At 73.5% G+C, this 84,018-nt stretch carries 86 protein-coding genes and 2 pseudogenes; 48 read left to right on the top strand and 40 right to left on the bottom strand.

Going from position 1 to position 84,018, the window contains the following annotated elements; all coding sequences use genetic code 11:
* On the top strand, window positions 1–947 hold a 947-nt coding region (locus ACA361_RS39790; RefSeq protein WP_375020322.1), incomplete at its 5' end, for a LysR family transcriptional regulator.
* A gap of 48 nt (window positions 948–995) precedes the next feature.
* On the opposite strand, the gene ACA361_RS39785 is transcribed toward ACA361_RS39790, so the two are convergent.
* The 4 genes from ACA361_RS39785 to ACA361_RS39770 all read right to left on the bottom strand — a co-directional run bounded on the left by ACA361_RS39785 (window position 996) and on the right by ACA361_RS39770 (window position 4,206).
* Window positions 996–1,604 (bottom strand): cysteine hydrolase family protein, encoded by a 609-nt coding sequence (locus ACA361_RS39785; RefSeq protein WP_375020321.1) that lies wholly within the window; start codon window positions 1,602–1,604, stop codon window positions 996–998.
* A 78-nt stretch (window positions 1,605–1,682) separates the two neighbouring features.
* Window positions 1,683–2,669, bottom strand: a complete 987-nt coding sequence (locus ACA361_RS39780) for a GlxA family transcriptional regulator (protein ID WP_375020320.1) — start codon at window positions 2,667–2,669, stop codon at window positions 1,683–1,685.
* Window positions 2,670–2,743: 74 nt separating this feature from the next.
* Window positions 2,744–3,409: a hypothetical protein gene (locus ACA361_RS39775; RefSeq protein ID WP_375020319.1), complete on the bottom strand. Its 666-nt coding sequence runs from the start codon at window positions 3,407–3,409 to the stop codon at window positions 2,744–2,746.
* 71 nt (window positions 3,410–3,480) lie between these two features.
* Complete coding sequence (locus tag ACA361_RS39770) at window positions 3,481–4,206, bottom strand: phosphodiesterase (RefSeq protein ID WP_375020318.1); 726 nt, start codon at window positions 4,204–4,206, stop codon at window positions 3,481–3,483.
* A gap of 42 nt (window positions 4,207–4,248) precedes the next feature.
* Here ACA361_RS39770 and ACA361_RS39765 point away from each other — a divergent pair, with 42 nt between their 5' ends.
* Window positions 4,249–4,932 carry a pentapeptide repeat-containing protein gene (locus tag ACA361_RS39765; RefSeq protein ID WP_375020317.1) on the top strand — a complete coding sequence of 228 codons (684 nt, stop codon included), beginning with the start codon at window positions 4,249–4,251 and terminating at the stop codon, window positions 4,930–4,932.
* Between the two features lie 15 nt (window positions 4,933–4,947).
* On the opposite strand, the gene ACA361_RS39760 is transcribed toward ACA361_RS39765, so the two are convergent.
* Complete coding sequence (locus tag ACA361_RS39760) at window positions 4,948–5,817, bottom strand: SDR family NAD(P)-dependent oxidoreductase (protein WP_375020316.1); 870 nt, start codon at window positions 5,815–5,817, stop codon at window positions 4,948–4,950.
* A 79-nt stretch (window positions 5,818–5,896) separates the two neighbouring features.
* Between ACA361_RS39760 and ACA361_RS39755 the strand changes: the two genes are divergently transcribed.
* Window positions 5,897–6,487 (top strand): TetR family transcriptional regulator, encoded by a 591-nt coding sequence (locus ACA361_RS39755; protein ID WP_375020315.1) that lies wholly within the window; start codon window positions 5,897–5,899, stop codon window positions 6,485–6,487.
* Between the two features lie 230 nt (window positions 6,488–6,717).
* Window positions 6,718–7,800 (top strand): epoxide hydrolase family protein, encoded by a 1,083-nt coding sequence (locus ACA361_RS39750; protein ID WP_375020314.1) that lies wholly within the window; start codon window positions 6,718–6,720, stop codon window positions 7,798–7,800.
* Between the two features lie 266 nt (window positions 7,801–8,066).
* On the opposite strand, the gene ACA361_RS39745 is transcribed toward ACA361_RS39750, so the two are convergent.
* From ACA361_RS39745 to ACA361_RS39730, 4 genes are all read right to left on the bottom strand, one after another.
* Entirely contained in the window at window positions 8,067–9,878 is a 1,812-nt protein-coding gene (locus ACA361_RS39745; RefSeq protein WP_375020313.1) for an alkyl/aryl-sulfatase, read from the bottom strand.
* A gap of 80 nt (window positions 9,879–9,958) precedes the next feature.
* Window positions 9,959–10,396 (bottom strand): pyridoxamine 5'-phosphate oxidase family protein, encoded by a 438-nt coding sequence (locus tag ACA361_RS39740; protein ID WP_375020312.1) that lies wholly within the window; start codon window positions 10,394–10,396, stop codon window positions 9,959–9,961.
* Between the two features lie 62 nt (window positions 10,397–10,458).
* Complete coding sequence (locus ACA361_RS39735) at window positions 10,459–10,647, bottom strand: DUF397 domain-containing protein (protein ID WP_375020311.1); 189 nt, start codon at window positions 10,645–10,647, stop codon at window positions 10,459–10,461.
* 151 nt (window positions 10,648–10,798) lie between these two features.
* Window positions 10,799–10,960, bottom strand: coding sequence for a DUF397 domain-containing protein (locus ACA361_RS39730; protein ID WP_375020310.1), 162 nt, complete (start codon window positions 10,958–10,960; stop codon window positions 10,799–10,801).
* A gap of 168 nt (window positions 10,961–11,128) precedes the next feature.
* Here ACA361_RS39730 and ACA361_RS39725 point away from each other — a divergent pair, with 168 nt between their 5' ends.
* Window positions 11,129–11,308, top strand: a complete 180-nt coding sequence (locus ACA361_RS39725) for a hypothetical protein (protein ID WP_375020309.1) — start codon at window positions 11,129–11,131, stop codon at window positions 11,306–11,308.
* Here the strand turns inward: ACA361_RS39725 and ACA361_RS39720 are convergent.
* The 6 genes from ACA361_RS39720 to ACA361_RS39695 all read right to left on the bottom strand — a co-directional run bounded on the left by ACA361_RS39720 (window position 11,296) and on the right by ACA361_RS39695 (window position 17,257).
* A complete protein-coding gene (locus ACA361_RS39720) occupies window positions 11,296–11,973 on the bottom strand; it encodes a VOC family protein (protein ID WP_375020308.1) in 678 nt (225 codons plus the stop codon). The genes ACA361_RS39725 and ACA361_RS39720 overlap by 13 nt on opposite strands.
* 74 nt (window positions 11,974–12,047) lie before the next feature.
* On the bottom strand, window positions 12,048–12,326 hold the full coding sequence (locus ACA361_RS39715; RefSeq protein WP_375020307.1) for a hypothetical protein: 279 nt from the start codon (window positions 12,324–12,326) through the stop codon (window positions 12,048–12,050).
* 100 nt (window positions 12,327–12,426) lie between these two features.
* Window positions 12,427–13,044, bottom strand: a complete 618-nt coding sequence (locus ACA361_RS39710) for a dihydrofolate reductase family protein (protein WP_375020306.1) — start codon at window positions 13,042–13,044, stop codon at window positions 12,427–12,429.
* A gap of 70 nt (window positions 13,045–13,114) precedes the next feature.
* Entirely contained in the window at window positions 13,115–14,422 is a 1,308-nt protein-coding gene (locus tag ACA361_RS39705) for a hypothetical protein (protein ID WP_375020305.1), read from the bottom strand.
* The gene (locus ACA361_RS39700) at window positions 14,334–15,914 is read right to left on the bottom strand and encodes a long-chain fatty acid--CoA ligase (RefSeq protein WP_375020304.1); all 1,581 of its coding nucleotides are present in this window, start codon (window positions 15,912–15,914) and stop codon (window positions 14,334–14,336) included. The genes ACA361_RS39705 and ACA361_RS39700 overlap by 89 nt, the downstream gene beginning before the upstream one ends.
* A 32-nt stretch (window positions 15,915–15,946) precedes the next feature.
* Window positions 15,947–17,257: a PucR family transcriptional regulator gene (locus ACA361_RS39695; protein WP_375020303.1), complete on the bottom strand. Its 1,311-nt coding sequence runs from the start codon at window positions 17,255–17,257 to the stop codon at window positions 15,947–15,949.
* 167 nt (window positions 17,258–17,424) lie between these two features.
* Between ACA361_RS39695 and ACA361_RS39690 the strand changes: the two genes are divergently transcribed.
* From ACA361_RS39690 to ACA361_RS39670, 5 genes are all read left to right on the top strand, one after another.
* Window positions 17,425–18,183 carry an ABC transporter ATP-binding protein gene (locus ACA361_RS39690; RefSeq protein ID WP_375020302.1) on the top strand — a complete coding sequence of 253 codons (759 nt, stop codon included), beginning with the start codon at window positions 17,425–17,427 and terminating at the stop codon, window positions 18,181–18,183.
* 74 nt (window positions 18,184–18,257) lie between these two features.
* Window positions 18,258–18,983: an ABC transporter ATP-binding protein gene (locus ACA361_RS39685; RefSeq protein ID WP_375020301.1), complete on the top strand. Its 726-nt coding sequence runs from the start codon at window positions 18,258–18,260 to the stop codon at window positions 18,981–18,983.
* A 2-nt stretch (window positions 18,984–18,985) separates the two neighbouring features.
* Window positions 18,986–19,867, top strand: coding sequence for a branched-chain amino acid ABC transporter permease (locus tag ACA361_RS39680; RefSeq protein WP_375020300.1), 882 nt, complete (start codon window positions 18,986–18,988; stop codon window positions 19,865–19,867).
* A 104-nt stretch (window positions 19,868–19,971) separates the two neighbouring features.
* Window positions 19,972–21,015 (top strand): branched-chain amino acid ABC transporter permease, encoded by a 1,044-nt coding sequence (locus ACA361_RS39675; protein ID WP_375020299.1) that lies wholly within the window; start codon window positions 19,972–19,974, stop codon window positions 21,013–21,015.
* Window positions 21,016–21,019: 4 nt separating this feature from the next.
* Window positions 21,020–22,312, top strand: coding sequence for an ABC transporter substrate-binding protein (locus ACA361_RS39670; protein WP_375020298.1), 1,293 nt, complete (start codon window positions 21,020–21,022; stop codon window positions 22,310–22,312).
* On the opposite strand, the gene ACA361_RS39665 is transcribed toward ACA361_RS39670, so the two are convergent.
* The gene (locus ACA361_RS39665; protein WP_375020297.1) at window positions 22,302–23,465 is read right to left on the bottom strand and encodes an Lrp/AsnC family transcriptional regulator; all 1,164 of its coding nucleotides are present in this window, start codon (window positions 23,463–23,465) and stop codon (window positions 22,302–22,304) included. The two genes, ACA361_RS39670 and ACA361_RS39665, sit on opposite strands and share 11 nt — an antisense overlap.
* 70 nt (window positions 23,466–23,535) lie before the next feature.
* On the opposite strand from ACA361_RS39665, the gene ACA361_RS39660 reads away from it, so the two are divergent.
* The 5 genes from ACA361_RS39660 to ACA361_RS39640 are packed head-to-tail and all read left to right on the top strand — an operon-like array spanning window position 23,536 to window position 28,049.
* Window positions 23,536–24,738: a M20 family metallopeptidase gene (locus ACA361_RS39660; RefSeq protein WP_375020296.1), complete on the top strand. Its 1,203-nt coding sequence runs from the start codon at window positions 23,536–23,538 to the stop codon at window positions 24,736–24,738.
* Complete coding sequence (locus ACA361_RS39655; RefSeq protein ID WP_375020295.1) at window positions 24,735–26,216, top strand: MFS transporter; 1,482 nt, start codon at window positions 24,735–24,737, stop codon at window positions 26,214–26,216. The genes ACA361_RS39660 and ACA361_RS39655 overlap by 4 nt, the downstream gene beginning before the upstream one ends.
* 58 nt (window positions 26,217–26,274) lie before the next feature.
* Entirely contained in the window at window positions 26,275–26,436 is a 162-nt protein-coding gene (locus ACA361_RS39650; RefSeq protein ID WP_375020294.1) for a hypothetical protein, read from the top strand.
* Window positions 26,437–26,493: 57 nt separating this feature from the next.
* On the top strand, window positions 26,494–26,919 hold the full coding sequence (locus ACA361_RS39645) for an acyl-CoA thioesterase (RefSeq protein WP_375020293.1): 426 nt from the start codon (window positions 26,494–26,496) through the stop codon (window positions 26,917–26,919).
* A 5-nt stretch (window positions 26,920–26,924) separates the two neighbouring features.
* The gene (locus ACA361_RS39640; protein ID WP_375020292.1) at window positions 26,925–28,049 is read left to right on the top strand and encodes a zinc-binding dehydrogenase; all 1,125 of its coding nucleotides are present in this window, start codon (window positions 26,925–26,927) and stop codon (window positions 28,047–28,049) included.
* On the opposite strand, the gene ACA361_RS39635 is transcribed toward ACA361_RS39640, so the two are convergent.
* Both ACA361_RS39635 and ACA361_RS39630 read right to left on the bottom strand, forming a co-directional pair.
* Window positions 28,036–29,451, bottom strand: coding sequence for an amino acid permease (locus ACA361_RS39635; protein ID WP_375020291.1), 1,416 nt, complete (start codon window positions 29,449–29,451; stop codon window positions 28,036–28,038). The two genes, ACA361_RS39640 and ACA361_RS39635, sit on opposite strands and share 14 nt — an antisense overlap.
* Window positions 29,452–29,520: 69 nt before the next feature.
* A complete protein-coding gene (locus ACA361_RS39630) occupies window positions 29,521–30,267 on the bottom strand; it encodes a PaaX family transcriptional regulator C-terminal domain-containing protein (protein WP_375020290.1) in 747 nt (248 codons plus the stop codon).
* 101 nt (window positions 30,268–30,368) lie between these two features.
* On the opposite strand from ACA361_RS39630, the gene ACA361_RS39625 reads away from it, so the two are divergent.
* The 6 genes and pseudogenes from ACA361_RS39625 (at window position 30,369) to ACA361_RS39600 (ending at window position 35,815) form a co-directional block, all read left to right on the top strand.
* Complete coding sequence (locus ACA361_RS39625; protein WP_375020289.1) at window positions 30,369–30,851, top strand: VOC family protein; 483 nt, start codon at window positions 30,369–30,371, stop codon at window positions 30,849–30,851.
* 229 nt (window positions 30,852–31,080) lie between these two features.
* Window positions 31,081–31,944 (top strand): annotated as a pseudogene (locus ACA361_RS39620) (acyl-CoA dehydrogenase family protein); the annotation flags it as partial.
* 84 nt (window positions 31,945–32,028) lie between these two features.
* A complete protein-coding gene (locus ACA361_RS39615) occupies window positions 32,029–32,862 on the top strand; it encodes an acyl-CoA dehydrogenase family protein (RefSeq protein WP_375020323.1) in 834 nt (277 codons plus the stop codon).
* 119 nt (window positions 32,863–32,981) lie between these two features.
* On the top strand, window positions 32,982–34,232 hold the full coding sequence (locus ACA361_RS39610) for a cytochrome P450 (protein WP_375020288.1): 1,251 nt from the start codon (window positions 32,982–32,984) through the stop codon (window positions 34,230–34,232).
* 7 nt (window positions 34,233–34,239) lie between these two features.
* Window positions 34,240–35,331, top strand: coding sequence for an NAD(P)-dependent alcohol dehydrogenase (locus ACA361_RS39605; RefSeq protein WP_375020287.1), 1,092 nt, complete (start codon window positions 34,240–34,242; stop codon window positions 35,329–35,331).
* Window positions 35,332–35,344: 13 nt separating this feature from the next.
* On the top strand, window positions 35,345–35,815 hold the full coding sequence (locus ACA361_RS39600) for a DUF4334 domain-containing protein (RefSeq protein WP_375020286.1): 471 nt from the start codon (window positions 35,345–35,347) through the stop codon (window positions 35,813–35,815).
* 20 nt (window positions 35,816–35,835) lie between these two features.
* Here ACA361_RS39600 and ACA361_RS39595 read toward each other — a convergent pair whose 3' ends face one another.
* Window positions 35,836–36,753, bottom strand: a complete 918-nt coding sequence (locus tag ACA361_RS39595; protein ID WP_375020285.1) for an NAD(P)-dependent oxidoreductase — start codon at window positions 36,751–36,753, stop codon at window positions 35,836–35,838.
* 43 nt (window positions 36,754–36,796) lie between these two features.
* Between ACA361_RS39595 and ACA361_RS39590 the strand changes: the two genes are divergently transcribed.
* From ACA361_RS39590 to ACA361_RS39575, 4 genes are all read left to right on the top strand, one after another.
* A complete protein-coding gene (locus ACA361_RS39590; RefSeq protein WP_375020284.1) occupies window positions 36,797–37,804 on the top strand; it encodes an NAD(P)H-dependent flavin oxidoreductase in 1,008 nt (335 codons plus the stop codon).
* A 237-nt stretch (window positions 37,805–38,041) separates the two neighbouring features.
* Entirely contained in the window at window positions 38,042–40,138 is a 2,097-nt protein-coding gene (locus tag ACA361_RS39585; RefSeq protein ID WP_375020283.1) for a catalase, read from the top strand.
* 41 nt (window positions 40,139–40,179) lie between these two features.
* On the top strand, window positions 40,180–40,518 hold the full coding sequence (locus ACA361_RS39580) for a DUF3140 domain-containing protein (RefSeq protein WP_375020282.1): 339 nt from the start codon (window positions 40,180–40,182) through the stop codon (window positions 40,516–40,518).
* 28 nt (window positions 40,519–40,546) lie between these two features.
* Window positions 40,547–40,738: a hypothetical protein gene (locus tag ACA361_RS39575; protein ID WP_375020281.1), complete on the top strand. Its 192-nt coding sequence runs from the start codon at window positions 40,547–40,549 to the stop codon at window positions 40,736–40,738.
* 65 nt (window positions 40,739–40,803) lie between these two features.
* On the opposite strand, the gene ACA361_RS39570 is transcribed toward ACA361_RS39575, so the two are convergent.
* Window positions 40,804–40,998 (bottom strand): hypothetical protein, encoded by a 195-nt coding sequence (locus ACA361_RS39570; protein ID WP_375020280.1) that lies wholly within the window; start codon window positions 40,996–40,998, stop codon window positions 40,804–40,806.
* 59 nt (window positions 40,999–41,057) lie between these two features.
* On the opposite strand from ACA361_RS39570, the gene ACA361_RS39565 reads away from it, so the two are divergent.
* Complete coding sequence (locus ACA361_RS39565) at window positions 41,058–41,594, top strand: AAA family ATPase (protein ID WP_375020279.1); 537 nt, start codon at window positions 41,058–41,060, stop codon at window positions 41,592–41,594.
* A gap of 10 nt (window positions 41,595–41,604) precedes the next feature.
* On the top strand, window positions 41,605–44,331 hold the full coding sequence (locus tag ACA361_RS39560; protein ID WP_375020278.1) for an AAA family ATPase: 2,727 nt from the start codon (window positions 41,605–41,607) through the stop codon (window positions 44,329–44,331).
* An 89-nt stretch (window positions 44,332–44,420) separates the two neighbouring features.
* Here ACA361_RS39560 and ACA361_RS39555 read toward each other — a convergent pair whose 3' ends face one another.
* The 8 genes from ACA361_RS39555 to ACA361_RS39520 all read right to left on the bottom strand — a co-directional run bounded on the left by ACA361_RS39555 (window position 44,421) and on the right by ACA361_RS39520 (window position 54,816).
* On the bottom strand, window positions 44,421–45,647 hold the full coding sequence (locus tag ACA361_RS39555; RefSeq protein WP_375020277.1) for an erythromycin esterase family protein: 1,227 nt from the start codon (window positions 45,645–45,647) through the stop codon (window positions 44,421–44,423).
* Window positions 45,648–45,704: 57 nt separating this feature from the next.
* Window positions 45,705–46,604: an alpha/beta fold hydrolase gene (locus ACA361_RS39550; RefSeq protein WP_375020276.1), complete on the bottom strand. Its 900-nt coding sequence runs from the start codon at window positions 46,602–46,604 to the stop codon at window positions 45,705–45,707.
* 100 nt (window positions 46,605–46,704) lie between these two features.
* Window positions 46,705–49,422: a LuxR C-terminal-related transcriptional regulator gene (locus tag ACA361_RS39545; RefSeq protein WP_375020275.1), complete on the bottom strand. Its 2,718-nt coding sequence runs from the start codon at window positions 49,420–49,422 to the stop codon at window positions 46,705–46,707.
* 28 nt (window positions 49,423–49,450) lie between these two features.
* Window positions 49,451–49,909 (bottom strand): carboxymuconolactone decarboxylase family protein, encoded by a 459-nt coding sequence (locus ACA361_RS39540; protein WP_375020274.1) that lies wholly within the window; start codon window positions 49,907–49,909, stop codon window positions 49,451–49,453.
* Window positions 49,910–49,992: 83 nt separating this feature from the next.
* Window positions 49,993–50,475 carry an RrF2 family transcriptional regulator gene (locus ACA361_RS39535; protein ID WP_375020273.1) on the bottom strand — a complete coding sequence of 161 codons (483 nt, stop codon included), beginning with the start codon at window positions 50,473–50,475 and terminating at the stop codon, window positions 49,993–49,995.
* Complete coding sequence (locus ACA361_RS39530; RefSeq protein WP_375020272.1) at window positions 50,472–51,356, bottom strand: arylamine N-acetyltransferase; 885 nt, start codon at window positions 51,354–51,356, stop codon at window positions 50,472–50,474. Before ACA361_RS39530 ends, ACA361_RS39535 begins: the two co-directional genes overlap by 4 nt.
* A gap of 58 nt (window positions 51,357–51,414) precedes the next feature.
* On the bottom strand, window positions 51,415–54,543 hold the full coding sequence (locus ACA361_RS39525; RefSeq protein WP_375020271.1) for a BTAD domain-containing putative transcriptional regulator: 3,129 nt from the start codon (window positions 54,541–54,543) through the stop codon (window positions 51,415–51,417).
* A gap of 9 nt (window positions 54,544–54,552) precedes the next feature.
* Window positions 54,553–54,816, bottom strand: coding sequence for a cell division protein SepF (locus tag ACA361_RS39520; protein WP_375020270.1), 264 nt, complete (start codon window positions 54,814–54,816; stop codon window positions 54,553–54,555).
* Window positions 54,817–54,927: 111 nt separating this feature from the next.
* On the opposite strand from ACA361_RS39520, the gene ACA361_RS39515 reads away from it, so the two are divergent.
* From ACA361_RS39515 to ACA361_RS39505, 3 genes are all read left to right on the top strand, one after another.
* A complete protein-coding gene (locus ACA361_RS39515; protein WP_375020269.1) occupies window positions 54,928–55,824 on the top strand; it encodes an NAD(P)-dependent oxidoreductase in 897 nt (298 codons plus the stop codon).
* Between the two features lie 96 nt (window positions 55,825–55,920).
* Window positions 55,921–57,297 (top strand): NADP-specific glutamate dehydrogenase, encoded by a 1,377-nt coding sequence (gdhA, locus tag ACA361_RS39510; protein WP_375020268.1) that lies wholly within the window; start codon window positions 55,921–55,923, stop codon window positions 57,295–57,297.
* Between the two features lie 112 nt (window positions 57,298–57,409).
* Window positions 57,410–57,910 (top strand): MaoC family dehydratase, encoded by a 501-nt coding sequence (locus tag ACA361_RS39505; protein WP_375020267.1) that lies wholly within the window; start codon window positions 57,410–57,412, stop codon window positions 57,908–57,910.
* An 85-nt stretch (window positions 57,911–57,995) separates the two neighbouring features.
* Here the strand turns inward: ACA361_RS39505 and ACA361_RS39500 are convergent, their stop codons facing one another.
* Window positions 57,996–58,142, bottom strand: coding sequence for a hypothetical protein (locus tag ACA361_RS39500; RefSeq protein WP_375020266.1), 147 nt, complete (start codon window positions 58,140–58,142; stop codon window positions 57,996–57,998).
* 405 nt (window positions 58,143–58,547) lie between these two features.
* Between ACA361_RS39500 and ACA361_RS39495 the strand changes: the two genes are divergently transcribed.
* Window positions 58,548–59,684: a hypothetical protein gene (locus ACA361_RS39495; protein WP_375020265.1), complete on the top strand. Its 1,137-nt coding sequence runs from the start codon at window positions 58,548–58,550 to the stop codon at window positions 59,682–59,684.
* Between the two features lie 10 nt (window positions 59,685–59,694).
* Here ACA361_RS39495 and def read toward each other — a convergent pair whose 3' ends face one another.
* The gene (gene def / locus ACA361_RS39490; protein ID WP_375020264.1) at window positions 59,695–60,234 is read right to left on the bottom strand and encodes a peptide deformylase; all 540 of its coding nucleotides are present in this window, start codon (window positions 60,232–60,234) and stop codon (window positions 59,695–59,697) included.
* Between the two features lie 319 nt (window positions 60,235–60,553).
* Here def and ACA361_RS39485 point away from each other — a divergent pair, with 319 nt between their 5' ends.
* Entirely contained in the window at window positions 60,554–61,936 is a 1,383-nt protein-coding gene (locus ACA361_RS39485; protein ID WP_375020263.1) for a PucR family transcriptional regulator, read from the top strand.
* On the opposite strand, the gene ACA361_RS39480 is transcribed toward ACA361_RS39485, so the two are convergent.
* Window positions 61,911–62,792, bottom strand: a complete 882-nt coding sequence (locus tag ACA361_RS39480) for an alpha/beta hydrolase family esterase (RefSeq protein ID WP_375020262.1) — start codon at window positions 62,790–62,792, stop codon at window positions 61,911–61,913. The two genes, ACA361_RS39485 and ACA361_RS39480, sit on opposite strands and share 26 nt — an antisense overlap.
* A 69-nt stretch (window positions 62,793–62,861) precedes the next feature.
* Window positions 62,862–63,734, bottom strand: a complete 873-nt coding sequence (locus ACA361_RS39475; RefSeq protein ID WP_375020261.1) for a dienelactone hydrolase family protein — start codon at window positions 63,732–63,734, stop codon at window positions 62,862–62,864.
* 193 nt (window positions 63,735–63,927) lie between these two features.
* Between ACA361_RS39475 and ACA361_RS39470 the strand changes: the two genes are divergently transcribed.
* The 3 genes from ACA361_RS39470 to ACA361_RS39460 are packed head-to-tail and all read left to right on the top strand — an operon-like array spanning window position 63,928 to window position 66,185.
* Entirely contained in the window at window positions 63,928–64,563 is a 636-nt protein-coding gene (locus ACA361_RS39470) for a hypothetical protein (protein ID WP_375020260.1), read from the top strand.
* Window positions 64,560–65,045 carry a DUF6644 family protein gene (locus tag ACA361_RS39465; RefSeq protein ID WP_375020259.1) on the top strand — a complete coding sequence of 162 codons (486 nt, stop codon included), beginning with the start codon at window positions 64,560–64,562 and terminating at the stop codon, window positions 65,043–65,045. Before ACA361_RS39470 ends, ACA361_RS39465 begins: the two co-directional genes overlap by 4 nt.
* A gap of 3 nt (window positions 65,046–65,048) precedes the next feature.
* Entirely contained in the window at window positions 65,049–66,185 is a 1,137-nt protein-coding gene (locus ACA361_RS39460; RefSeq protein ID WP_375020258.1) for a hypothetical protein, read from the top strand.
* Here the strand turns inward: ACA361_RS39460 and ACA361_RS39455 are convergent.
* Both ACA361_RS39455 and ACA361_RS39450 read right to left on the bottom strand, forming a co-directional pair.
* Window positions 66,182–66,790 (bottom strand): Dps family protein, encoded by a 609-nt coding sequence (locus tag ACA361_RS39455; RefSeq protein WP_375020257.1) that lies wholly within the window; start codon window positions 66,788–66,790, stop codon window positions 66,182–66,184. The genes ACA361_RS39460 and ACA361_RS39455 overlap by 4 nt on opposite strands.
* 69 nt (window positions 66,791–66,859) lie before the next feature.
* Complete coding sequence (locus ACA361_RS39450) at window positions 66,860–68,248, bottom strand: MFS transporter (protein ID WP_375020256.1); 1,389 nt, start codon at window positions 68,246–68,248, stop codon at window positions 66,860–66,862.
* 93 nt (window positions 68,249–68,341) lie between these two features.
* Between ACA361_RS39450 and ACA361_RS39445 the strand changes: the two genes are divergently transcribed.
* Complete coding sequence (locus tag ACA361_RS39445; protein ID WP_375020255.1) at window positions 68,342–68,932, top strand: TetR/AcrR family transcriptional regulator; 591 nt, start codon at window positions 68,342–68,344, stop codon at window positions 68,930–68,932.
* A gap of 61 nt (window positions 68,933–68,993) precedes the next feature.
* The gene (locus ACA361_RS39440) at window positions 68,994–69,737 is read left to right on the top strand and encodes a hypothetical protein (protein ID WP_375020254.1); all 744 of its coding nucleotides are present in this window, start codon (window positions 68,994–68,996) and stop codon (window positions 69,735–69,737) included.
* A 16-nt stretch (window positions 69,738–69,753) separates the two neighbouring features.
* Here the strand turns inward: ACA361_RS39440 and ACA361_RS39435 are convergent, their stop codons facing one another.
* The gene (locus ACA361_RS39435) at window positions 69,754–70,332 is read right to left on the bottom strand and encodes a TetR/AcrR family transcriptional regulator (RefSeq protein WP_375020253.1); all 579 of its coding nucleotides are present in this window, start codon (window positions 70,330–70,332) and stop codon (window positions 69,754–69,756) included.
* Window positions 70,333–70,443: 111 nt separating this feature from the next.
* Between ACA361_RS39435 and ACA361_RS39430 the strand changes: the two genes are divergently transcribed.
* The 6 genes from ACA361_RS39430 to ACA361_RS39405 all read left to right on the top strand — a co-directional run bounded on the left by ACA361_RS39430 (window position 70,444) and on the right by ACA361_RS39405 (window position 74,968).
* Complete coding sequence (locus ACA361_RS39430) at window positions 70,444–71,226, top strand: SDR family oxidoreductase (protein ID WP_375020251.1); 783 nt, start codon at window positions 70,444–70,446, stop codon at window positions 71,224–71,226.
* A gap of 81 nt (window positions 71,227–71,307) precedes the next feature.
* Entirely contained in the window at window positions 71,308–72,348 is a 1,041-nt protein-coding gene (locus ACA361_RS39425) for a BtrH N-terminal domain-containing protein (RefSeq protein ID WP_375020250.1), read from the top strand.
* Window positions 72,349–72,434: 86 nt separating this feature from the next.
* Window positions 72,435–72,827, top strand: coding sequence for a VOC family protein (locus ACA361_RS39420; protein WP_375020249.1), 393 nt, complete (start codon window positions 72,435–72,437; stop codon window positions 72,825–72,827).
* Window positions 72,828–72,843: 16 nt separating this feature from the next.
* Window positions 72,844–73,410, top strand: a complete 567-nt coding sequence (locus ACA361_RS39415) for a PadR family transcriptional regulator (RefSeq protein ID WP_375020248.1) — start codon at window positions 72,844–72,846, stop codon at window positions 73,408–73,410.
* A 176-nt stretch (window positions 73,411–73,586) separates the two neighbouring features.
* Window positions 73,587–73,934: a MerR family transcriptional regulator gene (locus ACA361_RS39410; protein ID WP_375020247.1), complete on the top strand. Its 348-nt coding sequence runs from the start codon at window positions 73,587–73,589 to the stop codon at window positions 73,932–73,934.
* 35 nt (window positions 73,935–73,969) lie between these two features.
* The gene (locus ACA361_RS39405) at window positions 73,970–74,968 is read left to right on the top strand and encodes a zinc-binding dehydrogenase (protein ID WP_375020246.1); all 999 of its coding nucleotides are present in this window, start codon (window positions 73,970–73,972) and stop codon (window positions 74,966–74,968) included.
* Between the two features lie 19 nt (window positions 74,969–74,987).
* On the opposite strand, the gene ACA361_RS39400 is transcribed toward ACA361_RS39405, so the two are convergent.
* On the bottom strand, window positions 74,988–75,335 hold the full coding sequence (locus tag ACA361_RS39400; protein ID WP_375020244.1) for a hypothetical protein: 348 nt from the start codon (window positions 75,333–75,335) through the stop codon (window positions 74,988–74,990).
* A 110-nt stretch (window positions 75,336–75,445) separates the two neighbouring features.
* Between ACA361_RS39400 and ACA361_RS39395 the strand changes: the two genes are divergently transcribed.
* A complete protein-coding gene (locus ACA361_RS39395; protein WP_375020243.1) occupies window positions 75,446–76,114 on the top strand; it encodes a DsbA family protein in 669 nt (222 codons plus the stop codon).
* 77 nt (window positions 76,115–76,191) lie between these two features.
* Here ACA361_RS39395 and ACA361_RS39390 read toward each other — a convergent pair whose 3' ends face one another.
* The 3 genes from ACA361_RS39390 to ACA361_RS39380 form a co-directional block, all read right to left on the bottom strand.
* Window positions 76,192–78,408, bottom strand: a complete 2,217-nt coding sequence (locus tag ACA361_RS39390) for an MMPL family transporter (protein WP_375020242.1) — start codon at window positions 78,406–78,408, stop codon at window positions 76,192–76,194.
* 421 nt (window positions 78,409–78,829) lie between these two features.
* Window positions 78,830–81,088 (bottom strand): ATP-binding cassette domain-containing protein, encoded by a 2,259-nt coding sequence (locus ACA361_RS39385; RefSeq protein WP_375020241.1) that lies wholly within the window; start codon window positions 81,086–81,088, stop codon window positions 78,830–78,832.
* A 121-nt stretch (window positions 81,089–81,209) separates the two neighbouring features.
* On the bottom strand, window positions 81,210–81,803 hold the full coding sequence (locus ACA361_RS39380) for a TetR/AcrR family transcriptional regulator (RefSeq protein WP_375020240.1): 594 nt from the start codon (window positions 81,801–81,803) through the stop codon (window positions 81,210–81,212).
* 59 nt (window positions 81,804–81,862) lie between these two features.
* Between ACA361_RS39380 and ACA361_RS39375 the strand changes: the two genes are divergently transcribed.
* The 4 genes from ACA361_RS39375 to ACA361_RS39360 all read left to right on the top strand — a co-directional run bounded on the left by ACA361_RS39375 (window position 81,863) and on the right by ACA361_RS39360 (window position 83,896).
* Window positions 81,863–82,627, top strand: coding sequence for an FAD-dependent oxidoreductase (locus ACA361_RS39375; RefSeq protein ID WP_375020239.1), 765 nt, complete (start codon window positions 81,863–81,865; stop codon window positions 82,625–82,627).
* Between the two features lie 56 nt (window positions 82,628–82,683).
* Window positions 82,684–82,905: a helix-turn-helix domain-containing protein gene (locus ACA361_RS39370; protein WP_375020238.1), complete on the top strand. Its 222-nt coding sequence runs from the start codon at window positions 82,684–82,686 to the stop codon at window positions 82,903–82,905.
* Between the two features lie 2 nt (window positions 82,906–82,907).
* On the top strand, window positions 82,908–83,453 hold the full coding sequence (locus tag ACA361_RS39365) for a hypothetical protein (RefSeq protein ID WP_375020237.1): 546 nt from the start codon (window positions 82,908–82,910) through the stop codon (window positions 83,451–83,453).
* Between the two features lie 71 nt (window positions 83,454–83,524).
* Window positions 83,525–83,896 (top strand): PH domain-containing protein, encoded by a 372-nt coding sequence (locus ACA361_RS39360; protein WP_375020236.1) that lies wholly within the window; start codon window positions 83,525–83,527, stop codon window positions 83,894–83,896.
* Here ACA361_RS39360 and ACA361_RS39355 read toward each other — a convergent pair.
* Window positions 83,893–84,018, bottom strand: a pseudogene (locus ACA361_RS39355) (IS481 family transposase); the annotation flags it as partial. The gene ACA361_RS39360 and the pseudogene ACA361_RS39355 sit on opposite strands and share 4 nt — an antisense overlap.

Here is an 84,018-nt window from a genome sequence, read left to right as displayed (position 1 = left end):
CCACGAGTCGACGTCCTAGGGTGGCGGGGGTGGATCTCAGCGGGGTACGGGCGTTCGTCGCCGTGGCGGATCTGGGGCGGTTCCGGGAGGCCGGGGCCGAGCTGTCGATCTCGCAGCAGGCGGTGTCCAAGCGCGTCGCCGCCCTGGAGAGGGACCTCGGGGTACGGCTGTTCGCGCGCACCCCGCAGGGGTCCCGGCTGACCGACGACGGCCGGGCGTTCCTGCCGCACGCCCGCGCGCTCCTCCAGGCCGAGGAACGGGCGCTGGCCTCCGTACGCCCCCGCCGCCGCGCGCTCCGCGTCGACGTGCTCGGCCGGCACCTCGCGCCGGCGGCCCTGCTGCGCGGCTTCCACGACGCCCACCCGGAGATCGAACTCAACGTGGTGACGCTCTTCGACGCCGCCGCGGCCATCGCCGCGGTCCGGTCGGGGACGATCGACGCGTCGTTCCGCGCCGTCGCCCCGCGGAGCCTGCCGGACGGCGTCGAGGCCGCCCGCGTCCACGACGAGCCCGTCCAGCTCCTCACCGGACCGGCGCACGCGCTCGCCGCCGCCCGCGCGGTCGCCCCCGCCGGGCTGGCCGGCCACCGGATCTGGATGCCGTCCCTCGTCGCGGGCACCGAGTGGGCGGCCTTCTACGACGACCTCGCGGCCGCGTTCGGGTTCGGCATCGAGGTGACCGGCCCCGACTTCGGCACCGAGCCGCTGCTGGACACGATCGCCGGCGCGCCGTCGCTGGCGACCCTGGTCGGGGAGGGGAGCCGCCTCGTCTGGCCCGCCGGGCACGACCTGCGCCGGATCCCCGTACGGGACCCGGCGCCGGTGTACCCGCACTCCCTGGTCTGGCGCTTCGACAACCCGCACCCCGCGCTCGCCGCGCTCCGCGCCCACCTCGCCGCCGCGCGCCCCGCCCGCCGCGGCGCGTGGGTGCCGCGGTGGGCGCGGTGAGCGGGGTACGGGCGGGCTGGGGACGGGCGGGCAGGGGGTCGGGCGGGGTCAGGCGGGCAGCGCGTCGGCGGTGGGCACGACCAGGCCGAACAGGTCGCCGATCTGGGTCAGTGCGGCCTCGTGCAGGGTCTCGGCGGCCACCGGCGCCCCGCCGGGCCCCGGCAGCGGGCGGGTGGTGCAGGCGTCGGCGACGACGGTCGCGCGGTAGCCCAGGTTGAACGCCCCCTGCGCGGTGGACGCCACGCACATGTGCGTCATGAAGCCGGCCAGGACCAGGTCGGTCCCGGCTCCCAGGTCCGTGAGGACCTGCTGGAGCTCGGTCCGGTGGAACGAGTCCGGGAACGTCTTCACCACCACCGGCTCGCCGTCGCGGGGCGCGACCTGCGGGCTGATGGCGCCGACCTCGGCCCGGACGTCGTACGGGCTGCCGGGGCCGCCGTCGTTGACGACGTGGACGACGCGGGCCCCGGCGGCGCGGGCGCGTTCCAGCAGGCGGGCCCCGGCCGCCAGCGCGCGCTCGGCGTCCGGCAGGGCCATCACGCCGGTGCGGTAGGTGTTCTGGTAGTCGATCAGGACGAGGGTCGCGTCGCCGAGCCGCGGGAGGTCGGCGGGCAGCCCGACGACCTGGCGGAGGGTCTGCGAGACGTTGGTGCTCATGGGGATGTTCCTTTCTGTTTGCGGGCAGGCTCGCGCCGCCGCCGGGACCCCGGCGGGCGGGCGGGAAGGGGATTCGGGTCAGGCCACCGTGCGGAAACGGCGGCGGTAGGAGCCCGGGCCGGTGCCCAGGCGGCGGCGGAACGCGCGGTGCAGCGTCTCGGTCGAGCCGAGCCCGCTGGCGGCCGCCACGTCCGGGAGCGGCAGGTCGGTCGTCTCCAGCAGCCGGCGCGCCGCCTCCACGCGCGCGGACTCGATGTAGGCGGCCGGGGTGGTGCCGGTCTGCCGCCGGAACACGCGGGTGAACTGGCGCTGGCTGAGCCCGAGCCGCGCCGCCAGCTCCGCTATCGTGAGCTCCTCGGCGAGGTGCTCGGCGATCCACAGGCGCAGCTCGTCGATGTCGCGGCGGCCCCCGGCGGCGTGCGCCAGCGGGACGCTGAACTGGCTCTGCCCGCCCTGGCGCTTGAGGTACACGACCAGGGCGCGGGCCACCGCCAGCGCCGTCTCCTCGCCGTGGTCCTCGGCCACCAGCGCCAGCGACAGGTCCAGGCAGGCGCTGATGCCCGCGCCCGTCCAGACCCGGCCGCTGGACCGTACGAAGATCGGGTCGGGGTCGACGGTGACGCCCGGGTGGTCGGCGGCCAGCTGTGCCGCGGTGGACCAGTGGGTGGTGGCGGTCAGGCCGTCCAGCAGCCCGGCCTCGGCCAGGATGTGCGCCCCGACGCACACCGACGCGACCCGCCGCGCGGCGGGCGCGGTCCGGCGCACCCAGTCCACCACCCCCGCGTCGGCCAGCGCGCGGGTCGACCCGTCGGGTTCGCGTTCCACGGCGCCGGGGACGAGCAGGGTGTCCACCCGGTCGCCGACCTCGTCGAACCGCAGGTCGGCCACCACCCGCACCCCGGCGGACGTGGTGACGTGCCCGCCCTCGGGCGCGGCGAGCCGGACGTCGTACAGCGCGCGGCCGGCGACCCGGTTGGCGAGGGCGAACACCTCGGCCGGGCCGGTGACGTCGAGGAGGTCGACGTCGGGGAAGAGCGCGATGACCACGCGATGCTCAGCGGACATGTCTCAATTGTCGGCGATTGCGCCGCGTGACCGCAACGACAGTTATCTGTCACATACGGACATCGCCGGCCCGCCTACCAGTCGGGGGTGCCGGGGCCGAGCAGCCCGCTCTCCGAGAGCAGCCGCATCCAGGAGTCCCGGTGCCGTCCCTTGCGGTCGCGCTCGGTGACGGCATGCGCCCCCAGGACGGCCTCCACCAGTTCCGGATACCCCTCGCCGAGGACGTGATGATCGAAGAACGCGACGATGTCGCCGAAGTCCTCGCTGTGGATCTCCTCCACCTCGACGTGCTTGTACATGTGGATGTAGTCGTCCGGATCGACGTAGTAGACGCTGCCGTCGGTCACGTCCAGGCGAATGGGGGCGCCGCCGTCGATGCTCTCGCGGAGCTCCGCGGGCATCCCGTACCGCTCGTACCCGATCTCCAGCGGATCGCCCAGCGGGCACTCCGGGTTGACCGGCCATGCCGCCCACGCGCGGGCGCTCCGGATGATCTCGGGCTGCTTGAAGCAGAAGTAGTCGCCGCCCAGGCGGTGGAACAGCCGGAACACCTCGACCACGCCGCCGGGCAGCCCGGGCAGGTCGTCCAGCTCCCTCGGCTCCTCGAAGACGATCCCGAGGCCGTGCTCCGCCTCCACCCGCCGGACCAGCGCCAGCTTGGCCTCGATCGCCGCCAGCCCCGCCCGCAGCCGCCGCTCGTCCGGGCCGCCGCCGCGCCCCGCCTCGCCCGCCTCCGCCACGCGTACCCCTTCCCCGGCCACCCCGCCCGATCCGGCGTTGCCCCTCCGACGGGCCCGGCTCCCCGCCGGTTTCAGGCCGTTCTGTAGTGGGTCGTCAGGCGGTGGCCGTCCAGTACGTGGAGGGCGTAGCCCGGCGGCGCCGCGTAGTCGATCGTGTCCTCCGGCTCCTCCGGCAGCCGCAGCGTGGACACGACGCCGGGCGACACGATGAGGGGGCGGCCGGCGAACGTGGTGGCCCCGGCCGTGTGGGCGTGCCCGGCCAGCACGGCCACGATGCGCGGATGCCGCTCGATCACGGCGGCCAGGCGGTCCTCGCCGGTCTGCCTGATCCCGTCCACGTACGGGATCCCGAGCGGCACCGGCGGATGGTGGAAGCACACGAACGCCGGGACCCCGGGCTCCTCGCCGAGCACCCCGTCCAGCCAGGCGAGGGTGGCGTCGGACAGGTACCCGCCGTCCTCGCCGGGAACGGTCGAGTCGCACATCGCGAAGAGGGCGCCGCCCACCCGGTGCGCGCGGTCGATGGGCGAGCCGTCCGCGGGCTCGTCCAGGAGGACCTTCCGGTACGGGCCGCGCGCGTCGTGGTTGCCGGGGCACATCAGCACCGGATGCGGGGACGCCATCAGCTCGCGGGCCTGCGCGTACTCGGCGGGGTCGCCGTGGTCGGCGATGTCCCCGGTGAGCAGGACGGCGTCCAGCGGCATGGCGTTCAGGCGGGCCATCACCCGGCGGGTGCGATCGGCGCGCTCCTCCCCGCCGTCGAGATGGATGTCGCTCAGCTGGGCGAAAACGGTCATGGGACGAACGTACGGCCTGATCCCGGCGGGTAGTGTCGGCGCATGCTCGATCGTGGTGCGGCCGCCTCCCGGCCGGTGAAGGAGCCCCCGCGACCGCGGATCCCGCGCACGCTCACGGCGGCGGGCGGCGCCGACCTCGAACTGGCGCACGACGGCGCGTACCTGTCGCTGGAGTACGGCGCCGTACGGCTGTCAGGCACCGGTGTCGAGGACGCCGAGTTCGAGCGCTGCCGCTTCACCGAGACGTCGTTCGCGGGCGTCGGGCTGGAGCGCCCCACGTTCGCCGACGTGGAGTTCACCGGCTGCGACCTGGCCAACCTGCGGCTGTCGCACGCGCGCGTCGCCGGCGCGGCCGTCTCCGGCTGCCGGATGACCGGCATTCAGCTCGTCGAGGGCGGCGTGCGGAACGCGGTCTTCGACGGCTGCCGCGCGGACCTCGCGGGCTTCCGCTTCTGCAACCTGCGGGACGTCGTCTTCCGCGACTGCAACCTGTCCGAGGCGAACTTCCAGAACGCCGACCTGAGGAACGTCACGTTCGAGGGCTGCAAGCTGGTGGCGGCGCAGTTCAGCAACGCGAAGATGGCGTCGGTGCGCTTCACCGGCGGCTGCGACCTGAACGGCGTCCGCGGCGTGCAGAGCTTCGCCGGCGCGAGCGTCGACGCCTCCGACGCCATCAGCCTCCTGACGGCCCTGGCCACGACCCTCGGCATCACCATCGACGGCTGATCACCGGGCCCGTCCTCAGGGTGTGACGCCGCTGAGGCGTTCGCACAGTTCCCAGACGGCGTCGCAGGCGCGTTCGTCCAGGACGGCGGCGGGCCAGGGGGCGCGCTGAACCTTCGCGTTGACGTAGACGCCGGTGACGCCCTCCATCTCGGGGCTGGAGGCCAGGTGGACGCTGGACCGCGCGGGCCTGGCCAGATCGTTCAGCAGCCGCGGCCCCAGGAACCGGATGACCGGCGCCAGCGGCCGGTAGGCGTACGGGAACGCGCCGGCGGCCGTCGCCTGGTTGCCGGGCGTGTAGGCGTGGCCGGGATAGGCGACGTTGACGGTGATGCCGTCATCGGCGACCCGGGCGGCGAAGCGGCGGCTCATCGCCATCAGCGCGGTCTTCGCATGGTTGTACTGGGAGAACGTCCACCCCAGGTAGCGCCGCTCGCCCTGGAGGTTGGCCGGGTCGATCCGGCCGCCGGGGATGCCGCCGGTCAGGTTGACCACGCGCGCGGCCGGGGCGGCGCGCAGGAGGGGCAGCAGCAGGCAGGTCAGGGCATAGGGGGTGAGGACGTTGGCGGCGAACGTCCGCTCGACGCCGTCGCGGGTGAGCGCGCGCGGCGCGGTCATGCCGCCGAGGTTGTTGACGAGCACGTCGAGACGGTCATGCCGCGCGGCCACCTCGGCCGCGAGGGCGCGCACGCCGTCCAGGCCGGTCAGGTCCGCGGTGAACGCGCCGGCCTCGCCCCCGTCGCGGTTCAGCTCCCGCGCGGCGGCGTCCGCGCGGTCCCGGTCGCGGCCCACCAGGATCACGCGCGCCCCCATCGCCGCGAGCCCCCGCGCCGTCTCCTTGCCGATCCCTCCGGTGCCGCCCGTCACCAGAACCGTCTTGCCGCGCATGCGCCCTCCTCCGTACCTTGGGACAAGTTTGTCACCGAGTGACATACATATCATCTATTGCCAGAACTATCATCGCCACGTGAACGGTGCGGAACGATCGGGACTGCGAGAACGGACGAGGCGCGCGGTACGGGCCGAGCTGGCGGAGCTGGCACTGGGCCTGTTCGTCGAGCGCGGCTACGAGGAGACGACGGTCGACGACATCGCGGCGGCGGCGGGACTGTCCAAGCGCAGCTTCTTCCGCTACTTCCCCTCCAAGGAGGACGTGGTGTTCGGGGACGTCGAGGACCTGGCCGACCAGGTCGCCGACGCCGTCCGGGCCCGTCCGGCCGGCGAGGCGCCGTGGACGGCGCTGCGCGCCGTCCTGCGCGAGTGGGAGGGCCGGGTCCACGCCGCGCAACGCGACCCGGCGACCCTGCGGCTGATCGAGTCGACGCCCGCGCTGCGCGCGCGCCTGAACCTGCGGCGCGACGGAATGCGCGAACGGATCACCGCCGCGCTGCTCGACCGCCCCGGCAGCGGGCTCGACGCGTTCACCGCCGACCTGCTCACCGCCTGCGCCGCGGCCGCCGTGGACGCCGCGGGTCGCGAATGGCTCCGCCGCGACGGCGCGACCGACCGCACCGAACTGGTCGACCGCGCGTTCGCCCTACTGGCCCCCTCCGCCTGAAGCCGGCCCGGCGGCCACGGCCGTCGCCCTCCGCCGGGCTCCTCGGCGGATGCGCCAAGGAAGAGGTCGCCGTCGAGAGGTCGTTCACCGACCGGTACGGCCGCGCCTGCACGCAGCTGAAACGTCGGCCTCCAGATTCGTTGGCTGTGCCAATGATTGTGTTAATGTTGGTCTTGCCAACGTTGGTGTGGCAAACATCGATCGCCGGGCGAATCCCTGGAGGCAAAGCCATGATCAAGCCGTTCCGTATCGACATCCCGCAGGCCGACCTCGACGACCTGGCCGACCGGCTCGCCCGTACCCGCTGGCCCAACGAGGTCGCCGACGCGGGCTGGGACTACGGCTTCCCGCTGGGGAGGCTCCGGGAGCTGGCCGAGTACTGGCGCACCGGCTATGACTGGCGCAAATACGAGGCCGAACTCAACGAGCTGCCGCACTTCACCACCGAGATCGAGGGGCAGAACATCCACTTCGTCCACGTCCGGTCGGCGAAGCCGGACGCGCTCGCGCTGATCCTCACCCACGGCTGGCCCGGGTCGTTCCTGGAGTTCCTCGACGTGATCGAGCCGCTGTCACGCGACTTCCACCTGGTGATCCCGTCCATCCCGGGGTACGGCTTCTCCGGGCCGACCCACGAGCGCGGCTGGGACGCCGACCGGATCGCGCGCGCCTGGGCCGAGCTCATGCGCCGGCTCGGGTACGAGCGCTACGGCGCGCAGGGCGGCGACTTCGGCTCGGGCATCTCGACCGCGCTCGGCGCCGCCGCCCCCGAACAGGTCGTCGGCGTGCACGTCAACTACCTGCCGACCCGGCCGGACCCGGCCGCCGGCGTCGAACTCTCCGCCACGGACGAAGCCCGGCTCGACAAGGTCAGGGCGCTGCTGGCGAACCGCCCGCCGTACCAGGCGCTGCAGGTCCTCACCCCGCAGACCATCGGCTACGCGCTGACCGACTCGCCCGTCGGCCAGCTCGTCTGGATCGCCGAGCGCTTCGCGCAGTGGACCGACCCGCGCACGCAGGTCGACGACGACCGGATGCTCACCGACATCTCGCTGTACTGGCTGACCGCCACCGCGGCCTCCTCGGCGCGCCTGCACCACGACGCCAAGAGGGGCAGCGCGCCGTGCCCCGTCCCCCTCGGCGTCGCGGTCCTCCCGTACGACATCACGCAGTCGGTGCGGCCGCTGGCCGAGCGGCTGTACGACATCAGGCACTGGACAGAGTTCGAGCGCGGCGGCCACTTCGCCGCGATGGAGGTGCCGGAGCTGCTCGCCGCGGACGTCCGGGACTTCTTCCTCGGCCTGGCCGCGTAACGGTCAGCGCACGTCGGTGAAGCCGTACTCACCGTCCCGGGCGGACTGGAGTGCCGGTGCCCGCGCGCCTCCCGGTCGGTCATGTACACGGCCGCGGCGGCCTCCCCGAATACGAGCGCGATCCCGCGCCCCGCGCGACCCCGGCCACGACGGTGACGGCATCCTCCATGGCCCGCCCGCGGGGGGCACGAGCAGGATCACCGCGTGATCGGGCTGGCCGCCCCCCTACCGCCAGTGGCAGCAGTTCCCCGACGGCCCCGCCCAGGTCACGGAGTCACGATCGGGAAGTCCGGCTCCGGGGCGTCCATGACCGCCAGCAGCCGCCGCAGCACCGCCGCGTCCCCGCTGCTGCCGACCCCTTCGGTGCCCTTCCCGTCGAGCAGCCCGAACAGCGCCGGCCTCGTGAGCGTCAGGGTCAGCTCGGCGTCCCCGTCATCGCCGCCGACGCGCCGGTGGACGAGCGCGCCGTTGGACAGCGTCATCCGGTAGCGGTCGCCGGTGTCGGTGAACTTCCAGTCGATCGTCAGGTGCTCGTCCCACGCCTTGGGGCCGTTCACCCGGATCGCCATCGAGTCGAAGACCTGCTCGACGCTGAGCCCCGCCGCCATGCCGCCCGAGATGCTCATCGGAATGGGCCGGATCCCCTCGCGCAGCTCCATGGCGCCGGTCAGGTAGAAGTTGCGCCACGTCCCGCACTCGGCGCCCTCACCGAGCCGCTGCAGGACGTCCGCCAGCGCCGTCTTCGCGTGCTCGTTGTCAGGGTCGGCGAACACCACGTGGTCGAGGAGCGTCGCGGCGAACCGCAGGTCCCCCTGGCCGGAGTAGTCGCGGGCCATCGCCAGCACCTTGGACGCCCCGCCCATGCACTCCACGTACCGCCGCGCCGCCTCGGCCGGCGGATGCTCCCACAGGCGCGACGGATTGCCGTCGAACCAGCCCATGTACCGCTGGTAGATCGCCTTGACGTTGTGGCTGACGGAGCCGTAGTAGCCGCGGGCGTGCCAGGCCCCCGCCAGCGCGGGCGGCAGCTCCATCATCTCGGCGATCTCGATGCCGGTGTGGCCCTGGTTCAGCAGCCGCAGCGTCTGGTCGTGCAGGTACGCGTACACGTCCCGCTGCTGCGACAGGAACTCCACGATGTTCTCGCGGCCCCACGTGGGCCAGTGGTGGGACGCGAACGCCACGTCCGTGCCGTCGGCGAACAGCGTGATCGCCTCGTCCAGGTAGCGCGACCACACCCGCGCGTCCCGGACGACCGCGCCGCGCAGCGTCAGGATGTTGTGCAGGTTGTGGGTGGCGTTCTCCGCCAGGCACAGCGCCCGCCGCTCCGGGAAGTGGAAGTTCATCTCCGCGGGCGCCTCGGTGCCCGGCGTCAGCTGGAAGACGATCCGTACCCCGTCGACGACCTCCTCCTGCCCGGACCGGGTGATGTCCAGGGTCGGCGGTATCAGTGAGACGCGCCCCGAGGACGCCGTCTGCCCCAGCCCCGTCCCCACCATGCCGTCCGGCGCCTTCGGCAGGAGGACGCCCGTGTGGTACATCGCCCGGCGCGCCATCGCGGTGCCCGCGTACACGTTCTCGGACACGGCGTTCTCCAGGAACCCGGCCGGCGCCACGATCGGCACCCCGTCCGGATTGCCGGCCGGGACGATCCCCTCCGCGCCGCCGAAGTGGTCCACGTGCGAGTGCGTGTAGACGAGCCCGGTCACCGGACGTTCGCCGCGATGCTCCCGATACAGCTTGAGCGCCGCGGCCGCCGTCTCGACCGACACCAGCGGATCGATCACGATCACGCCCCGGTCGCCCTCGACCAGCGTCATGTTCGACAGGTCCAGGCCCCGCACCTGGTAGATGCCGGTGGTCACCTCGTACAGGCCCTGCTTGGCGCACAGCTGCGACTGCCGCCACAACGACGGATGCACCGACTCGGGGCACGGGCCGTCGAGGAAGCGGAACACGTCCCCGTCCCAGACCACGCGCCCGTCCGCGTCCTTCACCACGCCGGGCGTCAGCGAGCCCACCAGCCCCCGCTCGGCGTTCTCGAAGTCGGTCCGGTCCCCGAAAGCAAGATCCCCCATAGGGAGGTTCACTCTCCGAAAGGACGGCCGGACAAAACCTCCATCCCACAAAGAACGCGTCAGTCCGACCGGCGGATCGCCTACCGCTTGGTGTAGTCCCGCGTGTACCAGCGCTCCGGGCGCACGCGGACCGTGACCATGGTGTCGCGGGCGCCCCTCGTGTCCGCCAGATACCTCGCGGCGTCCTCAGCGGACAGGTAGCGCTCGGCCAGCGTCCTGCCGTCCTCCGGCCGCGCCGGATCCTGGACCTCGACGACCGGGCCCTCCACCGAGGCGTACCGGTAGTAGGGCGGCTCCTCGTCCTGCGCGACCAGGCTCACCCGCCCCGCCTTCCGGATCAGTTCCATCTTGCGGCTGTCCCGCGCGGTGATGAACGCGATGTCGCCGCCGGGCTCGTACAGGTACCAGACCGGCAGCGCCAGCGGAGCCCGCCCGCCCTCGTCCGCGACACTCAACACACCCACATGCGCGCCCGCCAGGAACGCTTCCCGTTCCTCCACGCTCATCACCAGAGTCATCACGGCTCCCGCCCTCAGGCTGACCCTCTGGCCGATTATGCATCCACACAGAAGAACGCGTCCTAGGGACCGAGCCGCCCAGCCTTGATGCCGTCGATCAAGCTGCCGATCCCCCCGCGCGCAACGGTGATGTACCCCGCGTCCGGAGCCTTGCTGTCCCTGATCCCAACACCGTCGGCGAGGACGGCCAACTCAACACAATCGGTGTTGTTCGAGGTGCCACTGTGACTGGACTTACGCCACCGCTTCATACCTCTTACTACTCATACACACATAGGAACGTGTTGACTCGTGGCGTGTTCCGACTCTTGCAGCCGCTTCCAGGGAAACACGCCACGAGTCAACCGAAGCGAGACCGCACAGCGGACTAACGATCGAGTCGGCCGGCCTTGATGGCGTCGATCAAGCCGGCAAGCCCCGGCACGCAACGACGATGTGCCCCGCATCGGGGGCCTTGCTGTCTCGGATGCCCACGCTCACCACAGAAAGCGCAGCCAACTCGACACAAGCGCTGTTCTCAGTGGTGCCGCTGCGACTAGATTTCCGCCACGTGATCTTGTTCACTGAACCTCTCCATCGTGCGCCTGATGAGGTTCTTGGAGAGCTCGTCAGGCAGCGAATTCGCACATATTCTGTTCCAGCGTTTGCCGTACCGCCTCACATCAGAGGGAGCGGATATCAACCGCCCTTTCCAGGGAGACTCAGAGTAGGCGACTTCCGGAGCGCGACCCGGTGCCGCGGAACGCCGTCGCCACGGTGGAGGAGATCGACGCGGCGGACTCGGAGGAGTTCGGCGGCTGGGGGCTGATGCTCGTGCAGGCGTACGCCGACCGGGTGTGGATCGAGCGGCCCGCGGGCGGCGGCTGCAAGTGGGTGCGCGCCTCGGTCGGCCTGGAGGGTCAGTCCGGCTGAGCCTGCCGCAGTTGGAAGGCCAGGCCGTCCGGGCCGATCAGCCGCAGCGGCTTCCCTGGATCGGGCGGGAAACCGGCCGTGCGGGCGCGGGCGGCGACGGCGGCCGGATCGGGGGTTTCGAGGATCGCCTCCCAGCGCTCGCCGGCTTCCGCCACGTCCGCTGTCCGCACGAACTCGGCGGCGGCCGGATCGGTGCCCAGGGTGGCGCGGTAGAACGACCGGGAGCGTTCCGGGTCGTGGCAGGCGAGCATCATCCGGGCCGGGGCGTGGGCCAGGCCGGAGTGGCGCCAGCCCGTGAACGTGCCCGCCTGCCACAGCGAGAAGGCCGCGCCGCCCGGATCGAGCAGCGTCGCGATCCGGCCCTGGTCGCCGGCGTCGAACGGTCCCACCACCGGGCTCGCGCCGTTGGCCACGGCGGCCTCCGCGGCGCGGTCGGCGTCGTCGACCGCCAGGTAGTACGCCACATGCGGGGGCGTGCCGGGCGGGTAGATCGGGGCGGCCAGATCGCTGACGCCGCCGATCGGGCGGCCGTCGAGGTAGATCTTCGTGGCCCGGCGCGGGTCGTCCTCATCCACTGCGAACCGCCAGCCCAGCACCGTCCCGAAGAACGCGGCGGCTCCCGGCACGTCGCGCGTCTTCACGTCCATCCAGCAGAACCCGTTCACACCCGCTCCTTCGCGCCGGAGTGCAGCCCATCGGGAAACGGCCGCGGCGCGCAAACGAATTCTCGGGGCCGGGGTCAGCGGAGGGAGCGGGGGGCGGTGAGGTTCTGGACGACCTGCGCCTGCGCCAGGGCGGCCGCGTGCAGCCGTTCGGCCCGCTGCACGGTCTGGCGCGCCTGGTGCCGTGCCTGCTCGACCTGGGCCCGGGTCTCGCGGATGTGGGTGAGCAGCGTCTCGGCGCCCGGGTCGGCCTGGGTGGCGCGCCGGTCGGGTGCGGCCGCCACCCGGTCGCGCAGGTTCTCGGCGCCCGGCTCTCCTGCGCGTTCAGCATCGTCCGCTCCCCAAGCGCCCGGCACGGCGGTGGGTACCGGCCTTGACCGGCTCCGGGCGCCTTCCCCAAGAATCCCCTGCGGAACGGCCGGTGGCCAGGGACCGCCGTGCCCGCTCCGGCCGGGCTCAGGCGTCCCGCGTGAAGTCGCCGTACGCGGGCCTGCCCGCCGGCCGGTAGACGCTGATCACGCACCCGCTGCCGGTCCTCTCGGAATCGACCAGCCGCAATGCCGTGGGCACGCGGCCCGGCTCGAACAGCCGGGCGCCGCCGCCCAGGACGACCGGGTACGTCCACAGCCGGAGCTCGTCGATCAGGCCGTGGTCCAGGAGCGACCGGGCCAGCACGCCGCTGCCGTGGATCTGGAGCTCCCGGCCGGGACGGCCCTTCAGCTCCTCGACCTCCTTGACCGGATCGGTCCTGATGAGGGAGGTGTTGTTCCATCGGGCCTCGTCCAGCGTCGTGGAGACGACGTATTTGGGGAGGGCGTTGAGCCGGGTCGCGACCACGTTGTCCGGGTCGGTGACGGCCGGCCAGTAGGCGGCGAATATCTCGTACGTCCGCCGGCCCAGCAGGAAGGCGTCCGCCTCGGTGAACCACCGCCCGCCGTACTCCTCCAGCGCCTCGTCGGCGTAGGGGACCTGCCAGCCGCCCTGCTCGAACCCGCCGGCCGTGTCCTCCGTGGGCGTCCCCGGACCCTGCATGACGCCGTCCAGGGAGAGGAACGTCGTCAAGGTGAGCTTCATCGGCCGTGCCTCCCTCGGTGGTGGTGCCCGTACCGATGGAGACGATCCCCGCGCCCGGAACTCATCGCGGCTACGGGCAGCGGGCGAAGAGGGGGCGGGTCCCGGTCGCGTACGCGGTCGCGTCGGTGAAGCGGCAGCCGTAGCCGGGGGCGGAGGGCCGCAGGACGTCGTCGCCGGCGGGGCGCTTCCCGGTCCTCTCCCAGCGGACGAGGTCGTCCCAGGCGGCGCCGGCCTCGGCGGGGCTGAACTCGCAGTGGCCGACGTTCCGGATGGCGCGCTGGACGAGGTTGCCGCCGCGCCGGTTGCGGATCACGTCCTTCAGGTAGTGCTGCTCCATCGAGAACGGGACGAACATGTCACCGAGGTTGTGCAGCGACAGCACCGGGACGTCCGGGCGGCCGGCGATGCTCGGGACGGCCGTCAGGCGGCGGGTGTGGCGGGCGCCCGGGTCGGCGGGGCGGACGCGGGCGACGGTGCGGTTCACGTCGACCGGGGTGGACGGCGCGTAGCGGGTGAAGACGTTGGTCGCGACGCGGTCGGGCTGCTGGGCGAGGCTGTCGCCGGGCGCGGGTTCGGCGAGGCCGAAGAGGAAGTTCTGCCAGTACGCGAACGCGGCGTGGGCGCCGGGCCGGTCGCCGCCGCTGCGGTTCACGGCGATGGCGCGGAACTGCCGCCCGAGGGCGTTGGGGCCGGCGGGGTCGTTCAGGCCGAGCCTCTCCTGGATCTTCGGGACGACCGAGGTGACGTAGTCGGGCGGCGGCGGGTACGCGGGCAGGTCCGCCAGGTCCTGGGCGACGAGCTGGAAGTCCAGGAAGAAGTCGAAGAGGGCGTGGTCGCCGACGACGCCGCACATGGGGAGGGCGGCGTCGTAGGTGCGCGGGAACTCCTCGATCGAGCGGGCCGTGACGTGGCCGCCCATCGACACGCCCGCGATGAACGTCTTGCGCGGGTTTCCCACCTTGCGGGCGAAGTGCCGGGTGAGGGCGTGGGTGCTGAGGACGCCGGCGCGCACGTCGTAGTCGTTGGCGTAGTAGGAGGACGCCGCCCACGCGTACCCCTGGTCCAGGAGCCGCTGGCGGAGGCCGTACGAGGGTGGCTCGACGGTGAGGACGCGGGACGCGCCGCGGTAGCCGTGCGCCCACGTGACCAGCTGTCCGTTCCAGCGCGGCGGGACCTCGATGTCGTACGCGGCGTGCTCGTGGACGCCTTGCAGGACGCGCGAGGGGCGGCCGTCGACCAGTGCGGGGGCGAGCGGCGGGTTGGAGATCGTGTAGCCGGGGAGCGGCCCGTCACCGGGGGGATCGGCGGCGGCCGGTGCCGGGTTCGCGGCGATCAAGGTCGCGGCGGTCAGGGTCGCCAGTACGGTCCGACGGCGCACGGCCGTCACCTCCTGTCACGGTCAGCGGCAGCCCGAGGGCCCGCTTGATGATCTTGCCGGTGGGGCTGGTCGGGATCTCGTCGACGAACCAGACCTGCCGGGGGTACTTGTAGGCGGCCACGCGCTCCTTCACCCAGCCGCGCAGCTCGTCCGGCCCGGCCGGGGCGCGCAGCGCGACGACGGCCGCGATCTCCTCGCCGACCTCGGGATGCGGGACGCCGAGGACGGCCGCCTGGCGTACGGCGGGATGCTCGTACAGGACCTCCTCGACCTCGCGCGGGTAGACGGTGTAGCCGGCCCGGATGATCACGTCGCGGCGGCGGTCGACGAGGAAGAAGAAGCCGTCGTCGTCGACGCGGCCCAGGTCGCCGGTGTGGAACCAGCCGTCGCGGACGGCGTCGGCGGTGGCCTCCGGGTTGTTCCAGTAGCCCTTCATGACGTTGGGCCCGCGGACGGTGATCTCGCCGATCTCGCCCGGCGGCAGCTCGCGGCCGTCGTCGCCGACGACGCGCATCTCCACGTCCCGGACGGGCCGCCCGATCGAGCCCGGCCGGCGGCCCGCGCCGCCCCGGTTGGACGCCGACACGGGCGACGTCTCGCTCAGCCCGTACCCCTCGATGATCGGGCAGCCGAACCGCGTCTCGTACGCGCGCAGCACGTCCAGCGGCAGCGCCGCGCCGCCCGACACGCAGATCCGCAGCAGGGACAGGTCCGACACGCCGGGCTGGTCGAGGAGCGCGATGTACATCGCCGGGACGCCCTGGAAGACGGTCACGCCGTCCCGCCGGATGACCTCCAGCGCCTTGCCGGCCTCGAAGCGTTCGAGGAGGGTGAGGCGGCCGCCCGCCTGGATGGTGGCGTTGAGCGCGCACGTCTGGCCGAACGCGTGGTACAGCGGCAGCGCCCCCAGCACCACGTCGTCCACGCCGAGCGCGTGCATGCGCGCGACGGTCGCCGCGTTGCCGCCGAGGTTGGCGTGGGTCAGCTCGATGCCCTTGGCGAGCCCGGTCGTGCCCGCGCTGTAGAGGATCACGGCGGTCTCGTCGCCCGCGACCTGGACGATGTCGTGCTCCGGCGGCACCACCCGCAGCAGCCGGCGGAACTCGTCCGGCACCACGAACAGGTAGTCCACGCGGGTGTGCGCGGTGCCCGCCTCGACGGTCTCCGCGTACGCGTGCCAGGCGATCACGAGCCGGGCCGTGCTGTCGTCCAGGTACGCGGCGATCTCGCGCCGCTTCAGCAGCGGATCGAGCGGGACGACGACCGCGCCGATCCGGAGCACCCCGTAGTAGACGACGGCGAACTCGGGGACGTTCGGGAGCATGACCGCGACCCGGTCGCCGGGCCGGATCCCGCGGCGCCGCAGCAGCGCCGCCGTCCGCGCGCTGAGCAGGTCGAGCGCCCGGTAGCTGAGGCCGTCCCGGTCCAGGGTGAGGACCGTCCGCCCGCCGAGCCGTTCGGCGGCGGTCCGCAGCCGGTCAGCGAGGTTCATGGACCGACGGTACGTCCGTGGTCCCATCCCCCTCATTGGTCGCGGAGACCAGTCTTTTCGGTGCCCGGTTGGTCGGGCGGCAGGACGTCCTGGAGCGCGATCGCGACGAGCAGGTCGACGAGGTCGGTGATGTGCCGCAGGTTGCGGCCGGTCCGCTCCTGGATGCGGCGCAGCCGGTACTGGGCGGTGTTGTGGTGGATCTGGAGCCGTTCGGCGGCGGCGCGCAGATTGAGGTCGGCGGCGGCGAACGCGCGGATCGTCGCCGTCAGCACCCCGCCGCGCATGCGGTCCTCGGCGAGCAGCCCGGTGATCCGCGGGTCGACGAGGTGGCGGGCGGTGTCGTCGGCGCGCAGCGCCATGTACTCGAACGGCGAGATCCGCGGCAGCGCCGCCACCCCGCCGTCCTCGGGCAGGAACTCCAGGACGGCCCGCGCCTCCTGGTACGCGCGCGGGATCTCCGCCGTCCCGGCGACGACGGTGCTGATGCCCATGGCCAGCACGATGCCCTCGGCGAGCAGGTTCTCCTGCACCCGCTGGAGCCGGTCGCAGAGCCGGCCGGGGTCGCCGGCGGGGCCCAGCGCGGGCACGGCGACGATCTCCGACTGGCGGACGACCGACAGCGTGCGGTGCCCGTTCACGCCGGTACGGGCGATCGCGGCGCACGCCACGTGCCGCGCGTCGGCCTTGGCCTCCGCCCCGACGAGGATCGCCGTCACGACCAGCAGCGGGGCGCGCGACCCGGCGTCCAGGCCGTGCGCGTGGGCGGTGGCGAGTTGCGGGCCGCGGGTGGGCATCTCGCCGTCCAGGAGGAGCTCCACCAGGTCGCGGCTCTCCCGGACGGCCTCGGCGGCCGCGTACTGCTGGAACTCCATGTACGCGTTGGCCGCGTGCGTGCTGGCGAAGTCGCAGTACCGCATCAGCGCGGACGCCAGCGTCAGCGCCGCCTCGTGGCCGGCGTACGAGCCGCCCGCGTGCTCGACGACCGCCTCCCAGAAGACCTGCTGCCCGACCCGGAACGCGTTGATGTAGTCGGCCAGCGCGAACCCGGCGCGGGCGCGGCGCATCGACGCCCGCCGGGTGAACGCGATGTCGTCGAACGTGACCGTCCGCTCCTCCAGGAAGATGGCCAGCTTGGTGCGGTAGTGGCGGGCGACCTGCTCGCGCACGTCGGCGTGGAACGCGGCGTCCCGCGCCTGGTACGCGGGGATCTCGGCGCGCATCGTCGCGACCGCGCGGTCCGCCAGTTCGTCGACGCGGGTGAGGAGTTCGGCGAGGATCCGTGAGCGTTCGGTACGGACCGTGTCCGCACCGGTGACCGTTCCCGTGCTGAGACCACCGGACATGTCCGGATGATCCATGGCCGTGGCACCAGCGTCAACGCCCCGTGACACGTCCGAGACTCACGCTGTGCTCGGCGGACAAAAGCCTCTCCGCATCTTGGGTGCCCGTGCCCAATGTGCGTGCTGAGGTGCGGATTTTACGCTGACGGCCCCCGCGCTCTGGAGGCCGGATGCTGGAGGTACACGACCTGACCGTCCGCTTCGGCGGCATCACCGCGCTCGGCGGCGTCGGTTTCGGCGTGGAGCGCGGCGAGATGGTGGGACTGATCGGGCCGAACGGCGCCGGCAAGACCACCCTGTTCAACTGCCTGACCCGCCGCTACGACGCCGACGAGGGACGGGTCGCGTACGAGGGCCGCGACCTCCTCGCGGTGGCCCCGCACGCGATCGCGCCGCTGGGGATCGCCCGCACGTTCCAGAACCTCGGGCTGTTCCCGCACATGTCCGTACGGGACAACGTCCTGGTCGGCGCGCACACCCACGGCCGTGCCGGGTTCGTCACCGCGGCCCTGCGGCTGCCGGCCGTCCGGCGCGAGGAGGCGCGGCTGCGCGCGGAGGCCGAGGAGGTGCTGGAACGGCTGGAGCTGGCGCGCGTCGCCGACCATCCGGCGGCCGGGCTCCCGTTCGGGACGCTGAAGCGGGTCGAGCTGGCCCGCGCCCTCGCCGCCCGCCCCCGGCTGCTGCTCCTGGACGAGCCGGTGAACGGCCTCAGCTCCGGCGAGGTCGAGGAGTTCTCCGGCTGGCTGCGCGCCATCCGCACCGATCTCGACATCACGGTGATCGTGGTGGAGCACCACATGGGCTTCGTGATGGGCATCTGCGACCGCGTCGTCTGCCTCGACTTCGGCAAGAAGATCGCCGAAGGCCCGCCCGAAGAGGTCCAGCGCGATCCGGCCGTGATCGAGGCGTACCTGGGGACCGCGGCATGAAGGAGCGAAGCGAGTTCATGGTGCGTGCGGTTGCCGGGGGGGCGTGGGGGGTCGTCCCCCCACAGGGAGGCGGCATGAGCAAGGACGAGTTTCTGGTCGTGGACGACCTGCACGCGGGATACGGCGACGTCCGCGTCCTGCACGGGGTGAGCCTGCGCGTCGGTGAGGGCGAGATCTGCGCGATCCTCGGCCCGAACGGCGCGGGCAAGACGACGCTGCTGCGCGCGCTGTGCGGGATGGTCCGCGGGCGCGGCACCGTCCGGCTGGACGGGGCGGCGCTGTCCGGGCGCTCGCCCGACACCGTCGCGCGCAAGGGCGTGGCGCACGTGCCCGAGGGGCGCGGCACGTTCATGCCGCTGACCGTCGAGGAGAACCTGCGGCTCGGCGCGTTCGCGCGGCGCGACCGGTCCGCCGTCCAGAAGGACCTCGACCGCGTGTACGGGCACTTCCCCGTGCTCAAGCAGCGGCTGAAGCAGGCGGCGGGCAGCCTCAGCGGCGGCGAGCAGCAGATGCTCGCGATCGGCCGCGCGCTGATGTCGCGGCCGCGGCTGCTGCTGCTGGACGAGCCGTCGCTCGGGCTGGCGCCGCTGGTCACCCGGGAGCTGTTCGGGATCGTCCGTTCGATCAACGAGGAGGAGCGCACCACCGTGGTCGTCGTGGAGCAGAACGCCCATCTCGCCCTGGGCATCGCCGGGCAGGCGCACGTGCTGGAGACCGGCCGGATCGTGCTGTCGGGGTCGGCGGACGACATCAGGGCCGACGAGCAGGTCGCCCAGTCCTACCTCGGATACCGGATCTAGCGATGGCCGACTTCCTGCAGCAGATCGTCGCCGGGCTGGGCGCGGGCGCCATCTACGCCAGCCTCGCCCTGGCGCTCGTGCTGATCTACCAGTTCACCGGGATCGTGAATTTCGCGCAGGGTGAGATGGCGATGTTCGCGACGTACATCGCGTGGACGTTCATCGACGCCGGGCTGCCGTTCTGGCTCGCGCTCCTGCTGACGCTGGCGATCTCGTTCCTCGGCGGGATGCTGATCGAACGGGTGATCATCCGTCCGGTCGAGGGCGCGCCGGAGCTGACCGTCGTGATCGTGACCGTGGGCCTGTTCATCTTCGTGAACGCGGCGGCCGGCTGGATCTGGTCGTTCCTCATCAAGGATTTCCCGAACCCGTTCCCGGGCGGCGCGCTGGAGGCCGGCGGGGTCAGCGTCGGCTACTCCACGCTGGGCGTGCTGGGCGTGGTCGCGGCGGTGATGGGGCTGCTCTACCTGCTGTTCCGGCACACCAAGATCGGCCTGGGGATGCGCGCGGTGGCGACCAACCCCGAGTCGGCGCGGCTGGTCGGCATCCGGGTCGGCTGGACGCTCGCGCTCGGCTGGGGCCTGGCCGCCCTGGTCGGCGCGGTGTCGGGGGTGCTGGTCGCGCCGCTGCTGTTCCTGGAGCCGAACATGATGGGCGGCGTCCTGATCTACGCGTTCGCGGCGGCGACGCTGGGCGGCTTCGACAGCCCGGCGGGCGCGGTGGCCGGCGGGCTGATCGTCGGCGTGGCCGAGACGCTGGCCGGCGCGTACGTGGACGTCATCGGCTCCGACCTGAAGATCGGCGTCCCGCTGGCGATCATCCTCGGCGTCCTGCTGCTGCGCCCCCAGGGCCTCTTCGGACGAGCGGTGGTGGAACGCGCATGAGCGAGCCGGAGGGGCGCGGCGCCGCCTGGACTGAGGAGCGAGGAACGAGCGGCGAGGGAAGGCGGCGCCATGAAAGCGCCCCGGAGGCTCGCGGGGAACACGGCATGAGCAGGACGACTACCAAGGACGAGCCGGTGGCCGAGGAGAAGAGGGCCTCGGAGGCGGGCGCGGCGGGGCGGGTGCGGGCGTTCGCCCGGCGGCACTGGCGGTGGATCCTCGCCGGCGTGGTGCTGCTGGTGGTGCTGCGGGCGCCGTTCGAGCTGGTGCCGTTCCGGGTGTTCCAGTTCACGATGGTCATGGTGTACGCGGTGGCGCTGCTCGGGCTGAACCTGCTGACCGGGCACGCCGGGCAGATCTCGCTCGGGCACGGGGCGTTCTTCGCGGTCGGCGCGTACGGGACCGCGATCATGATGTACCACTGGGACCTCCCGTACCCGCTGACGTTCCCGCTGGCGGCGGCGCTGGCGTTCGCGATCGGGCTGGCGCTGGGGGTGCCGGCGACGCGGCTGCGCGGGCTGTACCTGGCGCTGGTCACGCTGGCCATCGCGATCTTCCTGGTGCCGCTGCTCAAGCGGTTCGAGTCGGTGACCGGCGGGTCGATGGGGCTGACGCTGGAGAAGCCCTCGGCGCCCGGCTGGACGGGCCTGGCCGAGGACCAGTGGCTGTACTACCTGGCGCTGGCGGCGACGGCGCTGGCGTTCGCGGTCGTGCACTTCCTGCTGCGGTCGCGGGTCGGCCGGGCGCTGCACTCGGTCCGCGACAACGAGACGGCGGCCGAGGTCATGGGCGTGAAGCCGGCGTCGTACAAGCGGCTGGCGTTCGCGTGGAGCGCGATGTTCGCGGGCGCGGCGGGCTGCCTCTACACGTGGACGATCGGGTTCGTCTCGCCCGACTCGTTCACCGTCAACCTGTCGATCACGCTGCTGGCCGGGATCGTGGTCGGCGGCCTGGGGTCGACCTGGGGGCCCGTGCTCGGCGGGCTGTTCGTGATGTTCGTGCCGAGCCTGTCCCAGGACATCAACAAGGCGGCGCCGGGCGTGATCTTCGGGCTGCTGATCATCGCGGTGATGTACGTGGCCCCGACCGGGCTGGCCGGGCTGGCGGGACGCGCCGCGCACTCGTTCAACAGGACCCTCCGGAAGGGGTAGCGGCATGCGCGCGGAACAGCGGCTTTCATTCACGAGGTGGACGGCGGGGTCGGCGGCCGTGCTGCTGGCGGCCACGGCGGCGGCCGCCTGCGGCGGGCGCGAGGAGGAGGGCGGGACCACGGCCTCCGGGGAGTGCAAGGGCCAGCAGACGACCGGGATCACCGACAAGACGCTCAAGCTCGGCGGCATCTACCCGCTGTCGGGCCCGGCGTCGGCGTACGGCGACATCCCCAAGGGCATCAAGGCGTACTTCGACTACGTCAACGCCGAGCAGAACGGCATCGGCGGCCGCAAGGTCGAGTTCGTCGTCCGCGACGACGGCTACCAGCCGCCGAAGGCCGTGGAGGAGGCGCGCCGGCTGGTGGAGCAGGAGCAGGTGTTCGCGCTGTTCCAGACGCTCGGCACCCCGTCGACCACCGCGACCTGGGACTACACGAACCAGCGCAAGGTGCCGCAGGTCTTCGTGGCGACCGGCGCGTCCAAGTGGGGCACCGACACCAAGCATCCGTGGACGATCGGCTGGCAGCCCAACTACGTGTCCGAGGCGCGGGTGTACGCGCAGTACCTCAAGACCGAGAGGCCCGACGCCAAGGTCGCGGTGCTCTACCAGAACGACGACTTCGGCAAGGACCTGCTCGGCGGCTTCAAGCGGGCGATCGAGGGCTCGAAGATCTCGATCGCGCAGGAGCAGAGCTACGAGGTGACCGACCCGAGCGTCGAGCCGCAGATGCGCAACCTGGCGGGCTCGAAGGCGGACGTCTTCCTCAACATCACCACGCCGAAGTTCGGCTCGCAGGCGCTGGCCGCCGACGCGAAGATCACCAACTGGAACCCGCTGCACATCCTGAACAACGTGGCCGCGTCCATCACCGTGCTGCGCCCGGTCGGCTTCAAGAACGTGCAGAACGTCATCTCCGCGAACTACTACAAGGATCCGATCGATCCGCAGTGGAAGGACGACGCGGAGATGAAGCTCTACACGGCGAAGATGAAGCAGTACGCGCCGAGCGCCGACCCGTCGGTGCCGTACCACGCGTTCGGGTGGGCCGTGGCGAGCAGCTTCCACAAGACGCTCCAGGCCGCCAAGTGCCCGACCCGCGAGGGGCTGCGCGACTCGATGCGCAACCTGAACAACGTGCAGGTCCCGATGCTGCTGCCCGGCGTGACGATGACGACCGGGAACGGTGACGGCTTCCCGATCGAGTCGATGCAGATGATGCGGTTCAAGGGCGAGCGCTGGGAGCTGTTCGGCGAGGTCATCGACACCCGCAAGGTGTTCGGCCCGCTCACCGGCTGACGGCGGCGCGGCCGTTCCCCCGCTCCTGGCCCGGCGGCTCGCGCAGCCGGGCCAGGAGGTCCTGCTGCGCGGCCTCGACGCCGGCGTCGCTCCACGGCTCGAACGGGACGGCGCGCAGGTGGCGGCCGTCGGGGTCGAGGACGTTGCAGCCCAGCTTCATCGGCCAGAGCGCCACCGCGCTGTCGTTGACCTCCAGCGTCGGGAACCGCCGGCCGAGGTCGGCCTCGAACGCCTGGATCTGCTCGTACGAGCGCAGCCACACGGTGAACAGCAGGTTCGACGGGCCCGACAGGGACGTGCAGAGGCGGATCTCGCGGAGTCCGGCGAGCCGGGCGGCGACGTCGGCGACCTCGGCGGGCGCGACCGCGCCCCAGTAGCTGACGGCGACGGGCCAGCCGGAGGCGAAGCGGGCGACCTCGCAGCGGTAGATGAGGGCGCGGTCGGCGTCCAGCCGCTGGAGCTTGCGCCGCACGGTCGTCGGGCTGAGGCCGGTCCGCTCCGCGAGCCGCGTCACCGGCATCCGGCAGTCGTACCCGAGCAGCCGGACCAGCTCCATGTCCGACCGCTTGATCACGCCGCGGCCGCGGCCGGCGCGGTCCTGTGCCGGCCGGAACGGCTCGCCGACCGGGCCCTCCAGCCGGTCGATCCGCCACCGGCTGCCCTCGGCGTACACGGCCGTCGCGATCTGGGTACGGGTGGCGACCACCTCCGGCAGCCGGCCGAGCCGCAGCGCGATGTAGCGGGACAGCGGCGCCTGCCCGGACAGCAGCACGGTGAGCAGCAGGTCCCGGTGGCCGGTCACATGCTCCACGTTGATCACGTGCGGGTCCGCGGCGATGCGGGCGGCGGCCTCGTGCGCCATCCCCGGCGCGCAGTCCACCTCGATGAACGCCGGCACCGTGACCATGCCCTCGATGAGGCCCGGGTAGCAGCTGATCCAGGCCAGCCCGGCCTCGGTCAGCCGGGCCCAGCGGCGCGCGGCCGTGGTGGCGTCCACGCCCACCGCCTGCCCGACCCGCCGCCAGTCCGCGCGCGGCGCCGACTGGAGCGCGGTGACGATCTGGAAGTCGACCTCGTCGAGCATGACCGGGGCCGAGGCGCCCCCGTCGCCCCTATCCGGCGCGCCCGGCACGGGGGCGGTGGATCCCTGCATTTCCCCCACTCCTCAAGGCGATTACCGGCGCATCGTCCGAGGTGGCGGCCGGGATCCGCACGATACCCGCATGTCTCTCCTCGACGAGGCCGCCGCGCTGCTGCCCGAACTCACCGAACTGCGCCATGACCTGCACCGGGAGCCCGAACTCGGGCTCGATCTGCCGCGCACCCAGGAACGGGTCCTCGCCGCCCTGAAGGGGCTGCCGCTGGAGATCGGCACCGGCAAGGGGCTCAGCTCCGTGACCGCGGTGCTGCGCGGCGGGCGGCCCGGCCCGGCCGTGCTGCTGCGCGGCGACATGGACGCGCTGCCCGTCCAGGAGGAGGCCGACGTCCCGTACGCCTCCCAGGTGCCCGGCAGGATGCACGCGTGCGGCCACGACATGCACGTCGCGGGCCTCGTCGGCGCGGCGCGGCTGCTCGCCGCCCGGCGCGACGAGCTGCCCGGGGACGTCGTGTTCATGTTCCAGCCCGGCGAGGAGGGCATGGGCGGCGCCAAGATCATGATCGATGAGGGGGTGCTGGACGCCGCCGGCGAGCGCGTGATCGCCGCGTACGCGCTGCACGTCTTCTCCACGCTGCTGCCGAGCGGGTACGCGATCACCCGGCCCGGCCCGATCCTCGCCGCCTCCGACGCGGTACGGGTCACCGTCCGCGGCGCCGGCGGGCACGGCTCGTCCCCGCACAGCGCCCTCGACCCGATCCCCGCGCTGTGCGCCATGGTCGGCGAGCTCCAGACCATGGTCACCCGCACCATGGACGCGCACGACCCCGCCGTCGTCACCGTCGGGAACATCCACGCGGGCACGATCGCCAACGTCATCCCGGACTCCGGATACTTCGAGGCCACCGTGCGGACGTTCTCCGACGAGGCCCACCGGAAGGTCCGCGAGGGCGTCGAGCGCGTCGTCCGCGGCGTCGCCGCCGCCCACGGGGTGGAGGCCGACGTCGAGTACGAGGAGCAGTACCCGGTCACCGCCAACCATCCCGGCGAGGCCGCGTTCGCGCTGGAGACCGCCCAGGGCCTCTTCGGCCCCGACCTCGCCTTCGAGGCGCCGAAGCCGATGTCCGGGGCCGAGGACTTCTCGTTCGTGCTCCGCGAGGTCCCCGGCGCGTACCTGTTCCTCAGCGCCTGCCCGGCCGGCGTCGATCCGGCGACCGCCGCCATGAACCACTCCCCGCAGGCCGTCTACGGCGACGAGGCGCTGCCCGGCGCGGCCGCGCTGCTCGCCGAGCTCGCGATCCGCCGCCTCGGCCGGGAGACCGCTCGATGACCCTGACCTCCCCGTCCCCGGAGCGCGACGCGCCCCCGGTCGCGTCGGTCACCGCCGTGGTCGGGCTGCTGGTGCTGTTCGAGATCGTCAGCGGCATCCTCCAGGCCGGCATCGCGCCGATCCTGCCCAGCATCGGCGAGCTCCACGGCGTCTCCGACTCCGCGCTCACCTGGGTCGTGTCCGTCCAGCTGCTCGCCGCCGCCGTCTGCGTCCCGGCGTTCGGCCGGCTCGGCGACCTGTACGGGCACCGGCGGCTGCTGCGGGTCGCGCTGATCTCCGTCGCGGCCGGCACGGTGCTGGTCGCGGTCGCGCCCTCGTTCCCCGTGCTGCTGCTCGGCCGCTTCCTCCAGGGCCCGCTGGCCGCGCTGCTGCCGCTGGAGATCGCCCTCGTCCGCGACCGGCTGCCGGTCGAGCAGGCCCGCAAGGCGATCGCCCGCCTCGTCGGCGCGCTCACCCTCGGCGGCCTGCTCGGCACCATCGGGCTCGGCATGGCGGAGAAGGCGTTCGGCGACGTCCGCGGCGCGCTGTGGCTGGCCGCGGCGCTCGCGGTGATCTGCGTTCCGGTCTCGTTCGTCGCCGTGCCCGAGTCGCTGCGCCGCGCCACCGGCCGGGCCGACTGGCCGGGGATCGGCACGCTCAGCCTGTCCATGCTCGCCCTCATGGCCGGCGTCTCCGCGGCCGGCTCGAAGGGCTGGCTCAGCGTGTCCGCGCTCGTCCCGATCCTGCTCGGCGCCGCCCTGCTCGCCGTCTGGGTCCGGATCGAGCTGCGCACCCGCGAGCCGCTCGTCGACCTGCGCGCCATGGCCGGACGCAGCGTCGCCCCGTTCTACGGCGCCTCGTTCGTCTTCGGCGTCCTGTACTTCGGGAGCCAGTCGCCGAACTCGACGTTCCTCGCCGCCAAGCCCGAGGAGACCGGGTACGGTTTCGGCCTCTCGGCGGTGTCGATCGCGATGGTCATGCTCCCGGCGCTGGTCCTCAGCGTCGTCGGCTCGGTGTGCACCCCGTACACCGCCCGCCTCCTGGGCTACCGCGGCGCGCTCATGGCGTCGTTCGGGATGGTCGCGGTGGCCACGTTTGCGTTCGCGCTGTTCCATGACGAGCTGTGGCAGATGGCCGTGCTGACGTCGCTGCTCGGCCTCGGCATGGGCACCGCGCTCGGCGCCATGCCCACGGTGATCGTCGAGGCGACCGATCCGGCCCGTACCGGCATAGCGACCGCCCTCTACAACAACGTGAAGACCCTCGGCGGCGCCCTCGCGGGCGGCGTTTTCGGAACGGTCCTGACCGCCTTCACCGCCTCCGGCGCCAAGGAGTCCGGCGAGGGCGGTTACATCACGATCTGGCTGGTCTGCGGGGTCTGCGCCCTCCTGGCCGTCGCCGCCGCCCTCTTCGCCCGCCGCCAGGAGTCGGGCGTCCGGGCGGCGGAGTGGGCATCGACACGTGAACCTAACCCGCCGGGACGCAACCTTTCGTCGTGAGGCGTTCGTTGTCGGGGTAGGGCTCCGGACCCCGACCGGGGCCGCATAGGAGGAAGACATGGCGCTCGTCGATCGGATCAAACGCTTCCTGGCCAGTCCCAAGGGACAGCAGGCGCGGGCCCGCGCGGAGCGGATGGCGCGCGATCCGCGCACGCAGGCCAAGGCGCGCGGGCTGCTGGCCAGGTTCAAGGGCGGGGGCAAGGGCCGCCGTCCGATGTGACCGGACGGGTGATTTCGCCGATCATGGGGTTACCCGCGGGTACGTAGACTGGCGGCCGTGAACGCGGACTACGGCCACTGGGTGAGCATCCAGACGCGGTGGAAGGACAACGACCTCTACGGGCACGTGAACAACGCCGTCCACTACTCGCTGATGGACACCGCCATCAACGAGTGGATGATCGAGCGCGCGGGGTTCCGGCCGGGCGAGTCGGACGAGATCGCGCTGTGCGTGGAGTCGCACTGCTCCTACAAGGCGGAGGTGTCCTTCCCGGACACGATCGACCTGGGTCTGCGGGTCGGCAGGCTCGGGTCGTCCAGCGTGCGCTGGGAGGCGGGGCTGTACCGGTCGGACGGGACACTCGTCGCCGAGGGCCACTTCGTCCACGTCTTCGTCGGGCGCGACGAGCGCCGCCCGACCCCGATCCCCGACCCGATCCGCGCCGAGATGCGGAAGCTTGTCCGAGCGGAGGGCACTGCGTGAGTGTGATGGAGACACGGGCGGCGGTGCTGGTGGAGGCGGGGCGGGACGCGCCGTACGCCGGGTCGGTCCCGGTCGAGGTCGCGACGCTGGAGCTGGCTCCGCCGGGGCCCGGCGAGCTGCTGGTGAAGGTCGGCGCGGCGGGGCTCTGCCACTCGGACCTGTCGGTGATCAACGGGTCGCGGGTGCGGCCGCTGCCGATGGCGCTCGGGCACGAGGCGGCCGGCGAGGTCGTGGCGGCGGGCGAGGGCGCGGAGTTCGAGCCCGGCGATCATGTGGTGCTGGCGTTCGTTCCGGCGTGCGGGAGCTGCGAGCGGTGCGTCGGCGGGCGGCCCGCGCTGTGCGGGCCCGGCGCGAAGGCGAACGGGGCGGGGACGCTGCTCGGCGGCGGCATGCGCTTCACGGCGGCGGACGGGAGCCGCCCGTTCCACCATCTGGGCGTTTCGGCGTTCTCCGAGTACACGGTCGTGTCGGACAAGTCGGCGGTGAAGGTCGATCCGGACCTGCCGTACGAGATCGCGGCGCTGTTCGGGTGCGCGGTGCTGACCGGGGCAGGGGCGGCGTTCTACAGCGCGGACGTCAAGCCGGGCGACAGCGTCGCGGTGTTCGGGCTGGGCGGCGTCGGGCTGGCGGCCCTGCTCGCGGCGAAGGCGGCGGGGGCGGCGCGCGTGGTGGCGGTGGACGTGGTCGCGTCCAAGCGGGAGCTGGCGGGCCGGCTCGGCGCGACGGACGTCGTCGAGGGCGGGGCCGGCGCGGTGGACGCCGTGCGGGAGCTGACCGGCGGCGGCGCCGAGAAGGTGATCGACACGACCGGCGTGGTGCCCGTCCTGGAGCAGTCGTACGCGGCGACGCGGCCCGGCGGGACGACGGTGACGGTCGGCCTGCCCGCGCCGGGCGTGCCGCTGTCGCTGCCGGCGCTGAGCCTGGTCGCGGAGGAGCGCACGCTGAAGGGCAGCTACCTGGGGTCCAGCGTGCCGCGGCGGGACGTGCCGCGCTTCATCGACCTCTACCGCGCCGGGAACCTGCCGGTCGACGCCCTGCTGTCGCACCGGCTGACGCTGGACGAGATCAACGCGGGCTTCGACCGGCTGCACGAGGGCGAGGCCGTCCGGCAGGTCGTCACCTTCGGTTGAGCAGGGAGTGGCGGCGGCCGTACGCGAAGTAGATCACGATGCCGAGCGCGAACCAGGCGGCGAAGCGCGCCCAGGTCTGCCACTGGAGGAACGTGATCAGCCAGAACGAGAAGACCACGCCGACGGCGGGGATCACCGGCATCCACGGCGTGCGGAACTCGCGGGGAAGGTCGGGCTCCCGGTAGCGCAGCACGATCACCGCGATGCAGACGACGATGAACGCCAGCAGGATGCCGATGTTGGTCAGCTCGGCGGCCTCGGCGATCGGCAGGAACCCGGCGATCAGCGCGGAGCCGATGCCGAGCAGCCAGGTGATGCGGGTGGGCACCTTGCGGGTCGGGTGCGTCTTGGCGAACCAGGCGGGCAGCAGTCCGTCCCGGCTCATCGAGAACCACACCCGGGCCGCGCCCATCATGAACGTGAACAGCACGGTCAGGATGCCGAGGATGGCGCCGACCGCGATGATCAGCCCGACGGTCTCCAGGCCGACGTCGTCGAACGCGGAGGAGAACGCGGCGTTCGGGTCGATGCTCCGGTAGTCGACCATGCCGGTGAGGACGAGGCAGGCGAGCACGTACAGGACCATCGAGATCACCAGCGAGTAGATGATCGCCTTCGGCATGTGCTTGCGCGCGTCATGCGATTCCTCCGCGGCCGTCGACATCGCGTCGTACCCGAAGACGGCGAAGAAGACGGTCGCCGCCCCGGTGATCGCGCCGCCGACCCCGAACGGGAAGAACGGCGAGTAGTTGCCGGTGTTGATCTTGAAGACGCCGACCACGATGACCAGCAGCACGATGCCGACCTTGAGGTAGACCAGCGCGGTCTCGAACCGCGCCGCGCTCTTCATGCCCAGGTTCAGCACGTACGCGATCAGCAGGCACAGCAGCACGGCGAACAGGTTGACCTTGTAGCTGCCGGACGCGACGCCCTCGGGCTCGGTGCCGGGGGCGCCGGACATCCACAGCGGCAGGTCGACGTCCAGGAAGCCGAGCAGGTCGTTGAAGTAGCCGGAGATGCCGATCGCGACCACCGCCACGATCGCGGTGTACTCCAGCAGCAGGTCCCAGCCGATGGCCCAGCCGGCGAACTCGCCGAGCACCGCGTACCCGTAGGTGTACGCCGATCCGGCCTTCGGGATGAGCCCGGCGAACTCGGCGTACGACAGCGCGGCGGCGGCGCTGGCGATCCCCGCCACCAGGAACGAGATCAGCACGGCCGGGCCGGCCTTCTCGTTGGCGACGGCGCCGGCCAGCGAGAAGATGCCGGCGCCGATGATGCCGCCGATCCCGATCGCGGTCAGCTGCCAGAGGCCCAGCGTCCGTTTCAGGCCGGTGGTGTCCTCGTCGATCAGCTCGATGGGCTTGCGGCGGACCAGGTCGTTCAGCGCCTTGGGAGCCATGGCCCCTTCATCCCCCGAACCACCGGGACGGGCAAGGGGCCCGTGATCACGATTTCGGCAAGGGTTTGTTCAGGCGGAGATGTGGTCGGTCAGGAGGCGTTCGAAGTCGGCCTCGAAGCGCTCGTAGTGCTCGCGCAGCTCCGGGCCGGGCCATCCGGCGGGCAGCAGGGCGGCGGGCAGCAGCGGGTCGCGCAGCAGGTGGCGCAGCACGGCGGCGGAGACGGTGAACTGCTCGGCGAGCGAGCCCGCCGCGTCGAGCGCGGCCCGCAGCTCGCGCGCCGTGCAGGCCCAGCCGTCCAGGTCCCAGAGCGAGGCCGCCAGCGCCGCCGGCTCCTCCTCGGGACGCCCCGACAGGAACGCGCACTGCCGCTGGACGATCTCCGGCCGCGGCCGGCCGAGGTTGGCGGGGCGCAGCCAGGTGCCCTCGCGCAGCTCGGCCAGCCGCAGCGCCGACATGGCCTGGCGGAGCGCGGCGCGTTCGGCGGCCGGGCGGCGGCGCTCGGCGGTGACGACGGCGATCTCCCAGGTGCCGTCCCAGGGGCGGGTGCGGGGGAAGCGGCTCTCGTCCTGCCGGGCCTGCCGCTGGACGAGCCGCTCGGTCAGCTCGTACGCGCCGCCGCGCTCCGGGATCTGGACGAGGTCGCCGGCGGCCACCATCCGCGAGAGGGCGACGCGGATCGTCCCCTCGGCGATCCCGAACAGCTCGCCCACGCGGACGGCCTGCCGCGCGCCGATCCGCGGCGGGTGCGACCCCAGCAGCGTGCTCAGCACGACCGAGCGCGCGGTGAGGGGGCGCAGGTCCGGAGCGTTCGCCATGGATGTCAGCATGCACCACCCGGGACGTCCGGCGACGTCTAGGACAGGAATCGGCCTATACGGCTCCTAGCGTGGAGGAATCCGCGAACAAGGAGGCGTACATGCCAGTCAAGGCGATCCCCGAGGGCTACACCACCGTGACGCCGTGGATCATCAACCGCGACACGGCCGGGGTCATCGGCTATCTGGAGCGGGCGTTCGGCGCCGAGGAGCTGGGCCGGGTCACGGACGAGAACGGCGTCATCGGGCACGCGGAGGTGCGGATCGGGAACGCGGTCGTGATGCTGTTCGACGCGTCGCCGGAGTGGCCGGTGACGCCGGCGTTCCTGCGCCTGTACGTGGAGGACGCGCGGGCCGTCCACCGGCGGGCGGTCGAGGCGGGCGGCACCTCGGTCTCGGAGGTCACGCATCTGGCGTTCGGCGATCTGGTCGGGCGGGTGCGCGATCCGTTCGGCAACCTCTGGTGGATCCAGACGCGGATCGAGGACGTCACCGAGGAGGAGCTGGCCGAGCGCTGGGCCGACCCGGTCTTCGCCCGGAACATGGAGTACATGCAGAGCGCCGACTTCTTCCCGGGACGGTGATCCGGTACTGAGGAAAGTGTCGGGCAATTCCCTATCGTCGCCCGTCCGGGGACCACCTCGCGATCGGCGGCTGGGGCGGCGGCGAGTACGAGCGCGGCGACGCCCTGCGGATCTGGGAGGTCGCCACCGCCCGCTGCGGCTCGCGGCCACCGGGGCCGATGTGGAGGTCTGGTGAATCCGCCGGATTACAGTATTCCTTCACGCGTTAGAAGAGTGTAATGTCCGGAGCATGGCGTCCTATCTGATCGAGCCCGTGGACCAGTTGCCGTTCGGCGGCCCGGACAAGGCGCGGCGGTACGCGACCGAGCGCTACCAGGGGGCCGTGGGCCTCAACTGGTACACCAGCGACCCGACCCTCAGGTTCCTGATGCGCCGCCACCTCGGCGCCGCCGGCCTGGAGTGGGCCGAGCCGCGGCTGGCCGAACTGGGCGCGCTGATGGGCGGGCCGATCGCCGAGCGTGCCGAGGAGACCGACCGGGACCCGCCCCGGCTGGAGAAGTACGACCGGTGGGGGCGGGACGTCAGCCGGGTCGTCATGCCGCCGTCGTTCGAGGCGGCCCGCGCCGATCTCGTCGCCACCGGCTTCACCCGGCCGGAGTTCGTCGCCGAGGCCCGGGCCGCCGGGGTCGACCCGGCGCCGATGGGCGTGGCGTGGAGCTACCTGCTCGACCAGGCCGACATCGGGATGGCGTGCGCGCTCGGCACGGGCGGCGACATGGTGGTGGGGCTGACCGAGCTGTTCGCGCCCGAGGACGTCAAGGCCCGGGTACGGGAGATCTTCGCGGCCGGGGAGTTCTCCGGCGAGGCGGCGCAGATGCTCACCGAGCGGTCCGGCGGCTCCGACCTCGGCGCGCTGGAGGCCACGGCGACGCCCGACGGGGACGCCTGGCGGCTGGACGGCTTCAAGTGGTTCGCGTCCAACGCCAACGGGTCGGCGTTCGTGGTGCTGGCCAAGCCCGAGGGCGCGGCGGACGGGGTCCGGGGCATCGCGCCGTTCCTCGTCCTCACCGAGCGGCGGGACGGCTCGCGCAACGGCGTGCGGATCCGCCGGCTCAAGGACAAGCTGGGCACCCGCTCGGTCGCGTCCGCGGAGATCGAGTTCACCGGCGCGGAGGCGTTCCTGCTGGCCCCGGCCACCAGCGCGCCCGCGGAAGGGCAGGCCGGGGACGGCAGGGGCCTGGCCCGGATGATGGAGCTGACCAACGGCGCCCGGCTCGGGATCGCGGCGATGGGGCTGGGCTGCGCGCGCCGCTCGCTGGTCGAGTCGCTCTGCTACACGCGGGCCCGGGAGGCGTTCGGCGCGCCGCTGTACGACCAGCCGCTGATGCGCCGCAAGCTGGCCGAGCTGATCGTGGAGACGGAGGCGGCGCAGGCGCTGGTGTTCGAGGGCTACCTGGGTCGGCCCCGGCTGCGGATCGGCGCGGCACTGATCAAGATGCACGCGGCCCGGCTCGGCGTGACGGCGGCGAGCGACGCGATCGAGATCCACGGCGGGAACGGCTACATCGAGCAGTGGCCGGTGGCGCGGATCCTGCGGGACGCGCAGGTCAACCCGATCTGGGAGGGCGGCGACAACATCCTGTGCCTGGACGTGCGGCGCGGGATGGAGCGCGAGCGGGCGCACCTGCCGTTCCTGGAGCGGCTGGAGGAGGCCGCGTCCCGGGCTCCGGAGGGCGACGGCGAGACGGCCGCCCTGGTCCGGCGGCGCATCGGCGACCTGCGCGAGGCGATCGGCCGCTGGCACGGCCTGGACCGGGTGACCGCCGAGGCGCGGCTCTACCCGCTGGCGCGGTACATGGCGGAGGTGTACGCGGCGGCGCTGCTGCTGGAGCAGGCCGGGTGGGAGCGCTCGGAGCTGGGCACGGACCGGAAGGCGCTGGTGGCGCGCCTGTACGCCGGCGCCCATCTGGCCGACCGCGGGCCGCTGCGCGGGATCGACGCCCCCGCCGAGGACCTGGAGCGCTTCAAGGAGCTCGCGGACGGCGCCCTCGTCGACCCCCGACCCGAATGAGCCTCCGGGAACTCCCGTGATTGGGTGATCTCCGGCGATATGTGCGATCGATATGGTTGACCGAACCGGATTCGGGTTCTAGGTTCCGATGCGGGCGGCCACCGTCGAAGGAGCCGGAGATGAGTCTCACGCTGGACGAGGCGGGCCGTGCGCTCGCGGACCCCACCGCGTACGCCGACGACGCGCGGCTGCACGCCGCGATGGCCCTGCTGCGCCGGGAAGCGCCGGTGCACTGGGTCGAGCGGCCGGGCTACCGCCCGTTCTGGGCGATCACCAAGCACGCCGACGTGCTGGAGATCGAGCGCAACCACGAGATCTTCCTGAACGCGCCGCGGCCGCTGCTGGCCACGGCCGTCCAGGACCGGATCAACCGGGAGCGGGCCGAGCAGGGCATCGGGCTGCGCACCCTGATCCACATGGACGACCCGGACCACCGGGTCATCCGCGCGATCGGCGCCGACTGGTTCCGGCCCAAGGCGATGCGCGGCCTGGAACCGCGGATCAGGGAGCTGGCCCGGCGGTACGTGGACCGGATGGCGATCCTCGGCGACAGCTGCGACTTCGTCCAGCAGGTCGCGGTGCACTACCCGCTGTACGTGATCCTGTCGCTGCTCGGCCTGCCCGAGTCCGACTTCGACACGATGCTCAAGCTGACGCAGGAGCTGTTCGGCGGGGACGACACCGAGATGCGCCGCGGGGAGACCCCCGAGGAGATGCTCGAGGTCCTGATGGAGTTCTTCGCCTACTTCCAGGACCTCACCGCGGCCCGGCGCGCGCACCCGACCGGCGACCTCGCCTCCGCCATCGCCAACGCCGAGGTGGACGGCGAGCCGCTGAACGACTTCGACACCGCCTCCTACTACGTGATCATCGCGACCGCCGGGCACGACACCACCAGCTCCACCATCTCCGGCGGGCTGCACGCGCTGATCGAGCACCCCGACCAGCTCGCCCGGCTCCGCGACGACCCGGCCCTGATGCCGCTCGCCGTCGAGGAGATGATCCGCTGGGTGACGCCGGTCAAGGAGTTCATGCGGACCGCGACGCGCGACTACAAGCTGCGCGACACGACCATCCGCGAGGGCGACTCCGTGCTGCTGTCCTACCCCTCGGCCAACCGGGACGAGGACGTCTTCGACGACCCGTTCGCGTTCGACGTGGGCCGCGACCCCAACAAGCACCTGGCGTTCGGCTTCGGCGTCCACTACTGCCTGGGCGCCGCGCTGGCCCGGATCGAGGCCCGCGCGTTCTTCGAGGAGCTGCTGCCGCGGCTGGAGTCGATCGAGCTCGCCGGCACGCCGGAGAACACCGCCACCACCTTCGTCGGCGGCCTGAAGCGGCTGCCGATCCGCTACGACCTGCGAGGCTGACGACCCGATGCGCATCGATGCCGCGGTGCTGCGCGCCGCCGACGCCCCGTACACGATCGAGCCGCTGGAGCTGGCCGACCCGGGCCCCGGCGAGGTGGTCGTGCGGATCGCCGGCGCCGGGATCTGCCACACCGACCTGCTCGGCCGCCAGCCGGGCGGCTTCCCGCGCCCGGTGGTCCTCGGCCACGAGGGCGCGGGCGTCGTCGAGGCCGTCGGGCCCGGCGTGACCGACGTGTCCGAGGGCTCGAACGTCGTGCTGTCGTTCGACTCCTGCGGGGCCTGCCGCGACTGCCGGTCAGCCCGGCCGGGCAGCTGCGAGCGGATGGTCGTCCTGAACATGGCCGCGATGGCGATGGACGGGCGGCAGCGGCTGCGGGACGGCGCGGGCGAGACCGTCCACAACCGGTGGTTCGGGCAGTCGTCGTTCGCCACGCACGCGCTCGCGACCGCGCGCAACGTCGTCCCGGTCGGGGACGACCTGCCGCTGGAGAAGCTCGGCCCGCTGGGATGCAGCATGCAGACCGGCGCGGGCGCGGTGCTGCTGTCGCTGGGCGTGCGCGCCGGGGACGGCATCGCCGTCTTCGGAACGGGCGCCGTCGGCCTCGCCGCCGTGATGGCCGCCGGCATCGCCGCCGCCACCACGATCATCGCGGTCGACCTCAACGAGGACCGCCTTCGGGTGGCCGCCGAGCTGGGCGCCACCCACACGATCAACGGCGCGGACGAGGGCCTGGTGGCCCGCATCCAGGAGATCACCGGCGGCGGCGCGGACTACGCGTTCGACACCACCGCGGTCCCGGCCGTGGTGTCGAACGCCGTGGCGAGCCTGCGGACGACCGGCGTGTGCGGGCTGGCGGGCGTCGGGAGCCAGGAGTACCGGCTCGACCCCACCCTGATGCTGATGGGCCGGACCGTGAAGGGCATCATCGAGGGCGACGCCGTCCCGCAGACGTTCATCCCCCGGCTGGTCGAGCTGTGGCGGCGGGGCCGGTTCCCGTTCGACCGGCTGATCGAGACGTACCCGCTGGAGAAGATCAACGAGGCCGAGGCGGACATGCTGGCCGGCGAGATCGTCAAACCGGTGGTACTCCCCGGATGAGAAGAGGAAGTGCTTGACCACCCGCGAGACCGCTGAACCCGCCGCCCAGGACAGACTGCTCGGCCTCGTCCGGGGCGGCGGCCCGGCCGGGCCGGACGAGCTGGGCAGGCTGTACGACCGGCTCCAGCCCGTGTCCGCGACGTTCATGCTCGGCACCTGGCGCGGCGGCCTGTTCGACGAGTCCGGCGCCATGGCCGCGCGGCTGGTGAAGCTGCGCTGGTACGGCAAGCGCTTCACCGGCGTCGAGGACGTCGAGCCGCTGCTGTGCCGCGACGACGCGGGCGGGATCTACTCGTACACCGGGATGGGCATGGCCCGGCTGCGCGAGATGGCGTTCCGCGGGACGGTCTCGGCCGCGATGGTCTACGACGACCGGCCGATCATCGATCACTTCCGGCGGGTCTCGCAGGACGTGGTGATGGGCGCGATGGACGCCAAGGGGACGGACTCCACCCTCTACTTCCACCTGACCCGCACGAACTGATCCTCGTTCCTGAGGGCCGGTCAGCGCACCCGGTGCAGGAGCTCCTCGCCGGCGGCCAGGCGGCGGCAGTTCTCCTCGGCGACGTCGAAGTAGCGGTCCCAGGTCTCGCGGGTCAGCCAGGCCACGTGCGGCATGACCACGACGTTGTCCAGCGCCGCCAGCGGGTTGGACGCGGGGACCGGCTCGCGCTCGAAGACGTCCAGCCCGGCACCGCCGAGCCGGCCCGACGACAGCGCCTCGACCAGGGCGGACTCGTCGATGACGGCGCCGCGGGCGGTGTTGACCACGATCGCGCCGGGCGGCAGCAGCGCCAGCCGCTCGCGGTCGAGCAGGTGGTGGGTCTCGGCGGTCAGCGGGATGTGCACCGAGACGACGTCGCTGGCCCTCAGGAGATCGTCCAGGGGCCGCCACGACGGGTCCTCGGGGCGTGGGCGGCGGGAGGTGTAGAGGACGGTCGCGCCGATCGCCTCCAGCATGCCGCGCAGCAGGCCGGCGATCTGGCCGCCGCCGAGCAGGCCCACCGTGCGGCCGCTCAGCTCGCCGCCCACCAGCGCCCGGTCCGCGGGCCAGCCCCGGCCCGCGCGCGTCCGCGCGTCGAAGGTGACCACCCGGCGCAGCGCGGCCAGCATCAGCAGCAGCGCCGCCTCCGCGACCGCCTGCGCGTTGGTGCCCGGCATGTTCGCCACCGCGATGCCGCGCTCCTCGGCGGCGTCCAGGCCGATGGTGTTCACGCCGGTGCCGAGCTTCTGGATCAGCCGGAGGTTGGGGGCGCGGTCGAGGTCCGCGGCGGTGACCGGGCGCAGCACGTGCCAGAGGACCTCCGCCTCCGGCAGCAGCTTCGCGAACCGCTCGTCGTCCTCCTCGGGACAGCTCACCACGTCGAGCCCGCCGGACGGGCGGGCCGTGTGCTCGTAGTCGTAGTGCAGCAGTACCCGCATCCCGCGCTCCCCCTCTGATCGGCTCTTTCGTAGTATTCCGCACATGCTGGAACGGCTGGAACGCCCGATCGTCCAGGCGCCCATGGCGGGCGGCGGCTCGACGCCGGAGCTGGCCGCCGCGGTCTCCGGGGCGGGCGGCCTGGGCTTCCTCGCGGCCGGCTACAAGACCGCCGGCGCGATGCGGGCGGACATCGCGGCGACGCGGGCGCTGACGTCCCGGCCGTTCGGCGTGAACGTGTTCATGCCCGCCGCCGGGCCCTTCGACGAGGCCGCGGTGGCCGCGTACCGGGAACGGCTCGTACCGGAGGGCGAACGCCTCGGCGCGGAGCCCGGCCGGCCCGCCGCCGACCGCACCGACGCGTACGCCGCCAAGATCGAGTGCCTGGCCGCCGACCCGCCCGCGGTGGTGAGCTTCACGTTCGGCTGCCCCGACGCGGAGGTCGTCCGGGCCCTGCGCGACCGGGGCGCGTCGGTGATCGTCACCGTGACCTCGGCCGGGGAGGCCGTGACCGCGGTGGACGCGGGCGCCGACGCGCTCTGCGTCCAGGGGGCCGAGGCGGGGGCGCACCAGGGGTCGTTCACCGACGCCGGGCTGGAGCCCGCCCCGCTGCGCTCCCTGCTGCGGGACGTGCGCGCGGCCACCGGGCTGCCGCTGATCGCCGCGGGCGGCCTGGGGACGCGCGAGCACGTCGCCGAGGTGCTCGCCCTGGGCGCGGTCGCGGCCCAGCTCGGAACGGCCTTCCTGCGGGCCCCGGAGAGCGGAGCCAGTGCCGTCCACAAGGCCGCGCTCGCCGATCCCCGCTACACGCGCACGGCCCTGACCAGGGCGTTCAGCGGCCGTCCGGCGCGCGGCCTGGTGAACGGCTTCATGACCCGGTACGAGCCGTACGCGCCCGCCGCGTACCCGGACGTCCACTACGTGACCTCGCCCCTCCGCAAGGCCGCCGCCGCCCAGGGCGACCCCGAGGGCGTCAACCTGTGGGCGGGCACGTCCTGGCGCCTGGCCGCCGGCGCCCCGGCCGCGGAGATCGTCCGGGCCCTCTCGCCGTAGCGCCGGGACGGCTCAGGACCCCGGCGGATCATACGGGGCGGCGCCCCGGTCATGCTGCACATCGGTGCGGAGGCCGGGCGCGGCCGTTCGGCGCGCCTCGCCCGGATCATCCTCGACGGCCTGCGCCCCCGGTGGCGGCGCGGGCGGGCTCTTTGCGGGGGATTGGGCATAGGGGCCGATCTCTCGGGTACGCGGGCCGAAGTACCAGGTGAACCCGACATCGAGGGCAGGACGGCCATGGCGGACTCCGCCGACAACGAGAAACAGCGGCAGCTCGACGCGAACCGGGTGGGGCCGGAGGGTGCCGCGCTGACCACCGACCAGGGCATCCGGGTCGATCACACCGACGACTCCGTGACGGTCGGCGAGCGCGGTCCGACGATCATGGACGACTTCCACTTCCGGGAGAAGCTCACCCACTTCGACCACGAGCGGATCCCGGAACGGGTCGTCCACGCGCGCGGCGCCGGTGCGTACGGCGAGTTCCAGGTGCACGACGACTGGCTGTCCGAGTACACGGTGGCGGAGTTCCTGACCGACCCGTCGATCAGGACGCCGGTGTTCGTGCGGTTCTCGACCGTGGCCGGGTCGCGCGGATCGGCCGACACCGTACGGGACGTGCGGGGCTTCGCAACGAAGTTCTACACCCGGCAGGGCAACCACGACATCGTCGGCAACAACATGCCGGTGTTCTTCATCCAGGACGCGATCAAGTTCCCGGACTTCGTGCACGCCGTGAAGCCGGAGCCGGGCAGCGAGATCCCGCAGGCGCAGTCGGCGCACGACACGCTGTGGGACTTCGTCCAGCTCCAGCCCGAGACGATGCACATGATGATGTGGCTGATGTCCGACCGGGCGATCCCGCGCAGCTACGCGATGATGCAGGGGTTCGGCGTCCACACGTTCCGGCTGGTGAACGCGCAGGGGCGCGGCACGTTCGTGAAGTTCCACTGGAAGCCGAAGCTGGGCACCCACTCGCTGGTCTGGGACGAGACCCAGAAGATCGCGGGCAAGGACCCCGACTTCAACCGGCGCGACCTGTGGGACAGCATCGAGGCCGGGGTGTTCCCGGAGTACGAGCTGGGCGTCCAGCTGGTGCCGGAGGAGGACGAGCACAGGTTCGACTTCGACCTGCTAGACGCCACCAAGATCATTCCGGAGGAGGAGGTGCCGGTACGGCCGGTCGGGACGATGGTCTTGAACCGCAACCCGGACAACTTCTTCGCCGAGACCGAGCAGATCGCCTTCCACACCGCCAACGTGGTGCCGGGCGTCGACTTCACCAACGACCCGCTGCTCCAGGGCCGCAACTTCTCGTACCTGGACACCCAGCTCATCCGGCTCGGCGGGCCGAACTTCCCCCAGATCCCGGTCAACCGGCCGATCGCGGACGTGCGCAACCACCAGCGCGACGGCTACCACCAGATGAACATCCCGGGCGCGCGGGCGGCGTACCACAAGAACACGCTGTCGGGCGGCTGCCCGGCCATCGCGGACGCGGGCGTCTACCGGCACTACGCGGAGAAGGTGGACGGGCACAAGATCCGCAAGCGGAGCGAGAGCTTCAAGGACTTCTACAGCCAGGCCACGCTCTTCTGGAACAGCATGGCCGACTTCGAGAAGGACCACATCGTCGCGGCGTTCCGGTTCGAGCTGGGCAAGTGCGAGACGATGCGGATCCGCGAGGGCGTGGTCGAGCACCTCAACCACGTGGACCACGACCTGGCCGTCCGGGTCGCCACGGGCATCGGGGTCGCGCCGCCCGCGTCCGCCGGGACGCCCAACCACGGCCGCACCTCGCCCGCGCTCAGCCAGGCGAACGCGCCCAAGGACAGCGTCAAGGGCCGCAAGGTCGCCGTGCTGGTCGCGGACGGGGTCGACTCCGGCGCCGTCGCCGCGGTCGGCGAGGCCCTGGTGGACGCCGGCGCGGTCTACGAGATCCTCGCCGCCGCCGAGGGCGCCGTCCAGTCCGCCAACGGCGGCCAGGTGGAGATCACCAAGGCGATGAACACGATGGCGTCCGTCCTGTACGACGCCGTCCTGGTCCCGGGCGGCGCCGAGAGCGTCCGCGCGCTCAAGGCCGACGGGCTGGCGGTCCACTACGTCGCCGAGGCGTTCAAGCACGGCAAGGCGATCGGCGCCCTCGACGAGGGCATCGAGCTGCTGGAACGCGCCGGCATCCACGGCGTGGACGTCGCGGCGGACGGCGTGCTGTCCGACCGGGGCGTGGTGAGCCGCCGCGGCGGCTCGGGCGCGGACTTCCCGCGGCAGCTGATCAAGGCGATCGCCGCGCACCGCCACTGGGACCGCGACACCGACTCCGTACCCGCCTGACCTCCGTACCCGCCGGACGAGAGATGAGAGGAAAGATCGCGATGACCGAGAACACGCCCGTGGATGTCGAGATGCTCTGGGACGAGTTCCACGGCGTCGTGAACATGACCAGCGACGAGATCCGCACCTGGCTGCTGACCGACGCGTCGGGAGAGGAAGCCTTCCCGGCGGACCCGCAGATGCTGCCCGAGCTGGGCACGCGGGTGGTCGACCTGCTGCGCAAGCGGAAGGTCGACCTCACCCGCGAGGACACCGAGGTCATGCAGAAGGTCGTGGACTTCGTCGAGGAGCGGGTCGACGACCGGCCCGCCGACGCCGAGCAGGACGAGCGGTGGCGGCACGCGCTCATGTCCGTGGGCCACGACCCGCTCAAGCCGTAGCAAGGCCACCGAGAAGGGGGAGAGAAGCATGCCGAACCCGCAGCAGCGCGAGATCAGCCGGTCCGAGCGAACGGCGGTGAACGACCAGCCGGCGCCGGAGGCGACCGACCCGAAGAGCACCCGCTCCAAGGGCCACGCCCACGGGACCGACAAGGGCAAGAAGGGCGGCGGCAAGGGCGGCGGTGTCCCGCCGGACCAGCAGCCCGACCACCCGAGCTGAGGCATGGGGAAGGAAGGGGCGCGGGCCGTGGGCCCGCGCCCCTTCCCTATGCCCTCATGTCCGGGTCAGGGGATCTCGGTCTGCGGGCTGTAGCCCTCCTCCTCGCCGCCGGGCGCGTCCGCCGCGGCGTTGGGCGGGTCCGTCGGGCCGGGCTCGTGCTCGCCGGCGATGTCCGGATCGTCCTCCTGCGGCGCGCAGGCCTCCGCGCGCCGGTCCGCCAGGGGCTTGTCCCGGTCGTCGGCGCCCTTGTGCTCGCTCATGTCGCTCTCCCCTCGTCTGAACGCCGCGTACCCGATCGGCCGCGGGAGAATCCGGGATCATGAACGACCGCTTCGTCGTGTTCACCGGCGGCCCCGGGTCCGGCAAGAGCACGCTGATCGATCTGCTGGCCGGGGACGGGTACGCCCGTTCGGAGGAGGCCGGGCGCGGCGTGATCCGCGACCAGGTGGCGATCGGCGGCCGGGCGCTGCCGTGGGCCGACCGGGAGCTGTTCGCCGAGCTGATGCTGTCGTGGGAGCTGCGCTCGTACGGGATGGCGGAGGCGGCCGCCGGGACGGTGCTCTTCGATCGCGGCCTGCCCGACGTCGTCGGCTACCTGCGGCTGGAGGGGCTGCCCGTGCCCGATCACGTGGCGGAGGCGGCGCGGCGGTTCCGGTACCACCGCCGGGTGTTCGTGGCGCCGCCCTGGCCGGAGATCTACGAGCGGGACGTCGAGCGGCGGCAGTCGCCGGAGGTGGCCGAGCGCACCCACGCGTCCATGGTCGAGACGTACGAGGAGTACGGCTACGAGCTGGTCACCCTCCCCCGCGTGCCGGTCGGGGAGCGGGCGCGGTTCGTCCGGGATCATCTCGTCTAGGCTGGTCCGCATGCGTTTGCACGGCCGGGACGGTGAGATCGCCCGCATCGACCGGCTCGTCCGCGAGGCCCGCGGCGGGCGGGGCGAGGCGCTGATCCTGCGCGGCGAGGCCGGTGTCGGCAAGACCGCGCTGCTCGACCATGCCGCCGCCACCGCCGCCGGCGCGGGCATGGCCGTGCTGCGCGGTGCCGGGATCGAGACCGAGAGCGGCCTGCCGTACGCGGGCCTGCACCTGCTGCTGCGCCGGCACCTCGACCGGGTGGACGCGCTCCCGGACGGGCAGGCGGGCGCGCTGCGCGCCGCGCTGGGCAGGGGCGCCGCCGGGGAGGCGGGCGGCGACCGGTTCCTGGTGGGGCTGGCCGTTCTGACGCTGCTGGCCGACCTGGCGGAGGAGCGCCCGCTGCTGTGCGTGGTCGACGACGTCCAGTGGCTGGACCGCGAGTCGGCGGCGGCGCTGCTGTTCGCCGTCCGCCGCCTGGAGGCGGAGCCGCTCGCGGTGCTGCTGGCCGAGCGGGACGACGACCCGGCCGGCGGAACCGCCGAACCCGCCGCGTCCGGGCTCGCCGGGTCCGGGCTCGCGGAGCTGCGGCTGCGCGGCCTCGGCCGGGACGCGGCCGCGAGCCTCCTCGCCGAGCGCGCCGCCGAACTGCCGCGCTACGAGATCAGCGAGGTGCTGGCCGAGGCGGCGGGCAACCCGCTCGCGCTGCTGGAGCTGCCCGCGCTGCGGTCCGGCGGCGCCCGCGCCGGGTCGTCCAGGTTCGCCCGGATCCAGCAGGGCTACGCCGACCGCGTCGCCGCGCTCCCCGCCGCGACGCGCACGCTGCTGCTGGTCGCGGCGAGCGACGACGGCGGCGATCCGGGCGTGATCCTGAAGGCGGCCGGGGCCCTCGGCGCGGCCGTGGCCGACCTCGAACCGGCCGAACGGCGCGGGCTGCTGTCGGCATCGGAGGGGCGGCTGGAGTTCCGGCACCCGCTGGTCCGCACGGCCGTGCTCGCGGGCGCGCCGCTGAACGCCCGGCTGGAGGCGCACCGGGCGCTGGCGGCCGCGTACCTGGACCTCGGCGACCCGTGCCACCACGCCTGGCACCTGGCCGGCTCCGCCACCGGGCCGGACGAGCGCGTCGCCGCCGTCCTGGAGGAGGCGGCGGGCGCCGGCGGCGGGACGGCCGCGGCCACCGCCATGCTGGAACGGGCCGCCGGGCTGAGCCCCGATCCGGTGAGGCGCGGGCGCCGGCTGGCCGCGGCGGCCCGGGCCGCGGCCGACGGCGGCCTCCCGGAGAAGGCGGTCGCGCTGGCCGAGCGCGCCGGAGCCGACCTCGCCGACCCGGTCGAGCGCGCCGAGCTGGTGCTGATCCGCGCCTCGCTCGCCGACGAGGGCGACCGCGGCCGGGAGGCGTACCGGATGCTGACCGCGACGGCCGAGTCCGTGGCCGGGGCGGCGCCCGCCACCGCCGGCTACCTGTTCTTCAAGGCCGCGGCCGCCGCCGCCAACGCCGGCGACATCGCGGCGCTGCGCGAGATCGCCGCGCGGGCCGAAGGCCACGACCTGCCGAACGCGCACCTCGTCCGCGCCATGGCCACGATGTTCATCGGCCAGGACCCGCTCGCCGCGGACGACGCCGGCGACGGCGCCGCCGCCCTCCGCGCGCTGCTGGAGGGCCGCGACGAGTGCCTCGGCACCCGCGACATGATCAACGCCGGCTGGTGGCAGCTCCTCCTCGGCGACATCGAGGGCGCGCACGCGACCGCCGAGGACCTGGAACGGCGCTGCCGCGACGAGGGCACGATCGGGCTGCTGGCCCTCGTCCTGCCGCTGCTCGCGCGGACCCGGCTCATGCTCGGCCGGTACGGCGAGGCGCTGACCGCCGCGACCGAGGGCACGCGGATCGCCGGCGACACCGGCCGGCACCGCCTCCGGATCTACAACGCGACCGTCCTGGCGCTGCTCGCAGCGCTCCAGGGCGACGAGGGCCGCTGCGCGGAACTGGCCGCCGAGGCGCTGCGGCGCGGCCTGCCGCCCGGCGCCGCGCACGCCGCCGGCGCGCTCAGCCTGCTCGATCTCGGCCTCGGCCGCCACGAGGCCGCCCTCGCCCGCCTCGCCGACGTGGTCGCGGGCCCGGGCCGCCAGGGCGCCATCGCCAGCCTGCCCGACCTCGTCGAGGCCGCCGTGCGCGCCGGGACGCCGGAGGCCGGCCGGGACGCCGCCGCCCGCTTCCAGGACTGGGCCGCGCGGATCCGGCGGCCGTGGGCGGAGGCGATCGCGCTGCGCTGCGCCGCCCTCCTCGCCGACGACCCCGGCGGGCCGTACGCGCGGGCTGTCGAGCTGCACCGCGAGGGCGGCGGGTCCCCGTTCGAACGGGCCCGGACCGAGCTGCTGTACGCCGAGTGGCTGCGCCGCTCCCGCCGCCGCAACGACGCCCGGCCGCTCCTCCACTCCGCCCTGGAGATCTTCGATCGGCTGGGCGCCGCCCCCTGGGCCGAGCGCGCCCGCTCCGAGCTGCGCGCCGCGGGCGAGAGCATCGCCGAGCAGGGCGCGGCCGCGGGCCCCTCAGCGACCCTCACCCCGCAGGAACTCCAGGTCGTGCGGCTGGCCGCCGCCGGCCTGAGCAACCGCGAGATCGGCGCCCAGCTCTTCCTGAGCCCCCGCACGATCGGCTACCACCTCTACAAGGCGTTCCCGAAACTGGGCGTGGCCTCAAGAGCCGAACTCGCCCGTCTCGACCTCAACACCGCCTAGCTCCGGGGGCGTCAGGCGTTGACTCGTGGCGTGTCCCCCCGCCGGGGTGCCGGGGAAGGGCGGACACGCCACGAGTCGACCCGGGGGCGTCAGGCGCTCGCCGGCGCCGGGCGGGACGGGGTCACCTCGCGGGAGTGGACGGCTACGTCGTAGCGGGTGCCGGGGGAGGCGCCGGAGACGTGGTGGTCGGGGTCGTCCTCGGGGCGGTAGCCGGGGCCGATGACGCGGATCCTGGCGGGGGCGGTCAGCCAGGCGGCGGCCGCCGGGTCCTCGGGGGCGCGCAGGTCGGCCAGGTAGTGGGCGGCGGGGGCGGCCTCGTCCAGGACGGCGTCGGCGAAGTCGGCGGGCGGCGGCGGTACGGGGACGCCGCGGTGGACCGCGCCGCGCCCGAACGTGAAGCCGATCGACAGGTAGCCGCCGCCGAGGGCCCGGCGGAGGTGCCCGCCGGCGTTGGGGCGCCCGCCGCCGGCCGGGGCCGCGTGGGCGGCGCCGCCCCAGTAGGCGATGCGGGAGCCGGTCTCCTCGTGCCACTGGAGGAGGTTCTCGGCGAACCGGCGTTCCACGTACGGGAGCGCCTCCATGACCGGGCGGGAGTGGAACAGGTGGAAGTCCACGATCGCCTGCGCGTGCTTCCGGGCCGCGGCCCGGCCGGGGGCCGGCGGCAGCGCCGCGACCAGGTCGTACGCGCGGCGGGCGTGCTCGATGTACGGGTCCTTGTCGGCGAGGGCGCGGTAGCGGCCGACATGGTCGTCGATCGCGCCGGCCGGGCGGAGCGGGGCGTAGTGGGCGTCCAGCTCGGGCAGCCGCTCCGGGGCGGTGTCGCGCACGTGGTCGGTGACGGCGTCGTACGCGATCGGGCCCGTGGCGGTGAGGTCCAGGCCGAGGAAGCGGACGGGGTCCACCGGATGCCGCTCGTTGAACGCGCGCATCCAGAGCAGGACGTCGAGCATCTCCTGCGTCCGCCAGGGGAGCCACATCCGGGTCAGCAGGTCGTGCGGGTCGCCCTCGCCGGTGCGCGCGTAGGCGTCCAGGGCGAGGCCCGTCGTCCAGTCCTCCTCAAGGGCGAGGGTGCGGAAGCCCAGCTCCTCCACCAGGAAGCGCGCCGTCCGGTGCTGCAGGACGGACACCTCGTGCGCGCCGCGCGTCACCGCTCCCATCCCCACGACCGCGGCCCCGCCCGCGAGCCCGCGCAGCGGTTCGAGGTCGGTGAGCGGCGCGGCGGCGGTGGGCGCGTCCAGCGGGCGGGCGCGGGCGGCGATCCAGCGGGCCGCCGCCCGTCCCCCGCCGGTCCCGGCGTTCTCGTCGTTCCCGGTCATCGGGGTCTCCTCTCGTCGGTTCCGACGCTAGGAGCGGGCGGCCCGGCCGGGCATCCGTCACGTGACCGGGCGGGCACCGGTGTGGGCGAGCAGGGCGTCCGCGACCTCGCCGAGGACCTGGGGCGCGAGGAGGTGGCCCATCCCCTCGATCATGAGCAGCCCGGCGCCGGGGATCTCGGCGGCGATGAGCGCGCCGTGGCCGGGCTTGACGGGCTCCCGGGTGCCCTCGATCACCAGGGTGGGCGCGGTGACGCCGCCGAGCAGGCCGGCCGGCTCGGCGTCCGGGTACGCGACGCCCGCCCGCTGATGCCCGGTCTCGGAGCCGGGCCGCCGGGCGCGGTCGTGGATCCGCTCCTCCTGGCGGCGTTGCTCGTCCTCGTCGAACGGCAGGTCCGGGCCGTTCAGCAGCCGGGCGGTCGCGATGGCGAAGTCGATCGCGGCCGCGCGGTCCGCGGGCGGCGGGGACGCCATGGCCTTCGTGTAGAACTCGACGAAGGCCGGGGTGGGCGGCGGCAGGTCGTCCGGCCGGGACGGCTGCCCGGTCAGCGCCCGCATCAGCACCTCGCCCTCGCGGCGGCCGAGCGGCGAGGAGCCGATCACCGCGAGGCTCAGCACGCGGTCCGGGTGCTCGGCGGCGATCCACTGCGCGACGAGGCCGCCGGCGGAGTGGCCCGCGATGTGCGCGGCCGGGATCCCGTACGCGTCCAGGACGCCGAGCGCGTCGTCCTTCACGGCCGCCCAGCTGTACGGGTCCCGCTCGAAGTCGATCACGCTGGACCGGCCGGTGTCCCGGTGGTCGTACCTGATCACCCGGCGGCCCGCGGCGGCGAGCCGGCCGACGAGCGCGTCGGGCCAGGTCACGCCCTGCGACATCGAGCCCGCGATGAGCAGTACAGGCGGGTGCGCCGGGTCGCCGAACTCCTCCGTCCACAGCTCCACGCCATTGGTCTCGATCATGCGTCCGGTCGTCAAAACGTCTCCTCGGGGTCGTGCTCTCCAGGCAGGTACGAGCTTGCCGCCCGTCGCGGGCACGTGGCTTCAGTAGGACCACTGGGCCTCAGTCCACTGGCCCTACCAGCCGGGCGAGTTCGGTACGGGAGGAGACGCCGAGCTTCGGATAGATCTTGTACAGGTGGTACTCGACCGTCCGCGGGCTGAGGAACAGCCGGGCGGCCACGTCGCGGTTGGACGCGCCGTCCGCGACCAGGCGCGCGATGCGCAGCTCCTGCGGCGTCAGGGCGGCGAGCGCGCCGGGCACCGGGGTCGCGGCGGCCCGCTCGCCGGTGGCGCGCAGCTCGTTCAGGGCGCGGCGGGCCCACGGGTCGGCGCCGAGCCGCTGGAACGCGTCGGCGGCCGCGCGGAGCGGCCCCCTGGCCTCGCTGGTGCGGTGCGCGCGGCGGAGCCGTTCACCGTAGAGCAGCTCGGTGCGCGCCGTCTCGAACGGCGAGCCGCTCCCGTCCGAGGCGTGCAGGCGCAGGGCCTCCTCGTAGAGCGGGAGCGCCTCCTCGCCGTCCTCCAGGAGCGCGCGGCAGCGGGCGAGGAGGGCCAGCGACTCCGGCGTGCGGGCGGCGGCCGACCAGCGCTCGTACGCGGCCACGGCGTCCCGCGCGGCGCCCGTCTCGCCGCATCCGGTGGCGGCCTCGACCCGGTCGGGCGTGGAGCGCCAGACGGAGGTGGGGTGGCCCGCGCCGGGACCGGCCGTGACCATGCCCTGGAAGCGGGCGTGGGCGGCGGCGAACCGGCCGAGGCCCAGGTCCAGCAGGCCCAGGGCGTACGTGGCGACGCCCGCCCGCAGCCCGATCCGGTGCGGGATCGCGATGGCGAGGGCCTCCCGCGCGTACCGATCGCAGTCCTCCTCGCGGCCCTGGACGGCCGCGACCGCCGCGAGGTTGGCCAGGTGCCCGGCGGGCGAGTTGGCGTAGCCGGTCTCCCGGGCGAGCGCGAGCCCCTCCTCGGCGATGGCGGCGCTGAGCGCAAAGCGGCCGCTGACCCGTTCCGCCGTCGCGACGTACTCCAGTACGACCGGCAGCTGCCCGGTCATGCCGGACTCGCGGGCGGCCCGCCCGGCCCGGACGATCAGCGCCGCCGCCGCGTCCGCCTCGCCGAGGTAGCTGGCGGCGGCCGACGCCCACAGCAGCTCGGCCGCCTGCGTGAGGCCGTCGGCGGTCTCCAGGGCCGCGCGCAGGAGCGGCGCGCCGCGGCCGCGGTCGCCGGCGAGCACCGCGCCGGTCCCGGCCACGACGCGGCGCAGGAAGCCGCCGGGCAGCGCCTCGGCGCGCCGCCCGATCTCGATGATCGCCGCGTCGTCGCCGACCTGGGCCGCCGCCTCGGAGGCGTCCGCCAGCAGGCGCAGGGACCGTTCGGGGTCGCTGTCGCGGACGAGCTCGGCGGCGTCCTGGAGGATCCGGCGGGCCTCGTCGGCGTCCCCGGAGTTCAGCTCGAACCGGCCGCGCAGCCCGAGCAGGTCGGCGCGCAGCGCGGGGTCCTCGGCCAGCTCGCGGGCGGCGGCGAGGCAGGTCTCGGCCTGGCCGGGGCGGCCGCCGAGCCAGGCGGCGGTGGCGGCGTCGGCCAGCCGCCTGGCGCGGACGGCGCGGTCGGGCGTGAGGTCGGCGGACCGGGCGAGCGCGGCGGCCGCGTCCGCGTACCCGCCGCGGGACCGGGCCCGTTCGGCGGCGGCGGCGAGGCCGGCGGCGGCGTCCTCGTCCCGGCCGGTGGTCGCGGCGGCCCGGTGCCAGGCGGCGCGGTCCCGGTCACCGGCCTCGGCGAGGACGCCCGCGAGGGCGGCGTGGGCGTCGCGGCGCTCGGCCGGCCCGGCGGACGCGTACACGGCGGAACGGACGAGCGGGTGCCGCAGCCGGAGCCGGGCGCCGTCCGCCTCGGCGAGCCCGGCGGCCTCCAGCGCGTCCGAGGCGTCCGGGGAGCCGCCGAGGCGGACGGCGGCGCGCAGCACCAGGTCGAGATCGCCGCGGCCCTCGACGGCGGCGGCGAGCAGCAGCGGGCGGGCAGTCGCGGGCAGCCGCTCCACCTGGTCGCCGAAGAGGGCGGGCCCGACCGGGAGCGGGTCGGGGAGCGGGGCACGGCCGGCCAGCTGGCCGGCCGTGAGCAGGTCGGCGGCCTCCCGCAGCGCGAGCGGATTGCCGCCGGTCAGGGCGACGATCCGGTCCCGTACGGCAGCCGCCATGGGGGCGCGCTCGTCGAGCAGCTCGGCGGCGCTGCCGGGGTCGAGGTCGCCGACGCGCAGTTCCGGGACGTCCCGGACGAGCGGCCCGCTCTCCTCCCGCATGGCGAACAGCATCGCCACGCCCGTTCCGGTGAGGCGGCGGGCGGCGAACAGCAGCGCGTCCAGGGACGCCTGGTCGGACCACTGGAGGTCGTCGATCAGGCAGAGCAGCCCGCCGCCGGCGTCCGCGGCCGCCTCCGTCAGCAGCGACAGGGCGCCGGCCGCGACGAGGAAGCGGGCGCCGGACGGCGGCGGCGCGAGCCCCAGCGCGCCGCGTACGGCATCGCGCTGGGGCTCGGGCAGCGCGTCCAGCCGCCCGGTCACGGGCAGGAGGAGCTGGTGGAGGGCCGCGAACGCCATGCCCTGCTCCGGCTCGGACCCGGTCGCCCGCAGGATCCGCGTGCCGGGGCCGGCGGCGCCCGCCGCGTACTCCAGCAGTGCCGACTTGCCGACGCCCGGCCGCCCGCGCAGGACGAGCGCGCCGCCGGTCCCGTCCGCGGCGGCGGCCACCAGCCCGGTGACCGCCGCCCGCTCCGTATCCCGCCCCCGCAACATGCGGGAATCATCCCGCAGCCGGCTGCGGTCAGCTCAGCCGGTACTGCCCGGCGTGGCTGCGGATGGTCACGTTGATCCGGTTCCAGGCGTTGATCTGGGCGATCGCCATGATCAGCGTGGCCAGCGTCTTCTCGTCGTAGTGGTCGGCGGCCTCGTCCCAGACGTCGTCCGGCACCCCGGCGGGGTCGTCGGCGATCCGGGTGGCGGCCTCGGCCAGCGCGAGGGCGGCGCGCTCCTCGGCGGTGTAGTACGGGGCCTCCCGCCAGGCGGCCACCGACCACATGCGCTCGTCGCTCTCGCCGGCCTGCCGCATCTCGTGGGCGTGCATGTCCACGCACAGGCCGCACCCGTTGATCTGGCTCGCGCGCAGCTTGATCAGGTTGAAGGTGCTCTTCGGCAGGCCGCTGTCCTGCAGGGCCTTCTCCACGCCCAGCATCGCCTTGTAGAGGTCCGGCACGACACTGGTGATCTTCATCCGGGGTTCCATGCCCGCTCCTTCTCGTGAATTGGATATTCGGTATCCAGTTTTTGGACCTGAACGGGCCCTCCCCGTCCAGGGGATCGAAAAGATCAGTTGCGGGCGTACCAGGCGCGGACGCGGTCGCCCAGGCGCGGCACGCTCCGTTCGGCGTCGGCCTGCACGTCGGCCAGCGTCTGCCCGGCCAGCTCCCGGCGCCAGGCCAGCTCGGCGCGGCGCATCGCGGTGCTCACCGAGCACGGGACGCGGGACACGCGCTCCGCCACGTCGGCGTTCATGCCGCGCCGCCGGATCTCGGTGCACTGGAACGCGTCCTCAGGCCCCTCGATCGCGGCGACCACGTCCATCATCGTGATCTCGGTCAGCGGCCGGGCCAGCCGGAAGCCGCCGTTGCGGCCCGCGGTCGAGCTGGCGATCCCCGCCCTGACCAGCGCCTGGAGCTGCTTGTTCAGGTACGCGGGCGGCAGCTCGTAGCTCTTGGCGAGCGTGCCCGTGGGCACGGGCTCGTCGGTCTCCAGCCAGTCGAGCAGCAGGCAGATGTGCGCCGCCCACTCGACCCCCTCGCTCATCCTCATGAGGAGCCCTCCAGCCGGTCCTCCAGGTGGGAGACGAGGGCGGCGGCGTCGGCGGCGTCGAGCTCGATGCCGAAGAGGGTCGCCAGGATCTTGGGGACCTCGCCCGGCTCCAGGACGCGCTCCTCGACCGAGCCGGCGCCGCCGTCCGCGAGGGTGCTGATCAGGCGGGCGCCGTCCAGCTCGTGGTGGAAGTCCGGGCCGTACCTCTGGCAGAAGATCCGCCGGGTGAACGGCGACCGCAGGCTGGTCGAGATGTAGTAGTTGCCCAGGTCGTAGTCGATCCGGTAGGCGGGGGCGATCGGGAACGTGTGCCGCCGCACCCGCCCCCGCGGCCCCTCCTGGACCAGTTCCCAGTGCTCGACGCCGGTCAGCCCGCCGAGCTCGGGGCCCAGCCGGTGCAGCTCGTACGCCCAGCCGCCCTGCCGGGACCGGACGCCGTCGGTGAGCGGGAGCGGCTCCAGCGGGCCGGCGCCGAAGCCGACGTCGCAGATCCACCGCTCGCCGCCGGCCTCCACGAGCGCGACGGCGTGGGTGGCGGGCAGCAGCTTCTCGGCGCCCATCGAGACGCGGGCGGCCAGCGGCGCGAACGTGAACCCGAAGCGCTCCAGCGCCGCCGCGAACAGCTCGGTGTGCTCGAAGCAGTAGCCGCCGCGCCGGTGCCGGACCATCTTCTCCTGGACGGCCTCGACGCCGAGGAGCACCGGGCGGCCGAGGACGATCTCCAGGTTCTCGAACGGCATCGCGGTCACGTGCGCGAGCTGCAGCGCGCGGAGCGCCTCCAGGGTCGGGGCGCGGTCGCCCTCGTAGCCGATGCGCTCCAGGTAGGCGTCCAGGTCGAGGAGGTCGCCCTGCCAGCCGAGATCTTCGGATGGATACGCCATGGTCCGCCTCCCGGCCGCCGTTCGGAGCTTAATCCGGATGCCTGTTGTCTAGATTAAATCATGGACGCAGCCCGCGCGCGAGCGCCGCCTCGAAATCCGCGTCCCCGAGCGCGGCCCGCGCCGCGGCGGCGATCCGGTCGACGTCGCCGCGCTCGCCCGGCGGCAGCGGAGCCCCGATCGACGCGCGCATCCGGGCCGCCGTGCCGAGCAGCCGCGCGGCGTGCGCGTACCGGCCGGTCAGCGCCCGCGCCCCCGCGATCCCCTCCACGCACAGCGCGATCGCCCGCGGATCGCCGGTCGAGCGCGCGTCGTCCAGCGCCTCCCGGTGCAGCGCGAGAGCGCCCGCCGCGTCGCCGCGCTCCTCCGCCACGAAACCCAGCTGCGCCAGCACGAACGCGACGCCCGTCCGCCCGCCGATCCGGCGCAGCAGCCCCAGGCAGGCGCGCAGCTGCGCCTCCGCCGTACCGTGGTCGCCCTCCCGCCGGGCGACCAGCGCCAGCCCGATCCGCGCGAACTCCTCCGCGTACGAGCTCGGCAGTTCCTCCGCCAGCCGCAGCGCCCGCTCGTGCAGCTCCCGCGCCCGGGCCAGATCGCCCGTCAGCAGCGCGATCCGGCCCAGCTCCGCCGTCCGGAACGCGGCCTCCGGCCACATCCCCAGCTCCTCGGCCAGCCGCAGGCCCGCCCGGCGGAGCGCCGCCGACCGCTCGTAGTCCGCGACGATCTCGGCGTGCCGGCCGAGCGCGTCGGTGGCCTCCAGCCGCCCCCACGCGTCGCCCAGCCCGTCGAACAGCGCCAGGCTCCGCTCGGCGTCCGCGAGCATGCCGGGCAGGTCGCCGCGGACCATCGCCTGCTTCGCGCGGGTGCTGAGCGCGGCGGCCGTCCCCCACCGGTCGCCGTGCGCCTCGAACGCCGCCAGCACCCGGCCGATCCGCGCCTCGTTCGCGGCCAGATCGCCGTACGGCCAGTGGACGTACACCAGGAACCACTCCGCATGGGCGCGTGCGAGAGGGTCCTGGCCGCCGCCCAGGGCGTCGTACGCGGCCAGCGCCTCCAGCCGGAGCCGCTCGGTCTCCTCGCCCGTTCCGGCGGCCATGAGCATGCCGTTCCGCCAGGCCGTCGCCTCGGCGCGCCGGGCCGCGTCCCCGCCCGGGGCGGCCAGCGCCATGCGCAGCGAGCGCTCCGCCTCGCTGTAGCGGCCGCGCAGGTACCAGTACCAGGACTGCGCGTTCACCTGGCGCAGCGCCAGCTCGCCGAACCCGTTCGACGTCGTCCACTCCAGCGCCGCGCAGAGGTTGGGGCCCTCGCGGTCGAGCCGTTCCAGGGCCGGGCCCTGGTCGCGGCCGCGCAGCAGGCCCGCCGCCCGCTCGGCGAGCGCGGTGTAGTGGCGCGCGTGGCGCTCCCGGATCGCGCCCTCCTCGCCCGCCTCGCGGAGCCGTTCCAGGCAGTACGCGGCGACCGACTCCAGCAGCCGGTAGCGCGGCTCGCCGTCGTGCGCCACCGTGACCAGCGAGCGGTCCACCAGGTCCGCCAGCAGCGCGACGACGTCGAGGCCGGGATCGCCGCAGACCCGTTCGGCGGCCTCCAGCGTGCAGCCGTCGGCGTGCACGGCCAGCCGGCGCAGCACGGTCCGTTCCGGCTCGGCCAGCGGCTCCCAGCTCCAGTCGATCACCGCCCGGAGGGTGCGCTGCCGGGCCGGGGCGTCGCGCCGCCCCGCGGCCAGCAGCCGGAACCGGTCGTCGAGCCGCGCGGCCAGCTCCGCCGCCCCCAGCGCCCGGATCCGGGTCGCCGCCAGCTCCAGCGCCAGCGGGATCCCGTCCAGCCGGCGGCAGATCGTCGCCACCGGCCCGGCGGTGTCGCCGTCCAGCGCGAAGCCGGGCGCCGCCGCGGCCGCCCGCGCCACGAACAGCCGGACGGCGCTGGACTGCGCAAGATCCTCGGGCGCGGCGCCGCTGGGGGGCAGGTCCAGCGGCGGCACGACCTGGAGCCGCTCGCCCTCGATGCCCAGCGGCTCCCGGCTGGTCGCCAGGATCCGCAGCCCCGGCGCCACCGCCAGCAGCCGCGCCGCCAGCTCGGCGGCCGTCCCGACCACGTGCTCGCAGTTGTCGAGGACGAGCAGCATGCGGCGGGGCCGCAGCACCGCCGCGAGCCGGTCGAGCGGCGCGGCCACGCCCGGCTCGTCCCGTACCCCCAGCTCGCCCAGCACGTTGTCGGCCAGCGTGGCGATCCCGGTGGCCGTCCCGGGCGCCAGCTCGACCAGCCACACGCCGTCCGGGTACGCGCCGTCGTGCCGGGCCGCCACCTCCAGCGCCAACCTCGTCTTGCCGACCCCGCCCGGCCCGGTCAGCGTCACGAGCCGGTGCGAGCCGAGCAGCGCCCGCGCCGCGGCGGCGGCCTTCTCCCGCCCGACGAGTTCGCTGACCGGCTCCGGGAGGTTGCTCCGGGCAGGCCCGGCGGCCACCGCCAGCGCCGGGTCCTGCGTGAGGATCGCCTGGTGGAGGGCCTTGATCTCGGGACCGGGATCGACCCCGAGCTCCTCCGCCAGCGTCGCGCGCAGATCCTCGTACGCCGCGAGCGCCTCGCCCTGCCGCCCGGCCAGGTAGAGGGCGTGCATGTACGCGCCGCGCAGCCGCTCCCGCACGGGATGCCGTTCCACCAGCTCGGCCAGCTCGCCGGCGACCCGCGCGTGCTCGCCCAGCCGCAGCCGCGCCCCGGCCAGCTCCTCCACCGCCGCCAGCCGGCGCTCCTCCAGCCCCGCGATCGCCGCCCGCGCGAACTCCGCGTCCTGGAAATCGGCGAACGCCGGCCCCCGCCAGAGGGCCAGCGCCTCCTGGAGCAGGTCCGCCCTGGCACGCGGATCCTCCGTCTCCCCCGCCCGGACGACCAGCGCCTCGAAGCGCTCGGCGTCCACCTCATCGGCGCGCAGCGCGTACCCGGGCGGCCGGTGCACCACGGCGTCCCGCCCGCCGAGGATGCCGCGCAGCTGCGACACCCGGGCCTGCAAGGTCCCCATGGGATTCCGCGGCGGCCGGTCCCCCCACAGATCGTCGATCAGCCGGTCCACCGCCACTACCCGCCCCGGCGCGACCAGCAGGTCCGCCAGCAGCGCCCGGACCTTGGGCTCCGGCACGTCCACGGGCCGCCCGTCGTCCCCCCAGACCACAACCGGACCGAGCACCCCGAAACGCACGAGACCAGGTTATTCGGCGACGTGCGCCAGATCGGGGACGTGAGCGGGGGAGATGCGGGGGCGGGCGGCGGGCTGGAGCAGGAACACCTTCGGGCCCAGGCGCTCCATGTCGCCGCCGCGGCCGCAGATCAGGCCGGCGGAGAAGTCCACCAGCTGCCGCGCCACGTCGTCGGGCAGGCCGGTGAGGTCCATGACGACCGGGACGCCCTTGCGGAAGTAGTGCCCGACATGGAGGACCTCGCCGTAGTCCTTCGGGCGCAGCTTTTTGATCACCGCTCCAGTCTCCCCGTGCTTCCGGGCACGTCAAGGGCCGTTCCGTAGCGGATCCGAAGCGGTTCCGTGGCGGCGCCTCCCATCGTGGATCCCGAACGAGAGGAGAACGACATGTCGAACGGCACTCCCACGCCGGTCACCGTCATCGGACTGGGGCCGATGGGCGCCAAGATGGCCGAGGTCTTCCTGGAGAAGGGCCACCCCACGACCGTCTGGAACCGTACGGCGAGCAAGGCCGAGCCGCTGGTGGCCAAGGGCGCGAAGCTCGCCGCCACGCCGGCGGAGGCGCTCGCCGCGAACGAGCTGGTGGTGATCAGCCAGACGGACTACCCGGCCATGTACGACTCGATCGGCGCGGCGACCGGCGCCCTCAAGGGCCGGGTGCTGGTCAACCTCAGCTCCGGGTCCCCGGACGAGCTGCGCGAGGCGAGCGTCTGGGCGGTGAAGCACGGCGCCGAGCTGATCACCGGCGGTGTCATGACGCCGCCGCCCGGGATCGGGCAGCCCGGCGCGTACGTGTTCTACAGCGGCCCTGAGGCCGTCCTCGACCGGCACGGCGAAACGCTGAAGGCGATCGGCGACATCAGCTACGTCGGGGCCGACACGGGCCTGTCGGGGCTGTACTACCAGGCGCAGCTCTACCTGTTCTGGTCGACGCTGGCCGCGTACATGCACGCCACCGCGATGCTGGGGAGCGCGGGGGTGAGCCCGGAGGAGTTCCGCCCGTTCGCCGCGCAGACACTCGCCGACATGGTCGATGACGGTCCGATGGGCTACCTGAAGATCCTCTGCGAGGAGATGACCGCGCGGTCGTACCCGGGCGGGGAGAACACGCTGCTCATGCAGGCCGTCGGGTCGGCCCACGTGGTCGAGGCGACGCGGGCGGCGGGGCTGGACACCGCGATGCCGGAGGCGCTCAAGGACCTCTTCGAGCGCGCGGTCGCGGCCGGGCACGGCGCCGACGGGCTCGGCAGCCTCTACGAGGTCATCCTGAACCGCACCGGGTGAGGCGCGGCGGGCGGGGGCAGGGGCCGGGCGTACATATCCTCCTCACAGTACATAGACGCCTATGTGAGAACCGGCAGAACGCCCGAAGGAGTATGCATGCCCCTGTCCCCGGGGACCCCCGCCTCGCCCGCCACCGAAGCCGTCCTGAAGGAGTCCTACGAACGGATCCTGCGCCGCAACCCCGGCGAGCCCGAGTTCCACCAGGCCGTCCGCGAGGTCCTGGAGGCCCTCGCCCCGGTGCTCGACCGGCGCCCCGAACTGCTCGACGCCAAGATCGTCGACCGGATCACCGAGCCCGAGCGGCAGATCATCTTCCGGGTGCCGTGGCAGGACGACAAGGGCGAGATCCACGTGAACCGCGGGTTCCGGGTGGAGTTCAACGGCGTGCTCGGCCCGTACAAGGGCGGGCTGCGGTTCCACCCCACGGTCAACCTCGGCATCGTCAAGTTCCTCGGCTTCGAGCAGATCTTCAAGAACGCGCTCACCGGCCTGAACATCGGCGGCGGCAAGGGCGGCAGCGACTTCGACCCGCACGGCCGCTCGGACGCCGAGGTGATGCGGTTCTGCCAGTCGTTCATGACCGAGCTGCACCGCCACCTCGGCGAGCACACCGACGTGCCGGCGGGCGACATCGGCGTCGGCGGGCGCGAGATCGGCTACCTGTTCGGGCAGTACCGGCGGCTCGCCAACCGCTGGGAGGCCGGCGTCCTCACCGGCAAGGGGCTGGCGTGGGGCGGGTCGGCGGGCCGTACCGAGGCCACCGGGTACGGCAGCGTCCTGTTCACCGCCGAGATGCTCAAGCTGCGCGGCGAGGACCTGGAGGGCCAGCAGGCCGTCGTCTCCGGCTCCGGCAACGTCGCGATCTACACGGTCGAGAAGGCGCAGGCGCTCGGCGCCAACGTGGTGACGGTGTCCGACTCCGGCGGCTACGTCGTCGACGAGAAGGGCATCGACCTCGACCTCCTCAAGGAGGTCAAGGAGGTCCGGCGGCTCCGGGTGAGCGACTACGCCGAGCGGCGCGGGCCGTCCGCGCGGTACGTACCGGGCGGCAGCGTCTGGGACGTCCCGGCCGACATCGCGTTCCCGTCCGCGACCGAGAACGAGCTGGACGCCGCCGCCGCGGCCACCCTGATCCGCAACGGCGTCAAGGCCGTCTCCGAGGGCGCGAACATGCCGACCACCCCGGACGCCGTCCACCTCTTCCAGGAGGCGGGCGTCTCGTTCGGTCCCGGCAAGGCCGCCAACGCGGGCGGCGTCGCCACCAGCGGCCTGGAGATGGCGCAGAACGCCGGCCGCGCGATCTGGTCGTTCGAGCAGGTCGAGGCCGAGCTGACCCGGATCATGAAGGCCGTCCACGACGAGTGCTACGAGACGGCCGAGCGGTACGGCGCCCCCGGCGACTACGTCAAGGGCGCCAACATCGCGGGCTTCGAGCGCGTCTCGGACGCCATCCTCGCCCAGGGCCTCATCTGACCGGCGCCCTCATCTGACCGGTCCCCGCACGCGACGGCAGGTTTCTCCTCAAAGGCGCGGAAAGCCTGCCCAGGCGGGGCCCACCGGAAGCGGATGAGCGATGCTGTCGTCCATGACGAACGGCACCAGGACGCTCAGCGACACCGACTTCCCCACCCCCATCGGCGAGCGGTATTTCGAGGACTACCGGGCCGGGGCCGTCTACGAGTACGGCCACATCACCGTGACCGAGGCGGAGATCCTCGAGTTCGCGGAGCGCTTCGACCCGCAGCCGATCCACATCGACCGCGCGTACGCCGAGTCCGGCCCGTTCGGCGGGATCATCGCCAGCGGCTGGCACACCTCGGCCGTCTGCATGCGGCTGTTCGCCGACCACTACCTGTCCCGCGTCGCGAGCCTGGCGTCGCCCGGCATCGACGAGCTGCGCTGGCCGTCGCCGCTGCGCCCGGGCGACTCCGTCCGGCTGCGCACGACGATCGTCGAGGCGCGCCCGTCCCGCTCCAAGCCCGACCGCGGCATCGTCACCACCGACGGCGTTCTGATCACCAAGGACGACGACCGCACGGTCCTGACGCTGCGCGCGATGAACCTCGTCCGCCGCCGCCCGTCCTGACCGCCCCGCCCGCGGACGCGGGAAACGGTGCGGGTGCGCCCCGGAGACCCGGCCCGTCGCGGTGGACGGGCCGGGCCAGGCGGCGTCAGCGGCCGCGCTGGAGCTGGCGGGCCGGCATCCGCCGGGCGTTCCGGCGGACGCCGTTGCGGGCGAAGTTCGCCGACTTCGGGTCGGCGTTCCGCCCCTTCGCCTTCTTGTCGATGGCCTTCTGGAAGGGGTTCTCGTTGTTCATGTTCTGATTCTTGGCACGCAAGAGCCGACACCTCCGGGCATGGTCGAATTCGGCCGCGAATAGGCCGATGAAATGGCTTGGAAAAGGAACGCCGGGACGGGTGCGCGAAGGCGTCGCACCAGGTCGCGAGCCTGCCGTACCCATGCGGAGACGGGTGCCGTCAGGTAAGGACCGAGCGTGGAAAGCGATGCCAATGCGCCCGTGGCGCCGAGATGCGGGAGCGGGCCGCGACCATCACGCCGATGCTGTCATCGGGCGGTTTCGCGGCGGCTCGACCAGAAGGGGTATCAGAACTCCATGGCCATGAATATATCTCCATGATCGGGCCGGGTGTCAACCCCCTTTTTCGCGGTGCCCCCCTCCGGACTCTGGTGGCCGGGGGTGAACGGCGGAATAATCGTCAGGATGGCGATGCCACTTCCGTTGCGCTTCCGCTGCGAGACCGGCCGCGTGCTGGTCGACGGCGACCCCGGGTACGAGCCGCTGCGGGACTTCCTCGTCCGGGACCTCGGCGGCGAACCCGCCGCGATCGCGCGGGCGCGGGTCACGGCGGCCGGGGACGATCCGTTCACGCCCTGGCAGGGCCTCTACCGGCACCACCGGCTCGACTGCGACGGGACGGTGGTGCGCGTCCGGGCGCGGGCGCGCGGCATCGAGTGCGAGGTGCCGGCGGCGGTGTTCGGCGCCTGCCTCAAGGAGTACTCCGACCAGGTCGGCCTGGCCCTGCACCGGCGCGCGATGGAACGTGGCAGGCACGCCGATCCGGCCCCCGGCAAGGGCGCGGAGCCGCAGGCCAAGCCGGGCGCGGCGGTGACGATGCTGGGGCTGGGCGCGGCCACCGCGCCGGTGTGGGGCTGGGGCCTGCTCCAGACGTCCGGCGCGACGCTCGCGGAGGCCGCCGGCCTCGCCCCGCACGCCGGCGCGTGCGCGCCCCCGGAGGCCGCGGGCGGCGCCTACTGGGCGGACATCGAGCTGCGCGACCATCCGACCGGGCGGGTGTGGACGGGGACCAAGACGTTCCTGCCGGGGCGGGTCGACGGCGTCCGGGTGATGACGGACGTGACCACGCTCCTGATGTCGGACGCGGAGTTCGTCCCGGGCATCCCCGGCGCCTGGTCGGGCTCGATCGCCGGCGTCCCCGGCCACGGCTACCTCGACCCGAACGGCGTCGGCCGGCTGCCCGTCGACCCGCCGCAGATCGCGGACGCCCACCAGCATTTCCGGACGTTCTTCCCCGTCCTGACCGACGCGGGGGCCGCCGCCGGCCCGGCGGAGGTGTGCGCGCTCGCCGCCGGGTTCCTGGAGTACCGGCCGTACGTGCTGGCCGCGTTCCTCCTGCACGACGTGCAGTGCCACCGGCACCACCTGGACGTCGTGCGGGGCGTGGCGCCCGGCTGGGAGCACACCGGGAACGCGTGCCATCTCGTCCGCGGCGTCGAGACCGTGCGGCTGGAGCACCTCTGGCTCGACGGCCGTTCCTGCGAGCTGCCGCTGGAGGACTTCCACCGGGCCCTGGACGCGTACGAGCGCCTGCTCGGGTAGGCGTTCCCGGCTAGGCGTTCTCGGCTTCGCGTTCCGCGCGCAGCTGCTCGTACTCCTTGAGGACCTTCTTGCGCGCGCGCCCCGACAGCCGGTCGATGTAGACGCGGCCTTCGAGGTGGTCGCTCTCGTGCTGGAGGCAGCGGGCGAGCAGCCCGGTCCCCTCCACGGTGATCTCGTTGCCGTCGATGTCGTAGCCGTGGCAGGTCGCCCGGTCGGGACGGGCCAGCTTCGCGTACGGGCCGGGCACCGACAGGCAGCCCTCGTCGCCGTCGTCCAGGCGCCGGTCGCCGCCCTCGGGCAGCACGAGGGTCGGGTTGACGAGGACGCCCTTGTGCGCCCGGTCGTCGGCGTCCTGGCAGTCGTACACGAAGACGCGCAGGCCCACGCCGATCTGGTTGGCGGCCAGGCCGACGCCCTCGGCCGCGTACATGCTCGCGAACATGTCGTCCACCAGCGCCGCCAGCTCGCCGTCGAAGCTCTCCACCGGACGACACGGCGAATGCAGCACCGGCTCCCCCACCAGCGTGATCGGTCGTACCTGTCCCGTCATCCCGGAGTCCTCTCTCGTCGCGCCCACTGAATGTTACTGACAGTGCGTGCGCGTACTCCGCGGGCACGTCTCATGGGAACGCTTCGCGCCTGGAACGGAACGTACCGTGGCCGGTCACAGAGGGGCTTGCCGACCGGTGAGGCTTATGTGCAGATTGATAACCGCGCCGCCCAAGAACGTGACGCCGTTGACTAGTTCTGTGGAGGGTTCCGGAGTGACCGTGTAAGGGCGTGCAAGCACGTGCCGGAACGTGCAAGGAGCGGCGCGGAACGCGTTCGGGGGCCCTGGTGACGGAGGTCCACGTGAACGGGCGGATCGGATGAACGAGCGGAACGGAGCGGCCGGCACCCGGCTGCGGCTGGCCGACGTGCCGGCGGGGCTGGCGGAACCGCTGCGGCCGCACCTGGATGCGTGCGCGGCGGAGATGTTCGCCGAGATCCAGGCCCTGGTGCCGGAATACGCGCGGCCGGCGGAGAGCCGGTACGGGCGGCGGATGCGCTGGACGGTCGACCGGACCGTCCAGCACTTCGTCGACGCGATGGGCCGGCCGGACACCGGCTGGGACGAGCTGACCGAGATCTACGTCGGCATCGGCGCGTACGAGGCGCGCGGCGGCCGCAGCCTGGACGGGCTGCAGACGGCGATCCGGGTCGGCGGGCAGGTGGCGTGCCGCCGCTTCATCAGGGACGCCCGGCGGCTCGACTGGCCGCTGACGACGCTCGGGCAGATCATCGAGTCGCTGTTCGTGTTCCTGGAGAAGCTGGCGGGTGCCGCGGCGCAGGGGTACGCCGACACGCAGCGGCGGCTGGCGACCGAGCGGGAGCGGCACCGGTGGCGGCTGCGCGACCTGCTGGTCGTCGAGCCGCCCGCCAGCATGGAGGCGGTCGCGGAGCTGGCCGCGGCGGCGGGCTGGGAGCCGCCGCGCACGGTCGCGCTGGTCGCGCTCGGCCCGCCGGTGGACGGCGACACGGACCGGGCACCGGTCGCGCCGCCGGCGGTGCTCGCCGACTGGCACGGCCCCGAGCCGTACCTGGTCGTCCCCGATCCGGACGGGCCGGGCCAGGAGCGGATGCTGGCCGCGCTGGTACGGGGCCGCCCCGCCGTTGTCGGCCCGACCGTCCCGCTGAACAAGGGCGCGGTGTCGCTGCGCTGGGCGCGGCGCGCGCTCGACCTGGTCGTGCGGGGCGTCATCCCGGAGAAGGCGCCGGTCAGGTGGATCGACCACGTGTCCACGCTGGTCGCCTCGATGAGCGAGGAGCTGATCGACCTGGCGGCGGGCGCGCGGCTGCGGCCGCTGATGGAGCTGCCCCGGCACCGCCGCGAGCCGCTCGTGCGCACGCTGCTCGCGTACATGGAGTGCCGCGACAACGCGGTCGCCGCCGCGGAGCGGCTCATCGTGCACGAGCAGACCGTCCGCTACCGGATCCGGCGGCTCGAACAGCTCCTCGGCGACATGCTGTACGACCCGGACCGCCGGATCGAGCTGCTGCTGCTCCTGCACGCGTGGGTCCGGTTCCCCGAGGTGCCGCGCGCGCTGACGGGCGGGGAGCTGAACGGCACCGACGGCGACGGCGGCGGCTCGGCGTCCGGCCTGCGGGACGGGCCGCGCGGACGCCCCCGCAGCAGCGGCAACGGCGGCGGCGGCCGGCCGGCGGGCGCCACCGGGCACGAGGGGGTCATCCGCGCCGCGCGTGCGCGCTGAAGAACCGCCACAGCAGCGGGCTCGCATCGATCTCGGGGTCGACGCCCCGCCCGCGCGGCCACTCGTGCCCGCCGTCGAAGATCGTGCAGAACTCGACCTCGGCGCCGGCCCGGCCGGGCCCGGTGGTGCGGCACACGGTCTTGGCGGTCTCCAGCGTGATCCGCCGCAGCGGCGCCAGCCGCGCGACCTCCCGCCAGAAGTCCATCACGGCGCGCACCGGCGGGAACGGCACCGGGTTGTTCCAGTCCTGGTCGCCCCCGCCGCCGAACGGCACCGAGAAGTCGGCCGTACCGTGGAACGCCATCACCGACACGGGCTCGCGGGGCGCGCACTCCACGGCCAGCGACCCGGACACGACGCCGACGGCGGCGACGCGGCGGGCGCGCTCGCAGGCGTACCGGTACGCCATGCCGCCGCCGTTGGAGAACCCGGTCAGGTAGATCCGCGCCGGATCGGCGAGCCCCTCCCGGACGAGCCCGTCGATCAGCGCGTCCAGGAACGCCACGTCGTCGATCCCGGCCATCCGGGCGAACCAGCAGCAGCCGCCCGCGTTCCACGTCCGCATGAACCCGTCGGGGTAGGCGACGAGGAACCCGTTCCGGTCGGCGACGGCGTCCAGCCCGGTCGACTCGCGCATGTGGCGCATGTCGTTGAGGCCGCCGTGCAGCGCGATGACCAGCGGCCTCCGGGCGGACGGTTCCGATGCGGGCGGGACGTGCAGGAGGTAGGGGCGGTCCCAGACGCCGTACATCGTGACGGCGCGCTCGTGCGTGCCCGGTCGCGCCGCCGCAGGGAGGGACGGTACGTGCACGAGCCCGGCGGCCAGAACGAGTACGAGCAGGACGCGTCGCAGCATGGGGGCCTGCCTTCCGGCGGACGGGCGAAGGCGGCCCGTCACCGGCGGGCCTGCCTTCGCCAGAGGGGGTCAGGAATTGGGGCAGGTGTCGCGGTACTCCTGGATGTTCCGGTCGGGCTCGGGCGCCGGGCACAGGAAGCGGTCGTAGCGGGTGTCGTCGTCCACGTACCGCTTCATCCACGCGATGGCGTACTTCGCGGTCGTGGTGTGCGGGCTGATGAACGTCATGTGCCCCGCGTCGTTCAGCTCCAGGTACGCCTTCTCGGGCGCGGCCGTGAGGTTCTGGTAGAACGGCTCGGCGTGCGTGCCGACGCCCGCGATGAAATCGTTGCCCGCACCGATGATCATCGTGGGGACGCGGACGTCCTGCCAGTTCCGGTCCGTGTGCCAGGGCGCGAGCGGGATCGCCGCCTGGAGCGACGGCCGCAGCTCGGCCGCGCGCAGCGAGCCGCCGCCGCCCATCGAGTGCCCCATCACGGCCAGCCGTCCCGGATCCACCCGGTCCCTCGCGGCGCTCTCCCGCGCGACGTAGTCGACCGCCGCGAGGAGCTGCGCGGCGCGCTCGTCCGGCAGGTTCGTCGGCGACAGCGTCTCCAGCGTCATCACCACGAAGCCCTGCGACGCCAGGCGCGGGCCGTACCAGTCGATCCACACCTGCGCCGACACGAACCCGGGCGAGACCGCGATGGCCCCGAACGTGCCCTCGCTCCGGTCGGTCGGCGCGTAGATCGTGCCGCGGTTGAAGCCCGCCCCGCTGCCCGGCGGCACGTCGATCCGCTCGATGGCGAACGGCCCCCGCTCGGCCGTGACGCTCGCTTCCGTGGGCGCCGGGCCGCGCTCGTACGGGTTCGCGGCCGCCGCGGCGCCCGGGGCGGTGAGACCGGCGGCGAGGAGGGCGGCCACGGGGACCGCCGCACACGCTTTGAACAGGTGCCTTCGCATGGGTGAGCTCCCTTTCCTCGGGATGCAACGATCATGGAACGCACCAGGCCGCATTGCTGCGCAGGCACCGCCGGAGTTTCCGGGCGATCTTCGAAGCCGGCTGACAACCCCCGGCCGGGAAGCGCCGCCGTCCTTTCGCGCGCCTTTATGCCGCCCTGCCTAGAAAGGGGGCACGCGCACCGGGAGGAAACGCATGCCGCCACGCACGACACTCGGGTTCCTCATGCTGTACGGCATGCTCGCCCACCACGGGGGCGGCGGCAGCTACGACCAGAGCCGGCCCCTCTACCTGCGAGGACGGGTGATCCAGGCGCGGTACGGGTTCCCGCACGGGCAGCTGCGGATCGAGGTCCCGGCCGGGCTGACCGTCCCGTCCCGGCTGCCCGGCGCCGAGAGCCTCCGCGGCCACGACTCGTGGGCGGGGCCGCCCGTACCGGAGGGCGCGGGCCAGGTCCGCGACCTGCTCCTCCCGCCCGACATCACCGGCACGCTCGGCGACCTGTCCGGGCGCCCGAACGTGGGCGACGAGGTCGCGGCGATCGTGTACCGGCGCTGCGACGCCGAGGGCGACGAGTACTCGGGCGAGCTGCGCGTCCAGATGATCTACGCGGCGGGCGGCGCGCACTCGTACCGCGGCACCCTGACCCGCTTCGTCGACCGCTGCCTGCGCGCCACGAGCCCCCGCCCCAGTGCGACCGGCGCGACCCCGTCCCCGACGGCGACCGGCGCCGGGGACCCGCCCGTCTTCCTCCTCGGCGGCGGCGCGCTCGTCGCGGCGGGCGTGGTCGCGGGCCTGATCCGGCTCCGCAACCGCCGGGCCGGCCGTTGACGCTCGACGGCGTCCTGGCCTGGCTGGAGGCCACCGCCCCGGCCGCCGCCGTCCGCGACGGACGCCGGATCTACCCGCTGACCGAGTCGGCCCATCTCGTCGGCCTCGCCACGATGTTCGGCGCCATCGCCCTCTTCGACCTCCGCCTGCTGGGCGCCTCCCGCCACCTCCCGGTCAGCGCCCTGGCCCGCCACGCCCTCCCGTGGTCCCGCGCCGGCTTCGCCCTGACCGCCCTCAGCGGCTCCCTCCTCTTCGCCGCCAACGCCACCCAGGTCGCCCACAACACCGCGTTCCAGGTGAAGATCCTGCTCATCGGCGCCGCCGGCCTGAACATCCTGCTGTTCCACACGGGCGTCTTCCGCACGGTCCGGGACTGGGACACCGCGGCACGCCCCCCGCCGTCCGCCAGAGCCGCCGCCGCCGTCTCCCTGACCACCTGGCCCATAGTGATCATCTGCGGCCGCCTGATCGCCTATACCTGACCCATGCCCCATCTCCCGCGGCGCGCCACCCTGTACCGGCTCGGCCTCCCGGACGAGGCGTCGGCCCGCGGCGCCGCCCGCGCCCTGGCCGAGCGCGGCCACACGGCCGTGTGCCTGGCCCCGCTCCGGCCGGACCTGCCCTTCATCACGGCGTGGCAGGTCACGAGCCTCGACCAGGGCCCGTACCCGGACGGCGACGTCCACTGGTGGACGGCGGCCGAGGAGCGCTGCGTCGCCGTCGTCGCGGACACGTACGGCGGCGGGCACACCTGCTTGCAGGAGGACGCGGCGACGGCACGGCGGCTGCTTCTCGACGGCGCGGAGTTCGTCGCCGACCGTTCCCCGGCGGACGTCCGAGAGCTGCGGCTCGCCGCCCTGAGGTGGGAGCCGGACCGCGTCCCCGCGCCGGCCGTCGTCCACGCCCTCGACGCTCCCGGCCTCCCCTGCACGCCCGGAGAACCGGTCGTTCTGCACGGGCTGGACGAGGTTCCGTGGTCCTCGCTCGTGCACGCGTACCGAACGGCCGAGGACGTTCCCGAGATGTTCCGCGCCCTGGCGGCCAACGACGGCGGCTGGGACGAGGCGCTGTCCCGCTACTTCAGCGCCGTCGTCCACCAGGGCACCTGTTTCGCGTGCACGCCGGGCACCGTCGAGTTCCTCGTCCAGCTCGCTCTCGCTCCGGGGCTGGCGCCCGGGCGCAGGCGGAACCTGCTCCTCGACCTCGCCCACATGGCCACGCTCTACTACGGCGGCCTGCACGAGGCCGAGACCAGGGCGGAGATCGTTCGCCGCGTCCCGCGCCTGCTCGCCCTGTGGCCGGACGTTCCGGCACCGCTACGGGCCTGGCTGCTGGTGCTGGCGGCGCTCGCCCCGGACACGGCCGCCGGGCGGCTCGACGGGTTCCGCGCGTTCCGGGTCGGCGTGGAGGGCCCGAGCCCCGCGCTCGACCTCGCGCTGGCCATGTGCGCCCGCGACGACGGCGCGGTGCTCGACATCACCGCCGACGCGGCGGCCTGGGACGACGACGTCCCCCGCATGCTGGAGGTCGCCCGGCCGCTGCGTGTTCGCCAGCTGAACGTCCTCATGCATCTCGCGCTGGCCGAGTTCGGTCCGCGCACCGTGCGGGGTGATACCGGCTAGCGGTGGCCGTTGTGCGGGGCCTCTACGAGCGGGGTGTCGACCAGGTGCTCGATCAGGAACCAGGTCTGGAGCTCGTGGGTGCGGATGACCTCGGAGACCAGCAGGTCGTTGGTGCCGTCGTCGCCCATGTCCTGGGCGCGGGCGGCGGCGTCGTGGCAGGCGACCAGGATGGTCTCGTGCGCCTGGATCAGGCGCGAGAGCATCGCGGGGACCTCCTCGGCGCCGTTGGGCGGGCGCGGGATGACGGTGATCTCGGCGACGTGCCGCGGGTCGCCGACGGCGACGCCGCCGAGGGTCTGCACCCGTTCGGCGATGGTGTCCACCAGCTTGACCTGCTCCTCGGCGTGCTTGTCGAGAAGCAGGTGCAGCTGGTAGAAGGTCGGGCCGCGCATCAGCCAGTGGTGCTTCTTGTAGAGGTTGTAGAGGATCTGGCTGTCGGCGAGGATCTGGTTGAGCCGCTCGCAGGAGTACATCCGCGCGTCGAACGAGAGCCCGAGCGGGAACATCCGTACCGTGCCGAACTCCTGGATCTCGGTGCCGTCGGTGTGCACCCACGGCTCGCTGGACGCCTTGCCGGATGCCTTCTTGGTGCGCTGGGTGGCCAACGAAAACTCCCTCGTCGTACGGAACGTCGCTGAACCGCCCGTGCCCGGAGGACGTTCACGACATGGCCATCACCCCGCCAAATTGCCCTCCGGGCGGCGGGACGGGATCAGGGCGGTGGAGACGAGGGCCGCGACGGCGGCGGCGGACGCCGCGACGACGAAGCCGTTCGTGAAGCCGGAGAGGGTGTCGCCGACGAGGCTGGCGGCCGCGACGCTGGAGATGACGGCCGCGCCGATCGAGGCGCCGAACTCGTGGAACGTGCTGACGATGCCCGAGGCGATGCCGGACTCGTGCGGCGCCACCTGGCCGAGCGCGGTCGCCGAGGCGACGACGAAGATCGCGCCGGTGCCGGCGCCGGCGACGGCCGTGCCGATCGCGACGGTGGCGGGCTGCGTCGAGAGGGCGGGCAGCGCCAGGCCGGCCGCGGCGACGAGCAGCCCGGCGACGCCGAGCGGGCGCGCCCCCAGGCGGGCGATGGCGCGGCCGGTGAGGTCGGCGCCGATCATCGTCGCCACCGCGACCGGGAGGAACAGCAGGCCGGTCTGGAGGGCGCCGAGTTCGCGCGCGTGCTGGAAGTAGAACGTGCCGAGGAAGAACACGGCGATCATCAGGGCGGTCGCGATCAGGATGAGGAACGTGCCGGTGGTCACCGGCCGTCTGGCCAGCAGCGCGATGTCCATCATGGGGGACTTCGCGGTCCTCTGCCGGGCCACGAACGCCAGGTAGCCGATCGCGGCCGCCAGGACGAGCCATCCGGTGGCGGCGGTGAGCCACCCGTCCTCGCCGGCGCGGATGAGCGCGTAGATCAGGGTGCCGGACGCGGCGGTGACCAGGACCGCGCCGAGGAGGTCCAGCCGCGGCCGGGGCGCGGCCGCGCTCTGGACCGGCAGCATCCGGGCCAGCGCCGCGATGATCACGAGCCCGATGGGGACGTTCACGAAGAACACCCAGGGCCAGCCGGGGCCGGCGGTGAGCAGCCCGCCGAGCAGGACGCCGAGGGCCGCGCCGCCGCCGCCGAGCGCGGACCAGACGCCGAGCGCCTTGTTGCGCTCGTCGCCGTCGAACAGGCCGACGACCAGTGACAGGGCCGCCGGCGACAGCAGCGCGGCGCCCAGCCCCTGCGCGACGCGCCCGCCCAGCAGGACACCGGCCGCGCCGGCGAACCCGGTCACCAGCGACGCCGCGGTGAAGACGAGCAGGCCGGCGAGCACCACCCGCTTGGCCCCGATCAGGTCGGCCAGCCGCCCGCCGAGCAGCATCAGGCCGCCGAACGTCAGCGTGTAGGCGCTGACCGTCCAGGTCACGGCCTCGCGGCCCAGCCCGAGGTCGGTCTCCATGTGCGGCAGCGCGATCGCCACCACGGTGACGTCGAGGATCAGCATCAGCTGCGCCACGCCGAGGAAGCCGAGGATGCGCCATCGCAGGGGATGGGGCGTTCCGTGGATCTCGTGTGCCATCGTGCACCTCCCAAGCCGTAAGTCGTACTTCGGTGTACGACTTTCAAGGCGGAGGCTAACACGTACATTCCCGTACGAGTTAGGATGGGCGGCATGCCCGCCACCGCACCCCGGCGCCGACGCGCGGACGCCGAGCGCAGCATCGCCCGCATCGTTTCCGCAGCCCGCGAGACCCTCGGCGGCGATCCGAACGCGAGCGTCGACGACATCGCCAAGGCCGCCGGAGTGGGACGGATGACGCTTTACGGCCACTTCCGGACACGGGCCGCGCTGGTCGAGGCGGCCCTGGCCGACGCCCTGCGCGCCGGCGAGGAGGTGCTGGCGGCCGTCGACCTCACCGGGGACGCGCGGGACGTGCTGGCCCGGCTGCTCGAATCGAGCTGGTCACTGGTCGCCGAGTCCACGGCGCTACTGGTGGCCGCACAGGACGTGCTGCCCGCCGGACGCATCCGCCAGATGCACGACGCCGCCGCGAACCGCGTCGAGGACCTCGTGCGCCGGGGCCAGGACGAGGGCGCGTTCCGTACCGACCTGCCGCTCAGCTGGCTGGTCGGCGTCGTCCACTACGTCCTCCAGGGCGCCGCCGAGGAGCACCGCGCCGGCCGCCTGAAGGAAGAGGAGGTCGCCCCCACCATCACCGCGACGGTGCAGTCGATCCTCGCCGCGCCCGCCCCGAGGGGGTAGACGGGAGGCGGTCGGGAGCAGAAGAATCGAATGAGATTCGGTTCGAGGAGAGGACGGCGGGATGCGGGAGATCGCGGCGGCGGCGGCGAAGCCGATCGGGCGGCTGGGCGGAGCGTTCATGATCTCCCGGGAGGCGAAGTCCTTCTCGGCGGAGGTCGGGCTGGAAGGCTGGGCGCCCTACTTCCGCGGCCGCTTCGGCGTGCTCGGCGACGTCCACGCGGACGTCGTCGCGGCCGCGGCCGGGTTCTTCCCGGTCAAGGCCGTACGGGCGGCGTGGGACGCGGGCGCCACCCTCCCGGCGGCGGCGGCCGCCGACCGGTACGCGGTCGTGGCGCACGAGTTCGGCCGCCGCAAGCTGGGCGGCTTCGCCGAGGCGGCGCGCCTCGCGGAACTCCTCCAGCGCGTCTCGGACGGCGCGGACGTCGCCGGCGCGGCGGTGTTCGCCGGCTGGCGGGCGCTGGAGCTGCCCGAGGACGACGGCGCCCGGGTGGTCCAGCTCGCCCATGTCGTCCGCGAGCTGCGCGGCGGCCTGCACGTCGCCGCGGTCCTGGCGAGCGGGCTGACCCCGCTGGAGGCGGTCGTCAGCGGCAGGTCGGACCTGCTGCCGTCCGGCGAGGCGAACGCCGAGTACTTCGGCTGGCCGCGGCCGTACCCCGAGGTGACGGACGAGATCCGGCGCCGGCGCGCCGCCGCCGAGGAGCTGACCGACGAGCTGATGGCGCCCGCGTTCGCGTCCCTCGGCGAGGCCGAGGCGGGCGAGCTGGTCGCCCTCCTGGAGAAGGCGGACAAGGCCGTCTTCGGCTGATCCCCTCGCGGCGCCCTCAGGCGGCGATGCCGTACAGGAGGGTGTCGACGACGAGGGTCGAGAGCGCGTCCACGTCGGCGCGGTCGTCGCGCTGCGTGGCCTCGTGGATGAGGGCGTAGTAGAACCGGCGCGCCCATTCGAGGTCGACGCCGGCCCGGATCAGGCCGGTCTCCTGCGCGCGCCGGAACAGCCGGTCGCACCTGCCGATGACGTCGGCGTGGACGCGGGCGACCTCGGGGTCCGCGGAGAACGCGGCCCGGTTCATGGCGTACCCCCAGCCGATCTTGACCTCCAGCACCCGCGCGGTCACCCGGTGCAGCACGACCAGCGGCGGCGCCGTGTCGGACGCCGTGGCGTCGACCGCCGCGGCGAACTCCCGGGCCGCCCACGCGGTCAGCGCGTCGAGCAGCGCGTCGCGCGTCGCGAACCGCCGGTGGACGGTCGTCCGCGCGACCCCGGCGGCCTCGGCGATCTGCTCCATCGTGGCCGCGGGGTCGGCGGAGAGGACCCGTTCGGCCGCTTCCAGGATCGTGCGCACGGTCCGCTCGGCGTCCGCGCGGAGCGGCCTGCCTCCAGTCGCCTGCTGTTTCGTCACCGGAAAACACTACATGCGAGTGGCGTTATGACCAAGACTTGCATCATCCGTGTTGCAAGTTCTAAGTTAGGCGCATCGGAGTTGACGCAACACATGCGAGGAGCTTTCACCATGGATCTGCTGCTGAACGGGAAGACCGCCGTGGTGACCGGAGCGAGCCGGGGCATCGGGCTGGCCACGGTCGAGGCGCTGGTGGCCGAGGGCGTGCGCGTGGTCGCCGCCGCGCGCACCGCGACGCCCGAACTGGAGAAGACCGGCGCGACCGTGGTCCCGGCCGACCTGTCCGCCCCGGACGCCCCGGGCCGCCTGATCGAGACGGCGCTGGCGGAGCTCGGCGAGCTGGACCTGCTGGTCAACAACGTCGGCGGCGGGGACGGCGGCGGCGTGGGCGGATTCCTCTCGTTCGACGACCGGGTGTGGGAGGAGACCTACGGGCTCAACCTCTTCGCCGCCGTGCGGGCGACGCGCGCCGCGATGCCGAGCCTGCTGCGGCGGCGCGGCGCCGTCGTCAACGTCTCGTCGAACGGGGCGCGGGTCCCGCACGCCGGGCCCGTCCCGTACACGACCGCGAAGGCGGCGCTGACGGCGTTCGGGAAGGCGCTGGCGGAGGAGTTCGGGCCGCAGGGGGTACGGGTGAACACGGTGTCGCCCGGCCCGGTGCGCACCGCGATGTGGGAGTCCCCGGACGGTTACGGCGCCGAGCTCGCCGCGTCCATGGGCCTGGAGCGGGAGCAGCTCGTGGCGGCCCTGCCGGCGGCGATGGGCGTGACCACCGGGCGGCTGGTGGAGCCGGCGGAGGTGGCGGCGCTGATCGCCTACCTCGGCTCGCCGCTCGCGGCCAGCACCACCGGCACCGACCACCTGATCGACGGCGGTGCCGTCAAGACGGCCTGAGCGGCGCCGGTCCGCCGCGCGTTCCGGTGGCCAGAACGGGCCGAACGTGATTCGGTGAACCGGGACGACGGGAGGCGCCGGATGACCGCGACGATGATCGAGAACTTTCCGCACCGGACGGCCGGCCACTGCGGCTCGGGCGCGCTGCGCGACCTGCTCGACTGGGCGGGGCTCGGCTGGCAGGGCCCGCCCGGCGAGCCGCTCGTGTTCGGGCTCAGCGGCGGGCTGGACTTCAAGTACCTCCGGATCCCGGGGCTGGAGCCGCCGGTGTACCTCGGCGGCCGCACCCTCGACCTGGAGTTCGACCTCTGCCGGCGGCTGGGGATCGAGGTCGAGCACCGGCAGACCGACGACGCCGCCGAGGGCTGGTCCTGGGTCACCGCCGAGCTGGACGCCGGCCGTCCGGTCATGGTGTGGGCGGACATCCTGCGGCTCCCGTACCTGCGCGTGCGGCTGACCAACACCCGCCACGACATCGTCGTGGTCGGGTACGACGCCGGGGCGGGGGTCGCCTGGGTCGCCGACAACGACCGGGAGGAGATCCAGCGGGTCCCGCTCGAAGCGCTCGCCCATGCCCGCGACTCGCACGGCTTCCCGCACCCGAACCGGCACTCCACGTTCCCCATGCGGTTCCCCGGCCGGCTGCCCGACCTCCTCCCCGCGGCCCGCGGCGCGGCGGCGGACGCGGCGGCGACCATGCGGGGCGGGCGCCCGGAGACCGGCGAGCCGCCGCTGGAGATCGCGGGCGTCGCGTCCGGGCTGCCCGGCGTCCGCGAGTTCGCCGCCGGCGTGGCCGGGTGGCCCGGCCGGCACGACCCCGGGGCGCTGGCCGCGATGTACCGGACCGTGCGGATCTGCATCGAGAAGGCCGGTACGGGCGGCGGCCTCTTCCGCCGCCTCCAGGCCGGCTTCTGCCACGAGGTCGCGGCGATCACGGGGGACGGGCCGTTCCGCCGGGCCGGCGAGGCGTACGCCGCGTGCGCCGAGGCGTGGAGCGCCCTCGCCGCCGCGGCCGGTGACCCGGAACCGGACCACGATGCCGTCGCGAAGAGGGCCGCGGCCATCCCGCCCCTGGAGGAGCGCGCCACCGAGGCTCTCGCCGCGGCGGGCGCGCAGGAGTGATCCCGCACTAATCAAACTTGTCTACCGGCGCCGTCCGGGCTACCCTCGACCCCAGTAGCCAAATTTGGCTAGTGAGGAGGACGATCATGTCAACGGTCACCCCCTACGTGATGGTCGACAGCGCCAGGACCTACCGCGAGTTCCTGGAGAACGCCTTCGACGCCGAGATCTCCAACGTCGTGCCCCTGCCCGAGGACCCCGAGCGGATCATCCACGCCGAGGCGCGCATCGGCGGCGGCGTGCTGTTCTTCGCCGACTCCGGCGCGGGTGGCATGCGCTGCCTGACCTCGCCCGACGAGCCGGTGCACGTCCAGCTGTGGACGACCGTGCCCGACCCCGAGACCGTCTTCGCCCGGGCGGTCGCCGCCGGCGCCCGGCCCGCCATGGAGATCACCGCCCAGGAGGACGGCGCCCGGATGGGCGGCTTCGTCGACCCGTTCGGCACACTGTGGTGGCTCAGCACCGAGTCCCCCGCCTAGGAACGGAGAACGGCGCATGTCGGCGGTCCGCCTGCTCGTCCTCGGCGCGGTGCGCCGCCGCGGCCGGGCGCACGGCTACCAGGTCCGCGCCGACCTGGAGTCCTGGGGCGCGCACGAGTGGTCCAGCGCCGCGTCCGGTTCGGTCTACCACGCGCTCAAGGCGATGACCGGGCAGGGCCTGCTGCTCCTGCACGAGACCACCCCGAGCGCCGCGGGCGGGCCGCCGCGCATGGAGTACGAGCTGACCGGGGAGGGCGAGCGGGCGTACCTCGCCCTCCTCCGCGAGGCGCTCGCCGACCGCGATCCGCGGCTCGACCTCCTCGCCGCCGCCGTGGGGCTCATCGACGACCTGCCGCGCGCGGAGGCCGTGGGCCTGCTGCGGCGGCGGGCCGAGGCGATGGACGAGTGGCGGGCCGGGATCGCCGCGCACCTGCCGCCGGACGCCGACCTGGACGCCTGGGGCCCCATCGGCGAGGTCGTCGGCCTGTGGCTGCACACCGCCGACAGCCGCGCCCGGTGGACGCGCCGCCTGATCCGGCGCCTGGAGGACGGCGCCTTCCGCATGGCCGACGACGGGCCCTGACCGGACGCGCTGGCGCGACCGCGTCCCGGCACGGGATCATCACCCCATGGGCGAGCGGGCGCGCAAGGAGCCGGCCTGGCCCGGCCTCTGCCGACGCCGTCACAAGCTGAGAGCTTTTGGGAGATCTCCGGGGATTGCACGGAAGGGCGGGGGGCGGTCGGGTGTTGGGGTCGGGTATGAGGATCGGTGAGGCCGCCGGGGTCAGCGGCGCCAGCGCGCGGTCGCTGCGGCACTACGAGGACGAGGGGCTGATCGTCCCCGGGCGGGCCGGCAACGGGTACCGGGACTACTGCCGGTCCACGATCGACCGGGTCATCGTGATCCGCTCGCTGCTGGAGTCCGGGCTGCCGCTGCGGCTGATCAAGGAGCTGCTGCCCCACCTCGGCACGGACGGCGGCGCGGAAGTGCCGTGCGCGGAGTTCCTTCGCGACGTGCGGAACCATCGCGACCGGCTCGCCGCGCGCATCGACGTTCTCAACGCCCAGCGGTCGGCACTCGACGCGTTCCTGCGGAAGGCGACTTGACCTTGACGCAAGTGTGAGGCTCCTACGTTGCCGGCATGGAGAAAGAAGAACTGACCATGCGGGCACTGGTGCAGCGATCGCTTAGGGGGCCGGCGGACCTGGTCCTCACGGCCGGGCAGCGGCGTCCCGAGCCCGGGCCGGGCGAGTACCTGATCCGGGTCGGCGCCGCCGGGGTCAACTTCGCGGACGTGATGCAGGCCCGCGGGACGTACGGGGCGGGGCCGCGGGCGCCGTACGTCGCGGGGTTCGAGGCCGCGGGCGAGATCGTGGGCGCCGGGCCCGGGGTGGAGCGCCCGTTCGAGGTGGGCACGCACGTCATCGGCACCGGCCCCGGCGCCTTCGCGGAGTACATGGTGATGCCGGCCGCCGGTGCGCTTCCGGTCCCGCGCGGCTGGCGGGACGCCGAGGCCCTCGGCATGGTGCTCAACTGGGCGACCGCACTGGCGGCGCTGAAGCCGCTGGGCGAGATCCGGGCGGGCGACGCGGTGCTGGTCCATGCGGCGGCCGGCGGGGTGGGGCAGGCCGCCGTCCGGCTGGCCCGCCACTACGGCGCGCGCGTGATCGCCACGGCTTCACCTGGGAAGCACGAGACCGTCCGGGCGCTGGGAGCCGACGAGGTCCTGGACGGCACGCGCCCCGATCTGGCCGAGGAGGTCACCCGGCTGACCGGCGGGGTCGACCTGGTCCTCGAATCGGTGGGACGGGCGACGTTCCAGGCCAGCCTGTCGGTCGCCAAGCCGTTCATCGGGCGCGTCGTGGTGTTCGGTGCCGCGTCGGGCGACGCCGAGGTGTCCACCCGCGATCTGGTCTTCACCCACCAGGTGCAGGTCAAGGGCCTGCACATCGGCGCGCTGGCGGCCGCCGTCCCGTCCGTCTACGGGACGCTGCTCACGGAGATCGAGTCGCTCATCGCGCAGGGCGTGTACCCGCCCGGCGCCCCGGAGATCCACCCGCTGGGCGACGGGCCGGCGGTGCTCCGCGAGATCGGGTCGGGCCGGACCCGCGGCAAGCACGCCCTCGACCCCTGGCGCTAGGCGTCGTGGACGTCCGGGGTCACGCACCGGTTTCGAGGGCGGCGGCCCTCTCCCTCAAGGCCGTCGCGACGCCGTCCCAGTCCGGGCCGTGCATCCACAGGCTGTCGGCGGCCTCCCGCAGCAGCGCCGGGTCGTCCGGCCGTTGCAGGAGGACCAGCCGGTACGCCAGATTGCGGAACCAGACCGGCAGGTGTCCGTCGACCACGTTCGGGCAGAGTTCGCGCAGCATCGCCAGGATCGAATCCGCGTCCGCGAACGTCAGTTCCTCTACGAGGTGGTGCTCGCGGTGCTCCAGACCGCATTCCGGCGTGGAACGGTACTCGTCCCCGTAGAGGCAGCGGGCGTGCTCCGTCAGGGTGCGGTGCATGCCGCGAAGCCTACGAGCCGTCTCCGGTGGGCCGCGCGTTGTCCACAGCCTGTGGACGGCGGTGGGGCGCGGGGCGGAATGCCGGTCGGGGAACGGAGGTTGCTGCTGGCATGAGTGACGTCATCAAGGTCGACATCTGGTCCGACATCGCCTGCCCCTGGTGCTTCATCGGCAAGCGGAAGTTCGAGGACGGCCTGCGCCGGTACGCCGCCGGCGGCGGGCCCGAGGTCGAGATCGAGTACCACTCCTTCGAGCTGGCCCCGGACACGCCGGTCGACTTCGAGGGCGGCGCGGTCGACTTCCTGTCCGGGCACAAGGGCATCCCGGCCGCGCAGGTACGGCAGATGCTCGACCGGGTCACGCAGGTCGCGGCCGATGTCGGGCTGGCGTACGACTTCGACTCCGTCCGGCACACCAAGACGCTGAAGGCGCACCAGGTGCTGCACCTCGCGAAGGCGCGCGGCCTGCAGCCGGAGCTGGTGGAGCGGCTCTTCCACGCCTACTTCGAGCAGGGCCGGCACGTGGGGCATGACGAGGAGCTGGCGGACCTCGCGGCGGAGGCCGGGCTCGACCGCGCGGAGGTGCTCGCGGCGCTGCGGGACGGGACGTACGACGGCGACGTCCGGGCGGACATGGACCAGGCCCGCGCGTACGGGATCTCCGGGGTGCCGTTCTACGTGATCGACTCCCGGTACGGCGTCTCCGGCGCCCAGGACCCGGCCGTCTTCGAGCAGGCGCTGCGGAAGGCGGCCGAGGACCGGGCGGAGGCCACGGCGTGAGCGGCGAGCGGGCGGCCGCGGAAGGCGCGGAGGACGCGGTGGTCGAGGAAGCCGGGCAGTCCGAGGGCGCGGCGGTCTCATCGCCGTTCACCCTCGTAGGCGACGCCGGCGCGGGGGTGTGCGAGGACGGCTTCTGCGCCGTTCCCGGCACCGGCACCTGAGCCGGCGGCCGGGCGGGCCGGCGGGTGCGGCCACCAGTTCCACGAGCCGAGCAGGGCCATCAGGGCCGGCAGGACGAAGACGCGGATGACCACGGCGTCGATCAGGATGGCGGCGGCCAGCCCCACGCCCAGCTGCTTGAACTCGACCATGCTCAGCGTTCCGAAGATCGAGAAGACGGCGACCATGACGATCGCGGCGCTGGTGACGACCCCGGCGGAACGGGTGATGCCCTCGCGCACGGCCTCCCGGGTCGGCAGGCCGGTCGCGGCGGCCTCGCGGATCCGGCTCACCACGAACACGTGGTAGTCCATGGACAGGCCGAACAGCACCACGAACAGGAACAGCGGCAGCCACGACACGACCGCGCCCGATGACGTGAAGTCGAGGATCCCCTCCGCCCAGGTGTGCTGGAAGACGAGCACCAGGAGACCGAACGCGGCACCGGCCGAGAGCAGGTTGAGGACGGTGGCCGACACGGCCACGGCGACCGAGCGGAAGACCGCGCCCATCATCACCAGCGTCAGCAGCAGGACGAACCCGACGACCCACGGCAGGCGCCGTTCCAGGTGATCGGTGAAGTCGACCCCGTCGGCGACCTTGCCGCCCACGCCGTACTCGGCGCCGGGCACCCCGGCGAGGGCCTGCGGCAGCCACGTCCGGAGGGTGCCCAGGGAACGGCGGGCGCCGTCGCTCTTGGGCGAGTGCGGCGTCGCGATGTCGACCAGGTGGACGCGCCGGTCGGCCGACGTGCGGATCTCGGGACGGCGGTCGTGGGCGAACAGCGGGTCCGCGGCCGTGCGGCGGGCCAGCCCGGCCAGGGAGGTCCTGACCTGGTCCGCGTTCTCGGCGGGCGCCCGTACCGCGACCTGGTGGGTCGTTCCCTCGCTGGGGAAGGCGGCGGTGAGCCGGTCCATGGCCCGGATGACGGGGATGTCGCGCGACAGGTCGTCCGAGCCCGGCTGCTTGAGCCGCATGTCGAGCGCGGGCACGGTGAGGAGCAGCAGCGCGCCCGCCGACACCGCGAGCGTCAGCGCGGGGTGGTTCAGCGCGGGACGCAGCAGCGCCGGCCACAGCCGCGGCTCGCGGGTGCGCATCGTCAGCCGCCAGAGGAACGGCACCCGCGGCCGGTCCACCCGGGGCCCGAGCTTGGCGAGCAGGGCGGGCAGCACGGTGAGGGAGGCCAGCACGGCCACCGCGACGACGATGATGGAGCCGCTGGCGAGCGAGGTGAACGTCGCCTCCTGGGCGAGGTAAAGCCCGGCCATCGCCACGATCACCGTTCCGCCGGAGACCACGACCGTGTGCCCGGACGTCTCGGCGGCGATCTCGATGGCGTCCGCCCGGCCGCGGCGGCGCTCCTCGCGCTCGCGCTTGAGGTAGAACAGCGAGTAGTCGACGCCCACCGCCATGCCCATCAGCAGGATCACGTTGTTGATCACGCCGGTGGCGGGCAGCAGGTGCGAGACCAGCGCGGACAGCCCGATCGCCGCCCCGACCGACGAGAGGGCGAGCAGCACCGGAACGCCTGCGGCGATCACGGCGCCGAACACCGCGAGCATGATCAGCAGGGTCAGCGGCAGGCTGATGAACTCGGCCCGCTTGAAGTCCTCGCCGAGCGTGTCGCCCAGCCCCTTGGCCGTCGATCCGGTCCCGACCTGCTCGACGCGCAGCCCGGGATGGGCGTCCTGGACGGCCTTGCTCTGCGCCAGCAGCGGCACCACGCGCCGGTCGGCGGTCTCGGTGTCGCCCTTCATCACGACCGGGACGAGCACCGCCGTACGGTCCTGCGAACGGACCTGCCGGCCGACCGACTCGACCTCAGGCAGCGCCTTCATCCGGCGCGCGACGTCCGCCGCCGCGTCCCGCGAGGCGCGCGCGTCCAGCGGCCCGCCACGCACCGCGGTGATGAGGACGTTCTCCTCCGCCTTGACGGGGAACCGCGCGGACTCCGCGATCAGCGCGGCGCGTCCCGACCCGCCGACCCCCGACTCGGCGTCGCTGATGCCGTTCGTCCCGGCCGCGCCGCCCAGGCCGACGCACAGCGCGACGAACACCAGCCAGAGCCCGATCGCCGACCAGGGACGCGCCGCGCTCCATCTGGCCACCCGTACCGTCAGGGGTCTTTTCGCCACGTTCTTCTCCTCCGTTCGGCGGCTACGGAGGGACGCTAAGGTCGCGGCCCCGCCCGGCGACATGAGGCGGACCGTCCACTCCCCGGAGCGGCACCACAGCCCCACGGTGCGGAAAACCCCAGGAAACACACGCTGACCAGCGGTTCAGGCCGGGATGTCGGTGGCCACGGTGCCCTTCCGCGCGGCCTCCGCGTACTCGCCGGGGTCGATGCCGCCGAACGCCTTCGGGATCTCACTGAAGTCCTCGCTGGCCGTCTGGAGGTCAAGCGGGCGGGCGCGGTCGCCGAAGTGGTCGGCTTGCGCTTCTCCTGGTGTCCAAGCTCGGGATGGGCGTGCAGGTCGCGGTGGAGCGATTCGAGGTCCGGCCCGATCGCGTCCAGACCGTCCCAAGCCTTCGGCAAGCCCGGCCCCGGCCGGGCGGTCAGGCGCCGACGTACTCGCGCAGGTGGCGGGCGGTCAGCGAGTCGCCGCGGGCCACCAGGTCGGCGGGGGTGCCGGTGAAGACGACCCGGCCGCCGTCGTGGCCGCCGCCGGGACCGAGGTCGACGATCCAGTCGGCGTGCGCCATCACGGCCTGGTGGTGCTCGATGACGATCACCGAGTTCCCGCCGTCCACCAGCCGGTCGAGGAGGGCGAGCAGCTGGTCCACGTCGGCCATGTGCAGCCCGGTCGTCGGCTCGTCCAGGACGTACGTGGCGGCCTTCTCCGCCATGTTGATCGCCAGCTTGATCCGCTGCCGCTCGCCGCCGGACAGGGTGTTGAGCGGCTGCCCGAGCCGCAGGTAGCCGAGGCCCACGTCCTGGAGGCGGCCGAGGATCGCGTGCGCCTGCCCGGACGGGAAGAACCCGTGCGCCTCGGCGATCGACATGTCGAGGACCTCGCTGATGTCCTTGCCGCGCAGCTTGTACGTGAGGACCTTGGCCGTGAACCGCCGGCCCTCGCACTCCTCGCACACCGAGGCGACGCCGGCCATCATCGCCAGGTCGGTGTAGACGAGGCCGATGCCGTTGCAGGTGGGGCAGGCGCCCTCGGAGTTCGCGCTGAACAGGGCCGGCTTGACGCCGTTGGCCTTGGCGAACGCCGTCCGGATCGGGTTCAGGAGGCCGGTGTACGTGGCGGGGTTGGACCGCCGCGAGCCGCGGATCGCCGACTGGTCCGCGACGACCACGCCGTCCCGGCCGGCGACGTACCCGTGGATCAGCGAGCTCTTCCCGGAGCCGGCGACGCCGGTGACGACGGCCAGCACGCCGAGCGGGATGTCGACGGTCACGTTCTTGAGGTTGTGCAGGGTCGCGCCCTCGACGGTCAGGCTGCCGCGCGGCGTGCGCGGCGTCTCGCGCAGCCGGGCGCGGTGCTCCAGGTGCCGCCCCGTGAGGGTCCCGGAGGCGCGCAGGCCGGGGACGTCGCCCTCGTAGCAGATCCGGCCGCCGTCCGTTCCGGCGCCCGGGCCGAGGTCCACGACATGGTCGGCGATGGCGATGACCTCGGGCTTGTGCTCGACGACCAGGACCGTGTTGCCCTTGTCGCGGAGCCGCTGGAGCAGGCCGTTCATGCGCTGGATGTCGTGCGGGTGGAGCCCGACGGTCGGCTCGTCGAAGACGTACGTGACGTCGGTGAGCGAGGAGCCGAGGTGCCGGACCATCTTCACGCGCTGCGCCTCGCCGCCGGACAGCGTGCCCGAGGGCCGGTCCAGGCTGAGGTAGCCGAGCCCGATCTCGACGAGGGAGTCGAGCAGGTCGCGCAGGTTGCCGAGCAGCGGCGCGACGGAGGGGGCGTCCAGCGCGCGGACGAACTCCGCCAGGTCGCTGATCTGCATCGCCGAGCACTGCGCGATGTTCGTGCCGTCGATGGTGGACGACAGCGCGGCCTGGCTGAGCCGGCTGCCGCCGCAGGCCGGGCAGTCGGTGAACACCACGGCACGGTCGACGAACGCCCGGATGTGCGGCTGCATCGACTCGCGGTCCTTGGCGAGGAAGATCCGCTGGACCTTGACGACCAGGCCCTCGTAGGTGGTGTTGATGTTGTTCGACTTCACCTTGGTGGCCGGCTTGTGCAGGAAGTCCGCCCACTCCCGCTCGGTGAAGTCCTTCAGCTTCTTGTCCGGGCTGTAGAAGCCGGAACCCGCCATGACCTGCCAGTACCAGGAGTCGACGGTGAAGTTCGGAACGGTGATCGCGCCCTCGTTCAGGGACAGCTCGCGGTCCACCAGCTGATCGACGTCGATCGTGGAGACCTGCCCCATGCCCTCGCACTCCGGGCACATCCCCTCGGGCAGGTTGAAGCTGAACGCGCCGGCGCCGCCGATGTGCGGCGTGCCGAGGCGGCTGAACACGATCCGCAGCATGGCGTACGCGTCGGTCGCCGTCCCCACCGTGGAACGGGAGTTGGCGCCCATCCGCTCCTGGTCGACGACGATCGCGGCGCTCAGGTTGCGCAGCTCGTCCACGTCCGGGCGGCCGAGGCTCGGCATGAACGACTGGAGGAACGCGGTGTACGTCTCGTTGATCAGCCGCTGCGACTCGGCCGCGATCGTCCCGAAGACCAGGGACGACTTGCCGGAGCCGGAGACGCCGGTGAAGACGGTGAGCCGCCGCTTGGGCAGGTCGAGCGAGACGTCGGCCAGGTTGTTCTCGCGGGCTCCCCGTACCTGGATGGCGCTGTGGCTGTCGGCCGGATGCATCGGACGCTCCCTCGGGTTCGTGGCTCGGCGGCCGTTCGCGGAGGTGTGGGCACCCACCGGCCGGCGGTCTATTATGTACAGCGTATAGAGTTAACGCAAACCGGGCGCCGGCCAGGCGCTCCTACGCTTCCGCGGCGGCCGTCCCGCCGATGACGACGGCCCGGGCGAGCGGGCGGACGTCCTCCAGGGTGAGCGCGCGCTCCGGGGCCGTCACCAGGGTGAACAACGTCCCGCCGTACAGGGTGATGAGCATGCCGACCTGCTCGCGGGTCGTGGACAAGTCCAGGTCGCGGTGGTGCTCGACGGTGAAGTCGAGCGCGCCGCCCGCGATGCCGGCCAGCACCCCGCGGAGCGCCGGGCGGCGGGTCGACTCCATGGTCAGCTCGTAGATCGCCAGGTAGCGGACGCGGTGCTCGGTCGCCGCCCGGTGCAGCGAGACGGCGATCAGCTCGATCAGCCGTTCCCGGTCGGCCGCCGCGCCCCCCGGCTCCCGCGCCGCGACCATGTCGGCCTGGTGCAGCTCCATCGCGCGCCGCGCCGCCGCCTCCAGGAGGGCGTCGCGGTTGCGGAAGTAGTTGGACGTCGTCCCGGGCGGCAGGCCGGCCCGGACGTCGACGGCGCGGTGGCTCAGGCCGTGGATCCCGGAGGTGCCCAGCACCTCGACGGCGGCGTCGGCCAGCGCGCGGCGGCGCTGGAGATTGGGCGAAGGAGGCACCCCTCCAGGTTAGTACGGCTCTGATAGTACTATCATCGTAGTGACAAGGAGGGCGGACGATGAAGGTCCTGGTCATCGGTGGCGGGGTGGGCGGCCTGGCGGCCGCGCGGGCCCTGCACGCGGACGGCCACGCCGTCAGCGTGTTCGAGCGCGCCGGCGGGCTCCGCACGACGGGCGCCGCGCTGACCCTGTGGAGCAACGGAACGGGCATCCTGGCCGACCTCGGCGTGTCCCTGGACGGGGCCGGCGCGCCGGTCGACGTCCTGCGGCAGTGCACCTGGGACGGGCGGCACCTGGTGGACATCGACGTCGGCCGGGCGGCGGCCGTGCAGTGGTGGTTCGACGTGCGCTGGTCGCCCGCCGGCCCGGTGCCGGACTCGCCCCTCGAAGCCCTGCGGCGGCGCTTCGGGCACTGGGCGTCGCCGGCCCGCGACGTGCTGGCGCTGGCCCGCGAGGACGACCTGGAGTTCTTCCCCCATTTCAAGCACCGCGTTCCGCGCACCTGGGGCACGGGACCGATCACGCTCGTCGGGGACGCGGCGCACAGCATGCCGCCGACCCGCGCGCAGGGCGCCAACCAGGCGCTGGAGGACGCCTGGCTGCTCGCCCACGAACTCCGCCGCGGCACCGGCGCGCTGCCGGACGTGCTGCGCGGCTACGAGCGCACGCGATCGAGGAAGGCCGGCATCGTCGCCCGGCACGCGGGCACCGAGGACATCAACAAGTACCGGCCCTGGCTGTCCCGCCTGATCCCCGAGGCGTTCCTCGCCCGGTACTACACGTACTGGATCAAGCAGATCAGCGACTACCTCCCCCGGCGCTGAAGGCGCTCTTGTCAGCCTAGGGTGACAAACTTCGGATGTCAGCCTAGGCTGACAGCATGACGACCATGACGGAGCTGGCGGCGGACGTGGACAGCCGCGACCCGGCGACCGGCCTGGCCGCGGTGGCGGCCCTGCGCAGGCTCGTGGACGAGCTGGAGACCCTGCACGTGAGCAACGCCCGCGCCCAGGGCTGGTCGTGGGAGGCCATCGCCCGCTCCCTCGGCGTGCGGCGGCAGTCCGTGCACAAGAAGCACGCCCGGCGGATCGGAACGGAGTGACGATGCTCGCGAGATTCTCACCCAGCGCACGCGACACGATCGTCCGGGCCGCCCGCTTCGCCGCGGGATCCGGCCAGGAGACCCTCGGCACCGGCCCCCTGCTGTGGGCACTCGCCGGCGACCCGCTCCTCGGCCTCGACCCCGACGCCGTACGGGAGGAGCTCGGCGCGTCCCCGGACCGCGACCGGGAGCTGCTCGCCACCCTCGGCATCGACCTGGACGAGGTCCGCCGCCGCGCCGCCCGCGCCACCTCCGCGCGCCCGGACGACCCGGCCCTGTGGCGGCTCGGCCGTTCACCCGTGCTCCCGCTGCGCGTCACCCTCACCGGCCCGGCGGTACGGATCCGGCTGGACGAGGGCGGCCGGAAGGCCGTCGAGGTCGCGCTGTGGTCGGCGCGCCGCGGCCGCCGTCCCCTGGCCGAACCCGGCGACCTCATCTGGGGGCTGCTCGCGGACGGCTCCAGCACGGCCGTCCGGATCCTGACCCGGCGGGACGCCGACCTGTGCCGCATCTGGACCGGCCTGCGCCACTGGCAGCAGGCCGCCTGACGGCCCGGCCTCCCTGGAACGAGCGTTACGAGCCGGACGTCCTACCAGGAAACAGCACACGGGGAGGCCGGATGGGACGCGGCGGGATTCCGCACGACAGGTCGGGGCAGCTCAAGCAGATCGAGAGCGGGCTGCTGCCGGGCGAGCAGATCATCGCGGTGTACGACGCGGTGGGCACCGGGACGGGCTTCATCGGGCTGACCGACCGGCGGGTGATCGTCCAGGACACGTCGTTCGTCGGCAAGCGGGTCGCGATCACCAGCATCCCGTACTCGAAGATCAGCTCGGTCAGCGTGGTCAGCAACAGGTCGTGGGCCGGCTCGTTCTTCTCCAGCGGCGCGATCGCGATCCACGTGGGCACGCAGATCTACGAGGTGGAGTTCCGGGGCGAGGAGAAGACCCACCACGTCCACAACGTGATCACCGACTTCATCGCCCGCTAGCTGTTCTGTCCCGTGAGGTTGGGAACGCGGCTGGCGGGTGGTTGTCCGCCGAGTGCGGTGTGGCCGCGGTGGTGATTGTAGGTGTGCAGCCATCGCGGTAGCGCCCGGCGGCGTTGGGTCTC

This window comes from Actinomadura sp. 21ATH (assembly GCF_041951345.1).
In the GTDB taxonomy this organism is placed as follows: Bacteria; Actinomycetota; Actinomycetes; order Streptosporangiales; family Streptosporangiaceae; genus Spirillospora.
This window is presented reverse-complemented; position numbering and strand designations above follow the sequence as displayed.

Bases quoted from the DNA above. Each gene is read 5' to 3' on its own strand.
- ACA361_RS39785 (WP_375020321.1), bottom strand. From the start codon at position 1,604: ATGAGCACCAACGTCTCGCAGACCCTCCGCCAGGTCGTCGGGCTGCCC.
- ACA361_RS39780 (WP_375020320.1), bottom strand. From the start codon at position 2,669: ATGTCCGCTGAGCATCGCGTGGTCATCGCGCTCTTCCCCGACGTCGAC.
- ACA361_RS39770 (WP_375020318.1), bottom strand. From the start codon at position 4,206: ATGACCGTTTTCGCCCAGCTGAGCGACATCCATCTCGACGGCGGGGAG.
- ACA361_RS39765 (WP_375020317.1), top strand. From the start codon at position 4,249: ATGCTCGATCGTGGTGCGGCCGCCTCCCGGCCGGTGAAGGAGCCCCCG.
- ACA361_RS39760 (WP_375020316.1), bottom strand. From the start codon at position 5,817: ATGCGCGGCAAGACGGTTCTGGTGACGGGCGGCACCGGAGGGATCGGC.
- ACA361_RS39750 (WP_375020314.1), top strand. From the start codon at position 6,718: ATGATCAAGCCGTTCCGTATCGACATCCCGCAGGCCGACCTCGACGAC.
- ACA361_RS39745 (WP_375020313.1), bottom strand. From the start codon at position 9,878: ATGGGGGATCTTGCTTTCGGGGACCGGACCGACTTCGAGAACGCCGAG.
- ACA361_RS39740 (WP_375020312.1), bottom strand. From the start codon at position 10,396: ATGACTCTGGTGATGAGCGTGGAGGAACGGGAAGCGTTCCTGGCGGGC.
- ACA361_RS39735 (WP_375020311.1), bottom strand. From the start codon at position 10,647: ATGAAGCGGTGGCGTAAGTCCAGTCACAGTGGCACCTCGAACAACACC.
- ACA361_RS39710 (WP_375020306.1), bottom strand. From the start codon at position 13,044: ATGAAGCTCACCTTGACGACGTTCCTCTCCCTGGACGGCGTCATGCAG.
- ACA361_RS39700 (WP_375020304.1), bottom strand. From the start codon at position 15,914: ATGAACCTCGCTGACCGGCTGCGGACCGCCGCCGAACGGCTCGGCGGG.
- ACA361_RS39695 (WP_375020303.1), bottom strand. From the start codon at position 17,257: ATGTCCGGTGGTCTCAGCACGGGAACGGTCACCGGTGCGGACACGGTC.
- ACA361_RS39690 (WP_375020302.1), top strand. From the start codon at position 17,425: ATGCTGGAGGTACACGACCTGACCGTCCGCTTCGGCGGCATCACCGCG.
- ACA361_RS39685 (WP_375020301.1), top strand. From the start codon at position 18,258: ATGAGCAAGGACGAGTTTCTGGTCGTGGACGACCTGCACGCGGGATAC.
- ACA361_RS39680 (WP_375020300.1), top strand. From the start codon at position 18,986: ATGGCCGACTTCCTGCAGCAGATCGTCGCCGGGCTGGGCGCGGGCGCC.
- ACA361_RS39675 (WP_375020299.1), top strand. From the start codon at position 19,972: ATGAGCAGGACGACTACCAAGGACGAGCCGGTGGCCGAGGAGAAGAGG.
- ACA361_RS39670 (WP_375020298.1), top strand. From the start codon at position 21,020: ATGCGCGCGGAACAGCGGCTTTCATTCACGAGGTGGACGGCGGGGTCG.
- ACA361_RS39665 (WP_375020297.1), bottom strand. From the start codon at position 23,465: ATGCAGGGATCCACCGCCCCCGTGCCGGGCGCGCCGGATAGGGGCGAC.
- ACA361_RS39660 (WP_375020296.1), top strand. From the start codon at position 23,536: ATGTCTCTCCTCGACGAGGCCGCCGCGCTGCTGCCCGAACTCACCGAA.
- ACA361_RS39655 (WP_375020295.1), top strand. From the start codon at position 24,735: ATGACCCTGACCTCCCCGTCCCCGGAGCGCGACGCGCCCCCGGTCGCG.
- ACA361_RS39650 (WP_375020294.1), top strand. From the start codon at position 26,275: ATGGCGCTCGTCGATCGGATCAAACGCTTCCTGGCCAGTCCCAAGGGA.
- ACA361_RS39640 (WP_375020292.1), top strand. From the start codon at position 26,925: ATGGAGACACGGGCGGCGGTGCTGGTGGAGGCGGGGCGGGACGCGCCG.
- ACA361_RS39635 (WP_375020291.1), bottom strand. From the start codon at position 29,451: ATGGCTCCCAAGGCGCTGAACGACCTGGTCCGCCGCAAGCCCATCGAG.
- ACA361_RS39630 (WP_375020290.1), bottom strand. From the start codon at position 30,267: ATGGCGAACGCTCCGGACCTGCGCCCCCTCACCGCGCGCTCGGTCGTG.
- ACA361_RS39625 (WP_375020289.1), top strand. From the start codon at position 30,369: ATGCCAGTCAAGGCGATCCCCGAGGGCTACACCACCGTGACGCCGTGG.
- ACA361_RS39610 (WP_375020288.1), top strand. From the start codon at position 32,982: ATGAGTCTCACGCTGGACGAGGCGGGCCGTGCGCTCGCGGACCCCACC.
- ACA361_RS39605 (WP_375020287.1), top strand. From the start codon at position 34,240: ATGCGCATCGATGCCGCGGTGCTGCGCGCCGCCGACGCCCCGTACACG.
- ACA361_RS39595 (WP_375020285.1), bottom strand. From the start codon at position 36,753: ATGCGGGTACTGCTGCACTACGACTACGAGCACACGGCCCGCCCGTCC.
- ACA361_RS39590 (WP_375020284.1), top strand. From the start codon at position 36,797: ATGCTGGAACGGCTGGAACGCCCGATCGTCCAGGCGCCCATGGCGGGC.
- ACA361_RS39585 (WP_375020283.1), top strand. From the start codon at position 38,042: ATGGCGGACTCCGCCGACAACGAGAAACAGCGGCAGCTCGACGCGAAC.
- ACA361_RS39580 (WP_375020282.1), top strand. From the start codon at position 40,180: ATGACCGAGAACACGCCCGTGGATGTCGAGATGCTCTGGGACGAGTTC.
- ACA361_RS39575 (WP_375020281.1), top strand. From the start codon at position 40,547: ATGCCGAACCCGCAGCAGCGCGAGATCAGCCGGTCCGAGCGAACGGCG.
- ACA361_RS39570 (WP_375020280.1), bottom strand. From the start codon at position 40,998: ATGAGCGAGCACAAGGGCGCCGACGACCGGGACAAGCCCCTGGCGGAC.
- ACA361_RS39565 (WP_375020279.1), top strand. From the start codon at position 41,058: ATGAACGACCGCTTCGTCGTGTTCACCGGCGGCCCCGGGTCCGGCAAG.
- ACA361_RS39560 (WP_375020278.1), top strand. From the start codon at position 41,605: ATGCGTTTGCACGGCCGGGACGGTGAGATCGCCCGCATCGACCGGCTC.
- ACA361_RS39555 (WP_375020277.1), bottom strand. From the start codon at position 45,647: ATGACCGGGAACGACGAGAACGCCGGGACCGGCGGGGGACGGGCGGCG.
- ACA361_RS39550 (WP_375020276.1), bottom strand. From the start codon at position 46,604: ATGATCGAGACCAATGGCGTGGAGCTGTGGACGGAGGAGTTCGGCGAC.
- ACA361_RS39545 (WP_375020275.1), bottom strand. From the start codon at position 49,422: ATGTTGCGGGGGCGGGATACGGAGCGGGCGGCGGTCACCGGGCTGGTG.
- ACA361_RS39540 (WP_375020274.1), bottom strand. From the start codon at position 49,909: ATGGAACCCCGGATGAAGATCACCAGTGTCGTGCCGGACCTCTACAAG.
- ACA361_RS39535 (WP_375020273.1), bottom strand. From the start codon at position 50,475: ATGAGGATGAGCGAGGGGGTCGAGTGGGCGGCGCACATCTGCCTGCTG.
- ACA361_RS39530 (WP_375020272.1), bottom strand. From the start codon at position 51,356: ATGGCGTATCCATCCGAAGATCTCGGCTGGCAGGGCGACCTCCTCGAC.
- ACA361_RS39515 (WP_375020269.1), top strand. From the start codon at position 54,928: ATGTCGAACGGCACTCCCACGCCGGTCACCGTCATCGGACTGGGGCCG.
- gdhA (WP_375020268.1), top strand. From the start codon at position 55,921: ATGCCCCTGTCCCCGGGGACCCCCGCCTCGCCCGCCACCGAAGCCGTC.
- ACA361_RS39505 (WP_375020267.1), top strand. From the start codon at position 57,410: ATGACGAACGGCACCAGGACGCTCAGCGACACCGACTTCCCCACCCCC.
- ACA361_RS39500 (WP_375020266.1), bottom strand. From the start codon at position 58,142: ATGAACAACGAGAACCCCTTCCAGAAGGCCATCGACAAGAAGGCGAAG.
- ACA361_RS39495 (WP_375020265.1), top strand. From the start codon at position 58,548: ATGGCGATGCCACTTCCGTTGCGCTTCCGCTGCGAGACCGGCCGCGTG.
- def (WP_375020264.1), bottom strand. From the start codon at position 60,234: ATGACGGGACAGGTACGACCGATCACGCTGGTGGGGGAGCCGGTGCTG.
- ACA361_RS39485 (WP_375020263.1), top strand. From the start codon at position 60,554: ATGAACGAGCGGAACGGAGCGGCCGGCACCCGGCTGCGGCTGGCCGAC.
- ACA361_RS39480 (WP_375020262.1), bottom strand. From the start codon at position 62,792: ATGCTGCGACGCGTCCTGCTCGTACTCGTTCTGGCCGCCGGGCTCGTG.
- ACA361_RS39475 (WP_375020261.1), bottom strand. From the start codon at position 63,734: ATGCGAAGGCACCTGTTCAAAGCGTGTGCGGCGGTCCCCGTGGCCGCC.
- ACA361_RS39470 (WP_375020260.1), top strand. From the start codon at position 63,928: ATGCCGCCACGCACGACACTCGGGTTCCTCATGCTGTACGGCATGCTC.
- ACA361_RS39460 (WP_375020258.1), top strand. From the start codon at position 65,049: ATGCCCCATCTCCCGCGGCGCGCCACCCTGTACCGGCTCGGCCTCCCG.
- ACA361_RS39450 (WP_375020256.1), bottom strand. From the start codon at position 68,248: ATGGCACACGAGATCCACGGAACGCCCCATCCCCTGCGATGGCGCATC.
- ACA361_RS39445 (WP_375020255.1), top strand. From the start codon at position 68,342: ATGCCCGCCACCGCACCCCGGCGCCGACGCGCGGACGCCGAGCGCAGC.
- ACA361_RS39440 (WP_375020254.1), top strand. From the start codon at position 68,994: ATGCGGGAGATCGCGGCGGCGGCGGCGAAGCCGATCGGGCGGCTGGGC.
- ACA361_RS39430 (WP_375020251.1), top strand. From the start codon at position 70,444: ATGGATCTGCTGCTGAACGGGAAGACCGCCGTGGTGACCGGAGCGAGC.
- ACA361_RS39425 (WP_375020250.1), top strand. From the start codon at position 71,308: ATGACCGCGACGATGATCGAGAACTTTCCGCACCGGACGGCCGGCCAC.
- ACA361_RS39420 (WP_375020249.1), top strand. From the start codon at position 72,435: ATGTCAACGGTCACCCCCTACGTGATGGTCGACAGCGCCAGGACCTAC.
- ACA361_RS39415 (WP_375020248.1), top strand. From the start codon at position 72,844: ATGTCGGCGGTCCGCCTGCTCGTCCTCGGCGCGGTGCGCCGCCGCGGC.
- ACA361_RS39410 (WP_375020247.1), top strand. From the start codon at position 73,587: ATGAGGATCGGTGAGGCCGCCGGGGTCAGCGGCGCCAGCGCGCGGTCG.
- ACA361_RS39405 (WP_375020246.1), top strand. From the start codon at position 73,970: ATGGAGAAAGAAGAACTGACCATGCGGGCACTGGTGCAGCGATCGCTT.
- ACA361_RS39400 (WP_375020244.1), bottom strand. From the start codon at position 75,335: ATGCACCGCACCCTGACGGAGCACGCCCGCTGCCTCTACGGGGACGAG.
- ACA361_RS39395 (WP_375020243.1), top strand. From the start codon at position 75,446: ATGAGTGACGTCATCAAGGTCGACATCTGGTCCGACATCGCCTGCCCC.
- ACA361_RS39385 (WP_375020241.1), bottom strand. From the start codon at position 81,088: ATGCATCCGGCCGACAGCCACAGCGCCATCCAGGTACGGGGAGCCCGC.
- ACA361_RS39375 (WP_375020239.1), top strand. From the start codon at position 81,863: ATGAAGGTCCTGGTCATCGGTGGCGGGGTGGGCGGCCTGGCGGCCGCG.
- ACA361_RS39370 (WP_375020238.1), top strand. From the start codon at position 82,684: ATGACGACCATGACGGAGCTGGCGGCGGACGTGGACAGCCGCGACCCG.
- ACA361_RS39365 (WP_375020237.1), top strand. From the start codon at position 82,908: ATGCTCGCGAGATTCTCACCCAGCGCACGCGACACGATCGTCCGGGCC.
- ACA361_RS39360 (WP_375020236.1), top strand. From the start codon at position 83,525: ATGGGACGCGGCGGGATTCCGCACGACAGGTCGGGGCAGCTCAAGCAG.